This window comes from Streptomyces sp. NPDC019937 (assembly GCF_040631655.1).
Classification (GTDB): Bacteria; Actinomycetota; Actinomycetes; order Streptomycetales; family Streptomycetaceae; genus Streptomyces.
In genome coordinates this window covers 299,143-414,151 of record NZ_JBEYAL010000001.1, presented here as the reverse complement: position 1 = coordinate 414,151, position 115,009 = coordinate 299,143, and the positions used below count along the sequence as shown (strand labels likewise).

The window sequence follows — 115,009 nt, the reverse complement described above, 5'->3', positions numbered from 1 at the left end:
CGCGCTCGGCGACGAAGAACGGGACGAGGGACGCGACGGCGCCTTGGTAGACGTCCACGCAGGCATGGCCGACGGACAGCATGATGATGGATCTGTTTCTGGGCACCCCGTCATGGTCATCACCGGGTGTGCTGTCGTGCTTCCGATAAACTGCCAACCAATGACGAAAGTCCGCCATGAGCCGGTGGCGCCGACCCACACCCGGTGGCTGGCGTCCGGAGCCGCCATCGACGCCCACCGCCACGACGACCACCAGATCGTCTACGCGGGGTGGGGAGTGCTGGCCGTGACGACCAGCACCGGCACCTGGATCGCGCCGGGCACGCGCGCCATCTGGGTGCCGGCCGGTACCGCGCACGCCCACCAGGCCCACGGCGAACTCGAACTGCACCTGCTGGGCCTGCCCGCGAGCGACAATCCGCTCGGCCTGGACGAGCCGACCGTGCTGGCCGTCGGCCCCCTCCTGCGAGAACTGCTCCTCGCCTGCACCCGCACCCCGCACGACGACAGCCCCGAGCGGGAGCGGCTGCGGGCCGTGCTGCTCGACCAGTTGCGCGCCTCGCCCCAGCAGCCCCTGCACCTGCCCACCCCGACCGCCCCCGCGCTGACGGCGGTGTGCGAGATCCTGCGCGCCGATCCGGCCGACGGCCGCACCCTGGCCGCCCTGGGCAGGGAGGTCGGCGCCAGCGACCGCACCCTCTCCCGCCACTTCAAGGCCGACCTCGGCATGACCTTCCCGCAGTGGCGCACCCAACTGCGGCTGTACCACGCGTTGATCCTGCTCGCCGGGGACCACCCGGTGACCACGGTGGCGCACCGGTGCGGCTGGTCGTCCGCCAGCGCGTTCATCGATGTGTTCCGCCGTACGTTCGGGCACACGCCCGGAACACATCAGCCCGGCCCCGGCTGACTCCTGAGCATGACGAGCTGCCGCGTCGCCCGGGTCATCGCCACATAGCGGTCCACCGCCCCTGCGATGCCCTCGCCGAACTCCTCCGGGTCGACGAGGACGACCAGGTCGAATTCGAGCCCCTTCGACAGCTCCGGGGTCAGCGACCGGACACGGGACGTCGCCCGGAACGACGGATCGCCGATGACGCAGGCGATGCCGTCGCCGTGTGCGGCGAGCCACGTGTCGAGGATCGCGCTCAGATCCGCGACGGACCCGTGGACGACGGGGAGACCGCCGCCGCGGATGGAGGTCGGCACGTTGGCGTCCGGGAGCGCGGCCCGGATGACCGGCTCCGCCTCCGCCATGATGTCCTCCGGCGTCCGGTAGTTGACGCTCAGGGACGCGAGCGTGATCCGGTCCATCCCGACCCGCTCCAGCCGTTCCCGCCACGACTCCGTGAACCCGTGCCTGGCCTGGGCGCGGTCCCCGACGATGGTGAAGCTCCGGGACGGGCACCGCAGCAGCAGCATCTGCCACTCCGCGTCGGTCAGTTCCTGAGCCTCGTCCACGACGATGTGCGCGAACGGACCGGCGAGCAGATCCGGGTCGGCGCCGGGCAGCGCGGTCTCGTCGACCAGGGCGTCGTGGAAGTCCTCGCCGCGCAGCATCGTCACCAGGCCCACGCCGTACTCGTCGTCCGCCGCCTCCATCAGGTTGTCCACGACGCTGACCATCCGCTCGCGTTCGGCCGCGACGGCGGCCCGGTGGCGGCGCCTGCGCCGGTCCGCCTCCGGGTCGCCGAGCCGCTGCCGCGCCGCGTCCAGCAGCGGCAGGTCGGACACCGTCCAGGCCTTCGGCGACGCCGTCCGCCGCAGCGCCCGGACGTCCTCGGGGCCGAGCCAGGGAGCGCACATCCCCAGGTAGGCGGGCACCGACCACAGGTCCCCGACGAGGTCGGCGGCCTCGATCAGCGGCCAGGCCCGGTGGAGGGCCCCGACCAACTCCTCGTCGTGCGCCAGCGACCTCCGGAAGAGGTCGGGCGGGACATCGCCGTCGAGCTTGTCCAGCAGGATCGTGACCAGCTCCTCCCAGATCTGCTCGCGCGCCTCGTTGTGCGGAGTGCCCGGGTCCGGCGCGTCGAACGCCTCGGCCCAGTCGTCGGCGCTCAGCCAGAGGTCGGCCCAGTCGGTCGTGACCGTCATCCCCTCGGCGGGCGGCTCCTCGTAGAACCGGACGGCCTTCTCGATCGCCTTCACCATGTCCGCGGACGACTTCAGCCGGGCCACCTCCGGGTCGGCCTCGACCGCCGCTCCCGCTCCCTCGGCCACGAGGTCCCGCAGGGTGCAGATCCGCACGCCCTCTTCCCCGAGGCTGGGGAGCACATCGGAGACGTACGACAGATACGGCTGGTGCGGGCCGACGAACAGCACACCGCCCCGGCGGTGTTTCAGGCGAGGGTCGGAGTAGAGGAGATAGGCGGAGCGGTGCAGGGCGACCACGGTCTTCCCCGTCCCCGGGCCGCCGTCCACGACGAGAGCGCCGCGGGACCCCGCCCGGATGATGGCGTCCTGGTCGGCCTGGATGGTGCCGAGCACATCGCGCATCCGCGGCGACCGGTTGCCGCCCAGGCTGGCGATGAAGGCGGACTGGTCGTCGAGCGCGGCGTGCCCGGCGAACCCGTCCGGGGTGAACACCTCGTCCCAGTAGTCGCAGACCCGGCCGAGGGTCCAGCGGTACCTGCGGCGGCTGGCCAACCCCATCGGGTTGGCGTGGGTGGCCCCGAAGAACGGCTCGGCCGCCGGGGAACGCCAGTCGAGCAGCAGCTGACGGCCCGCACTGTCCTTGAGGCCGAGCCGCCCGACGTACACGGGCTCGGCGCCGTCCTGGCCGACCATGTGCCCGAGGCACAGGTCCAGGCCGAAGCGCCGCAATGTGCGCAGCCGGGCGGTCAGCCGGTGGATCTCCGTGTCCCGGTCCATCGCCTGCCGGCCGATGCCGCCGGGCGCCTTGCGCGCGGCGTCGAGACGGCCGGACAGATCGGCGATCGACTGCTCCAGGCACTCGGCGATGGCCGCGAAGTGCCGCTCGTCACCGGCGATCAGCGCCGGGTCCGCCTTGGCCGCGAGGCGGTCGGGGAGATCGAACGCGCCGATGGGTCCGCTCGGCCCATGCTCCGACAACACCACACGCACGTCGCGCTCCGTTTCCGCAGGTCCTGGCTTCGGCCCGAGATTCTGCGGCACGAGGGGGGCCTTGCCGCAAGGCCCCCGGTGCGCTATACGTTAAGAGTGGCGAGGAGTGGGTGACGTCGTCGACGACGAGCCCGTACCGCCCGATCCGTACTCCAGCGGCCCCGCCCCGCGTTGATCCTGCTCCGTGATGACCCTGCGCAGACGCCCCCGTATAGGTCAGAATCATGGAGACCGTCGTCACAAGGGGGGCTCGGTGCGGATCGACGTAGCGGTGAGTGGCGGCGAGGAGGAGCTGCGATCGCTCCAGGACTGGCTGAGACGGGATCCGGCCGTACGCCGCGGCGCCCATGTGGAGCTGGTCCAAGCCGCGCCGGCGCCGGGCCAGATGGGCGTGCTCACCGAGGTGCTGCAGCTGGTCACCGACAACGCCTGGAGCGCGGCCTCCTTCGCGCTGGCCCTGTCCACCTGGCGGCAGACGCGGCCACAGGCCCGTCGGATCACCGTGCGCCGGGGTGACCTCGCGGTCTCCCTCGACGGCGGTGGCGACGAGGACGTGCGGCGCCTGATCGAGGCGCTGGAGCGCCCGGCCGATCCCGCACCGGAGCGTCAACGGGATCGGGACCGGGACCGGGAGGCCGGCGCGGGGGAAGGGCGATAGCCGTGTCCGTCCTCCCCGACCCGGCCGCCACGCGCGCGGTGCTCATCGGCACCAGCCGGTACGCCCATCTGCAACAACTCCCGGCGGTGGCCAACAACCTGAGCGCGCTCGCCGCGCTCTTACGCGCCCCGCATTCATGGGGCCTGGCGCCCGAGCACTGCACGGTGGTCGAGGATCCCGCCACCGCGGTCGAGGTCCTCGACGCCGTGCGGACCGCGGCCGAGGAAGCCACGGACACGCTGCTGGTGTACTTCGCCGGACACGGTCTCGTGGAGCCGCGCCGCGGCGAGCTGTTCCTGGGGCTGACCGGGTCGATGCAGCACCGCTCCTACACCGGGCTGCCCTACGGCACGCTGCGCGATGTCGTGCTCGACGGGCGGAGCGGCCGTCAGGTGATGCTGCTCGACTGCTGCTTCAGCGGGCGGGTGCTCGGCTTCATGAGCGCACCGGGCGCCGAGACCGTGATCGACCAGGTGGAAGTCGAGGGCACCTATCTGCTGGCGGCCGTCCCCGACACCAGCTTCGCGCTCGCCCCGCCGGGTGAGCCGTACACGGCCTTCACCGGTGAGCTGTTGCGGCTCCTGCGCGAGGGGGCGCCGGGCGGGCCGGAGTTACTGGACCTGGACACGGTCTACGCACGGGTGTATTCGGCGCTGCGGGCGAAGGGGCGGCCGCTGCCGCAGAAGCGCGACCGCAATACGGCGGGCGGCCTGGCCCTGGCCCGCAACGTGGCCTGGGTACCGCCCGGCTTGGGCCCGCCGCCGCCACCGTACGGCCACGAGCCGGGGCCCGCGCCCGCCCCGCCGTACGAACCGCCGCTCACTCCCACGCCATCGGTGTACGAGGACGAAACGGCCCCGGCCCCGGCGCCCGGACCGCTGCCCGCGCTGCCGCCGAAGCCCGCCTGGTCGCCGGTGTCCCTGCCCTCGCCCGCCCCGGCCCCCTCCCCCGGCGGTGCCTCACCGGGCCGCCGCCGGGCCCTCCGCTACGGGTTGGCGGGCGGGCTCGCCCTCGCGCTGATCGCCGCGGGCGTTCCCCTGATGATGTCCTGGATGAAGGACTCCGGCTCCTCCCCGGACGACTCGGGCCACCCGCGATCCACGTCCTCCGGCACGCCGAAGACGGGCCCCACCTCCGGGTACGACGCCGCGACCAAGGGCACGGTGAACGCCTCGCCGAAGAAGGGCGGCACGCTGAAATTCGTCAGCACCACCACCCCGGACTCATGGGACCCGCAGCGCAGCTATTACGGCTTCGTCTGGAACTTCTCCCGCTATTACGCCCGCCAACTGGTCACCTACGCCCCCAAAGCCGGTAAGGGCGGCACCGAACTGGTGCCGGACCTCGCCGAGAAGAGGGCCGAGGTGACCGACGGCGGCAAGAAATACACCTACACCCTGCGCGACGGCATCACCTGGCAGGACGGCTCGAAAATCACGTCCAAGGACATCAAATACGGCATCGAGCGGATCTGGGCCACGGACGTCATTCTCGGCGGACCGGTCTACCTGCAACAGGCGCTGGACCCCGATCACACCTACAAGGGGCCGTACAAGGACACGTCCGAGGACAAGCTGGGGCTGAGGGCCATCGAGACCCCGAACGACAGGACCATCGTCTTCAGACTGCCGAAACCCAATGGCGACTTCGAGCGGATGCTCGCGATGCCGGCCGGATCGCCCGTCAAGAGGGCGAAGGACACCAAATCCCGGTATCAGGATGAGCCGTTCTCCTCCGGGCCCTACGAATTCCGCTCCCATCAGCCGGGCAAGTCGCTGGAGCTGGTCCGCAACACCCACTGGAACCGGACGTCCGACCCGGTCCGCGCCGCCCTCCCGGACCGCATCACCGTGGATATCGCCTCCGATGAGCAGGCGGCCGCACGGGCGCCGTTCTCGGGCCGCTACGACCTCGCCATGGGGTTCACCGGGCTCACCGGGGAGGGCCTCATCAAGGCCCGGAACGACTCCGGCCTCAAGGCCCGGCTGGACAATCCGTACAACGGAATACTCCTGTACGCCGCTCTTCCACGCTCCGTCACACCCCTGAACAACGTCCACTGCCGCAAGGCGGTCCTCTACGCGGCGGACAGGGAGAACATACGGACAGCGGCCGGCGGCCCGCAGAGCGGCGATATCGCGCCCCATATGCTCCCGCCGGCCGTCGCCGGCTCCGACCCCTCCTACGACCCGTACGGGACCCTCAAGGACGGCGGCAAGCCGAAAACGGCCAAGGCCAAGGAGGAGCTGGCGGCATGCGGAAAGCCGAACGGCTTCACGACCACCATCGCGACACGTAACCGCCCCGGCGACGTGGATATCGCCATGGCGCTCTCGGAATCGCTGAAGCGGGTCGGTATCCGCGCCCGGGTCGAGCAGATCGACCTCGCGAACTACGCCACGACGACGGGTTCGCCGGCGACGGTGAAGAAGAAGGGCTACGGCGTCGTCGTCCAGAGATGGGCCGCCGACTTCCCCACCGGCCAGGGCTTTCTCCAGCCGATCGCCGACGGCCGCCTCATCCAGAACAGCGGCAATTTCAATATCTCCGAGCTGGACGACCGCACGGTCGACGATCTCTTCGACGCGGCGATCGCCGAAGAGGACCCGGCGAAGGCCGGGAAGGACTACGCGCGGATCAACCAGAAGATCTCCGACTCCGCCGCGTATCTGCCCCTCCTGTTCCAGCGGAGCACGATCTGGCGCGGCTCCCGGCTGACCAACGTCCGTACGAGCGAGGCCTGGGACGGCAACTACGACTACGCCTCACTGGGCGTTGACGGCTAGAAGAAACGTCGGGCGAACGCCCGTCCGAGGCGGGCGGAACTCCCTATGCTGGCCGCATGATCGACCTGCCGCTCTCCGCGCTGGAAGTCGCCATGGTCGAGACCGGGACGCGGGCCGTGGACACGTTACGTGACACCACCGCCTTCGCCCGGCGTCTCGACGCCCTCGGCTACCGTCGGCTCTGGTACGCCGAACACCACCACTCCCCCGCCATCGGCGCGTTCCCGCCCGTCGTCCTGACCGCCCACGCGGCCGCGTCGACATCGGCCATCCGCCTGGGCTCCGGGGGCGTGCTCGCGCCCAACCACGCCCCCATCATGCTGGCCGAGCAGTTCGGCACGCTCGCCGCGCTGCACCCCGACCGGATCGATCTGGGCATCGGCCGCGGCCCCGGCACCTTCGACGAGTCCACCGCCCGGGCGCTGCGGCGCGGCGCCGGGCCGACGACGGACGACACGTACCGCGATGACGTGGCGGCGACGCTGCGGTTCCTGGTCGACGAAGTGGCGCTCGGGCCGCTTCCGGAGCCGTGGCTGCTGGCCTCCAGCACCGCGGGTGCCGCGCTCGCCGCGGACCTCGGCCTGCCCCTCGCCTTCGCCCACCACATCCGCCCGGACAACACGCTCGCCGCACTCGGCCACTACCGTGCCCACTTCTCCCCCTCCGCGTGGTGTGCGCGGCCCCGTGTGCTGGTGTGCGTGGAAACGATCTGCGCCGAGACGCGGGAGGAGGCGCTACGGCTGGCCGGCCCGATGAACGTCGTCAAGGCCGGACTGCTGAAGGGCCACAGCGAGGTGCCGTTCCCCTCGCCCGTCGAGGCGTCCGCGCACCCGTTCACGGCGGAGGAGCGGCAGGCGCTGGCGGCCTTCGGGGCCCATCAGGCGTACGGCACGCCCGAGACCGTCGTACGCCGCCTGTCGGAGGTGGCGGACGCGACCGGTGCGGACGAACTGATGCTGGTCACACCGGTCTATGCGCTGGAGGCCCGCCTGCGGTCGTACGAACTCGTCATGCGGCACGCGTCGTCCGGGGCGAGTCGTCCCGCTACGCACCATTCGGTGCCCTAGCATGCCGCACAGGGACGCGTTCGCCCTGTCCGCCCGCTACCGGAGGTGTCGTGCGAGAGCAGAAGATGTACTGCTACACCTGCCGATCCGACGAACAGCACCGGCGCCTCACCGCCGACGAGAAGACGTGGCTCAAGAACCGTACGGGCCGCAAGAGCGTCGAGGAATTCTTCATGTGCACGGCCCCGGGCTGCCGCAATCTGCGGACCGGCTTCAGCCAGCACCCCTTCGACCCGGTGATCCGCGTGCCCGTGCCCGACTGACCCACCGTCCACGGGGGCGGTCGCTAGTGCCGCGTCAGCCAAGGTTCACCCCGCTCGCCGCCCTGGCACGGCCATCCGCGGCGTTGCCGAATCGACCGAGTAGGCCCGCCCCCAGACTCCGTCCGGGGGGGTGCCCCCGCGAGGCCGAACGGCGCCTTGCATCTGACCGCACCAGGACGCCTCGCTACCGGGCACACCTTGACTGACGCGGCACTAGGTTGTGCGCATGGATGCGCATGAGGGTATGGCCGTCGGTACACGGGCCTGGGTGGAGCAGCGGGTGGGCGCGGGGGGCCGGGTCGAGGGTGTCGAACGGCTGCGTGGCGGGTGGACCTCGGAGATGCGCCGTCTGCGCGTCAGTGGCCCCGGAGCGCCGCGGTGGCTCGTGCTGAGATCGTTCGTCAAGCCGTTTTTCGCTCGGCACGCGAAGGGGTTACTCACGCGCGAGGCGGACATCTTGCGTCTGCTCGCGGAGACCGATGTGCCGGTGGCGGTCTTCAAGGGCGTCGACGCGACGGCGGCGTGTTGCGATCATCCGTCGTTGCTGATGTCGCTGCTGCCGGGCAGTGTGCGGCTGGATCAGGAGGAAGCGGGGCCGCGGGCCGAGCTTCTGGCACGCCAGCTGCTCGCCATACACCGGGTGCGCGTCCCTGCCGGGTCCCGGCCGCGCGTCTACGAGGCGTGGACCACACCCGAACTCGTGCGACGGCCCGAATCCACCCGGCGGCCGGAGGTGTGGGAGCGCGCTGTGGACATCATCCGCCGCGATCCCCCCGACTACCGGCCCTGTTTCCTGCACCGGGACTTCCACCCCGGCAATGTGCTCTTCACCGGGCGGGGCCCCGGTCTGGAGATCAGCGGTGTCGTCGACTGGGTGGAGACCTCCTGGGGGCCCGCCGACCTGGACGTGGCGCACTGCTCCACCGCCCACGCTCTCCTCTACGGCGCCGGGGAGGGCATGCGGTTCGCCGATCGCTATCTGGCTTCCGGGGGCACGCTGAGCGAGGATCCCGCGGCGCACCTGTACTGGCGCGTCCTGGACGCGCTCGGGTTCGCCCCGGACGCGGAGAAGGTCGCGGGGCCGTGGCGGGAGCTGGGACGCGACGATCTGACTCCCGGTCTGATCACCAGCCGGTTGGAGGACTACCTCCATGAACTCTTGTGCCGGTTCGACCGCTGACCTTCAACGAGTCGATGAAGTCGAGCAGGGAGTCGACGCGTTCGCCGCGGGGGGTGTCGACGCCCGGTTGATGACCTTGATCAGGTGGTCATAGGCGTCGGTGTGGTCGTAGTCGGCGGTGTCGGCGATCTTCAGGGCCCAGCGCCAGTAGCCGCGGATGGTGTCGGACAGGGGCATGCGGAAACCGGCGACGACCTCTCTGACCGGCTCGACCACGGCGTTGCCGTAGGCGCGCAGGTAGGACGTGACGACGTCGGCCATGAAGGTGAAGTGGCGGGCCTCGTCGCGGCTCAGGCGGGTCAGGACCTGGGTGAGCACCGGGTCGGCTGCTGCCGCTGGCCGGGATCCTGGACACCGCGGGGCCGGACACCGCCGTCTACTGCTGCGGCCCCGAGCCGCTGCTCGCCGCCGTCGAGCGGCTGTGGGGCGAGCGGCGCACGGGCACCTTGCACATCGAACGGTTCCAGCCCCGCCCCCAGGAGCCCTCCACCGCTCCCGACCAGGGCTTCGAGGTCCAGGTCGCCAGCACGGGCGCGACCGTCCGGGTGGTCCCGGGCGGTCCATCATGGACGCCCTCGGCGCGGCGGGCGTCGACGTCCCGTCGTCATGCCGCGAGGGGACCTGCGCCAGTTGTGAGACCACCGTGCTCGACGGCGAAGTGGAGCACCGCGACTCGGTGCTGACCGAGGACGAGCGGGCCGACGGCACCACCATGATGCTCTGCGTGTCGGGCCGCGTCCCCGAGGCTGGTGCTGGACCTGTGACGCGATAGCGAACGGCCATGGACCGGTGGTCCAGTCCAATCACGGGCGGGTGATGGCACGTCCTCGTGCACACTCGACCGAGCCGACGCCCACTCCGATCAGCCGATCCCGCGCGGTGGAAATCGGGGAATCGAGGAGATCGGACAACACATGCAGCTCACCGTTCTTGGATGTCGGGCCGGAATGCCCGCCGACGAACAGCCGAGTTCCGGATATCTGGTGGAAACCGCCGGGGCACGACTGCTGCTCGACTGCGGACCGGGTACGGCCGTCGCCCTGAGCGCGGTCGCACCGCCCACCTCCCTGGACGCCGTGGTGATCACCCATTTCCCTTCCGACCACTGCTACGACCTGCTGCCGATCGGGAAAACGCTGCTGAACGGTCTGATCGAGGTACAGGGCGGCCCGCCGCGCCCCGGCGGCGAATTCCGTCCCGTACCGCTGTATGTGTCCTCGGGCGCACGGGAATTGTTCACCACGTGGGCCGCGCTGTTTCCGGTGACCACACTGCCGCTGCTGGACCGGGCCTTCGAGGTGGCGTTCGACGTACGCGAGTGCACCCCCGGGACGAGCTTCCAGGTCGGCGACTGCACCGTCACCCTCCGGGAGTTGCGCCATGTCCTGCCCAACTGCGGGCTGCGGGTGGAGGCCCCGTCCGGCTCCCTGGCGTACAACGGGGACACCGGCGTCACCCCGGCGCTGACCGAACTGGCCGCAGGGGTGGACGTCCTGGTCGCCGAGGCGACCCTCGCCGAGTCCGACCACAGCGACCACGGCCACCTCTCCGGTACGGACGCGGGCCGCACGGCGCAGGCCGCGGGCGTCGGCGAACTGGTGCTCACCCACTTCGCCTCGGGCGATCCGGAATGGCTCGCGCATCTCGCCAAGACCGCCGAGAGCGAGTTCCCCGGCCCCGTCCGGCAGGCCGCCCCCGGCCTCAGGATCGCGGTGCGCCCGGCCGGACAGCCGCGCACGCGGGCGGCGTTGTCAGTGCCGCCTGCGATGCTGCCGCCATGACTCCATTAACCCTGCTCGACCTCGACAAGGCGCTGCGCTCCAGCTGGGCAGCCGACACCTGTTCACCCGACGATCTGGCCGACTGGCACCCGGGCAACCCCGCCCGGGGGCACTGCGACATCACCTCCCTGATCGTCACCGATGTCTTCGGCGGTGATCTCGTGGTCGGGGAGGTGTATCGGGCGGACGGGTCCCGGCGCGGTTCCCACTGGTGGAACCGGCTGCCCAGCGGGGTGGAACTGGACCTGACCCGGGAGCAGTTCAAGGACGGGCAGACCATCACGGCCGCCCGTGTCCTCCCGCGCCCGCCGGGCCCCCTGCGGCGTCGCTGGGCGGAGTACCTTCTGCTGCGGGAGCGCGTCATCGAGCACCTGGGCCCGCTCCCGGAGCCGGTCTGACCGCATCAGCACGCGTACCGCGAGCGCGCTCACCCCAGCGGGCGCGCCATCGGCGAGGCGGTCAGCGAGCCGGTCACCGCCTCGGCGGCGGCGATGCCGGAGACCCGGGTGGCGCCGTAGGTGACCAGGTCGGCGGCGTCGTCCGCGCCGCCTCGGGGGAAGCCCATCTCCACGACGACGGCGTCCGGGCGGCCGCGCAGCAGGCGCGCCACGGCGTCGGACATCCAGCGGTGCCGGGCCGCGTCGCGCACCACGACGATGAGGGCCCGGCCGGCGGCCGGGGTCAGCGCCCGGCGCTCCAGCGCCCGGCCCGCGTGGTCGAGGTCGGTTTCCGTGAGGCGGACCGATGTGGTCATGGGCCGCATCCGGCGCAGCGGGGCGGCGAGCCCCCAGGGGGTGTGGCCGTCCACGGCGAGGCTCATCTCCGGGGAGAACTCCACCACATGGACGTCACCGGACACCGGCAGCGCCCCGGGGGCGCCCGGGCGGCGGCGCACCCGGATCGCCCGGCGCGCCGCGGTCAGCCCGATGTCGGAGCGTGTGGCATCGGGCGCGACGGATCGTGCCCGCTCACCGGACCAGGCGGCGAACCGCCGTACCCGCGTGGCCGCTTCGGCCAGCCGCTCCTCCGCCAGGGCGCCGTCCCGTACGGCCTGTACGACGGCGTCGGCCAGCCCCGCGGCGACGGCCTGCCCGGCGTTCTCGCCGCCCACGCACACCGCGTCCGCCCCGGCGGCCAGCGCCTTGACGGTGGCTCCGCCGAGGCCGTAGCGGTCGGCGACCGCGGCCATCTCGATGGCATCCGTGACCACCAGGCCCGTGTAGCCGAGTTCCCGGCGCAGCAGATCCTCCAGGACGCGGCGGCTGAGCGTGGCGGGCAGCTCGGGGTCGTACGCCGTCACCAGCAGATGTGCCGTCATCACCGCGCGCACGCCCGCCTCCATGGCGGCGATGAACGGGGGCAGCGCGGTCCAGGCGATCTCCTCCGCCCCGGCGGTCACCGTGGGCAGGCCGAGGTGGGAGTCGACGGCCGTGTCGCCGTGGCCGGGGAAGTGCTTCGCGCACGCGGCCACCCCCGCGGACTGCAGGCCCCGGATCCAGGCGGCGGTGTGCCGGGAGACGACGTCGGTCCGCGCGCCGAAGGAGCGCACGCCGATGACCGGGTTGAGCGCGTTGGAGTTGACGTCGGCGCTGGGCGCGTAGTTCAACGAGATTCCGGCCGCGTGCAGTTCGCGGCCGACGTCATGGGCCACGCGCTCGGTCAGGTCGACGTCGTCCACGGTGCCCAGGGCCAGGTTTCCCGGGCGGGTGGCGCCGGACAGCGCCTCGATGCGGGTGACGTCCCCCGCCTCCTCGTCGATGGCGATGACCAGGTCCGGGTTCTCGGCGCGCAGTCGCGCGGTGAGCGCGGCGACCTGCTCGCCGTCCACGATGTTCCGCCCGAACAGCACCACCGAGTGGAGGCCGTCGGACATCGCGCGGAGCACCCAGTCCGGAGCGGTGGTCCCCACGAAGCCCGGCTGCAGCACGGCGTACGCGAGCCGCCGCAGTTCCGGATCGCTGCTCGCTCCCATGGCGGGGCCTCCGAGGCATGAGTGATGCGCGCCGCCGCGGGTCCGACGGCTTGACACAGATCTCCAGGATATTGGCCTGGACCAATGAGGGTGTCAAGGTGTTACGCCATGGGCGGGGAGGGCCGGCCGGCCCTCCCGTTGTCCCCGGTCAGCCCGTCGTGACGTCATACGCCCCAGATCTTGCGGTACGCCGCTCGGTACCCCGGTGGGTCCCAGCTCGTGGCGCCCCGGGTGTTGGCGGCCGTGGCGATGTGGACCGGGGCGCTGTAGCCGCTGGGACCCCGGCCGGAGAACGCCCGGTTGAACTCGTCGATCATCTGCCAGCCCTGCTGGGACAGCGGCTCGGGGACGGTGGCGGCCTGGTACTGCCGGTGGTTGACGCGCTGGAAGGCGGAAGGGTCGCCGTCGCCCGCGCCGATGTTGAAGGGAGGCCCGGAGCCGGGCTTGCCGCCCGCGCGGAGGGCGGGGGCCGCGTCCGCGAAGTACAGGTCGTTGATGGCGACGGAGTAGTTCCAGTCGTACCGGAAGCGGGAGAGGAGGGAGGAGACCTCCTGGGGGGTGCGGTTGCCCGCGTCCGGGATGGGGATGTTCTCGTAGGCCAGCAGCCTGACGTCCCGGCAGGCCGCGAGCGCCTTCCTGATCAGATCGGACTTGTTCCTGGCGAACGGGATGGAGGCGTCGGTGAAGACGACGACCCCGGCCCTGCCCCTGGACCGCGCGATCACCCAGTCCGCGCTGATCCTGGCGGTCTCCTCGACCCTGGTGGTGACGTTGGTGAACAGCCTCGGCCTCCGGCTGGGGCCGGGGGACGCGACCGCGTGCCAGCCGACGAGCGGGATGCGCGCCGCTTGGGCCTGCGCGACTTGCCGGGCGGTGGAGTCGGGGTCGAAGCCGCCGATGACGATGCCCGAGGGCTTGAGGGTGACGGCCTCGCTCAGCGCCGCCTGGATGCCCGCGGGGGTGCCCCCGCCGTCGATCACCCGGACCTTCCAGCCGATGGCCTTCGCCGCTTCCCGTACCCCCTGCGCGGCGCCCGCGACTCCGGGATTGGTCATGGTCTGCGCGACGTAGACGATGGTCTTGCCCGGCACCGCCCGGGGGCCGCGGGTCGGGCCGGTCCAGCGCACGTCGGTCCGCTCGGCCCGCTTGACGGCGGCCTCGGCCCGGGCGAGGACGGCGGGGCAGCCGCGCGGCCCCGCGGTGGGCTCCCCTCCCCGGCCCGACGAGCCGCGCTCGCACCCGGCGAGGACGGCCGCCGTCAGCACGGCGGCGGTCAGGGCGGTTCTACGGCCGGGCCGCACGGGGCCTCCTCCGGCGGTCCGCGGTGATGCCCGTACGCAGTCGGCGGCGCGCGGAGTAACCGGCCAGGCCGACGACGACCAGCAGGGTGCCGCCGTTGAACAGCGGCGTCACCCAGAAGTCGGCACCGAGCTGGCCGATGCCGGACAGCCCGATGGCGAGGACCGCCACGGCGACGAGGGTGCCCATGGCGTTGGCGCGGCCGGGCTTGATCGCCGTGGAGCCGAGCAGGGCACCGGCGAAGGCGGGCAGCAGATAGTCGAGGCCGACGCTCGGGTTGCCGAGCTGCTGCTGCGCCGCGAGCAGCACCCCGGCGAAGCCGACGACCAGGCCCGAGACGGTGAAGGCGTAGACGGAGTACCGGCGGGTGGGGATGCCGACGAGGTCGGCGGCGCGGCGGTTGGAGCCGACCACGTACAGATACCGGCCCAGCGGCAGCCGCTCCAGCAGCAGCCAGAGGGCGACCGCCAGGCCGAGGACGTAGAAGGCGGGCAGGGGCAGCCCGAGGAAGGTGGAGTCGTAGAGGCCGACGAAGGCGTCGGGGAGGCCGCCCGGTCCGGGAACGATCCTGCCGCCTCCGGTGACCCAGCCGGTGACGGCGTAGAGCATGCTGCCGGTCCCCAGGGTGGCGATGAAGGAGTCGATCTGGCCGAACTCGGCGATGACCCCGTTGAGCACGCCGACCACCGCTCCCCCGGTGATCACCGCCAGGCAGGCCAGCGGCCAGGGCCACCCGTTGTGGACGATGAGCTGCATCACCATCACATGCGCCAGGCCCAGGCCGTATCCGATGGAGAGGTCGAAATTGCCGGTCACGATGGGGACCGTGGCGCCGAGCGCGAGGATGGCCGGGATGGACTGGTTGGCCAGGATCGAGGAGATGTTGTCCAGGGTCGGAAACGTGCGCGGCAGGGTCACGGAGAAGACCAGGAACAGCAGGGCGGTGAGGGCCAGCAGGCCGTACGTGCCGATGAGGTGCCCGCCCGGCCGGGACCGTGGGGAGGGTGGGGGCGTCATGGGGTCCTCATGCTCCGGACGTTCCGGACGCGGGCAGCGCCGACGCCGCCCGGGTGAGTTCCGCGACGGTGAGCGACGCGCCGCCCAGCTCGGCCGTCACGGCGCCCCGGACGAACACCAGGGCGCGCCGGCACACCCCCGCGACCTCCTCGAAGTCGGTGGAGATGAGCACGGCCGCGAGCCCCGCCGCCAGCGCGTCGTCGAGCAGGCGGTAGAGCGCGGCCTTGGCGCCGATGTCCACGCTCGCGGTCGGCTCCTCCAGGATCAGCACGCGCGAGCCCCCTCGCAGCCAGCGGCCGAGCATGACCTTCTGCTGGTTGCCGCCGGACAGGGTGGCGATCGGCGCCTCGCTGTCGCGGGGCCGCACCGCGAACCGTTCGATCAGGGCGCGGGCCTCGGCCCGCTCCCGGCGGGGGCTGATCCAGTGCCGCGTCGGCGGTCCGCCCGCCGCTAAATTGGCCAGCAAATTTTCCCGTACGGTCAGGTCGGCAGCGCAGCCCTCCTCCACTCGGTTGCCGGTCACCAGGCCGACCCCGGAGGCGACGGCGGCGGCGACCGTACGCGGGTGGTACGGGCGCCCGTCGAGGAGCACCCGCCCGGCCACGATCGGCCGGGCGCCCGCGAGCGCACGGCCCAGCTCCCGGTGCCCGGCGCCCGTGAGCCCGACCAGGCCGAGGATCTCCCCGGCCCGCAGGGCGAGGGAGACGGGCCCGGCCCGCGCGGTCCGGACACCGTCGAGGGCCAGGACGGCCGGGCCTCCGGCGGGGGCCGTGGCGGGCCGGTACCGGGTGGGTTCGTCGCCCACGATGTCCCGCACGAGGCGGGCTGCGCCGTGTGCCGCCAGCGGGCCCTGGCTGACGAGGCGGCCGTCGCGCAGCACCGCGAAGGCGTCGGCGACCTCGTACACCTCGTCCAGGCGATGGCTGACGTAGAGGATGGCGTGCCCCAGGTCGCGCAGGGTGTGCAGGACGGCGAAGAGCCGGGCGCAGTCGGCGGCGGGGAGGCTGGCGGTCGGCTCGTCGAGGACGATGAGCCGCGCCCCGGCCGCGAGGGCGCGGGCGATGGCGACGAGGGAGCGTTCGGCGGGCGCGAGGTCGGCGATCCGGGTGCCGGCCGGGAGGTGTCCGGCGACGGTCCGTAAGGCCTCCGCGCCGCGCTCCCGGGTCCGCCGCCAGGAGATCAGCCCGCCACGGCGGGGATATCCGGTGGTCAGGGCGATGTTCTCGGCAACCGTCATCCACTCGACGAGGCCGAGGTCCTGGTGGGTGAAGGACATGTTCCGGGACGCGGCCTCGGTCCCCAGCGGATGCCCGGCCACCGTCACCGTTCCGCCGTCGGCGGGGTGATATCCCGCGAGCACCTTGATGAGGGTGGACTTCCCCGCGCCGTTGGGGCCGAGCAGCGCGAGCACACTGCCCCCGTGGATGTCGAGGTCGATGCGGTCCAGCGCGAGCGTTCCGCCGAATCGCTTGCTGAGCGCCCGGATGCGGACGAGCGGTTCCGCTCCCGCGGCCGGGGATGTGGATTCCCACCTCACATCCGAGACCTTAGCGGGACTGATCATCGCGTTTACCGAACGAGGCGGGCCTCGGTGCCTCTGCTACTCCAACGGGCCAATGCTCCAAGGGGCCGGACTCACGGGGTGGCGAGCGGGCATTCGGCCCAGATGATCTTGCCGTCCGGGGTGTGGCGGGTGCCCCAGGCCAGGGCCAGCTGGGCGACGAGGAACAGCCCGCGGCCGTCCTCGTCGGTGGCGGCCGCCCGGCGCAGGTGCGGGGCGGTGCTGCTGGTGTCGAAGACCTCGCAGATCAGGGTGCGGCCGTGGAGCAGCCGTACCCGGATGGGCCCGCTGCCGTGCCGCAGCGCGTTGGTGACCAGCTCGCTGAGCAGCAGCTCCGCCACGAACGAGACCTCTTCCCGCCCATGCCCCCAGTCGGCCAGCTGCCGCGACGCGGCGGCCCGGACCTCGCGGACGACGGCCGGGTCGGTGGGCAGCTCCCAGGTGACGGTCCGGTCGGCGGCGAGGGCATGGGTGCGGGCGACGAGGACGGCGATGTCGTCGCAGGGGTGGGCGGGTGCCACACCGTCCAGGACGGCCTGGCAGGTGTCCTCGGGGGTGCGCTCCGGGTGGGCCAGGACCTCGCGCAACCGGTCGAGGGCCACGTCGATGCCACGGTTCCGGTCCTCGATGAGCCCGTCGGTGTAGAGCACCAGCTGGCTGCCCTCGGGGACCTCGACCTCCGCGGATTCGAAGGGCAGACCGCCCAGGCCGAGCGGGGGCCCGGCGGGCAGATCGGGAAACGACACGGTGCCGCCGGGCCGGACCAGCGCGGGCGGCGGGTGGCCCGCGCGGGCCATGGAGCAGCGCTGCGAGGTCGGGTCGTAGACGACGTACAGGCAGGTCGCGCCGATGATGCCGAATCCGTCGGCGGAGTTCTCGCTGCTCTCCTCCCGGTCGAGGCGCAGCACCAGGTTGTCGAGGTGGGTCAGCACCTCCTCCGGCGGGAAGTCGAGTTCGGCGAAGCTGCGGGCGGCGGTGCGCAGCCGGCCCATGGTGGCGGCGGAGTGCATGCCGTGGCCGACGACGTCGCCGACGACGAGACCGACGCGGGTGCCGGGCAGCGGGATGATGTCGTACCAGTCCCCGCCCACCCGCGACTCGGCGGGCAGATAGCGGTGGGCGACGTCGACGGCGTCCTGGTCGGGCACCCCGTGCGGCAGCAGGCTGTGCTGCAGGGCCAGGACCATGGTGTGTTCGCGGGTGTAGCGCCGGGCGTTGTCCATGGACAGGGCGGCGCGGGTGGCCAGTTCCTGGGCGAGTGAACGGTCGTCGTCCCCGAACGGCGCGGGGTCGTGCGAGCGGTAGAAGCTGACGATGCCCAGGACGGTGCCGCGGGCGACCAGGGGGACGGCGATGAGGGAGCGGACGTGGGACAGCAGCCGAGCGGTGTGCTCGGGGTCCTGGATGAGCCAGCCCGCGGCGGTCTTCAGGTCCGGTTCCAGCACCGCCTGTCCGGTGTTCACGCACCGCAGCTGGGGCGTGGTGGGGTGGTAGTCGACGCGCTTGCCGATCGGGTAGAAGGGGCACTCGCCGCGGATGCCGTGGACCACCGCGCGGCGCAGCTCGTGCCGGGGGTCGAGGGGTTCGTCGCCGCGCAGTACGGCGTCGGGCAGGTCGATGGTGACGAAGTCGGCCAGCCGTGGGACGGCCGTCTCGGCGAGTTCCTGGGCGGTGCGGCGCACGTCCAGGGTGGTGCCGATGCTGGCACTGGCCTCGGACAGCAGCTCCATGCGGCGCCGTGCCGCCAGGGCGTACTTCCCCACTTGCGGCTCGCCGACCAGCACCAGCCCGGCCAGACCGCCGGTGGCGTGGCCCGCCCCGGCCGCGGGTGGCCCGGCGGCCGATGTCTCGGCGGCCGTCGCGGCCGTCACCTTCGCGGCCGTCGTCTTCGCGGCCGTCGTCTTCGCTGTCGCGGTGCCCCGCCCGGACGCGGCGTCGGAGGGCCGAGGGGTGAGGTGCGAGGGAAGGGTGAGGGGCGGCGTCGGCGAGTGGCCGGGGAACATCGCCTCGACGGCCATGCCCTCCACCCCGGCCGCGCTCGTCATCGGGCGGCTCACGAGGATGACCCGCCGCCCGTCGGACAGGGTCACGTCGATGGCGGCCCGCTGCCCGTGGGAGAGCAGCTCGGCGGCCCGCTCCTTGATCAACACCTGATCGCCGCGGTGCAGCCCCTGGGCGAAGCCGTCCACCTCCACGGTGCGCCTGCCTCCCGCGCCGGTCCGCCGCGCACCGCCCGCGTCCAGGTACGCGCGCAGCAGTCCGCGCTCCCGTGCCGAACTCTGCGCCAGCAGCCGCCACTGGATGGCCTGGGTCGCCCTGCGCAGCACGGCATCCAGTTCCGGATGCCCGGAGCTGCGGGGATAGGCCAGGCACAGGATGCCGTCGATACGCCCGCTGAGCGGGTCGCGGACGGGTATCGCGCTGCAGCCGTTGACCAGGCCGCGCTCGGCGAAGTGCTCGGCGCCGTAGACCTGGATGAGCCGTCGCTCCGCCAGGGCCAGGCCGATGCCATTGGTACCGGCGAACTGCTCGGCGAAGACGAAACCCGGCACCTGCTGGATCAGCGGGAGGGTCTTGGCCCACGAATCGTCGCCGAAGCGGCGCTGGAGCACGGTCCCGCTGCCGTCGGCGAGCGCGATGTTCATCGGACTGCCCTGGAACCTGTACCGCAGCCGGTCCAGCACCGGACCCGCGGCGCGGACCAGCCGGTCCTCGGGGTCGAACTGCCGGTACGGAAGCTCGAAGCCGCCCAGCGGCAGGCCGAGGGTCCGGCAGCGTCGCCATGAGTCCAGGATCAGGCTCCGCACGCCGACCCGGACCGCCTCCCCCTCGAGAAAACGCTCACGGGAACGCGCGGGCCCGATGCCGCCTGCCACGAGCCCTGCCAGGATCGCTTCCTCACCGGCGCGATTCACGCCTCTCCTAGCCATGTGCCGCTATTAGCCCGAAAACTCCACTCTTCGACCATAACGGGTCAAAGCGATGCCGTGGCAAGCAGAAGAGACATCTGTTCGATACGGCCACATACGGTGACCGGCCCGGGTTCGGCTGTCACAGCACCGCGACCGGGGTGACCGGCGAGCCCGTCCCGCCCGGCACGTTCAACGGCGCCACGACCAGTAGAAAGACAAAGCGGCCCGCCCCGGCGGTGGCGGCGGAGAGCGCTTCGAGATCGAGGTTGTCCAGCAGCGGCACCCCCATCGCGGTCAGGGCGAGGGCGTGGACCGGGGAGTGCACACCGTCCACCGGCGAGGGCCGTACGTCGCTGTCGCCGTCCCCGCCGAGCAGGGCGATACCGCGCTCGGCCAGCAACGGGACGGCGTCCACATGGAGCCCCGCGCTCGCCGCGCCGGGGTCCCAGGCGCCGCGCTCCGCCCGGCGGCGCGGGCTCCCGGAGCGCAGCAGCACCGCGTCCCCCTCGTCGATCGTCACCCCCAGCGCCCGTTCGGCGGCGGCGATGTCCTCGGCGTGCACCGCCTGCCCCGGCTCCAGCCAGGCGGTGCCCAGGACGGCGGGGAGGTCCAGCAGGACGCCCGTCGTGACAAGCGGCCCGAGCGGGCCGACCGCGCCGTAGTGGGCGCCCGCCGCGTCGATCACCTCGTGCGCCGCCCGGCCCCCGTAGAGCTGCCCCCGGTAGGCGACGTGGCACAGCGCGTCGAGATGGGTGATGCCCTTGCCGTGGTAGTCGGCGGCGAGGAAGTCCTTGTGGACGGCGGGTTCCGGCGCCTCCACGTCGCCGAGGTCCGTCATGTGGTGCAGGGCGGGATTGGGGTTGTCCGGTGCGGGCCGCGTGTTCCAGGGCAGCGCCAGCGGGACGACCACCCCGGACCGTACGCGGGCGACGGCCCGCCGCACATGCTCCGGGGCCACCCGGTTCCAGGCGCCGCGACCGGCCGGGGTCCAGCGCCCCCAGGTCCGGACCGTCTCGAAGAGCGCGTCGAACTGCTCCCGGGAGACGGCGGGTCCGTTGCTGCTGGTCATCCGTGCTCACCCCGAGGGGGTTCGGAACGGTTTCCCCCGAAAATTCTACAAGCGCCGGACCTACGCTGCGGCGGCCCGCCGCTCCCGGCGTCGGCGGAGGCGGACCCGTCCGCCCCGGGCGGGGACGATCGTCACCGCTACCAGCCGGGCCGGTTCCGGGGGCCCTGCCGGTTCGGGGACGGCGGCCGCGAGGATTTCCCGCAGGGCGGTCTCGATCTCCAGCTGGGCCAGGGACACCCCGATGCAGCGCCGCACGCCGCCGCCGAACGGGGTCAGCGCGTAGGGACCCGGGTCCGGGCCCAGGTGACGCCGGGGCCGGAAGGCGTCCGGTTCCGGCCACAGCTCGGGGTCGAGGTGGGTGAGCGGGAACAGCGCCGCGACGAACGCGTGCCGCGGCACCGGACGGCCGCCCAGCTCCGTGTCGTGTGCCGCGGTGCGCATGGCGTTGTAGACGGCGGGGCGCAGTCGGCCCGACTCCTTGACCGTCGCCTTGAGCAGCTGGTCCGAGCCCGCGTCGAGGTCGGCGATCAGGTCGTCGCGGGCGGCGGGGTGGTGGGCGAGCAGATGCAGGGTCCAGGCGATCGTGGTCGCCGTGGTCTCGTACCCGGCCAGGACCAGGCCGGTCAGCTCGTCGAGCAGCTGTGCGTCGTCCAGCCCGGCCCCGTGGTCGTCGCGCGCGTCGAGCAGCAGGGACAGCACGTCGTCGCGGTGGGCGCGGTCGGGTGCGGCCCGGCGCGCGGCGATCTCCTCGCGGGTCAGGTCCCATACGGCCGCGCGGAGCCGGTGGAAGCGGCCGCCCGGCGAGAGCGGCCCGAGGTCGCGCCGCAGCGGCCCCGGCAGGAACAGGACGGCCAGGTTGCCCGTGGCGACGTACGCGCTCAGCGCGCGGCGGAAGGTGGCGACGCGGGCCGGGTCCGTCAGGCCGAGGACGACGCGCAGGATGACGTCGAGCGTCAGCCGCTGCGCCCACGGCCGCACCGGCACCCCGTCGCCGCCCAGCAGTTCGGGCAGCCCGCTGTGCACCAGCTCCCGCACCCGCTGCGCCCAGCGGGTGATCCGCTCCCCGTGGAAGGGGGGCAGCAGAAGCTTGCGGTGGGTCAGGTGCGGGGGTGGCGGTGTGCAGATCAGCGACCGGGTGCCGATCGCGGGCGCCAGCAGGGCGGCGGCGTCGCCGCCGGTGAACCGCTGGTGGTCGGTCAGCACCGCCCGGTTGGCGGCGGCGCCGGCCGCGCAGACGAGGGCGCCGCGATAGGGGTACGTACGGAGCGAGAAGACCGGTCCGAACCGGCGGCGCAGGGAGCGTGCGTAAGCCAAGGGGTCCCGGAGCATCCGCGCCGTCTGCACGGGCCGGGGCGCTCGGGAGGCGGGCGGGAAGCGCCGGGGGTCCCACGGCGGCTCGCGGGTGAACGCGTCGCTCATGGCTGCCAGGGTCCCGCCGGGTCGTCGTAGGCGGCGACGTAACCGTCGGTGGCGATGGGCGCCTGGAGGAGGTCGTCCGGGATGGCGAACGCCTCCACGAGGGCGAGCGCGTGGGGGGCCAGCTCGGCACCGGCGCGGTCGACGGCGGGGGCGAGGTCGCGGACGACTTCGGCGGTGAGGTGCCCGTCGGCGAGCAGCGGGCCCGTGTGGGGGGCGAGGCGTTGCAGGACGAACAGCCGGAAGACCTGCTCCAGCAGACGCCGCGTGGCGTCGTCGGCGACCCGGTCGACGGCGGCCAGGAACGCCTGGCCGGCGCACCGGGTGGCGTACGCGTCGACGAGGTCCAGGGCCGGGTTCACCGCCTGGTTCCAGCGGTCCAGCGGGCCGTCGCTGGGCAGGCTGACCCGGCCGCGGGCGTGCTGGAGGCAGGACAGCTCGTGCCGCACGAGCAGGTCGAGCAGGGCGGCGCGGCCGGTCGGCGGGCCGGCCGGGGCGGCGGGGGCCGCTGGCGGGCTGTAGCCCCGCCCGGTCAGCATGTCGGCGGCGGCCTTCGTCCAGATGACGAGGTTGTCCCCCTCGGCCGTGATGGTGGACTCGATCGGCGTGATCAGGTCGACGATGCGGTTGGCCGACAACAGCCCCTGGGCGCCGCAGCGTTCGCGGCATTCGAGCACGATGTCCCGGGCCTGCCAGGTGATCCAGCCCTTCGCCGCCGCGACCAGGACCTCCACCTCGGCCGATGCGGGGTCCTCCCGCCCGCTGCCCGCCCGGCGGGTGACCTCGCGCAGCAGGAAGGTCGCCGCGTAGGCGCGGGCCGCCGCCCCGAGGAGCCGGGTCTGGTGGCAGCGGTAGGCGAAGACGGGGACGCCGGTCCGGCTCGCCGGGGCGAAGGTGTGCCGCCGGTGGGCGTACCGCACGGCGACGGTGAGGCCCGCCCGGGCCCCGCCCAGCGCCGCCGCGGCCAGGCAGAGCTTGCCCGTGGTGACGCGCTGGATGGACCGCAGGAACCGGCGGCGCCGGCTGCCGATCGCGCTGCGGAAGGCGCCTTCGGCGGTCAAGTCCGCGTGGTCACCGGCCAGCAGGGCCGAACGGTCCAGGACGACCTGGTCGAACGAGGTGATGGCGTGGTCGACCGCCGAACCGGGGGTCTCCGACAGGGGGCGTATCCGGATGCCGGGCAGCGGCCCCCGCTCGTCGCGCAGCGGCACGAGGAACAGGAACACGCCGCAGTCCTGGCCGCGGACGATCAGCCTGGCCGCGACCAGTCCGCTCTTGCCGCCCCCGGCGGGGCCGGTGTTGGGCATGAACTTCTGCGCCCCGGCCGACGGGGTGTGCAGGACGAAGGTGTCGGTGCCCGGCTGATGGACCGCCGTGGTCTCCAGCTCGGCTGCGTTGTTCCCGTAGCCCAGCTCGGTGATCAGGACGGTGCCGTACCGCCGCAGCCGGGTGAACGGTGTGAGGTCGACGGTGCGGTGGGGGTCGAGGCGGAGAAGGCTGCCGAGGAACAGGTTGTAGTGGATGGTCGCCAGCGTGGTCAGCGAGCCGTCGACCATTCCCAGCCACTCGTGCAGCGACACCAGCCGGTCCGTCGCCGTGACCAAGTCCTCGACGGACGCGATTCTTTCATTGACAATTCGCAAACGCTCATAAGCCAGCTCCGAACGCTCCGCCGGTGACAATCCATCGCGGTAACGGAAAATGTCCCGACGGAAATGATCCGTCCAGGGTCTGTGCAGCTCGTCGAATCGTCCGTCGAAAAGCGCCTCGGTCAGCAGCGGCACCCGTGCCGGGCCCGCCAGGACGGCAGTGCCCATCTCCGCGTCCTCCCCCCGCCCCACCTCCACCGGCTCAGTTCACAGCGCGCCGAAGAGCAGATGGCTCGCGGTGTTGGCCGGGTCCTCGTCGCAGTAGTACTGCGTGGCGGCCGCCATCAGCTGGTCCTTCGACAGCTGCCCGTCCTGCTCGGTCAGCCGGTCGAAGGCCGCCGCGGCCTCCGCCGCGGGGACACCGACGGCGGAGATGACCGTGACGAAGTCCTCCCGGCCGACCAGGCCGTCGTCGTCCCGGTCGGCGAGGTGGAAACCGGCCCGGTACAGCGGGCCGATCAGCACGTCGAACTGGTCGCTCACCTGGCGCAGGGCCTGCCGGAACTCGCCCTTGTCGATGCGGCCGTCGCCGTCGGCGTCGGCGGTCTCGCGCAGCGCGCGCCAGTACGTGGTCATCGCGTCGGCGTATTCCTTGCCCTTGGGCGCCGTGCGCTCCTCGCCGAAGGCGGCCAGAACGCGGCTGCCCATCAGTTCGAAATCGTCTTCGGCGATCACGCCGTCGCCATTGGCGTCCAACAAGGCGAACAGCTTTTCGTACTTCTGGTCCAGTAGTGCGCCCATATGAGTCCCCACCCTCCAGTGCCGACGGTTCGCCGCGCTCCGAATATTTTCCGAAGCGCAGAAAAGATTACCGAGGGCGGCCGGGAGAATTCACCCGTCATCACGTCTCTTTGGAGTGAAAAGCGCGCCGCGCGGATGACGTCAGGCGTCGCGTCGGCAGACCGCCCGCCAGCCGGCCAGGAGCGCGGCCGCCGCCCACAGCGCCAGCACCGCGAGGCCCGTCCAGGGGGCCGGGCCTCCCTCCGGGACCTGGTGCAGCACTTGTTGTCCGGCGCGGTCCGGCAGGTAGTCGGCGGCCGACCCGGCGACGTCGCCGACCACGAAGCCCACGATCAGGATGAACGGGATGAGCAGGCTCAGGACGGCGGTCGCGCTGCGCAGCAGGAAGGTGAGGCCCGCGGCGAACAGGGCCATCAGGGCGAGGTAGATCCCCGCGCCGACGCAGGCCCGCAGCGCTCCCGGTTCGCCGAGGCCGATGGCGTACTCCCCCAGGAACGCCTGGCCCGCGAAGAAGGTGGCGAAGGCGGTCGCGAGCCCCACGGCGAGGGCGGCGGCGGCCACGGCCGCCGTCTTGGCCGCGTAGAACAGGCTCCGGTGCGGTACGGCCGCCAGGGAGATCCGCAGGGCGCCGCCCGCGTACTCGGAGGAGACGGCGGTGGCCCCGAAGGCGATGGCGGCGATCTGCGCGAAGTTGATCGCGTAGAAGGCGCCGAAGACGGGGTCTTCGCCGCCGTCGGCCTCCGCCCGGCCGACGGTGGCGAAGACCAGGACGGTGATGGCCAGGGTGGCGGCGAAGACCGCGACGAGGGAGCCGAAGCTCGCCCGGATGGATCTGATCTTCAGCCACTCGGAGTGCAGCACCGCTGTGACGGACATGGCCGGGTCTCCTCTTCTCGGGTGGTGGTTCTCAGGTGGTGGTTCCCAGGTGGTGGGCCGCTTCTCAGGTGGCGGCGGCGGTGAACTCCGCCTGGTCCGCCGTGAGCGCGAAGTAGGCCTGCTCCAGCGAGGCGCGTTCGTCGGCCAGTTCGGACACGGGGATGCCCTCGCGGGCGGCCACGGCCCCGATCTGCTCGGCCTTGGCGCCTTCCACCACCCATCCGCCGTCCTCGCTTTCCAGGACCGTGAATCCGCCGCTCAGCAGCGCGGCCCTCAGCCGGGTGGGGTCGCCGGTGCGCACCCGTACGCGCGCCCGGCTGTGCCGCTCGATGAAGTCGGGCATGGAGACGTCGGCGAGGAGGCGGCCCCGGGCGAGGACGACGAGGTGGTCGGCGTAGGTCGCGGTCTCGTTCATCAAGTGGCTGGAGACCAGGACCGTGCGGCCCTCCCCGGCGAGCCGGCGCAGCAACCCGCGGATCCAGACGATCCCTTGCGGGTCGAGGCCGTTGGCGGGCTCGTCCAGCAGGAGCACGGGCGGGTCCCCGAGGAGCGCGCCGGCGATGCCGAGGCGCTGGCGCATGCCCAGCGAGAAGGTCTTGACGCGACGGCCCGCCACGGTGGCGAGACCGGTCTCCTCGAGGACCTCGTCCACACGGCGGCCCGGAAGACGGTTGCTGACGGCGAGACAGCGCAAGTGGTCGCGGGCGGTCCGGGAACCGTGGGCCGCCTGCGCGTCGAGCAGGGCGCCGACCGTGCGCAGGGGTTCGCGCAGCGTCGCGTACGGGCGGCCCGCCACGGTGGCGGTGCCGGAGGTGGGGCGGTCGAGGCCGAGGATGAGACGCATGGTGCTGGACTTGCCCGCGCCGTTCGGGCCGAGGAAACCGGTGACCCGGCCCGGTTCGACGCTCAGGGTGAGCCGGTCGACGGCGCGGGTGCTGCCGTACTCCTTCGTCAGGTCGTGTACGTCGATGCTGGTCATGGCTTCAGCCTGGCCGTACGGACCGGTGGTGGGCCTCCCCCGCCGGAGGAGACCGTCTCCCCCGCACGGGGGAACCACCGCCCCGCCCGCTCTGCCACGATGACGGCATGCCAGGCCCTCTGCTGCCGCTGACCCGTGCGGTCACCTACACCCGCTGGCTTCATGTGCTGGTGGGGGCGATCGTGCCGTTCGTCTGCGCCGCCGTCTATCCGGGGCTGACGCGTCCCGCCCTGACCGACTGGCTGCTGATCGCGGCCCTGCCGGTCCCCCTGGTCCTGGCGGCGGCCGTGGTGCCCGAGGTGCGCCGGGCTGAGGGGCTGCAGGCGCGGCTGATGCTGTTCCCGGGGCCGCAGGCGCGGGTGCGCGGTGAGGAGGACCCGGGGGTCTCGGCCGCGCCGTCCGCCTCGTGGAGCGACCGGGCCAGGACCGGTGGCTGGCTGGTGCTGCGCCTGGAAGTGGGGCTCGCCGTCGCGCTGGTGACGGGACAGTTGATGGCCCTGTGCCTGTCGCTCGCCGGGGCGGCCGCCGGGCACCCCGGCGTGGGCGACGCGCCGTTGCGGGTGTCCGGCGGGGGCTGGGGGTATGCCCTGCTGGTCCCGGTGCCCCTGCTGGCGCTGGTCGCCCTGGCCGCCGGGGCGGGCGCCCTCATGGCGGAGGCCGCCCGCCGGCTGCTCGGCCCGTCGGCCAGGGAGCGGCTGGCCGAGTTGGAGGAACGTACCGAGCGGCTGCTGGAACGCAACCGCATCGCCCGGGAGTTGCACGACTCCCTCGGCCACGCCCTCACCCTGGCCGTGGTGCAGGCGGGTGCGGCGCGGGCGGCGGGCGACCCGGACTTCACCGGCCGGGCGCTGGAGACCATCGAGGAGGCGGGGCGGGCCGCGCTGGAGGACCTGGAACGGGTCCTGATGGTGCTGCGCGAGACGGCGCCGCCGGCCGGCGCCCGCCCGGCCCTGGGCGACGCGGACCGGCTGCTGGAGTCCGCCCGGTCCTCGGGGGCGCGGATCGACGCCGAGGTGACCGGTCCGCTGGAGGGCGTACCGGGGCCGGTGTCCCGCGAGGGCTACCGGATCCTCCAGGAGGCCCTGACCAATGTGCTGCGGCACGCGGGCCCCGTCCCCGTCCGCGTCCGCATCGCCGTGGACGAGGCACGGCTGCGGCTGGAGGTGCGCAACCCCCTGTCCGCGGCGGCAGCGGTGGCCGTCACGGGTGGCGGCAGCGGACTGCGCGGGATCCGGGAGCGCGCCGCGCTGCTCGGCGGCGAGGCCCGGACGGAGCGGGACGGCGGCCAGTGGCTGGTCCACGTCGACCTGCCGCTGGGGTGATCTAGGCTGGGCGGATGCTCACCGTTCTCCTGGTCGACGACGAGCCTTTGGTGCGGGCGGGCCTGCGCGCCGTCCTTCAGGCGCAGCCGGACATCGAGGTGGTGGGCGAGGCGGCCGACGGCGCCGCCGTGATCCCCCTGGTGCGGCGGCTGCGGCCGGACGTCGTCGCCATGGACGTACGGATGCCGCTGATGGACGGCATCGAGGCCACCCGGGCCGTCCTGCGCACGGTGCCGGACCCGCCGAAGATCATCGTGGTGACGACGTTCGAGAACGACGAGTACGTGTATGGGGCGCTGCGCGCGGGAGCCGACGGTTTCCTGCTGAAGCGGGCGCGACCGGCGGAGATCGTGCACGCGGTGCGGCTGGTGGCCGAGGGCGACTCGCTGCTGTTCCCGGCGGCGGTGCGCCAGTTGGCCGCCTCGTACGGTGAGACCCGCGGCAGCGCCGAGGGCCGGGCGGCCCTGGAGCGCGCCGCGCTGACCGAGCGGGAGGGTGAGGTGCTGCGGCTGGTGGCCCGCGGACTGTCGAACGCGGAGGTGGCGGCGCGCCTGGTGGTGGGCACCGAGACCGTCAAGTCGCATATGAGTTCCGTGCTGGCGAAGCTCGGTGCGCGGGACCGCACCCAGGCGGTCATCGCCGCGTACGAGTCCGGCTTCGTCTCGCCGGGCCACTGACCCGTCGGCAGCGCCCCGCCACGGCCCGGGCGGTGCCCGCGTCAGGTGAAGAACCCTATGTAGGACGAGGCGAGGCTCGAGACCAGCCAGAACACCCCGAAGGCGATACCGATGATGATCAATATCGCCAGCACGTTGTCCACCTTGCCGACGGACGTGAACGGAGATCGGGGCTCGGGGTCATGTGGACTCATTGACCCAACATACGACAATAAGTCGGCGCGTGTGATGACTCGTTGATGTTCCTGCCGGCAGCCGGACGCCTGGGGCTCATCGGCGCAGCGCGCGGGCGCACCAGCCGATGACGGCCGCGTTGATCAGCGCCCCGAGGACGACGGCGGCCACGAGTACCGCCTCGTGCCCCGGCAGTACGAGCAGTACGAGGCTGACCGGGGCGGTGGCGAGGAGCGGGATGACGCCCGCCATGGACTCGTCCGAGCTGTCGGTGGCGGTCACCACGAGCGCCCAGACGAGCAGGGCGGCGCACACCGCGAGGTAGACGCGGGCGGCCAGGGTGCGGAGGGCCTGGCGCAGGTGGCGGGGGAAGGGGCGGCCGGGAGCGGTCATGGTGGGGGTCTCCTCGTCTCACGTGCTGCTGCGGGTGGGGGTGAGGTGGGGTCAGAGGGGGCTGCCGGGCAGGTTCGGGCGGGCGAGGCCGAGGTCGTACGCGAGGATCGTCGCCTGTACCCGGTCGCGCAGCCCGAGCTTGCGCAGCAGCGCGTTCACATGGGATTTCACGGTGCCGACGGTGATGCCGAGGTCGTCGGCGATCTCCGCGTTGTTGAGGCCGGAGGCGACCAGGGTGAGGACGTCCCGTTCGCGGCCGGTCAGGCCGTCCAGCTCGCGGGGGCCGCTGCCGCCGCCGGTGCCGGGAACCCGTCCGGAGGCGTAGTGGCCGATGAGCCGGCGGGTCGCGGTCGGGGCGAGCACGCTCTCGCCCGCGGCCACCACCCGGATGCCGTGGAGGAGTTCGGCGGCGTGCACGTCCTTGAGCAGGAAGCCGGAGGCACCGGCGCGCAGCGCGTCGAAGACGTAGGAGTCGAGGTCGAAGGTGGTCAGCACCAGGACCCGGGGGGCGTTCTCGCGGCCGGTGATGATCCGGGTGGCGGCGATGCCGTCCAGTTCGGGCATGCGGACGTCCATGAGGACCACGTCGGGTGCCAGTTCGCCGGCGAGGCGTACGGCGGCGGCGCCGTCGCCGGCCTCGCCGACGACCGTCATGTCGTCCTCGGCGTCGATCACGGCGGCGAACCCTGCCCGTACGATGCCCTGGTCGTCGACGACCAGCACCGTGAGGCTCATCGCTTCCCCTCCTCTTCATCGTGGTTCCGCGGCGCGGCGGCGGCCGGGTCGAGTGGCATCCGCAGGAGGAGCGTGCCCGGCGGGCCGGTGGTCAGGGTGCCGCCGAGCGCCGCCATCCGCGCGGCCAGCCGCTCGCGCACGGCGGGGCGTTCGACGCGGGGTACCCCGGTGGCGTGGAGTGTCAACGTGTCGTCTTCCACGTCGATTTCGAGCAGCGCGGGTTCGTCGCCGACGGCCGCGAGGACCGTTTCGGCGGCGTGGTAGGCGGCCAGGTCCACGGCGGTGGGCAGCCGCTCCGGCACGCGGTCGGTCAGCCGTATCCCGACGTCGCGGCCGGTGGCCCGGCATTGGTGGGCGAGCAGGTCGAGGGCCTGGAGGGTGGGCCGGGGCCGCAGTTCGGGCGCGGTGTCGCCCTCCCGGACCGTGTCGAGGAGGGCGCGCATCGCGGCCAGGGCCTCGCGGGCGCGTTCGGCGGTCGCGTCGAGCCGGCCCGCCTCCGCCTCGGCGACCATGCCGGCGGTGTGCGTCAGGACGGTGGTCTCCAGCCCGGCGGCGATCCGGCGGCGCTCGGCCCACGCGTCCCGGACGGCCTCCTCGGTCCAGGCGGCGAGGCGTTCCTCGTGGGTGCCCCGGGCGGCCCGGGCGCGCCGCCCGCGTACCGTCCCGGCCCACCGGGCCCCGCCGACCGCCAGCGAGGCCCCGGCCGTGGCCCCCGCGGCGGCCGCCCAGCCGGGGACCGTCGTGCCCCGGTCCAGTACGGCGGCGGTGGCGGCCGCCGCGTGCACGGCCACGGCCGCGACCGGGGCCAGGAGCCGGGCCGCCGTACGGGCAGCCGTACGCTCCTCCCGGGCCGCGTCCGCGCCGAGTGCCGCGCAGGTGGCGAGGATGCTCAGGGCGGGCGGCAGCAGGACCGGACCGGTGTACGCGCCCATGGCCATCGCCACCGGCCACAGCGGGACCAGCCCGAGCAGGACTCCGTGGGCGGTGCGGGGCGCCCGGCGCAGCCACAGCAGCGCGACGGCCTGGGCGGCGGCCAGCAGCGCGAAGAGCACCCCCGCGGGCACGGGCGGCCCGCCCGGTGTGTGCTCCGCCCGGATGACCAGGGCCGGGAGCAGCGGTTGCAGACACAGCCCGGCGGCGGCCGTCAGCTGCGCCAGGCGGTGGCCGCGCGGTACGGACCGCTCGGCGGGGGCGACGGTCCGGCCGGGCAGCACCGCCCGTACCTCCCAGCCGCCGTCCGCCGTGGGGCCGCTGGTCAGGGTGCCGCCCGCCTCCCGGGCCCGGGCCCGCAGGAAGCCCTGGCCGCGTCCGCCGCCGAGGCCCGCGCCGTACGCGGCCGAACCGGCCGGTGGTGCGGCGCTGGTGACCACGACCTCCGTGTCGGTCTCGCCGTACCGGCACCGCACGTTCGTCCGCGCGCCGGGGGCGTGGCGTGCCACGTTGGTCAGCGCCTCGCGCACGATGCCGTAGGCCGCGTCGGCGACGGCGCCGTCCGGCAGGGAGTCGATCTCGCAGTCCACCGGCTGGTCCAGCCGCCGGAACCCCGCGATCAGATCGCGCAGCCGTTCCTGTGGTGACGGCAGGTCCTCCCGCGAGGGCGCCGGGGCCCGCACCGCGCCGAGCGCCCGGGTGACCTCGCGGCCGGTCTCGGCCGCGAACTCCAGCGCCTCTGCGGTGAGTTCGGGACGACGGTCGCGCAGTCCGAGCGCGGCGCCCGCGGAGACCACCACGGCCGTCAGATGGTGGGCGCTGACGTCGTGCAACTCCCGTTCCATGCGGCGCCGCTCGACTGCCGGGAGCCGGTGGCGCTCGGCCTCGGCCCGCCGCAGCACGTGTTCGGCCGCGCGCCGCGCGCGGCGGGTGCGCCGCACCAGCAGGCCGGTGCCGCACGCGGCGGCGTACAGCAGCGCGGTCAGCACGAGGCCGAGTCCGTCCCGGTCGCCGATCCCGTGCAGGCCGATGCCGTGCAGCAGCTGCCAGGCAGCGAGCGTCACCACGCACAACACGGCGGTGAAGGTGTCGCGTTCGGTCGCCACGGTGAACAGGGCCAGCGCCACGCCCGCCGTCCCGAGGACCGCCACCGCGCCGGTGGGCAGCGGCCCGGCGCCCAGGGCGCAGACGGCGGCGGTCAGGGCGAGCGCGGCCACCGGACGCGTACGGCGCAGGGCGAGGGCGGCCGTCACCAGTCCCCCGACCAGGGCCGCCACCAGGAGGGCGGACGCGGGCGGGACGGCCCCGCGCGCCAGTCCCGCCCCGGGCCACACCACGGCCTGGGCGCCCATCAGCAGGACCGGGATCAGCCGGTCGTCGTTTCGGTTCATAGCGGTTCAAGGCTAGGTCCGCAGGTGAGGGCCGCCCCTCCGGCTGGAGGCGGATTCCGTCTCTACCTCTGGTTCAAGGCGGTGATCATCCCTCAGCGCGAAGACCGCGCCGGGTCCAGGTCCATAGAGTCGATCACATCGAGAGGGCGGCCGAACGCCCCGATGAAACCCACCCTGATGAATCCGGGAGATTCCCATGTCCAAGCGTGTTCTGGTGTCCTCGCTCATCGGCGTCGCCGTCCTCGGCGGCGTCGCCGCCGGTGGCCTCGCCACGGCGTCCGCCGCGTCGAAGCCGACCGTGGAGAACGGCTCGGCCCGCTACGTCGCTCCGGCGCACGGCGCCCCGGGCGCCCTCACGTACACCGCGGACGTGAGGGACGACTCCGGCATCCGTGGGCTCAAGGTCCTCGCCTGGCCCGCGAGTTCCCGGCTCGACCCGACCGCGGCGGAGCTTCGGCACGCGGAGGACGCCACGTGTCGGAGCACCACGGCCGGGACCTCGCGCTGCACCTACACGCTGCGGGTCACCGAGGAGGAGGAGGCCGAGCTGGCCGAGGGCACCTGGTACGTGTCGGCGCTGGCGACGGCCGAGGACGGAGACACCGCGTTCGTGCCCCGCGGCGCCTCCTTCGCCGTCACGCGCTGACGTCTCGCCGGCCCGCGGGCCGGCGACGGAAAACGTTCCGCCGCTGGACTGTTCTCCTCTGCATGGTGGATGATCCAGCACGATCAGCGGGACCAAGCGGGATCCAGGGGGATCCAGGGGGAGGACCAGCGGCCGTGGCGAGAGAACACGTGGTGGGAGAACGAGGGTTGAGCGAACGAGCGGACGGGACGCGTTCGCCCCGCACCCTCGCCGCCGTCTCGGCGGTGCTCACCGGGACGATGGCGCTGTACATCGCGCTCGTCGCGTTCGGCAACATCACCGATTTCGGCACCAACCAGCAGTTCGTGCGGCATGTCCTGGCGATGGACACGACGTTCAAGGACGACGACCTGATGTGGCGGGCGATCACCTCGACCGCGCTCCAGGACGCCGCCTACATCGCCATCATCGCCTGGGAAACCCTCGCCGCCCTCGTCCTCCTCGCCGCGACGGCCATGTGGTGCGCGAGCCTGCGCGCAGGCGGAGGCGGCATACGCCGCGCCCGGCGGGCGGGCACCGTGGGGCTGTTGATGCTGATGCTGCTGTTCGGCGCCGGGTTCATCGCCATCGGCGGCGAGTGGTTCTCCATGTGGCAGTCGAAGTCGTGGAACGGGCTGGACGCCGCCACGCGCGTCTTCCTGCTCTCCGGGATCGTCCTGCTGCTCACGCACCTGCCCTCGGCCTCAGCCGAGCGCGCCGAGCCCGGCGCCGAGGGCTGATCGCACCGTCGAGGCGGTGGGTCCGTCGCCGTCCAGGAAGCCCAGGAGTTCGTCGCGGGTCGGCCCGGTGGCGGGCCCGTGCCGGGTGACCGCGAAGGCGGCCGCCGCGTTGGCGCCCCGTACCGCCTCCAGCGGGTCCAGCCCGCCGCCGAGGAGGGCCAGCAGGGCTCCGGCGTGGGCGTCGCCCGCGCCGTTGCTGTCGACTGCGGTCACCTGACGGCCGGGGACGTGCACGGCCTCGCCGCCGGGCGGTACGAGCCAGCACCCGGCCGCGTCGGCCCGCAGGATCACCCCGGTGTCCGGGCCCAGCCGGGCGGCGAGCGCGGCAGCGGTACGCCGGGCGTCGTCCAGACCGGTCAGCAGCCGCCCCTCGCGCTGGTTGCAGCTGATCCAGTCGCAACGGGCCAGGGCCACGCGCAGCACGTCCTCGGGGATGTCGGCGACGAGCGGCCCCGGGTCGAGGAAGACCCGCGCGTCCGGGGGCAGCCGCGCGATGAGCCGGGCCAGGACCGGGCCGCCCGCCGGGTGGGCGAGCGCGTATCCGGAGATCTGCACCAGATCGCCGGGCCGCAGCGCGGCGAGCACCGCCGCCGCGTCCGTCTCGGTCAGCCGGGCCTCCGCTCCGAGGCTGGTGGCGAAGGTCCGCTCGCCGTCCTCGTCGACGAGGGCGACGCAGAAACCGGTGTCGGTGTCCGGCAGCGGGGGCAGCAGCACCTCGATGCCTTCCCGCGCGAGGTCCGCGCGGACGCGGTCCCCGAACGGCCCCGTGCCATGGGCCCCGGCGTAGACGGCGGGCAGGCCGAGGCGGCGCGCGGCCGCGAGGACGTTGAAGCCGCCGCCGGTGACGAAGGTGGTGTCCGTGGAGACGACGTCGCCACCGCGTTCGGGCAGGGCGGGGACCCGCATGACCAGGTCGACGATGGCGTTGCCGAGAAGCAGCATGCGGCTCACGCGGGCTCCTGCGCGGTCGGCTCGGGCAGCGTGTGCGCCGGGGCGGGCGGCTCGAAGGCCGCGTCGGGACCGTCGGACGGCGTCTCGGCGCCGCCCAGCCGCCGCAGCACCGCGTAGACGCCCGCGGCGAGGGCGAGGGTCACGACCCACCCCAGGCCGTTGGTGCCGACCCAGGTGCCGGAGAGCGGTCCGGCGAACCAGACGTCCTTCGGGCCGGTGGCGGCCTCGGTGAAGAGCAGCCCCACCACGATGGCCACCAGCCACGCGCCCAGCGCGGTCCAGCGGACGCCGCCCCGGAACCAGTAGCGGCTGGTGGGGCCCACGTCCATCAGCGCCGCGCGGTCGTAGGACCGCCGGAGCATCAGGTCGACCGCGAAGACTCCCACCCAGGCGGTGATCGGCACGGCCAGGAGGGTGAGGAAGGTGATGAACGGTCCGTAGAAGTCCTTGGCGATCAGGATGAAGTAGATGCCGCCCGCGAAGGTGACGACCACGTCCAGCCCGACGGCCACGGTGCGCCGGACCCGTATCCCCAGCGTGATCATGGTGAGCCCGGCGGAGTACACCGACAGGTGGTTGGAGAGCAGAAGGCCGCCGAAGGCCGCGATCAGATACGGGATCGACATCCAGGAGGGCAGCATCGCGTTGATGGCCGAGACCGGGTCGGCGGCCGACGCCAGATCCGGCTGCCCCGCAGCGAGCAGCGAGCCGAGCGAGATGAGCACGACCAGCGGGATGCCCGCGCCGAACGCGGAGGCGGCCACCAGCTTGCGGCCGGGGATCTGCCGGGGCAGGTAGCGGGCGTAGTCGGCGCCCGCGTTGGCCCAGCCGATACCGGTGCCGGCGGCGACCATCCCGGTGCCCACGATCATCGCGCTCACCGGCCCGGCGGGGGCCTGGAAGACCTTGTCCCAGGCCACGGTGGCGCCGAGGAAGGCGATGACGACGAGGTTGAGCACCCCGAAGGCATAGGTGGCCCACTTGTTGATCCACATGATGGTGGCGTGCCCGAGACCGCTGATCAGCAGGGTGCAGCCGATGAAGACGAGCAGGCAGACCACGGTGAGGACGGCGTTCTGGTGGATGCCGAACGCGACGTTGAGCAGGGCCAGCAGGGCGAAGGCGGCCGTGGTGGTGTTGATCGTCTCCCAGCCCAGGCGGCTCAGCCAGGTGATGAGGGTGGGGCCGGCGTTGCCGCGGACTCCGAAGACCGCGCGGGAGAGGGTGAGGGCGGGCGCGCCACCGCGCTTGCCCGCGATGCTCAGCGCTCCCACCAGGGCGAACGAGCCGAACGAGCCGATGATGGCGACGAGGGCCGCCTGCCAGATGTTCAGGCCGCGGAAGCTGACGAGGGCGGCGCCGAGCGGCAGCCCCAGGATGCTGATGTTCGCCGCGAACCACGTCCAGAACATCTGCCCGGGGTGGCCGTGGCGCTCGGTGTCGGGCACCGGCTCGATGCCGCGTGTCTCCACCGCGCCGACGCGGTCGTCCTGCGAAGCGGCCATGGTCGTACCTGTCTTTCTGTGCGGGACTGCGGGCCGTCCGCGCCGCCTTCGGGGACTGGGCGTGTGGCGCGGACGGCAGGTGGTCACCCGGCTGCGGCGGCCCGCAGCTCGAGGAGGGAGGTGGCCAGCGGCTCCAGGTCGAGGCCGTTGACGGAACGGAGGGTGGTGAGCGCGTCGGTGGGGAGGGCCGAGGCGCCGCTGATGGATCCGGCGATCGCGCCGGCGATGGCGCCGATGGTGTCGCAGTCGCCGCCGAGGTTCGCCGCCAGGAGGCAGGCGCGCCACGGTTCGCCGTCGGCCAGGGCGAGGACGGCGAAGGCCGCGGGCACCGACTCCTGGCTGGCGACGCTGGTGCCCACGAGGTCGTTGACGCGGTCCAGGGCCCGCTCCTCGGGCAGGCCGCGGACCAGTTCCACGGCCCACTCGATACGGGCCGCGATGGACGCGCCGTACACCCAGTGGCCGCGCTCGGCACCGGCCGCCGCGGCCGTGATCGCCGCGGCGAACGCGTCCTCCAGACCGCCTCCGCCGACGCCACGGCTCACCGCCGCGGCCACGGCCGCGGCGGAGGCGATGCCGAGGGTGGTGTCATGGGTGACCCGGCAGGCCGCCGCCACCTGGTCGACGAAGGATTCCAGGGGCTTGTCGGGGAAGGCGACGCCGACCGGGGTGATCCGCATGGCGGCGCCGTTGGTGGAGCCCGACCGGCCCGCCTCCTCGGGCGGCACACCGCGCGAGACGGCCTCCAGGGCGGCCTTGGTGGAGGGGCCGAGCAGGTCGAACGAGCCCTTGGCCTTCATGGCGCGCTCCCACTCCAGCAGCTCCTGGGCGAGTCGCAGCGGGTCGATGTGTCCGTTGCCCTCCACCAGCAGTCGCCCCACCAGCACGGCCTGATCGGTGTCGTCGGTGACCGCCCCGGCGGGCATGCCGGCGCTCACCGGATTCTCCGCCGGGCCCGGCTCGAAACCGGTCACGGTGCCGAACCGGGCGACGATCGACCGCCGGGGCATGATCTGGGTCGGCATGCCGAGGGCGTCGCCCATCGCCAGGCCGTACAGGGCTCCGAGTGCGCGGTCGTGCAGGTGGTTCATCAAGGCTTCCTGTCGGGGTGAGGGGGGTGAGGGGGTGGCGGGCGGCGGTTCAGTGGGGCGGTTCGCCGAAGCCGAGGTGGAGCTGGAAACGGGCGGGGTCCAGCAGGCTGGTGACGTGCTCGACGACGCGGCCGTCGGCCCCGCGGCTGACCCTGCGGGTGCGCAGGAACAGGTCGCCCTCGGCGCGCCGCAGCAGGGTCGCCTCGTCGGCGTCGAGCCCGGCCACGGACGCCCACTCGTCGCCGTGGGTGGCGCGGACCCCCGCCGCGGCGAGGGTCTTGGTCAGCGAGGCGTCCACCAGGCCGCGCAGCGGCACCTGGGCGAGCGCCGGGAGCAGCGGGACCCTGCTGCGCTCCAGCGAGACGGGGGTGCCCTCGGGCAGGATACGCAGCCGGTCCAGGGCCAGGAACTCGACGCCCTCGATGCCCAGCTCCCCGGCCAGCGGGGCGTCGCGCACCGCCTCCAGGCGCAGCACCTCGGTGGTGATCCGGGCGCCCTGGTCGGCCAGGGCCCTGGTCCAGCCGAGCCGGTTGTCCAGCAGGCCGCCGTCGAAGGTGACGAACGAGCCGACTCCGGCGTGCGTGGAGATCAGCCCGCGCTTGTTCAGCTCGTCCAGGGCCTGCCGGACGGTGTTCCGGCTCACCGCGAAGCGCCGGGTCAGCGCGTGTTCGCCGGGCAGCCTGCTGCCCGGCTCCAGGGCACCGCTGTGGATCTCACGCGCCAGGACACCGGCGATGCGCTGATGCTTGAGGACCTGTTCAGTCATGTCCAGAAGCTAGCTGTACCTGTTCAGTCCTGTCCAGACCTCCAACCGTCGAGAATGAATCGGTGATGGTCGCGGCTCAGCGCAGGTGGTCGTACGTCCCGGCCGCGGTGAACGCGTCGTTGATCGGCGTGACGAGCTCGGCGAGGCGACGGGCGCCCGCGTCGCCGATCGGCGCCCACAGCGGGGCGCACAGCTCGTCGGTCTCGACCTCGATCCGCTCGCGCGACGTAGTGCCCTCGTCGGTCACGGTGCCGTCGGCGTCGAGCCAGCCGCGCGCGGCGAGACGTGCCGTCGCCGCGGCCCACTCCTCGTCGTTCCACTGGCGGATCGAACGCGCGAGCCCCACCGGGACACGGCCCGTCGCGGCCTGCAGGACGTTGCAGTCGCACGCCCCGAGGCCGTGGGCGGCGAGCACGGCGAGATGCGCGTCGCCGCGCCACTCGCGCACCACCGTTATCTGCTGCCACAGCGCGACGAGCGGATCGGACGGGAGCGCGACCGCCGCGTTCGCGGCGGCCAGGGTCTTGCCCGCGTATTCGGCGCCGGCGACGACCGGGTCGATCAGCGACCGCGCCTCCGCGATCTGATCGGCCGCGAGGTTCACACCGACGCGCTGTAACGCACGGTCGGCACTGGCGAAGCGGGCGGCCTGCCACTGCTCGGGCGACGCGGCGTCCCACACGCCCGTCATGGACCGCACCGCTCGCGGGCTGAAGCTGTAGAAGGTCGCGAGCGCGACCTGCCACGGGACCGCCCCCATCGCGGCCGACCGGAAGGCGAAGTACGCCGGTCCGCGCTCGGTCACACCGAGCTTGGCGGCCTCCTCCGCGGCCTCGGGGACGAAGTAGATGAACATGTGGGCCGCGCTCATGGCGCCGCTGACCGCGCGAACGTCGCTCATACGACTGCTCTCCTGACGAGTTGAAGGTCCGTCATCACAAACTGACGGTTGATCATCGACCATAGCAGCAATAATCGATTATCAGCGGGCAGCCGTCTATGCTGGGGATATGCCACAGAAGATGCTTTCCGAGCAGGTCTACGCCTGCCTGCGGGATGCGATCATGCGGGGGGACTACGCCCCCGGCGAGGCCCTCAAGCCGCAGGACCTGGCCAGGGAGCAAGGTGTGAGCCTGGCCGTCGTGCGCGAGGCGCTGGTGCGGGTGGTCGGCGACGGCCTCGCCGACCGGCTGCACAACCGCGGCTTCGCCGTTCCCGCCCTCACCGACCGGTGCCGGCAGGAGATCACCGAGGCCCGGCGCACGGTCGAGCCGGCCGTCCTGCGCACGTCCGTCGAGCGCGGCGACGTCGACTGGGAGGCCCGCGTACGGGCCGCCCACCACCGCCTGGCCCGCACCCCGGCGTCCGCGCCGGAAGAGGGCACGTACTCCTGCGACACCTGGTCCGAGGCCCATCGGGTCTTCCACCGGACTCTGCTGGAGGGCTGCGGCAACTCCGTGCTGCTGGAGACCTTCGACCGGATGTGGACGGCGAGCGAACTGGCCCGCCGCTGGTCGGCACACCGCGCCCCCGGCCGGGACGGCGCCGACGAGCACCGCCGGCTGGAGGAGGCGGCGCTGGCCCGCGACGCCGACGGCGCGGCCGCGCTGCTGGTCCAGCACCTCACCCCGACCGACCCTTCCTAGCGACCGGTCCGGCGCTCCATCCAGCGCTCCAGGCCCGCGGCGTCCAGCGGCAGGTCCGCCGAGAGCACCTCGGCGCCGTCGGGAGTCACCAGGAGGTCGTCCTCGATGCGGATCCCGACCCCGCGCAGCTCCGGCGGGACGCTCAGGTCGTGGGCGTGGAAGTACAGGCCGGGTTCCACGGTGAGCACCATGCCGGGGGCCATCTCGGCGCCCTGGTACGCCTCGTACGAGGACTGGGCGCAGTCGTGCACGTCGAGCCCGAGGTGGTGGCCGATGCCGCAGACCAGCCAGCGGCGGTGGTGCTGGCCGCGGTCGGACAGCGCCTCGTCGGCGGAGACCGGGAGCAGCCCCCAGTCGTCGAGGCCGTGCGCGATGACCTCCATCGCGGCCTGGTGGAAGTCGGTGAAGCGCTTCCCGGGGCGCACCTGGGCGAGCGCCGCGCGGTGGGCCTTCTCGACCAGGTCGTGGACCTGGGTCTGCGCGGCGGAGAAGCGGCCGGAGGCGGGGAAGGTGCGGGTGACGTCGGCGGTGTACAGGTCGAGGGTCTCGACGCCCATGTCGAGCAGGACCACGTCGTCCGGGCGCACCGGGCCGTCGCAGCGCACCCAGTGCAGGGTGGGGGCGTGCGCGCCGCTGCCGACGATCGTGGCGTAGCCGGGGCCGTTGCCGTAGGTGCGGGCGTGGCGTTCGAAGGTGCCCTGCAGCCAGCGCTCGCCGGGGCCTTCGAGGGCGGTGGGGAACTCCCTGACCACGGCGGCGAATCCGGAGACGGTCCGGTCGACGGCCTCGCGGAGCCGGGCGATCTCCCAGTCGTCCTTGATCATGCGCAGTTCGGCGAGGGTGCGCTCCAGTTCGGCCGAGGGCTTGTGGTCGTCGGTGGTGAGGGGCCCGCTGATCAGCGGGTCGGTGAGCCGGGTCAGCGCGGACTCCAGCTCACCGGCCGGGCGCACCTCCAGCTGGAGCGCGTCCGCCCAGTCGCCGGGGCCGGGGGCGGCGCCGACCCACAGCTCGCCGTAAGCGGCGTCGGAGAAGAACCCCGGCTCGCCCGGATGGGCCGGGGGCGGCAGGTAGAGGGTCGCGTCGTGGCCCGCGCCCGAGGGCCGCAGGACGAGGACGGCGTCCTCGGCCGAGCAGCCGGTGAGCCAGGCGAAGTTGCTGTCCGGGCGGAAGTCGTAGCGGGTGTCGTTGCTGCGTACGGGGGCGCTGCCGCCGGCCACGACGATGGCCCGGCCGGGGAACAGCGCGCCGAGCCGGGCGCGGTGCGCTGCGGCCGCCTCGGGTGCGCCGGGGGTGGTGGGCGGCGTGCGGTCGGGGGTGGCCCAGCCCTGGCTCATGTACGCGGCGAAGCCGGGGATGTCGCCCAGCCGGGGCAGGCGGGGGTCCGGTTCGGTGGGGACGGGCCCGGACCGGCCGGGGGTCGTGGGCGTCCGGTCAGCCATGGGTGGTGCCTCCTTGGTCGCTCGTACGATCGTTGCCCGGCCGGTCCGCCGCTCGAACGTCGCCCGGGCCGACGGCCGCCCGCGCGCGGCGGACGCGGCGGGCGCGGTCCCGGGCGGGGTTGGTGCGCGGGATCGCGGCCGGCAGGGTGCCGGTGTACGGGGCCCGGGGGTCGGTGAAGACCCGTTCGCACGGGCCCGTCCCCACGACTGCGCGGGGTAGCGCTGAGAGCGGTCGGGTCGAGTTGGAGCCCCCGGCGCGGGCCGGGGGCCGTGGTGGGGGAAGCGGGGGTCAGCGCGAGCAGCGGAGGGCGCGCAGGGAGATGGCGTCGCCCATCACCCGCATCCCGTCGTCATTGGGGTGGAGGTGGTCGCCGCCGTCGTAGGCCGGGAGGATCCGGGAGGGCGCCGCGGGGTCCCGGACGGCCTTGTCGAAGTCCACGACCGCGTCGAACTCGCCGCTGCCGCGGATGAAGGTGTTGACCTGTTGACGAACCGTCTCGTCGACGGCCTCGTACTCCCGCCAGCCCTCGTACGGCATGACGGTCGCGCCGACCACGCAGACGCCGCGCGCGTGGGACCTGGCGATGATCTGCCGGTATCCGGCGATCAGTTCGTCGGCGGTGGGGCCGGGCGTGGACTTGATGTCGTTGATGCCCTCGAAGAGGATCGTCGTGCGCACTCCGGCCTGGGAGAGCACATCCCGGTCGAGCCGCTTCAGCGCGCTTTCGGCGGAGCCGTCGGCGAGGACCTTGTTGCCGGAGATGCCCTCGTTGGCGACGCCCTTGAGCCGCGAGCGGGGGTCGGCGAGCAGCCGGCGGGCGAGGAAGTCCGGCCAGCGGCGGTTGGTGTCCTGGGAGGAGGCGGAGCCGTCGGTGATCGAGTCGCCGAAGGCGACGACGGCGCCGGTGCCCGGCCGCGGCCGCACGACGGCCGCGTCCAGGTAGTACCAGGAGGTGATCGCTTGCGTGTACGCGTCGGCGCCCTCCTCCGCGGCGTGGTCCCCGGCCGGTGCGACGTACTGGGTGGCGCGGGCCCCCTTGTGGCCGGTCGCGAGGGTGCCCGCGCTGCGTACGTAGAGGCTGATCGCGAGGTCCGACTGGGGCCGGACGCCGCCCGGCAGCGGATCGCTGTAGACGACGCCGCCCGCCGGTACGGTCACCGACGAGGCGCCGCGGAAGGTCAGCCGCCGGTTGCTGCCGGGCACGACCGCCGCCCCGGAACCGCGTACGCCCGCGTAGGCGTGCCCGAAGGTCACCGGCTGGTCGCCGTAGGCGTTGGAGAGCCGGATGCGCAGGTCCCGGCCGCCGACGCTGGTGTGGATGACGAACCGGTAGGTCAGGTCCTGGGTCGCGGTCCCGGCCGGGTAGGCGCTGGAGCCCCAGGTGACGACGGCGGAGCGGGGGGCGGGCGGCGTGCCGGGCGCGGTGGCGGACCGCGCCGTGAGCTGGGCGGCGTTGGACTCGGTTCCGGTGACCACGACGACCCCGAGGGCGGCGGCGGTCGCGGCGAGGACACCGAGGGCGCGGGTGGGTAAGCCAGGTCTCTGCATGATGGGGCGTTTCCCTCTCACGAGTTGGGTGATCGGATGAATTGATGCGCATTCCGATCTGCCTGTCGAGAGAGCGCGCCATATTCCGAAACTTTCGACGCCCACCGCCTTATGTCATCGGACCTATTGGCCTCGTCGACGGACCGCGGTACAGGGAGTGGTCCGAGAGCCGGGGCCGGACGGCCACCGCGATGCTGCTCGACCGGCACCGGGCCGTGGACGCCGTCCTGTGCGGCAGCGATCAGATGGCCCGTGGCGCCCTGGACATCCTGCGCGAGCGCGGCCACCGGGTGCCGGAGGACGTGGCGGTCATGGGCTTCGACAACCGGCAGGTCCTCACCTCCGCCTCCCGGCCCCCGCTGACCAGCGTCGACATGAGCCTGGAGCAGGTCGGGGCGGGCGCGCGCGCCTGTTCGGCGCGATCGCCGGGGCACCGCGCACGGGGGTCGGGACCCTGGTCTGCCGCGTGGTGATCCGGGAGTCCACGGCGCCGGTGTCCTGAGCCGGGATGCCGGGACAGCACACCTAGCGGGAGGACGCCTCGCTCCGCGCCCGTGGGGAGATGGCGTACAGGTCCAGGATCTCGGGCCGCGGCGCGACACCGGGACCGCCCGCGGAGACCCACGCGGCGATGTCCTCGGTCGCGTCCGGGTCGTTGACCAGCCCCAGCCAGACCGGCCGCGCACCGGCGGCACGGCCCTCGGCGGAGGGCTGTACGACGATGACGTTGGCGTGGTCGCAGGCGTCGAGGCACTCGGAGATCCGCACCGGCGCCACCTCGCGCAGCCGCTCGGTCTGCGCCGCGTGATCGACGCGGGACAGCTTGGCGCTGCCGCAGCAGCAGTCCCGGCACACGACGACGCTGCAGGGTACCGGGCCGGTCTTCATCGGCGTGATTTACCTTTCCTTCGACAACGGATGAGCCCTCCGCATAGTTTCAAGGTCATCTGTATCGCACAAGGATCCGGGGGTGCGGCCGTGCGAACACCCCTTTCACCAGTACCGGCCCCAGCCGGCGGGCCGCGAAGAGCATCTCGGCCTCTTCCCCCGTCTCCGGCCGGTCCGCCCAAGTAGAGCCAGCCCCGCGGAAGCAGTCGACCATCCGGCGGGCGCCCTCATCGGCGGCGCGGCCGGCCGCAGCCCGGCGGCAGGCGTCGCAGCCGGACCGTGATCTCGGTGACGACACCAAGAGTGCCCTCGGCACTGGCCAGGAGCGCCGCCGCCCAGCGCGGCGGTCAGGCAGGGCCGCGGCGTCCAGGCTTACTGGGCACGGCAGGTCCTGAGGTAGCTGAGGAACGACGCCTGCAGCCCAGTCACGTGCGTTTCGCGCATGAGTGCGCTGGTGACGGATCCGCTGCGTGAGGTGAGGCGGTGAAGGAACGTGGCCGCGTTCTTCGCGAGATTCTGGTAGACCGCCACGTCTCCGAGGATCTCCCGGTCGTTGAAGGTCACGTGAAGCTTGGTGGCAGGCAGGGTGTCACCCATTGCGTGAAGACGAGCGAAGACCTGACTGTCCGCATGGACAATGCCGGGGCTGCCCGCGCCGATGCTCTCGAAGAAGGTGCTATTGGTGAGCCAGGCGTAGAGACTGAAGAGTCCGCCGTAGGAATAGCCGAAGAGGCCGTGACCGCTCGGGGCTGTGCCGTAGTCGCGCTCGATCCGCCGGTGCAAGTCGTCGGTAAGGAAGTTCAGGAACATGTCCCCGCGGCTGTCGCTCAATTCAGCGAGGTAGGCGTCGGCTTGCTCGCGAGTCATCGTGCCCGCTTCGACCCCCATCTCCACCGCCTCGATGAACTCCTTCGCGATGGGCTCGCCGGGGGGCACGAGGTCGCGGTTGCGCAACCGCTCCCAGTGCTCTGCTTCCTCGCCTGCGTAACCCACGCTGACTTGGACGTAGGGCTGAATCGACTGCATGGGGTCCAGTTGCGTGACGATGAGTGGGGCGGTCATGCCCACGGCCCAGTTGCCGTCGAGCACGTACACGACAGGGGCTTGCGCGGCGGCAGGATCGTAGTGCGGTGGCGTGGTGACCCAGACGCCGTAGTCGTGCCCGCCGCTGGAGCGCATCTCGAAGTAGTCGGTGTGGGCGAGACAGCCCTGCCACATGGCGCTCATCTGAGGTCCTTCACGATGTGGCCGCCCTGGATCACGAGGACGGCGTTGGTGGGGTCGGAGAACAGTTCTGGGTCTTCGAGCGGGTTGCCGTTCCAAAGAACGAGGTCTGCCTGCGCGCCGGGAGTGATGACACCCACCTGGCCGGACAGGCCGAGGATCTCGGCGTTGGTCCGGGTCGCCGCCACGAGCGCTTCCATCGGCGTCTCGAGGGCTGCGCGCAGGCTGAGTTCTTTGCCGCGACGGTCCTGGGCCGGACCGATGAGATCGGAACCCAGCCCGATCCGTACTCCTGTGTGCCTGGCGACAGCGAGCGCCTTCGTCATCTGCTCGCGTGTGCCTCTGGCCCGGTCGCCGATCGACTCGGCGAGTCCGGCTCCGGCGGTGTCGTGCAGCAGTTGCTCGACGACAGCGAACGTGGGCACGAGGGCAACCTCGCGAGCGGCCATCAGGGTCGCTGTGGACTCGTCGAGGCCGGTGCCGTGCTCGACACAGCGCACCCCGGCCTCGACCGCATTGCGTATGCCCTCGTTGTTGTGGGCGTGAACTGTCACGTAGGTGTTCCGTGCCGCAGCTTCTTGAACTGCAACAGCGATCTCTTCGACGGTGAACTGGGTGTCGGTCAGTCGATCATGTGCGCCCACCACGCCGCCGGTCACACAGAGCTTCAGGAAGGAGGCTCCGCGACGGAAGGCTTCGCGGACGTTGTGCCGCAGCTCGTCCGCGTTGCCCGCCATCATGGAGAGGGCGCACAGGCCCGGGATGTGGTGGCTGCTCCACAGCTCGGTGGGTTCCCATGCGGCTCCGTAGTAGCCGTGCCCGCCGATCTGGCACTGAACAGGTCCGCACGACAGGACGCGCGGCCCTCTGACCTTGCCCTTCGCGATCGCGGTGACGACACCGCCGTCGATCCCGCCGGTGTCGCGAACGGTGGTGAAGCCGGCGTCGAGCGTCGCGCCGGCCGTGGCGAAGATGTCCGCCGCGATCTCGGCGGCGCTTATCCGAAACGAGAAGTGCGGCTGGATCGGGCTCGACAGGCCCAGGTGGACGTGAGCGTCGATCAGGCCGGGCGTCATCGTCAATCCCTCGGCATCGAGACGCTCGCCGTGCGCGCTGGAGGCACCGAGTCGCACGATGCGGCCGTTCTCGATGGTGATGTCGAGGTTGCTGGGATCGCGCCCCGATCCGTCGATGACCGCCGCGCCGACTACATGAGCAGGTCCCATAGCCGATCCTCCGCCGTTGCGAGCTGACTGCGACCATGTTCGAAGCAACACGGAACCGCCCATCTTTCTTTTCCAATGGATAAACTGTGGGAGTGATCCTGTCAACCTCGGAACGCAAGGGCAGCGCGCGTGAGCGACTCCTGGCACGGCTTCTCGATGCCTTCGGCGAGGCCCTTCCCCCGCCGGAGATGTCGCTCCGTGAGATCGCCGCCCGGATCGAGACCAGTCACGCCCTGTTGCGGTACCACTTCGGGTCACTGTCGGGCGTCTTGGCCGCCATGCTCAAGGCGCAGCGATCCCGTGACAACGAGGCACTTCTGGAGGCCGCCCAGCAGGGCACCTTCGACGACTTCGTGGTGGCGATCTGGCGTACTTACACCCGGCCGGAGCAGTTGTCGCGTGCCCGCGGCTTCTTCTACGTCGCCGGACTGGCCGCGTACGGCCCCGAGGACTTCCGTGAGTTCGTAGAGTCGGTCGGCGACCTGACCGTGATGCTGTCCTCACTCGCGGAACGCGAAGGGCTCGACACGAAGAAGGCGCGGGATCTGGCCACCGTCACCATTGCCGCGATTCGCGGCCTCCTCTTGCAGGAAGTCCTGACTCCCGGAACCCGCTCGGAGGACGCGGTCACCTTGATCCTGCGCATGAGAGAGGGCCGATCCGTTCCACGATCACGTCCGGAGCATTGAGCAGGCCCTCGGCCCTTGCCACCGCCCGAGCGGGAGTGAGTCCTGGTGCCAGGACCCGTGCTCAGCCGGGCGCCGAACGGTTGTGGGCACCCTGGTCCCCCGCTTTCGCTCCGCGTCCGGGCTCGACCGCCTGGCCGGGAGATCGCCACGCTCGCCGTCTCGCGCGTCAACGGCGTCGTCGCCGTGTTCGCCTGGGCCAACCGGCTGATGCTCACCCTGGGCGAGCCCCGTCGAGGCGCAGCCCGCACCACCGCTTGAGGCGCAGCCCGCACCACCGCTTAAGGAGCGCTCCGCATGACCGCCACGCCCGACCATCCCCTCGTCGCGGCAGCCCGCCGGCTGGCCGACGACGTCCTCTCCCCCGCCGCCGAGGCGCACGACCGGGAGGGCGTCACTCCCGAGGCCATCGAAGCCGTCAAGGCGTCGGGGGTGCTGGGGGTCAACGCGCCGGCGGCGTACGGCGGCGCACAGGCCCCGGCGGCCGTCGGCCGGGAGATCGCCGAGATCCTGGCGGGCGCCTGCTGTTCGACGTTCTTCGTCCAGGCCCAGCACCACACGCCGGTGCGGACCCTGACCACGGGCGAGGAGGCGGCGCGCGAGCGCTGGCTGCGTCCGCTGAGCGACGGCACGCTGCTGGCGGGAATCGCCTTCTCGCATCTGCGTGCCCACCCGAAGCTGCCCGTGCGGGCCACCCGGGTGGCGGACGGCTGGCGCTTCGACGGGCGTGTGCCCTGGTACACCGGCTGGGGGCTGAACGACCTGTTCCTGCTGGGCGGCGGCACCGAGGACGGCGAGGTGGTCTTCGGGGTCGTCGGCGCCCACGAGCAGCCGGGGCTGACACCCACCGGCCCGCTCCAGCTCGCCGCGCTCACCGGTTCGCGGACGGTCGGGCTGCTGCTCGACGGGCTCGTGGTGCCCGACGAGGCGGTGGCGGTGCGCCTGCCGCACGAGCGCTGGGCGACGGAGGACCGCCCGAAGAACACCAACACCAACCCGGCCGTGTTCGGCGTGGCCCGCGCCGCGCTCGACCTCCTCGACGCGTCCGGCGACGCCGAGGCGAAGGAGACGGCGGGTGTCCTGCGCGAGCGCCTGGACGCGGCGCGCCGCGACGCCTACGCCCTGGTCGACGAGGTGCCGCCCGCCGAACGGCTGGACGACCGGCTCGCCGCGAAGACCCGGGCGTACGACCTGATGCGCGCCGCCACCACGGCCGCGATCGCCGCGGGCGGCGGCCGGGCCTTCGGCCTCTCCCACCCGGCCCAGCGCCTCGCCCGGGAGGGTCTGTTCCTGGTCGTCCAGGGCCAGACCCCCGAGGTGCGCACGGCCCACCTGGCGGCCCTGCGCGCCGCCCGGGGCTGACGGGAACGGGACCGGAAGGGACGGAAAGGGCCGGAAAGGGAAGAGAAAGGGAAGGCCCTCACCGACGGGGGATGCGGTGAGGGCCAGCCACATTCAGTGTGGCACGAATGAGGGGCGGATGTACCCCTTCGGGCCAACAAACTTGGCATATATCTACCACTTGACTCCCAGTCACCTCATCTGTCACAGCTGTTTCAGCGGGCCGGTGTGCCGGTGTGGCCGTGGGCGGGCGCGGCGTACCGGCCGGGTGACGGTTTGTCGCGGACACTGCCAGGGCACTCGGGCGGCCCCGATCTTCCCCTGAAGGCTGGAGGCGGCATGGCTCTGTCCCACAGTCCGGTGGCCCGCGCATGGCGTTGCTGGCGTCGGCCACGCGATCTGCGGGTGCCCCGGGAGCCCATGGATGTCGAGGACGCCAACCGGCGCTTCCTGATGTACGGGGTGCTGCCGCTGTGGTTCGTACCGGCCGTGGCGGACTGGGCCATGCACCGCAGGACCCGGATCGAGGAGACGTCCGGCACGCGCGAGTCGGCGCTGCACGCGCTCATGATGACGGAGGCGGGCATCCCGGTGGCGATGGCCCTGCTCGCCCGGGTCAATCCGCTGGTGCTGTCGGTCATGGGCGGCGCGGCCGGGGCCCACGGCGCGACGGCCCTGTGGGACGTCGGCCTGGCCACCGGCGAGCGCGAGGTGCGTCCGGTGGAGCAGCACATCCACAGCTTCCTGGAGGTACTGCCGCTGTCGGCGCTGGCCTTCACCTCGTGTCTGCACTGGAAGCAGGTGCGCGCCACGCTGCGCGGGGGCGACACGGCGGAGGACTGGAAGCTGCTGCCGAAGGAGCACCCGCTGCCCGCCCGCTACCTGGTGGCGGTCGGCGCGGCCGTCGGCGCCTTCGTCGCCCTGCCCTACGCCGAGGAGATGACCCGGTGCGTCAGGGCGGCCAGGGCCCGCGGGGCGGCGTGAGCCCGATGCCACGACGACACCGCTCCCCGGCGGACGCCGCGGTCGAGCCACTGCCCCGCCCGCGGATCGTCGCCCGCGACGCGCGGGGGCCCGAGCACGTGGCCCTCGACGACCGGGGCCGGATCCTCACCGGGACCGCGGACGGGGCGATCTGGCGGCTGACCCTGTCGGACACGACGGGGCTCGCCCGCGCCGAGGTGATCGCCGAGACCGGCGGCAGGCCGCTGGGCCTGGTCCCCTCCCCCGACGGCGAACTGCTGGTGTGCGACGCCCGGCGCGGTCTGCTGCGCGTCGACCCGCGCGGCGGAACGGTGCGCGTCCTCGCCGACGAGGTGGCCGGCGCCCCGCTGCGGTTCTGCAGCAACGTCGCCACGTCGGCGGACGGCACCCTCTACTTCACCGTCTCCAGCCGCCGCCACCCCCTGGAGGACTGGCTGAGCGACATCCTGGAGGACACCGCCACCGGGCAGCTCCTGCGGCTGCGGCCGGGTGGCGAGCCGGAGGTCCTTCGGGACGGGCTGCGGTTCGCCAATGGCGTCGCGCTGGCCCCCGACGAGTCGTATCTCGCCGTGGCGGAGAGCGGTGCCCGCCGGATCAGCCGCCACTGGCTGACCGGCCCGCGCCAGGGCGGGCACGACACCCTCGTACGGGATCTGCCGGGCTACCCCGACAACCTCTCCCGGGGCGCCGGCGGGGTGTTCTGGGTCGCCCTGGCCGGGCCGCGGGAGCCCGCCGTGGACGCGGCACATCGCGCCCCGCCCGCCGTCAGGAGGGCGGCGGCGGCCACCGCCAAGAGGCTCCGCCCCCGACCCCGGGCCACCCTGCGCGTGCTGGCGATCCGCCCCGACGGAAGTGTCGCCCGCCATCTGCTGCGCCGCTGGTCCCCGTACCGGATGGCCACGAGCGTGTGCGAGCACGGCCACCGTCTGGTGCTGGGCAGTCTGCTGGAGCGGGGCATCGCGGTATGCGCGCTCCCGGCCGCCCAGGACCCCCCCTAGCGGCGTGGCGCCCTCGGGGCCGGGCACTCGTGGACCGCGCGGCGGTGGACGTACATGTGGTCGCCGCTGCGCGGGCGGGTGAGGAGCGCGCCGCGCTCGCCCAGGGTGACGGCGACGGCGGCGGCGCCCCAGAGTTCACCGAGGCGGGTTCCGCGCGCCCCGTGGACGCGCAGGGGTCCCTGGTCGCTCTTGGGGTCGCCGTCGGAGCCGAGGAACAGCCGGGCCTCGGCGGCGTTGGGCGAGGCGAGCCGTACCCCGGGCACCGGCCGCTCACCGCGCGGGTGCGGGTCCCGGACCAGGGGCGCGGTGCGCGGCCGACGAGTTCGGCGGTCAGGTGCTGGGCCTGGGCGGCCGCCGGTGGCCTTCCTCACGGTGCCGGGACCTCAGTCGCCGCGCCGCCGGGACTTGCGCCGGAGCCGCAGGGGGATGACGTACCAGCAGACGGCGAACCAGAGCATGACAATCCCGACGACCAATTCGCCCACCACACTGTCGGTGACGACGTTGAGGATGAGCAGCAGGGTGCACGCGATCGTGAGCGCCAGCAGCACCATCCCGCACGCCATGAACCGCCCGGCGGCTTCGACGACCTCGTCCTTCATCCGCAGCCCGGACAGAAACCGGTGGATGGACACCGGAGCTATCAGCGCGGCGACCGAGGAGGCCCCCGCCGCCACGGTCACCACATAAAGGACGCGGTCGAAGAGTTCCAGATCCCGGAACGCCGGAGTGAAGGCGAGGGAAAGCAGGAATCCGAAGAGAATCTGCACCCCGGTCTGTGCGACCCGCGTCTCCTGGAGAATCTCATTCCATTTCCGGTTGAGGCGTTCGCGGTCGGTCTCCGGCCGCTCATGCTCTTCGGAGGACGGCGCGCTCGTGCAGGACGGGCATGATTGGTCATGCGCCGACGACGTGATTTCCGGGGTTGCCATCGTCATGTCTCCTCCGCAGTCCAGAGAATTCTCGAATTCCCTGTCCGGCGAGAGGTATGCGCGATGCGCGCCGACCACGGGGAGAATCGGCGTGCGGTGGCCTCGGCGCCACCGGTGGCACGCCTCTTCCTCACCGCCCGAGGGCCTTGGCCAACTGCTCCTTGTTCATGTGCGAGCGCCCCTCGATCCCGCGCTGCTTCGCCTCGTTGTACAGCTGGTCACGGGTCGGGCCCCGGGAGCCGCTGTGCGAGCGCTCGCCGCCGCGCCGGGACGCGGACTTCCGGTCCCGCGTCGAGGTCTTGCCGGCCGACTTGGCCTCTCCCGAACGGGCGCGCTCCTTGTTCACGGTGCGGGAGGCGATTTCCTTGGCTCGCCCCGTGGACGTGCCGCGCTTCTCCGCGCCTTCCTTGATGTGCTCGTACTGCCGTTCACGCTTGGAGTTTGAACCCGCGGGCATGCCACTGCCTTTCATTCCGCGCCTTCTCGCACAAGGCGTCCTGTTCCGGCCGGAGCACCCGGCAAGCGGCCGCTCCATGGCCAGATGTATTCCACGGCGCGAGTCCCCTCGGCGCCGCACCTCTAACCCGCTTCGAAAGGTGTCGTGAGTGAACGTCACGCCGCCTTGGCCTCGATCTGGTCGTGCAGCTTGGCGCAGGTCCGGCTGATCAGCCGGGAGACATGCATCTGGGAGATGCCGAGCTGCTCGGCGATCCGGCCCTGGGTCTCCTCGCGGAAGAAACGCAGGTACAGGATCCGGCGCTCCCGTTCGGGCAGGGCACGCAGCTTCGGCTTCAGGGCCTCGCGCTGAATCACACGGTCATAAGAGGGCTCCGGCGCGCCGAGGGTGTCGGCCAGGGAATATCCGTCGTCGGCGCCCGGCAGTTCGGCGTCCAGGGACAGCGCGGAGAAGCTTTCCATCGCCTCCATCCCCAGCAGGACGTCCTCTTCGCTCATCCCGGTGTGCCGGGCGATGTCGGCCACGCTCGGGGAGCGGTCGTCGGGGGTGCGCGTGAGGTCCTGCACGGCGGCCCGCACCCGGTTGCGCAACTCCTGAACCCGGCGCGGCACGTGCACGCCCCACATGTGGTCCCGGAAGTGGCGCTTGATCTCCCCGACCACGGTCGGCACGGCGAAGCTCGCGAAAGCGCTGCCGCGGTCCGGCTCATAGCGCTTGACGGCCTTGACCAAGCCGAGCATGGCGACCTGCCGCAGATCCTCCGCGGACTCACCGCGGTTGCGGAACTGCCTCGCCAGCCGCTCCGCCATCGGCATCCAGGCGCGTACGACCTCTTGCCGCAGCGCCTCCTTTTCGGGACCATCGGGCAGAGTGGCGATGCGCTCGAACGCGGCAGAGGTGTCGGGAGCGTCGTCGTGCGAGTGCTTGCTGCGTGCGCGTACGGCAGTCATGGCGCGGTCTCCCTCATCAAGTGGCCGGTAGCACCACGGGAGTGAAAAATCCGCCTGCCTGGGGTGCCGGACAGAGCACACCCCGAGCAGCCGAACTGCTCCCTTGGGCGTGCCTCCAGTCCGAAGCACAACCAGCGCCTGCCCCGCGCCCGCACCCCCAAACACATTCGGAACGGGCTCTCTTCAGCGCGTGTCCACGACTCCGCCCGTCACCGCGATCACCTCGCCCACCGTGTGGCTCGAGTCCGCGTCGGAGGCCAAGTACACGTAGGCCGCCGCGATGTCCTCCGGCTGGGCCTGGAGGCCCAGAGGGGCTTCGCTGCCACCTTCCCGGTCAGCTTGCCCGCGGGCTTGTGGCGCTCGGCCTGGTGGCGGGGGCGGGGGCCATGTCCTGTTCCAGACCGGGAGGGTCCTGTTTCAGCGCCCGGAACGGCGGTGTGGGCTCCGACCCGACCTGAGGCGCTGTCTTCTCACTGGGCGCGCGGGTGCCCGGGGTGGTGAGCACACAACACGGTCCGGTGGCCCCTTCGGTGTCCCTCAGTCCCCCGCGGCCGGGACCGTGTGGCGGGGCGGGTCGCCAGGTGGCGACGAGGGCGCCGGCGAGCAGCAGCTCGGCGATGTCACCGCCGTAGTACATGATTTCCGCCGCCCCCTGGACCTCGGCGACGGGGGCGGGGATGTCGGTACCGAACCCGCCGTACATCAGCTGCGACACCCCGGCGTGAAGGGCGATGGCGCAGCCGAGCCACACCAGGCGGGCCCGCACACCGGGCCGTCCGGCGGCGGGGTCGGGACCGGCGATGGCATGGGCGAAGAGGCAGCCGGACAGCAGGAAGTGGGCGTGCAGCAGCCAGTGGCCGGGCGGCCAGGTGGTGGTGGCGCGGTAGAGCGGGGTGAAGTAGAGCGCCACGAGGCTGCCGGAGGCCGGCAACAGCGCGGTGGCCGGGTGGGTCAGGACCCGGACGGGGCGGCTGTGCAGGGCCGTGGTCAGCCGTCGGCCGTGGGCGGCGGGCAGGTTCCGCAGGAGCAGGGTGACGGGGGCGCCGAGGACGAGGCCGAGCGGGGCGTACATGCCGATGAGCATGTGCTGGGCCATGTGTCCGCGGAAGTCGGCGTGGGCGAACGGGGCCAGGGGCGGCAGCAGCGCCACGGCCAGCAGGGCCGCCCCGGCCGCGAAGGAGGCCGATCGCCACCGGCTCCAGCCCCGCGCCGGGTTGCGGCGCCTGGCCCGATGGGCCAGCCGGAGATAGCCGCAGACGCACAGGAGCATGACGATGGCGGGCAGCGCGGCCGCCAGGGCGCCGCTGCCCGCACCGTGGCCGGTGTGCGGGTGGCCGCCGCCCATCAGCCGGCCCGTCCGCTCCGCCGGGCGTACCCGGCTTCGGGGTCGAAGGGCCGCCCGCTCCGCTGGATCCCGTAGCCGGCGACGGCCAGCACGGCCCCCAGCACCAGGAACCCGATGTCCCACCACAGCTGCCACGGTCCGCCGTGCACATGGTGGATGCCGAGAAGGTGGTGGTCCAGCACCCCTTCGACCAGGTTGAACAGCCCCCAGCCCGCCAGGATCCACCCCCACAGCACCCGGGAGGCCCACACCCGGCGGCGATGATGGGTGACGCGGGAGTACAGGATCGCGAGCCCCGTCAGGACGGCGAGCCAGCACACGGTGTGGAAGACGCCGTCCCAGACCGTGTTCATCCGCAGACCGGAGACGGAGTGCGGGCTGTAGTACTTCACCCCGATGTGGTCCTGGTCGGTGCCGCTGAGCATGTGGTGCCACTGGAGGAGCTGGTGCAGCAGGATCCCGTCGACGAATCCTCCGAGCCCGATTCCCAGGACGATCCCCGGCAGTCGCAGTCCGCGGCCCGCCTTCCCCTCGCCCAGGGTCCCGTCAGCAGTGGTCGCCATCGGCTGTCTCCGTCCGTCGCATGGTGAGCTGATCAACCGTCACCGGGCGTTCCCCGCCGCGGGCGCCGGTCTCACGACGCGACGGAAGTTCCCCCCTTCGTGTGTCCGTCTTCGGATCGGGCACTCGGCCGGTGCGCGAAGGAAACGCGGACTCAACCCTCGCGACTCCCTGACGAATCACCGGCAAGGAGACGTGATGAAAGCCCTGACACGGCATGGCAAGGCGGACGTGCGGGTCGATCCCGTGACCGAGAAGCCGACCGATGTCGTCGTCAAGGTGACCACCACCGGGCTGTACGGCTCCGACCTGCACCTCTACGAGGTCTTCGGCCCCTTCCTCGAGGCGGGCGACATCCTGGGCCACGAACCGATGGGCGTCGTGCAGGAGGTCGGTCCCGACGTCACCGCCGTACGGCCGGGCGACAGGGTCGCGGTGCCCTTCAACGTCTCCTGCGGCACCTGCTTCATGTGCGCCCAGGGGCTGCAGTCGCAGTGCGAGACGACGCAGGTGCACGAGCACGGGAAGGGCGCGTCCCTCTTCGGCTACACCAAGCTCTACGGCCAGGTGCCCGGCGGGCAGGCCGAGTACCTGCGGGTGCCCTTCGGCAACACCCTCCCCATCAAGGTGCCCGACGGCCCGCCTGATGACCGGTTCGTCTACCTCTCCGATGTCCTGCCGACGGCCTGGCAGGCCGTCGAGTACGCCGCCGTACCGCCGGGTGGGAGCCTCGCCGTCCTGGGGCTGGGCCCCATCGGTGACATGTGCGCCCGCATCGCCGCCCACCGCGGCGTGGACACGGTGATCGGCATCGACCTCGTGCCGGAGCGCCTGGAGCGGGCCCGCGCGCACGGCGTCCACGTGCTCGACCTCGACCAGCACGACGTCGTAGCGGCCGCCCGCGACCTCACCGGCGGCCGTGGACCCGACTGCGTCATCGACGCGGTGGGCCTGGAAGCCCATGGCACTCCGCTGGCCGCCGGCGCCCAGAAACTGACCGGGCTCCTGCCGGATGCGCTGTCGGCCCCGATGATGGAGCGCTTCGGAGTGGGCCGGCTGTCCGCCCTGCACCTGGCGATCGACCTGGTCCGGCGCGGAGGCACCATCTCGCTCTCCGGCGTCTACGGCGGCATGGCGGACCCGATGCCGATGCTGACCCTGTTCGACAAGCAGATCCAGCTGCGCATGGGCCAGGCCAACGTGTGGCGCTGGGTCGATGACCTGCTGCCCCTGGTCACCGACGGCGACCCGCTGGGCGTCGAGACCTTCGCCACCCACCGGGTCCCCCTGGACAAGGCGCCGGAGGCCTACGAGATGTTCCAGAAGAAGCACGACGGCGCGATCAAGGTGCTGTTCACGCCCTGATACGGGGCCTACCCGCTGGTGGCCGTACAGCCGTCACGCTCATCGGGACGCTGCGGGACCCCCGCCAGTCGGGCGGCCTGCCCACTGGGTGTGGGGGTGGGGCTGATCCATTCGCAGAACAGGATCGTGGCGTCGTCCTCCAGTTCCCCGCCGTGGTGGTCCAGGACGGTGTGAATCACCCGGCGCAGGGTCTCGGGCACCGGCAGGCCCGCCGCGTGGTGGCGGATGAGCAGATCGGTGAAGCGGTCCACCCCGAATTCCCGTTCACCGGGGCGGCGCGCCTCGGTGATGCCGTCGGTGTACAGGACGATACGGTCCCCCGGCTCCAGCCGCTCGTGGCACACGGTGGCCTCGGGCCCCAGGCCGATCCCCATGGGCGGCGCGGGCGGACACTCCAGGCAGACCGAACCGCCTGCCTCCCGGCGGATGACGATCGGCGGCGGATGTCCTCGGTTGATCCAGGACAGAGCGCCGTTGCGGGTGTCCAGGCAGCACAGGACACCGGTGACGTAGCGGGCCTGCGGGGACTGGCCGAGCAGCACGTCGTCCACGGCCCGCCCGATCTCCACCAGCCCGGCCCCCTGCCGGCGCGCGTTGCGGCAGGCGCCCATCGCCAGGGCCACGGCCAGTCCGGCGGTGGTGTCATGGCCCATGGCATCGAAGATGGCCAGATGTACCAACGGCCCGTCGGTGGCGTACTCATAGGCATCCCCGCTCGCCTGGTAGGCGGGTTCCAGAACGCCGGAGATCGCCACCCTGCCGTCCACGAAGGTGCGCTCCGGCATCAGGTTCCACTGCATCTCGGCGGCGATCCCCATCGCCCTGGTCCGGGTCAGGCGCGCGTAGGTGTCGCTGGTGTCCGCCTTACGGACGATCAGCAGGGCCAGCAGCGCGGCCAGCGCCTCCATGTCCTCCGCGCTGCACGCGTCATCGGTGTCGACGGTCACCCGCATCACCCCGACCCGCTCGGTGCCGTCCAGCAGCGGCACCCAGCGCCGGAGGGCGGCGTGCGGCGTGTCGTCGGCGGTGATCCGTCCCAGCTGGTACGCCCGCCCGGCCACGGTCTCCTCGATCACCAGCTCATCCGGGTCCTCCGGCGCCGCGGGCGGTGTGGTGAGCCCCGCGCCGGAGAGTCTGCGCAGCACGTGGCCCTGCAGATCGCGCAGATAGATCACCACCTCGGTGAGACCGGCGAGCGCCGCGTACTCGCGGGTCCTGGCGGGCAGCATCTCCAGCGGCATCAAGTGGCTTTCGGCCAGCAGCCCCGCCAGCATCCGCCGCCCCCTGGCGCCCCGGTCACTCAGCGACGAAGACATCGCCGTGGCGCCTCCTCGGTTCCGGTCGTCAGCACAGGACTATCAATACCGCCGCGACGCGCCACGGGATGTCACGACACGAGAGCGGCCCGTGTTCAGGGGGCCAGCCCTTGGCGCTGGAGCGCCACCCACAGCACCGCCGACGCGACAACCGATGTCACGGTGACCGTCAGCAGCCGCTTCTTCAGCGACCGGTAGCGGTGGGTGTATTCGGCCTTGAGTTCCTCGCTGCGGCTGATGACGGTGCGCAGCATCTCCTTGGCGAGCGCCATGTGCCGGTCGGTGTAGAGGCGCGCGACTTCCCTGTGCTGCGGAGGAGTGAGCCAGGGCATGCGGCGGGCGAACGCCTCGCCCTCCTCGCGGGCCCTGCGCCGGTGGTGGGCGGCCAGCAGCAGGCCCTCGATCTCGACCAGCCCCGCGGCCACCTCCCGGTCGTGGTCCGTCTCCGGGCTCATGGCCGCTCACCCCCGCCGCCCGGAGGCGTGGCGCCCTCCTCCGGTTCGACGATGTCACGCTGATTGGTGTGCCGGGCCTGATCGAGCACGGCGATCGCGGGGTGGTGCAGGTCGAACGCGGGCGAGTCGGACCGGATCCTCGGCAGGGTGGAGAAGTTGTGGCGCGGGGGCGGGCAGGAGGTGGCCCACTCCAGGGACCGGCCGTAGCCCCAGGGGTCGTCCACCGTCACGCGCTGCCCGAAGTTGGCGGTCTTCCAGACGTTGTAGAGGAAGGGCAGCGTCGAGAGACCGAGCAGGAAGGCGCCGATGGTGGAGACGGTGTTGAGCGCGGTGAAGCCGTCCGCGGCCAGGTAGTCGGCGTAGCGGCGCGGCATGCCTTCCGCTCCCAGCCAGTGCTGGACGAGGAAGGTGGTGTGGAAACCGACGAAGAGCGTCCAGAAGTGGATCTTTCCCAGCGTTTCGTCCAGCATGGTGCCGGTCATTTTCGGCCACCAGTAGTAGAAGCCCGCGAAGGTGGCGAAGACAACGGTACCGAAGACGACGTAATGGAAATGCGCCACCACGAAATAGCTGTCGGTGACGTGGAAGTCCATGGGCGGGGAGGCGAGGATGATTCCCGTCAAGCCGCCGAACAGGAAGGTGACCAGGAATCCGACGGACCACAGCATCGGGGTTTCGAAGCTGAGGGAACCCCGCCACATGGTTCCGACCCAGTTGAAGAACTTGACGCCGGTCGGCACGGCGATCAGGAAGGTCATGAGGGAGAAGAACGGCAGCAGTACGGCCCCGGTGGCGAACATGTGATGGGCCCACACCGTGATGGACAGAGCGGTGATGGCGATGGTCGCGCCGACCAGCCCGGCATATCCGAAGATCGGCTTACGGGAGAACACCGGGATGATTTCGGTGACGATACCGAAGAACGGCAGAGCGATGATGTAGACCTCGGGGTGCCCGAAGAACCAGAACAGGTGCTGCCACAGGAGGGGTCCCCCGTTCGCCGCCTCGAACACCACCGAGCCGAACCGCCGGTCGGCCTCCAGGACGAGGAGCGCCGCGGCCAGGACGGGGAACGCGAACAGCACCAGCACCGAGGTGAACAGGATGTTCCAGGTGAAGATGGGCAGGCGGAACATGGTCATGCCGGGGGCCCGCATGCACAGGATCGTGGTGACGAAGTTGACCGCACCGAGGATCGTGCCGAACCCCGCCAGCGCCAGCCCCATGATCCAGAGGTCGGCGCCGACGGTCGGTGTCCGTTCCGCGCTGTTGAGGGGGGCGTAGGCGGTCCAGCCGAAGTCCGCGGTCCCCGCGGGAATGAGCAGCATGCTGCTGACCACCATCAGCCCGCCGAAGAGAAACAGCCAGAAGGACAGCATGTTGAGGCGGGGAAAAGCGACGTCCGGGGACCCGATCTGCAGGGGCATGACCGCGTTGGCGAAACCGGCGAAGGTCGGTGTGGCGAACAGCAGCAGCATGACCGTGCCATGCATGGTGAAAGCCTGATTGTACTGCTCGTTGGAGAGGATCTGAATTCCGGGGCGGGCCAGTTCGGCCCGCATGACAAGGGCGAGCACTCCTCCGAACAGAAAGAAGATGAACGAGGAAATCAGATAGAGATGTCCGATCTTCTTATGATCCGTTGTCGTCATCCAGGTGACCAGCACGGTGCCCACCGTGCGTCTCGAAGCGGGCGCCGGGGCCCCGGATTCGATCGCCGTCGCCATGCAATCACCTTGTCTGTCGGGGGCAGAGCGCGCACGCGCCCGCCTTTACGGAGAGGTCAGGCACCTGTGTAGCCCCACCGGGGCTCGGCGCCCCTCTCATCAAGCAGCGCGTACGGGTGATCCGTGGCTATTCGGCACCGGGGCCGACCTTGCCCGCGTAGCGGAGGTCGCCGCCGCTGTAGTGGCCGAGGAGGAGGGCGCCGAGGCCCGAGCGCGTGCCCTTGGGTTCGGTCCTGCCGCCGATGACCATTTCCTGACCGTGCTCGCACGTGAGCTTGAGCCAGTCACGGGACCGGCCGTGCGCTCCAGCGGTCGCAGCCGCCGGCGCTCCCCGGACGACAGGCCCTGCGGCGGATCACTCACGTGGTGAGGTCCCTTCGCGGCGAGTAGGAGGAGGCGGCCTTGGCTGCCCTCCGTCGCGGCGAGTGCCCCCGGTTTCCACCCCTTGACAGCCGGGCCGGGCCCGGGCGGGACGGAGCGGTTCGAAGCGCCGGTTCGGCGCATGATTCGATGGACTCCTGCCTTACGGGAGGTCCAGGGCGAGCCATGATCCGACGTGTACTCGCGGCCGTCGTGGGCCTGGCCGCGGTGATGACCGTCCCCTCGGCCGCGCCCACGGTCTCGCGGCCCCTGACGGTGGCCACCGACAAGGGAGTGGTCGAGGGCACCGCGGCGGACGGGGTCGGCCGGTTCCTCGGCATCCCGTACGCCGCGCCACCGGTCGGCGGCCTGCGCTGGCGGCCGCCCGCGCCCGCGGCCGCCTGGCCAGGTGTCCGGTCGGCGGACCGTCCCGGTGCGCGCTGTGAGCAAACGGCGGGCGGCGGCCCGGGAACGAGTGAGGACTGCCTCCACCTCAACGTCTACGCCCCCGAACGGCGCACGGACCACCCGCTGCCGGTGCTGTTCTGGATCCACGGCGGGGGCTTCATGAGCGGTTCGGGCGACCTCTACGACGGCTCGCTGCTCGCGCGGACCAACAACATCGTGGTCGTCACGATCAACTATCGGCTCGGCGTGTTCGGCTTCCTCGACCTGCCCGGGCTGAGCGAGCGGGGTGCGGGCAACTACGGTCTGCTCGACCAGCAGGCGGCGCTGCGCTGGACCCAGCGGAACATCGCCGCGTTCGGCGGGGACCCCGGCCGCGTGACGCTCTCGGGCGAGTCGGCCGGTGGCCAGTCGGTATGCGCCCTCATGGCCTCGCCCCCGGCCCGCGGCCTGTTCGACCGCGCCATCATCCAGAGCGGCGGGTGCCCGAGTCTCACGGCCGCGCAGGCCAGGGCGCGGGGCACGAGCTACGCCACCGCCGCGGGCTGCCGTGACTCCGCGACCGCCGTGTCGTGTCTGCGGGCCAAGCGGCCGGACGAGGTGCTGGCCGCCGGGCGCGACTTCGGTGGCATCCTCAACGGTCCGCTGCCCGTGTCCGGCGTCCCCGAACTGCCCGTCGCGCCGGGCGTCGCGGTGCGCACCGGAAGATTCGCCGACGTCCCCGTCCTCATCGGCACCAACCGCGACGAGACACGCAAGTGGGCGCTGCCGTTCGCGAACGCGCCCCGGGAGCGGTACGAGCGCGTGATCAGGCGGCAGTTCGGCCCCCACGCCGACGGGGTGCTCGCCCGCTATCCGTACGACGCCGACGGCGGGCCGTACAGCGCGGCGTACGCCCTCGGCGCGGTGTGGACCGACAGCAGCGTGTTCTACGGGATGGGCGGGTGCCAATACCGGCGCCTCGCCGAGCGGTTCGCGTCCCGGCAGCCCAGGACGTACTTCTACGAATTCGGCGACCGCGACCCAGCGCCCTCGCGCGGCCCCACTCCCCCGGGCTTCGCACCGGGCGCGGCCCACGCCGCCGAACTTCCCTACCTGTGGCCCGGCATGGCCGCGAAGCCCCTGACACCGCAGCAGCGGCGGCTGTCGCGGACGATGCTGCGCTACTGGGGCGCGTTCGTACGCGACGCCGACCCCACGGTGGAAGGGCAGGCGGCGTGGCCGCCGTACCGCGGCGCCACGCTCATGTCGCTGCTGCCCGGCGGCCGCGGCAAGGCCGTCGGCTCCGGGGCGTACGCGGCGCGGCACCGGTGCTCCTTCTGGGACGGGATCAGCTACGACTGGCTGACCACCGATCCGGCTCAGCTCGCCGGCTCACTGCGCGACCGCCGGAAGTGACGTCCTTACCCGGGAAGTAATCGCCGTGGACGGTCGATTCGCCCAGAATGACGATCTCCGCGTCAGAACACGCGGGTTTCCGAACGGAGAGGATCGGTCATGGCGGCATCCGCGCCCACGACCACGCGCGAAGTGGTGGAGGAGTTGCTGCGCCGGATCGGCGGGGGCGACCCCGAGCACATCGCCGAGCTGTACGCCGAGCGAGGCGACTGGAAGCTGGACTGGCCGGAGGACGAACACGGCCGCACCGCCACCCCGTGGATCCGCCACCGCACCACCCGCGCCGAGGCCGCCGCCCACTACCGCGAGCTGGCCGAGCACCACGTGCCCGGGGCGGCGGCCACCGAGATCGAGCGCATCCTCATAGACGGCGACGACGCGGTCGTACTCGGCGAGATCCGCCACACCGCCCGCCCCACCGGCCGCGCCTACCGCGCACGGTTCGCCCTGCACCTCACGGTCGAACACGGCCTCGTCACCCGGCACCACGTCTACGAGGACAGTCTCGCGGTGGCCCGGGCGTTCGAGGTCTGACGGCCTCGTCCGGCACCGACGGCCGGTGGCGTTCGCTTCACGCCTTCGCCAGGAGCGCTCGTATCCCGGCTGCCGACGCGGCCTGCCTTCCGGGAGAGGAACCCGGCCGGGGCGGAGCCGGGGGCCAGGGGGCCGAACGAGTCGGGGGGCAGCTCCGTGCAGGGGGCGCCGTACGCGGGTGTGCCCGGGGCGAACAGCCTGCCCTGCGCGAGGGGCCCGCGTCGACGGTGTCGTATCCGAGGGCGTCGAGCAGTTCGGCCGCGTGCCGCTTCGCCCCGGCGTCGTCGCCGGCGAGGGGGAGCGCGGTGCGGTCCTCGGCGCCCGCCGGCCTGGTCAGTACGGCGAGGTGGGTGTGGTGGATGTTGTCGAAGGCCTTCACGACGTGTGCCGACGCGCCGAGGTGCCGTTGGAACAGCTCGCTGCTCGTGGTCGCGCCGTCGTCCAGTGCCTCGATCCTGCCGTCGCGCTGTGGAGCGTAGTTGCCGGTGTCGATGACCGTCGTGCCCGCGAGAGGTTCGCGCGGCACGGAGGTGTACGCCGTGAACGGCACGGACACCACTCGCCCGGTTCTTCGCCGACGCCGAGGCGATCTACTCCTTCGAGGGCACCCGTGAGATGAACACCCTGATCGTCGGCAAGTCGATCACCGGCCACAGCGCCTTCGTGTAGGGCATCGGTATGTACGCTCGGCGAACGGGTGGCGAGGGGGCCGTCGATGTCCCGGCCCCCTCGCCCCCGTCGCGTCGGATCCCTATTCCCGCAGGCCGATGGCGTTCACCGGCGCCGTACGCAGCGCCCAGCGGGTGGGCAGCAGGATCGCCAGGGCGCCGATCGCGGCCGTCGCCGCGACGATTCCCAGGTACAGCAGCGGGGGGATGTACGGCACGGGCGATCCGGTCAGTCCGAGGCTGACGGTGACCAGCGGGAGCAGGGGCACCACGCTGCCGATGACCACCGCGGTGATCACCACGATGACCGTTTCCACCCTCATCATGCGCATCACCTGCCGGGCGGGCGCGCCCACGAGCCGGAGCAGGGCGAACTCCCGGACCCGGCTGAGGGTCGCCATCACCAGCGTGTTGGCCACCGAGATGGCCAGGTAGCCGAAGACCAGGGCCAGTGGCAGGGCGCTGGTGAGCACGCTGGACGTCGCCTGGTCCTCCTGGGCGGCCGACAGGCCCGCGTCGTCGAGGACATCGGTTCCCGGGTAGCGCTTGCCGAGGTTTTCCAGCGCCGCCTTGACCTTGTCCTTGTCGGCGTCGGGCGCCGCCTTGACGAACACGGTGTCGTCCAGCCGCCGGTTGCTGTGGTCGAGAACGGTCCGCTGCGGCAGGGTGACGTCGCCGAACCCCAGTCCCCGCTTGTACACCGCCACCACGACCGGTTTGGCCTCGACACCGTCGGGCAGGTGCAGCCGGGCCCGCTCCCCCACGCCCACGCCCAGCGTGCTGGCGGCGCCGGTGCTGAGGGCCACGGTCCCGTCGCGCAGCCTGCTCACGCTGCCGTCGGTCACCTCCAGGTCCATGTTCTTCTCCAGACCCCGGGGCGTGACCCCCTGGCCCTGGTATTCGAAGATTTCCGGCGAGTCCAGCACCGCGCGCGAGGCCGCCAGGTCCACCCGGATGACGCCGGTGGCGGCGGCCACCCCGGGCAGCCGGGCCGCGTCCTGCACCGCGGGCATGGGGACGCCGCCCGCCCGGCCGTTGAGCGTGAAGTCGGCCACGATGCCCTGCTCCGCCTGGTCCTGCGCGGCCTCGGCGGTGGTGGTGGGGATGACCAGCTGCACCATCGCGAAGCCGATCGCCAGCGTCAGCGGGCCGATCCCGGCGGCCAGCCGACGGGCGTTGGCCCGGGTGTTGGCCACCGCCAGCCAGCCGTGCGGGCCGGTGCGCTTGCGGACCGGCCGGGCCAGCAGACGGGTCGACAGGCCCACCACCGGGGGGCTCAGGAGCAGCACCGCGATCACCATCACCAGGCCACCGGAGCCCGCTCCGGCCACGGCGAAGATGCTGCCGAAGAACAGCGGCAGCAGAGAGGCGGCGGCGCCGAGCAGGAACAGCATCACGCCCGAGAACACCCGCCACCGGCCCAGTTTCGGCTTGTCCACGGCTGCCTCGCCCATGGCCTCCACCGGGCGGATGGCCACCGCCTTCCGGGCGACACCGAGGGCCGCCACCTCGGCGGCGACGATTCCGGCGAACACGGCGACCAGCATGGGCAGCGGCCCGTAGGAGAACGTGAAGTCGTCGGGCACCATGCCGATGGTGGTCAGCGCCGCCCGCATCAGCTGGGCGACCAGGATTCCGGGGAAGCAACCGATCACCGACGCCACGCCGGAGACGAGTAACGCCTCGGCGGCCATCATCTTGTAGATCTGCCGGGGCGTGGCGGCGACGGCGCGCAGCAGGGCCAGCTCGCGGCGGCGCTGGTGCACGCTGAGCGCCAGGGTGCTGGACACCACGATCATCGCGATGAGGATGACCGTGGCGCCGAGCGAACCGGCCATTTCCTGCAGGTCGCTCCGGGCGGTGGCCACATCCGGGTTCTCGATCTGGCTGCGGTCCGAGCCGGTACGGGTGGTGATCTCCTGCCCGTGCAGCTTGTCCTTGATCCGGTCCTCGAGCTCGCCGGTGTCGGTTCCCGGCGCGGCGATGACCCCGACCGCCCGCACCCGGCCGGGGTCGCCGGACAGCCGCGCCGCGTCGGACTCGGTGAAGAACAGGGGGGCGGAGCGCAGCTCCTCGTCCGTGGACGTGAGCGTGGCGAGGCCCACGACCTTGAACGAGGCGGCGGCCTCGGTGGTCGCCAGCCTCACCCGCTGTCCAGGGGTGATCTTCGCCCGTTCGGCGAGGTGGGCGTCGAGCACGACCTCACCGTCGTGCTCCGGCGCCCGTCCGCCGCTCAGCTCGAAGGGGCCCAGCGCCGCGCTGTCCCAGCCGTGCCCCGTGGACGGCCGCCCGTTGCCGGCCTCCACCAGATCGCCGGAGCCGTCCACCACCTGGGCGGGGAAGCTGACGTCGCCGACGGCCTTGCGGACGCCCGGCACCCGGGCGATCCTCGCCACCAGATCGCGGTCCAGCGCGGCCGGTTCGGCCAGCGGCTTCTCCTTGGTCTTGCCGTCATGGACCTTGAAGGACTGTTTGCCGCTGACGACGACGGCGGCGCCCGCGTAACGCTGGGTCGGGACACCGGATCCGATGCCCGACTGCAGGAGGATGCCGAACGCCGTGACCAGGGCGGACGCACCGACCAGGGCGACGAAGGCGCCGACGAGCCCCGCCTTGCGCTCCCTGAGCGTCATGCGTACGAGTCGGAAGATCACCGGTCACCACTCCCCGAGGCGTGTCATGCGCTCCGCCACGCGCTCGGGGGTCGGGGACTCCATCACCTCGGCGAAGCGGCCGTCGGCGAGGAAGACCACCCGGTGCGCGTGGGAGGCCGCGACGGGGTCATGGGTGACCATCACCACCGTGTGGCCGGTGGTGTCCACCACGTGGCGCAGGAGCTGGAGGACCTGCCGACCGGTGCGGGTGTCCAGGGCTCCGGTCGGTTCGTCGGCGAAGATGACCTCCGGACGGGTGATCAGGGCCCTGGCGATGGCCACCCGCTGCTGCTGGCCGCCGGACAGCTGGGAGGGCCGGTGGCCCATGCGGTCGGCCAGCCCGACCTGGTGCACGACCTGCTCGAACCAGGCGGGCTCCGGCGACTGCCCGGCGAGCATCATGGGCAGGGTGATGTTCTCCGCCACCGTCAGCGAGGCCAGCAGGTTGTACGCCTGGAAGATGAACCCGACCCGTTCCCGGCGGAGCATCGTCAGCTCGGCCTCGGTCAGCCTCGCCAGGTCCGTGCCGCCCAGCTGCACCGAGCCGGAGGTGGGCCGGTCCAGCCCCGCCGCACAGTGCAGGAAGGTGCTCTTGCCCGCCCCGGAGGGGCCCATGACGGCGGTGAAGCTGCCCCGGTCGAAATCGATGGTCAGATCGCGCAGGGCCGAGACCTGCCCGGCGCCCCGGCCGTAGGTCTTGCTCACGCCCTGCAGCTGGACAGCCCAGCGGCTTGCGGGTCCCGGCATGCCGGTCCCCATGGTCACGTCCCGAGTCCCGCCGCCGGCCGCCCGGCCGGCACTCCCACGTTGAGCCACCGCCGCGTCCCCCTTGGAGAAGAGTTCCTGTGCTGTCCGCACTCACGCTAGAGGCGCGGCGCGCCGCGCGACACGGCGTGCACTGGTAGATGAAAGGTGCAGCTGGCTGCCCCTTCTCCGGCGGTACGCGGAGACCCGGCGGTGAGCGGAATTCCGGTGATAAAGTGCGCTCGACCTATGCGAGGGGCGGGGCGGGAGATGACTGTGGATTCCCACAGAACGATCTACATGGGTTCCGTCCGCATGATGACCTGGCAGGCCTTCGTCTCCCGGTTCGTCGCGTCCGTACCGTACGTCCTGGTCAGTGGCGGCACCGCGGTGGTCTGCCTGTTCGCTCTCTACGGGCTGCTCTTCGTCCTGGCGCTGAGCCTGCTGGGCCCGGGGCTGCTGCTGTTACCGGCCTCCCTGATGCGATTACGCCGCAGCGCCGACGCCCATCGCCGGCGGGCGGGGGCGGTGCTGGGCACCGAGATCCGGTCGGACTACCGCACACCCAAGGGCGGTGTGCTGATCCGGGCCCACACCATGCTGACCGACCGGGCCACCTACGCCGATCTCCTCTGGCTGCCGCTGCACGCGCTCTTCGGCCTGTTCACCTGCGCTCTGACGCTCAGTCTGTGCGTGGGAGCGGTGAGCTGGATGACCACCCCGCTGTGGTGGGCCCTGGTCCCGAAGGCACAGTTCCTCTTCTGGGAGATCAACTCCTGGGCCGATTCCCTGGGCGCGGTGATCGTCGGCCTGGCCTACGCAGCGCTGGCCGCGTTCATCGTCCCGTCGCTGGCGCGGTCCCACGCGCGGCTGACCCGGTTCATGCTCAAGGCACGGCGCCGGAAGGTGACGCTCGCCCGGCGGATCGAGGAGCTGACCGCGTCACGCGCCGAAGCGCTCGACGCCCATGCCGCCGAGCTGCGCCGCATCGAGCGCGATCTGCACGACGGCGCACAGGCCGGGCTGGTGAGCATCTCGCTGCGGCTGGGCCTGATCAAACAGGCGGTGGCCCGGCGCCCGGAACAGCTGCCGGAATTGATCGACCGCACCCAGGAGCTGGCCGAGCAGTCCCTGACCCAGCTGCGTCAGGCCGTGCGCGCCATCTACCCGCCGATCCTCCTCGACCGCGGGCTGGCCGAGGCGGTGCGGTCGCTCGTCGCCGCCTGCCAGGTGCCCACCGAGCTGGACGTCGACATGGCCGCGGTGGGCGGCCGCGCTCCGGTCGCCGTCGAGTCCGCCGCGTACTTCGTGATTTCCGAAGCCCTGACGAACGTCGCCAAGCACAGCGGCGCCGACCAGGCCCAGGTCCGGCTGCACACCACGGGGGACAGCATCCTGATCACCGTGTGGGACAACGGCCGGGGCGGTGTGTCGGAGGACGCCGGAAGCGGGATCCGGGGCATCAGGCGCCGCGTCGCGGCGTTCGACGGGACCACCGAGCTGACCAGCCCCGAGAAGGGGCCGACCACCCTTCGAGTGGAGCTGCCGTGCGGATCGTGATCGCCGAGGACAACACCCTGCTGAGGGAGGGACTTTCGCTGCTGCTGACCAACGCCGGGCATGAGATCTGCGCGATGGTGGCGGACGGCGACAGCCTGCTGCCCACCCTGCTGGAACACCGCCCGGACATCGCCGTCCTGGACGTCCGGCTGCCGCCGACCTTCCGGGACGAGGGGCTGCGGGCCGCGATGGCCGCCCGGGCGGAGATCCCCGGTCTGCCGGTGCTGGTGCTGTCCCAGTACGTCGAGCAGGCGTACGCGTCCAAGCTGCTCGCCCAGGGCGCCTCCGGGGTGGGGTATCTCCTGAAGGACCGGGTCGGCCGCATCGAGGAGTTCCTCCAGGCGCTGGACCGGGTCGCGGACGGCGGTGTGGCGATGGACCCCGAGGCGATCTCGCAGCTCATGGTCCGCAGGACGCGCAACGACCCGCTGGCCGCCCTCAGCGGGCGGGAGCGCGAGGTGCTGTCGCTGATGGCCGAGGGGCATGGCAACACCGCCATCGGAGAGCTGCTGTTCATCGCCGAGACCTCGGTGAACAAGCACATCGGGAACATCTTCAGCAAGCTCGGCCTGCCCACCACCGACGGCGGTCACCGGCGGGTGCGCGCGGTGCTCACGTACCTCAACGCCAGCAACGCGTGACGCGAGGGGTGTGCCGGCGGTCGCCGGTCACACCCCTCAACTCTGTTGTGTCATGCGGCAGTTGACGCGCGGGCTCAGCTCACGGCGGCCCGGATGGCGGCCCCGGCCTCGCGGGTGGTGAGCGTGCCGCCGAGGTCGGGGGTGCACCGGCGGGCGGCCAGGGTGGCGCGCACGGCGTCGCGCAGCGCGTCGGCCTCGGCGGTGAACCCCCGGTCGCGCAGCATCAGGGCGGCGCTCAGCACCGCGCCGGCGGGGTTGGCCAGCCCCTTGCCGACGATGTCCGGGGCGCTGCCGTGCACCGGCTCGTACAGCCCCGCCCCGGTCACCGGGTTGATGTTCGCCGACGCCGCCGTGCCCAGGCCGCCCGCCAGCTCCGCGGTCAGATCGCTGAGGATGTCGCCGTAGGAGTTGTTGGTGACGATCACATCGAAGGACGGGGCGTCGGTGACCAGCCGCATCGCGGCCGCGTCCACGTACAGGTGGCTGGAATCCAGGTCGGGGTGGCGCTCGCGGGCCTCTCGCCAGCAGCGCTGCCAGAGCCGGCCGCCGGAGCGCACCGCGTTGGACTTGTCCACCATGCACACCGAACGGCGGGCGATGGAGTAGGCGTACTCGATCACCCGGGAGACCCCCAGGTAGGTGCTCACGTCCTGGTCGATGGCGACCTCGTCCGTGGTGCCCGCGCGCAGTGTGCCGCCGATGCCGGAGTAGAGGCCCTCGGTGTTCTCGCGCACGACGGCGCAGTCGATGGCCCGCTTGGACTCGGTGCGCAGCGGGCTGAGCCGCTCGTCGAGCAGGACGGCGGGCCGGTAGTTGACGAACAGGTCCAGCTCGGTGCGCATCCTGAGCAGCACGCCGCGGGCGTACTCCGTCGAGGTGACCCGGGGGTCCCCCACCGCGCCGAACAGCACGGTGCCCGCCGCGCGGATCCGTTCGAGTTCGTCGTCCGTCATGGCCACGCCGCTCTCCAGGAAGCGGCCGCCGTTGATGTCCTCCATGAAGGTGAACTCCAGGCCGATACCGAGCTCCTGGAGGACCTTGACGGCTTCCTCGGTCACTTCGGGGCCGATGCCGTCCCCGGGTATCACAACGATGTTCTGCACAGTCCGTCCGTCCTCAGGTTCGATCGTGATCCTCGGTACCGGCACGCTGCGCACAGCCTGCCGCCCCGGCGGGGGCGTCCACCATGTCTTTAAGGAGGCGGCAAATAGGGCAGGTTGGCCCCGGGTGACGCGGTTTCCGCAGCAGTGCGGTCGACCCGGGAGATGCAGTTTTCTGCACCTCGGAACTGGAGATCACTCTCCTCCGCGGGCCCCGAACCGTGCGTACAGTCCCAGATGTCGGCGCAGCCGCGCCCGACACTCACCTCGTACCGTACGGGAATCGGCGATGACACAGACCTCGGGTTGGAAGCCAGGCAAGGAACGGCCCTTGTGGCCGTGGATACTGCTGGTCATCATCACGGCGGGCGTCTGCATCAACGTGGCCCTCACCGTCTGAGCTGTGCCGGGGCACGCCGCGCGGAGGGGTCGTCCTCCCCTCCGCGCGGTCACGGTCCCTCAGATGCCGCTCGGCGGAGTCCGATCAGGCGGCCAAATCGTGATAGAGTAAGGCACTTCCCAGCGGTGTCAGTGAATGCTGGACTTTGTTGAACGTGCGTATCGTGGTGATCAGCCCCGCCTTTCGCAGCACACCGGTGTGCTGACTGGCGGCCGCCGCGGAGATTCCCACTCTTTCCCCGAGTTCCGTCGTGGTGCAGCTGTCGGTCAGGGCCCTGAGGACGGCCGCTCTCGTCCGGCCCAGCAAGGCGCCCAGCGCGTGTTCGTTGCTGTACGCGTGCTCGGTGCTGTCACCGGAGTCCCACAGCGGGGCGGCCCACGTCTGCTTCACCGGGATCGGGTAGGCCAGCATCGGCCGGTCCGCGTCTTCGTGGTCGGCGAAGAGGACGGGCTGTCTGGAGTGCAGGAAGAGGGCGGGCACGAGCAGCAGTCCGTCCTTTTCGAGCAGCACGTCCGCACCGGTCCCCGGCACCTCCAGCACGGGTGACTCCCAGCGGAGGGAGGGGTGGAGGGTGCTCATCAGCCTGTCCACGCCCCCGCTGAGCAGGAGTTGACCGCGGGCCGCGCGGTCGACCTCCAGCCGGCCGGCGATGCGCTTCCAGTACGGAGCGATGGCGGACCGGTAGAACGCCCCCAGGTCCTTGACGACTTGCGGCCTGCCCTCGGCACTCACGGGATCGGTGACGGTATCCGATGCCTGGCGCACAAGACGGTAGATGTCCGGAAAGGGGCGGATCGTCTGGGCTAACGCGACCAGTTCGCGCGCACGAGGGACGGTGAGTGCCTTCTTTCGCCACCCGTCGAACATGGCTCCGCCCCGGCCCGTACAGAGCAGGTCCAGGGCAAAAAGAGCTTCGACGAGTTTTTCTGGACTCGCCGACATTCGCGTCCTCGCGAGACTTTCGTGCGTAAAACTGATGCGCCGCATACCCCCACCTCGACGACGACCTGCTGCCGCACAAGCGATTACTCGCCCGCGACGCTACCACGGCCTTCGGCCCACCGGCGATCTCTTCCCCCGGGCCGACTCCGCCGCGCAACCGGCAGGTCAATTATGGGAGACCAGAAGGGGAGCGATTGCCCGTCATGCCCGGGAAGCTGCCTAGGCAAGCCGGTTAATTCGCGTGAGGCAAGCATGGATCAGACCAGGATCGGCGCCTGCGGCCATGTCGACGATCTCGCCCCGGCGCAAGAAGATCACACTGTCCGCGCGGGCGGCCGCGACCGGATCGTCGGTGACCATTACCGCGGTGAGCCTGCAGGAATCCACAATTCCGCGTAACCCGGCGGACAGCGCATTCACCTCCCGCACCGCACCGGAGCCCGGCTCGTGCGGGGCCAGCAGGAGCGCGGGGGCGGTGGCAGCCTCCCGCGCCACCGCCAACCGCTGTCGCGCCGCCGCCGACAGGGCGGCCACCCGCCTCCGCCGGCTCCACCACAACCCCGCACCGTGGTATACCCGCGACAGCACCGATGCGTCGGCATGTGGCCCGCGCTGCTCCACGACCTCCCGGACCCGGGCCTGCCGGGGCAATTCCTCCACCGGCCCGACAAAGGCCGCTTCCGGTTTTTCTCCCGTACCCCAGCGCACACTTCCGGAGGTCGGCTTCACCATTCCCGCGATGACGTTCAGCAAGGCTGATTTCCCGGACCGGGGCGGGCCCATGACCGCGACGAATCGTCCGGGCCGGACGCCCAGTGTCACATTTCGCAGAACTCCGCTCCCCATTGCATCCCGACCGTTTATCATCGACATGTCATCAAGGGGCAGAGCATCAAGGGATACATCATCAAGAGCGAATGCCAGGTCCGGTTGGCCGACAGGGTCCGGGTATTCCACGTGCCCCGCCATCTATGCACCTTAACCAGTAGAACGGCATGCTTCCGAAACCCCCGGAAAAGAAGCGGCTGACGAGGAGAATCTACTGTCTTTCGAGGATTCTGAACATGGTGCAGGCACCCCGCTGCGGGTGCAGCCAACAGTACCCCGGCGGGGTCGGCCGGGGCTCTCTCGGCCCCGGCCGTCAGCGGCGGGCCGCTCCGGGCGGATAGACGTGGAAGCCGCGGCCGGTCTTGCGTCCCAAGTGGCCCTGGGCGGTCAGGCCGACCAGCAGGTCACAGGGTTCGAAGCGGGCGTCGCCGGTGCATTCGAGGAGGACGTGCAGGGAGTCCACCACCGTGTCCAGGCCGATGAGGTCGGCCGTGCGGAGCGGGCCCATGGCATGGCCGAAACACTCCTGGAAGATCTGGTCCACCGAGGCCGCGTCCGCCGTGCCTTCCTGCACGACTCCCGCGGCGTCGTTGACCGTGGCCATCAGCACCCGGTTGGACACGAACCCGGGCGCGTCCTCGACCACGATCCCCTTCTTCCCCATGGCCGCGAGCAGTTCCCGGGTGCGGCGCACGGTCCCGGGCTCCGTCTCCGGGCCCCTGATCACCTCGACGGCGTCCTTCAGCGGCGCCGGGTTCATGAAGTGGGTGCCGATGACGAGGCCGGGCCGCTTCGTGCAGGAGGCCAGGTGGGACACCGGAATGGCCGAGGTGCAGGTCGCGAGGACGGCATCGGGCGCGCAGACCGCGTCCAGGTCCCGGAAGACGCTCTCCTTGACCGGGATGCTCTCCCGGGTGCACTCGATCACGAAGCGCGCGTCGCGGAGTTCTTCCAGCCGGCCCGCCCACCTCACCCGCTCCTCCGCCGGCGGCCGGGAAGCGGCCGGGGGCCGTCGGCGCAGCATGCGGGTGAGCCGGAGCCCGTCCCTGAACCGGGTGGGCCCGCTGGTCACGGCCGTGGGGTCGGCGTCCACGACCACCACCTCGTAACCGGCTTCGGCCGCGCACTGGGCCACGCCGACCCCCATCGTTCCCGCGCCCACGACACCCACCACGAAGGGCGGGGTCACGGTCTGGTGCTCGGTCATCGAAGAACGTCCTTTCCTGTGGTGACGACGCGTACCGGACCGTCCGTGGCGGGCGGTGCCCCGCCGCCCGCGTACCCCAGGAGCATCCTGTCGGCGGTCCGCTCGACCACCTCGAATCCGCTGAACCTGAGGTTGACGAGCATGACGCGGTTGACGTCGGTGGGGATGAACTCGGCGGTGGGGCGGCGGCCCGCGGCCAGGGCGTCGCGTACGAAGTGACCGAGCAGGGCGGGCCCAACGCCGCGTGACATCACCCGGCAGGACAGCAGCAGCAACTTGAGCGTGCTGGTCCCCTCGCCCAGTTCGGTGAGCGCGAGCCCGATGGTCCCGTACGAGCCGAAGCGGTCCGTCAGATCGGCGACGAGCACCTCATGGCGGGGCGAGACGCACAGGCCCCGCAGCTCCTCCATGCCGTAGGTGCGGCCGGTGGTGTTGAGCTGGTGGGTGCGCACGGTCAGTTCGCCGGCCCGTACGAGGTCGTCCTCGGTGGCCCGGCGAACGGTCAGCACGAGGTCGAGCGAGGCCAGGAACCGCGCGGGTGGGCCGGTGTGGCTCTCCTGGGCCTGGCGGCGGCGCGTTTCGCGGCGGTAGAGCAGACGGCGCTCGCGGGACTCCGCCGTCACCGACGGCACCTGGAATTCCGGCAGTTCGGGCAGGCTGCCCGCGTCCCGTGCCGGGTAGGGGCGCACCATGGGCAGCGCCGCGGCGACCTCGGCACGCTCCAGTGGGTCGTTGTCGATGAAGGCGAGGGTGTCGACGCCGATGCCCAGGGTGTCGGCGATCCTGCGCACCGCCTGGGACTTGGCTCCCCAGCCGATCTCCAGGACGGTGAACAGCTCGTCCAGTCCGTGGGCGGCCAGATGCGCGGTGGCGAGGTCGTGGTCGCCGCGGCTGGCCACCGCGTGCAGGATGCCGCGCTCGTCCAGGGCGCGCAGGGTGGCGACCGAGCCGGGGAACGGCGCGGGCCGGTCGCCTTCCAGCACCGCGCCGTCCCACAGGGTGTCGTCCAGGTCCCAGACCAGGCACTTCACCGTCGCTGCGGGGGCCGATGGCGCGGTGGGGTCCGGTGCCCCGGGGGTCGCTGCCGTGGGGTCCGGTGTCATGGGGCGGTCTCCTGGGGCTCGCGGGTGGGGGTGGGCTGGCCGGGGCGGAATCCGTAGCGGCGCAGCAGCCGGTCGGCGATGTGCAGCTCCGCGACGTCCTCGGAGCCTTCGATGATCTGCATGACCTTGGCGTCCCGGTAGAAGCGCCCGGCGACGCTGTCGGGGGCGCAGCCGGCCGCGCCGAGGCTCTGGACCGCGCCGTGGCTCACCGAACTCGCCGCGCGGGCCGCCGCGTACTTGGCCGTGATGGTGCCGACCACGGCCTCCGGCGACCGGCTCGCCCGGAGTTGTGCGGCGCGCAGGCACAGTTCACGGGCGGCCGTGGTCTCCACGGCGGCTCGTGCCAGCCTCGACCGGACCAGCTGGTGTTCCGCGAGCCGGACTCCGCCCTGCGTCCGGTGCACGATGTGCCGGGCGACCGTCTCCAGACAGGTTTCGGCCATCCCGAGGCATCCCCAGGCGACGGTGAAGCGGCCGTGGTCCAGCGCGGTCGCCGTGACGTGCGAGAGCCCGAGGCCGAAGGGGGCCACGAGGTTGCCCCGGGGCACCCGCACGCGGTCGAACCGCAGGTGGGCGATCTCCGCGGCCCGCATGCCGAGTTGGCCTTCGACGGGCTCCCTGGAGACGCCGGGGCGGTCCGCCTCGACCAGCACGGTGGTGGGGCGGCCCGCCGCCGTTCCGAGCACCAGGAAGACATCGGCGGTCCGGCCGAAGGTGACCCATCTCTTGCTGCCGGTCACCAGCAGCTGGTCGCCGTCCTCCTCGATCAGGGTGCCCACGGAGGCGAGGTCGGTGCCCGCCTCGGCCTCGGTGGCGGCGAACCCGGCGATCTCCCGTCCGGTGGCCCAGCGCGGCAGCCAGCGGGCGCGCTGCTGGTCGGTGCCCCATCGGGCGAGGGCGGCGGAGACCATTCCCTGGACGGTGACCAGGCCGCGCAGGGCACTGCACACGCCGCCGACCAGCGCGCACAGTTCGCCCAGTTCGGTGGGGGTGCCTCCGAGCCCGCCGTGGTGGACGGGGAGGTCGGCACCCAACAGGCCGGTTTCCCCCAGCCGTTGACGTACCTCGGCGGGCAGTGCTCCGTGACGGTCCCAGTCGGATGCCCGGTCCCGTACGGACTCCGCGAAGACCGCGGCCACCCCGGTGATTCCGGCCGGGCCCGCGGGGGCCGCCGGGGTGGCCGGGGCCGCGGCGGCGGGCGGGGCGCTAGCGGCTCGTCTCATGGCTCACCTCCGGGCACCCGGCCCCGTTTTTCCGCCGTATGAATGCGGCGATGCGGGCCGCGGTCCGGAAGTTGTCCAGACTCAGGTCGTCGGCATCGACCGCGAGGTCAAATTTTTGTTCGACGAAGGCCACCAGCTCCAGTGCGAACAGTGAGTCCGTCAGCCCCGTCGCGAAGTAGTCCTCATCGGGTCCTACCTCCTGACCGATAACGGAGGTGAGAAATCCCTGGATTTCTTCGGTCACAGTTGTCATGCCGTTTTTCTCCGCTCTTCAGAGATAGTGGACCCGATCTCCGTCATCACCGATCTCCACGAGCAGCAGGCTCCACGCCGCCACCGGGCTCATGTTGATGAGCACCGCTCGCTCGCCCTCGGCTAGTTCCTTGCTTTCCAGGCCCGAATAGAGGTTCAAAAGCACGTCGCCCGGGCCCAGATGCCCGTAGTTTCGAAGGTTCTCGTGACAGGCCGGGATCAGCTCCGCCCCCAGCACGTCCGCCATGAAGGCGTGCCCGCCCGCGGAGAGGTTCTGCCCGATGTATCCGCGGACGTCCCGCGGCCGCATCCCGTTGCGGTCCAGCAGGCGCCGCAGCAGGTCCCTGAGGCGGTTGCGCGACTCCACGGCCAGCCGGAAGGAGTACGCGGTGAGGTCCCGGCACTCCTCGCGCCAGTCGCCGGCCGGCCGGTCCCGGTAGGCGACGCGGAAGAGGTCCCAGTAGGCGCCGTTCGTCTCCTGGACCACGTCGAGGACCCGGACGGGTCCGGTGCGGCCCAGCACGAGCGCCTGGCCGCCGTCCCCGTTGAGCGTGACGGGGTGGCGGTAGCGGCCGGGCGTCGCCGGTTTGCTGCCGTGCGCGACGAGGAGGTGCGTCAGCTCCTCGTCGGCGGCGAGCAGTCCGCGGGCCGCGAGCAGCGCCGGGGTGAGGGTGGCGCAGCCCAGTCCGCCCACCGAGAAGGCGAGCGCGCCGCTGACACCCAGGGCCTCCTGGAGCCGGGTCGCCTCGGACGTCACCAGCTCCTCCGGGGCGCGCGGTTCGACCACGATCAGCGCGTCGACGTCCGCAGGGCCGAGCCCGGCCCGTGCCATGACCTCCCGGGTGGCCCGGAGGGCGAGGTCGTGGGCGCTCAGCTCGTCGTCCAGGCGCAGCCGCTCGATGCCGAGCGCGTCGTAGGTTTCGCGCTCCTGGTGGCTCAGGGTGGCGCGTTCGGGGAGGTCCGCGGTCTCCACGCGGCGCTCCGGCAGGTGCCAGGCGGCGGCCCGGATCGCGAGGGGTGCCGCCATGTCAGTCCTCCCCGGCGGCGAGTTCGGTGAACGCGTCGGCGAGGTGGTCCGCGAACTCCTCCATGCGGTCGGCCCGCAGCCGCCCGTCGTGCACCAGGTAGATCACCAGTTCGCCGTCCTGGACCATGCTGGACACCGCGACCGGCACATGCGCCAGCAGCGAGCGCTGCTCCACGACGAGCGGCAGGGAGCGGAGCCACGCCGGTCCCGCGCCGAGCTTCAGCGCATCGCCACCGGTCGCGGTGTGCTCGACGAGGACCGGCGGCTCGGGCAGCGAGCAGATCCGGTCCGTGGCCGGGCTCCGGGGGCTGAGCTTGCGCAGGATGCCGTAGCCGACGCCGTCGTGGGGCACGGCGCGCAGCCGCTCGGCGACCGCCGGAAGGGCCTCGGCGGAGCGCTGTCCCTCCGCGACCGGGAGCAGCACGGGGAAGGCGTTGGTGAACCAGCCGATCGAACGTGAGCGGCCGGTCGGCCGGTACGGGTTCGGGGCCCCCTCCCCCACCGCCATCAGATAGGCGTCGGGGCGCCCCCGCCAGCGGCTCCACGCGCAGGCCACCGCGGCCATCGCCCCCTCACGGCCCGCGCCGTTGCCCTCGCGCAGTGCCGCGGCGACCCGGTCGGCCGGGATGACACGGCGCCATACGCCCTGGCCCGCGCCGGGCCGGGGCGCCTGCTCGGCGTCCTCCGGCAGACCGCCCGCGGCCCGGCCCGCCTCCATGACGACGGTCCAGTAGGTGGCTTCTCCCGCCAGCTCGTCACCGGTCGCCATGGCCGTGAGATGGCGGCTCCAGGCGCTCCACGCGTCGCGCCCTCCGCTGTCGGGCGGCGGGGTCTCCCCGGGCGTTCCCAGCGCGGAGTTGATGTCCTCCAGCAGCGGTACGAGCGAGATGTGGTCATACGCGAAGTGGTGGACGACCAGGAGCAGCAGCCCGGTGCGGTCCGGGCCGCGGTCGTAGAAGCGGGCCCGCAGCATCGCTCCCCGGGCGGGGTCGATGTCCTTGATGAGGGCGTCCTTGTCGCCCTCCAGCACGGCGAGTTCGGCGTCCTCGCCCATCGCGGGCAGCACCTTGACGTCCATGACGTCGGGTGGTGCGGCGTCGGCGCGTTCGATCCAGCGGCTGATCGCGTTCTGGCGGAGGCGGAACCTGAGCGGTTCGTGCAGTTCCAGCAGCCGCGCGACCGCTCGGCGCACCAGGTCGGCCCGGATTCCGGCGGATGTCTCCAGGACCTCCGCCACGACGAAGTCCCGGGCGCCGTCGTCGGCGTGCTCCAGGAGGCCGTGCATGAGCGGGGTCAGCGGAACGGCCGCGTCGGCGGGCGGCTCGGGTGCGGTGCGGGTGCCGCCCGCCGGGGCGGGGGCCGTACCGGCGGCGAGGGCCCGCAGGGTGGGCCTGCGGAGGACGTCGTGCGGGGTGAGGGACAGTCCGGCGGTCTCCGCCCGGGCGGCGACGGCCACGCTCAGGATGGAGTCCCCGCCGATCTCGAAGAAGTTGTCGTCCGGGCCCACCGAGTCCCGGCCGAGGAGGTCGGCCCAGATCCGGCCGAGTATCCGCTCGGCGTCACCGTCCCCGGCCGGGGCGGCGGCCCCGGTTGCCGGTTCCGGCGCGTTCACCGATGTCGTCATCTCCACCATCCTCTTGCGGTCGGTCTTGCCGTTCGCTGTGCGTGGCAGGCGGGCGTACGTGGCGATCCGGGCGGGGACCATGTAGCCGGGGAGCCGTTCGGCCACCCAGGCGGTCAGGGCGCCGGGGGCCGGGAGCCGGTCGCCCGCGAGGTGTGCGACGAGCCGGGTGGCGTCGGTCGCCCGGCCGTCGGGAAGCACCACCGCCTCCCGCACCGCGGGGTGTCCGAGCAGGACACGTTCGATCTCGGCCGGTTCGACGCGGTGACCCCGGATCTCCACCTGCTGGTCGGCGCGGCCGAGGAACGCGAGGGAGCCGTCCGCCGCGAGGCGGGCGAGGTCGCCCGTCCGGTACATCCGGTCCCCGGGACCGGCGGCGAAGGGGTCGGGCAGGAAGCGGGCCATGGTGTGGTCCGGCAGCCGGTGATAGCCGCGGCCCACGGCCGCCCCGCCCACGTACAACTCGCCCTGCTCGCCCACGGCGCAGGGCTGTCCGTCCGGGCGCAGGACACGGGCGGTGGCGTTGTCGATGGGGCGCCCGATGGCGGGCAGGCCGGCGTCCGGCCCGGGTGCCACCTCCGCCCAGGTGGAGACGACCGCGCACTCCGTCGGCCCGTACAGGTTCAGCGTGCGGAACGGCGTCCCCGCCGGAGGGCGTACGCGCAGCCGGTCGCCGCCCACGCCCACCACCCGCAGCCGCACCCCGGGGACGTCGGGATACTCGCGCAGCACCACCTCGGCGAGCGGGGTCGGCAGGAAGGTGACGGTGATCCGCTGGTGTGCCATCCAGCGGAGCAGTTCCACCGGGGTCCGCATGGTGTCGTGCAGGATGTGGAGGGCCGCTCCGTGGGACAGGGCCGACAGCGTCTCCAGGATGGCGCCGTCGAATCCGGGCGCGAAGACCTGCGCCACCCGGTCCTCGGGCCCCAGTCCGGCTTCGGCGCCCCACCAGGTCACCACGTTGAGCAGACCGCTGTGGGTGATCTCGCAGCCGTGCGGGCGCCCGGTGGAACCGGAGGTGTAGGCGATGTACGCCAGATCACCGGGTGCGGTGTCGGGGTGGCCGGGGTGATCGGTGTGCTCGGCTTGCCCGTCCGGGGACCGCACGTCGATGCGGAGGAGGGGCGTGTCCGCGAGCGGCGGCTGCCCGCCCTCGCCCGCCACGATCAGGGGGCACTCCAGCCCGGCCAGCAGATCGGCCACGCGCTCGGCCGGGAGGGCCGGGTCCACCGGTACGAAGGCGCCGCCCGCCTTGAGCACACCGAGCCAGCCCGTCACCAGTTCCACCCCGCGCGCGGCGACGACCGGCACGGTGGCGCCCGGGGTGACACCGGCGGCGGCGAGCCGCCGGGCGAGCCGGTCGGCCAGCGCGTTCAGCTCTCGGTAGGTGTGGGTCCGGCCGGTGGCCGGGTCGACGACGGCGGGCCGGTCGGGGGCCGTCGCCGCCCAGTGCGCCACGGCCCGGTGCACCGGGCGCACCTCGCCGAGCGGCCGTTCGGGCCCGCTGAGCACGGCGGTGCCGGGACCGCGGCGCGGGGGGTCCAGCAGCTCGGTCAGCGTGCGGTCCGGGCCGTCCATCGCGGCGCCCACCAGGTCCTGGAAGAGCCCGGCGAGCCGTTCCATCGTCGCCCGGTCGAACAGGTCGACGGCGTATTCCAGATAGCCGATCATCGGGCCGTCGATCTCGTCGTTCACGCCGAGCGTGAGGTCGAGCTTGGCGGTCCCGGGAGCGATGCCTCCGAACGAACCACCGCCCGGGGCCACGGTGAGCCCTTCCGGAGCCTCGGGGTGGCTCGCGGTGTTCTGGTGGGTGTAGCCGACCGTGAACAGGGGGTGCCGGGAGGCGTCGCGCTCGGGCCCGAGGGCGGAGACGATCTTCCCGAAGGGGATCTCCTCGTGGTCCAGGGCGCCGGCCACCGTCTCGGCGCAGCGGCGCACCAGCGCGCGGAAGGTCATCCCGCCGTCGACCCTGGTGCGGAACGGCAGCAGGTTGTTGAAGTAGCCGATCAGCCCGTGGGTGTCGGGGTGGTACCGGCCGGAGGCCGCGGCCCCGACCACCACGTCCTCCTGGCCCGCCCACAGGTGCAGCAGGGCGTCGACGACGGCCAGCAGGGTGACGAAGGTGGTCACCCCCTCGTGCTTGCTGAACTCGCGCAGCGCGTGGGCGCGTTCGGGGCCGAGCGTGAACTCCAGCAGGTCGCCGTCGTGGGATTCGACGGGCGGGCGCGGCCGGTCCAGGGGAAGCTCGGTGGTCTCCAGCCCGGCCAGCTGTCCGCGCCAGTAGCGCAGGCCCCGCTCCATTCGCTCCCCGTCGAGCCAGGACCGCTGCCAGCGGGCGAAGTCGCCGTATCCGACGGGTAGTTGGGGCAGCCGTGCGGGCCGGTGCGCCAGCCGGGCGGCGTAGCACTCGCCGAGGTCGCGGAAGAACACCGCGGGCGACCAGCCGTCGAAGACGATGTGGTGCCAGGTGCAGAGCAGGAGGTGGTCGTCCTCGGCCAGCTTCAGCAGCGTGGTGCGCATCAGCGGGCCGGTGGCCAGGTCGAAGGGGTGCCGGGCCTCCGCGTGGGCGATCCGCCGCGCCTCCGCCTCCCGCTCCGGCAGATGGCTGAGGTCTTCGGTGATCAGCCCGGGGCCGGACGCGTCGAACCGCACGTACGGGCGGCCGTCCTCGTGCGGGATCCGGGTCCGCAGGACGTCGTGCCGCCGCACCACATCGCCCAGCGCCGCCCGGAGGGCGTCGTGGTCGAGCGGGCCGGTGTAGCGCAGGTCACCGGGGATGTTGTACAGCGGGCCGGGCGGTGACAGCTTGTCGAGGTACCACAGCTGTTCCTGGTTGTGGGTGAGCGGGACGCGGTCTCCCGGAGGTACGGGGACGATCGTCCAGTCGGCTCCGGGCGAACCGCCCCGGCGGCGCCCGGCGATCAGGGCGGCCGTCTCCTGGACCGTACGGTGCTCGTACAGGTCGGCGAAGGTGAGCCGGACGCCGAATCGGGCCTCGACCTCCCGCAGCAGGGTGATGCCCGCGATGGACGTGCCGCCCAGTTCGAAGTAGTCGGACGTGGCGTCGATGCCGGGGGCGCCCAGGATGTCGCTCCAGATGGCGATCACGGCCTGCCGGATCTCCGCCCCGTCCGCCTCGTCCGCCTCGTCCGCCTCGGGCGCGGCCGGTGCGGCCGGTGCCTCCGGCGCGGGGGTGGCGGCGTGCCGGGGCGGGGGCGCGTCCTGGCTCCCGTACCAGCAGGAGACGGGCTCGAACGGGTAGGTGGGGAGCTCCGCGCGGAGGATGCGTCTGCCGTCGTAGTGGCGGTTCCAGTCAAGGTCCGCGCCCGCTTCGTAGAGGCGCGCGAGGGCGCCCAGGACGTCGTCGCGGCCCGCGTCGCCGATGAGCGGGACGATGGTGAGGTCGGGCGCGAGTTTCCCGATGCGCCGGGAGAGGGTGCCGTCGCGCCCGAGTTCGACGAGGAGGGCTCCGTCCCGGACGAAGTCCTTGACCGCCTTGCGGAGTCCGGCCTCGTCCACCTCGTCGGTGAGGGTGGTCTCGGCCGCTGCCGCCAGGGCGCGGGCTGCCGGGAGCCGTCCGCGGGCGACCTGGACCGCGAGGTTCCCCGGGCCCGAGCCCACCAGCCGTCCCGTGTCCAGCCCCAGGGATTCCGCCAGGCGGTACAGCGCGTAGTGGTGGGTCAGCAGCGTCACCGCCCCGCCGCCGGGGCCGTCGGGGGTCCGCGCGCCGAAGGAGTCCTCGGCCTCGGCGAGTACGGGGAACTCCGTGCGCAGTGTCCGCCAGTACGCCCGGTCCGGGACTACGCCGCTGTCGCTGTCGCCGTCGCCGTCGCCGTCGCCGTCGCCGGAGAACAGCAGCACCACCGGCGGGTTCGCCGGTGCCTCCCGCTCGGGGAGGGTGGCGGTCCGCAGGGCGGTGGCCAGTCGGCCGATGTCGGCGGCGACGCCGGCCCAGCGCCAGCGGTGGTCGTCCCTCCCCCGGTTGAGGGCGTGGGCCACGGTGGCCAGGTCGTGGTCCGTGCCGTCCAGGAAGTCGCTGAGGCCGCGGACGTAGCGGGCGAGCGCCGTGCGGGACGCCGCCGACACGGTGACCAGCTCGGTGGTGGCCGGGCCGGTCGCGGGGTCCGTGCGGTGGCGGGCGGGTGTTTCCTCGATGACGGCGTGGACATTGGTTCCGGTCAGGCCGAAGGAGCTCAGCCCGGCGCGGCGCGGGAGCCCGTCCCCGGCCGGTGTCCAGGGCAGGGTCCGCGCGCTGACCCGGATCGGTCCCCCGGAGTCCACCAGGGCGTGCGCGTCCCGGAAGCGGGCGGTCGGGTACAGCGTCGTATGCCGCAGCCCGGCCAGCACCTTGAACAGACCGGCCATGCCCGCGGCGTGGTCCAGGTGTCCCACGTTGCCCTTGACGCTGCCGATCGGGAAGGGGGCGTCGGGGCGTTCCGGGACCCCGGCCGCCAGGAGGGCCTGGCGCACCCCGCTCACCTCGGCCAGGTCGCCGAGCGGGGTGGCGGAGCCGTGGCCTTCGAGGTAGCCGGCGGTGGTCAGCGGCAGGCCCGCGTCCTGCCAGGCGGCGGTGATCAGTTCGGCCTGGGCGTCCTGGCTGGGTGCGCTCATGCTGGTGGCGCGGTAGCCGTTGTGGTTCACCGCGATGCCGCGCAGTACGGCGTGGATGTGGTCGTCGTCGGCGAGGGCGTCGGTCAGCCGTTTGAGGACGACGAAGCCACCGCCCTCGCCGCCGACCCCGCCATTGGCCGCCGCGTCGAACGGACGGCACGTCCCGTCGGGCGACTCGACGCCGGGCAGCGGCTCATGGGTGGCCGAAGGCTGCAGCAGCGACTGGACGCTGACGCCGCCCGCGATGGCCAACCCAGCGTTTTTCGCGCGCAGTTGACCGACGGCCACCGCCAGCGCCGCCAGGCTTCCGCTGCACGCGGTGTCCACGGCGAGGACGGGCCCCGACAGGTCGAGGAGATAGGCGACACGGGCCGCGATGGCGGAGGGGAGCGTGCCGAGGATCTGCTGCGGGTCGTCGTCACGGAACAGCGTGGCGTACGCGGGGTCCGGGGTGCTGAACACCACGGCCGTCGCCGTCCCCTTGAGGGAGCCGGGCGCGTAGCAGGCGTTCTCGACGGCTTGGTGCACCAGGTGGAGGGTGAGCCGCTGATGGGGGTCCATCAGCTCCGCCTCCCGGCGGGAGAGGCTGAAGAAGCGGTGGTCGAAGAGGTCGACGCGGTCGAGATAGCCCGAGGGCGCGTAGCCGGTGTCCGGGTCGCCGCCCGCGTACCGGACCCGGTCGGCGGTGGGCGCGCCCACGCTGACCCGGCCTTCGCGCAGGTTCTCGTGCAGGGTGTCGAAGTCTCCGGCCCCGGGCAGGGTGAACGCCGCCCCGATGATCGCGACCGCTTCCTGGTCCACGTGGTCTCCTCGCATCACAGTACGTAGTCACCTCGGTCGTCGGCTTCCGCGGTTTCCGGCCGTCCCTCCAGCAGCCGCGCCATCGACTCGACGGTCGAGTGCTCCAGCAGCGCGGCCACCGGCACCGGATCGCCGCCGAGGGCCGTCAGCTCCCCGGCGAGTTCCATCAGGGTCAGGGACGAGCCCCCGGCTTCGAAGAACTTCTCCCGTACGCCGATCCCCTCCGCGTCGCGGTCCAGCAGCCGCGCCCACAGCCCCGCCACGGTGCGCTCGGCGTCGTCGCGCGGCGCGGACCCCGTGTTCTGCGCGGGTGGCGCGGGTTCCGCGGCTTCCAGCGCCCGGCGGTCGGTCTTGCCGTTCACCGTCAGGGGCAGTGACGTGTGGAAGCCGAAGGCGGAGGGGACCAGTTGCGGGGGCAGCCGGCGCGCCAGGTGGTCGCGCAGCTCCGTGGCGGTGGGAGTACGGCCCTCGGCGGGCACGACGTGGGCCGTCAGCCGGCGCCGCTGTTCCCGGCCCACCGCCACCACCACGGCCTGCGCCACATCGGGGTGCCGGGTCAGCTCCCGTTCGATCTCGCCGGGTTCGGCCCGGAAACCGCGGACCTTGACCTGGTGGTCGGCCCGGCCGAGGAAGCGCAAGCCCCCGCCGGGTGTTCTGCGGACCAGGTCCCCGGTCCGGTACATGCGCTCGCCCGCGGGGCCGTGGGGGCAGGCCACGAACCGCTCGGCGGTCAGCGCCGCCCGGCCGTGGTAGCCCCGCGCCAGGCCCTGGCCGACGAGATACAGCTCGCCCGTCACCCCGTCGGGGACCGGCCGCAGCCCGGCGTCGAGCACCAGCGCGCCGGTGCCGGGGACCGGTGCGCCGATCGGGGGTTCCCCGGCGCCGTCCAGACGCTCGCTGACCGTGGAGCAGACGGTCGCCTCGGTGGGTCCGTACGCGTTGAACATCATCCGGTCCGGCGCCCAGCGGGCGGCGAGGTCCGCCGGGCACTTCTCCCCGGCGGTGAACAGCACCAGCCCGCTCGGCAGACCGCCGTCCGGCAGCACGGCCAGTACGGCGGGCGGCAGTGTCACATGGGTGATCCCGTGGTCGGCGATGGTCCGCGTCAGCGCCGGGCCCGGCAGCAGTCGTTCCGGCGCGGCAAGCACCAGGGTGGCCCCGTTGCACAGCGCCATGGCGGTTTCCCAGAAGGCCGCGTCGAAGCTGGCCGAGGCGAACTGCAGCACCCGGTGGCCCGGTCCGGTGGCGGCGGCGCGGTGGATTCCGGCGAGCATGCCGGTGACGCCCCGGTGGGTGACGACGGTGCCCTTGGGGCGGCCGGTCGACCCGGAGGTGTAGATGACGTACGCGGCGTTCCCGGGCCGTACGGGCACGCGCGGTGGGGTCGCGGGGTGATGTGCGAGACCGTCGGCGGCCTGGTCCAGGAGGACGGTCGGGATGGTGTCCGGGCACCAGGGGGCGCGCGTCGCGGTGTTGGTGACGAGTACCGCCGCGCCCGCGTCCGTCAGCATCCAGCCGAGCCGTTCCGGGGGGTAGGCGGGGTCGAGGGGCAGATGGGCGCCACCGGCCTTGAGGATCGCCAGCAGCGCGACGATCTGGTCGGTGCCCCGTGGCAGTGACAGGCCGACGGGTGTCTCGGGGCCGACGCCGTGCTCGATGAGGTGGTGGGCCAGGCGGTTGGCGCGGGCGTCCAGTTCGGCGTAGGTGAGGAGGTGGCCGTCCGCCCGCAGCGCCGGTGCGGCGGGGGTCCGTGCCACCTGGTCCGCGAACAGTTCGTGCGCGCAGCGCGGTGCGGGTGCGGGTTCTTCCCCGGCAGGGGCCGCGGTGTCCACGGGCAGGGCCACCGCGGCCACCGGACGGTCGGGGTCGGCGGCCAACTCCACGAGCAGTCGGTGGAGTTGGTGGAGGATCCGCCTGGCGGTCCCCTCGTCGAACAGCCCGGCGTCATAGCTCACTTCGAGGACGAGGGCGCCGGTGGTGTGGACGAGGAGGGACAGGGGGTAGTTGGTGGCGTTGCCGGTGTCCAGCGTGGTGACGCGCAGCCCGCCCACCGCGGTGGTGGCGGGATCGAGGGGGATGTTGTCGAAGGCCACCGCGGTGTCGAAGAGGGCCGCTCCCTGGGGGACCGCGCTGTTGGCCCGCTGCTCGGACAGCGGGCAGGTGTCGTACTGGCGGGCCTCGGCCTGCTGGGCCTGCACACCGCGCAGCCAGTCGGCCACCGGGGCGCCCTCGTCGATCCGCACCCGCACCGGCAGCGTGTTGATCAGCAGGCCGATGATGGACTCCACGCCCGGCGGTCCGTCGCCCCGATGGGCGACCGTGGCGCCGAAGACCACGTCCGAGCCACCGCTGTGCCGGGCCAGCAGCAGCGCCCAGGCGGCCTGGACCAGGGTGTTGACGGTGAGCCGGTGGCGGCGCGCGAAGCCGCGCAGCCGGTCGTAGTCCGCCCCGCCCAGTTCGGTCGCCCGGGCGGCGTGGTGGCGCACCTGGTGGCCGGGGGGCGGGGTACCGGCGTACGGCAGTGGCGTGGCGGCCGGGAATCCGGCGAGTGCCGCGCGCCAGTAGGCCCGCGCCGCGGTTTCGTCGCGTGCGGCGAGCCAGCGCACATAGTCGCTGAAGGCGCCGCGCGGGGCGAGGGCGGGCGGGCGTCCGGCGGCCAGGGCGGCGTAGGCGGTGAAGACGTCCGTGAGGACTTCCGTGACGCTCCATCCGTCGAGGAACAGATGGTGGCAGGTCCACAGCAGCAGGACCTCGTCGTCCGCCACGCGGACGACGGCCAGCCGCATCGGCACCTCGTGGCGCGGGTCGAGCCGGACCGCGCGGTCCCGCTCCATGAGCCCCTCCAGGGACTCCTGCCGGAGTCCGGGGGGCAGCCGACGCCAGTCGTGGTGGTCGACCGGGAGGGTGAAGTCCGCTCGCGGGATCTGCACGGGCGGGGCGCCGGGCCCGGTGGCGACGGTGCTCCGCAGGGCGGGCGTGCGGTCGACGACATGCTGCCAGGCGCGGGCCAGGACACCGGGCTCGGTGACGCCCGCGACGGTCATGCTGAGGCTCCGGGCGTAGACGTCCGGGCCGCCGGTGGCGAGGGAGTGGTAGAGCAGGCCGGTCTGGAGCGGGGTGAGGGGGTACGGCCCGGAGCCGGGGGCCGCTGTGGGTCCCACCCGCTCAGGGGTCGCGATGGTGTCCCCCGCCTGCTCGGCGAGGGCGCGGATCGTGAGCCGGGTGAAGACGTCCTTGGGGGTCAGGGCCAGGCCCGCCGCCCGGGCGCGGGTGGCGAGCCGCACACTGGTGATGGAGTCCCCGCCGAGGTCGAAGAAGTCGTCGTCCACCCCGACCCGTTCGACGTCGAGCACCTCCGACCACACGGCCGCGAGGGCCCGTTCGGCGGGGTTCGCCGGGGCGACGTACGCGGCCTCGCTGTCCGGCCGTCCCTCCGGCCGGGGCAGGGCGCGCTGGTCGACCTTTCCGCTGGAGTTCAGCGGCAGGGCGTCGAGCGCCACGAACGCCGACGGGATCATGTAGCCGGGCAGCAGGGTGGCGAGGTGGCGGCGCAGCGCCGTCGTGGTGGGTGCCGGACATCCCGGCCGGGGCACGGCGTAGGCGACGAGCCGCCGCTCCGCCCGGCCGTCGGGCGGCCCGTCGCCGCGCGCGGTCACGACCGCCTCGGACACGTCCGGGTGGGCGGTCAGGGCCGCTTCCACCTCGGCGGTCTCCACCCGGTAGCCACGGATCTTCACCTGGTCGTCGGCGCGGCCGAGGAAGTCGAGCACGCCTTCCGCGCGCCGGCGCACCACATCTCCGGTGCGGTACATCCGGCTGCCCGGCGCGCCCCACGGGTCGGGGACGAAACGCCCGGCGGTGTCCGCGGGCCGGGCCTGGTAGCCCCGGGCGAGCCCGGCGCCCGCGATGTACAGCTCGCCCGCCACCCCGATGGGCACCGGTCGCAGCGCGCCGTCCAGGACGTAGTGCCGTACGCCCGTCACCGGTCCGCCGATGGGGACGCGGCGCTCCTCCGGCAGGGTGTCGCCGTGTGCCATGAGGTGGGCGGTCGAGCACATGGTGGTCTCGGTCGGGCCGTAGAGGTTGGCGAACGGGTGCGCGGTCAGCCACCGGCGGGCCGTTTCCACGGAACACACGTCGGCCGCCGAGCACACCAGTTCCAGCCCGGGCAGTGCCGTGGGGTCGAGCACGCCGAGCAGCGCCGGAGGGAGCATCAGGTGGGTGACCGCGTCCCGGCGGATCCGCTCGGCGAGCCGCACCGGGTCGTCGTCCTCGCCCGGTCGGCTCAGGCACAGGGTAGCGCCGGTCAGCAGGGGCATCAGGGCCTGCCAGATGCCGCCGTCGAAGCTGAACGACAGATGCTGCAGCATCCGGGAGCCGGGCCGCAGCCCGAGGGTGCGGCGGCTGTCGGCCGCCAGGTTGCACACCGCGCCGTGCTGGATCAGGACGCCCTTGGGGCGCCCCGTGGAGCCCGAGGTGTAGACCGCGTAGGCGAGGTTCTCGGGGCGGACGTGTGTCCGGGGCGGGGTCGCGGGGCGGCGGGCGATGGCCGCGCGGTCCGGTTCCCGGTCCAGGCACACGACGTCGGCGGGGACGTCGGGCAGCGAGGGGAGCTGGTGGTGGTGGACTATCAGCACCCGTGGCGCGGCTCCGGCGGCAATGTGCGCCAGCCGGTCCCTGGGCTGCCCCAGGTCCAGGGGGACGAACGCGCCGCCCGCCTTGAGCACGGCGAGCGCGGCGACGATCAGGTCGGGGCCGCGGTCCGGGCACAGCCCGACCAGGGTCTCCGGGCCGACGCCGCGCGCGACCAGGTGGTGGGCGAGCCGGTTGGCCCGCGCGTCCAGTTCGCCGTAGCCGATCCGGTGGTCGCCGCGGACCACGGCGGGCCGGTCCGGGTCGCGCCGGGCCCGGGCCGCGAAGACCTCGTGCACGCAGTGGCCGTCCTCGGGCTCGCCGGTGGCGTTCCACTCGGTGAGCACCTGCTGTTCCTCGGCGCGGGTGAGGAGGGAGAGCCGGGCGGCGGGGCCGGGGTCGTGCGCGATGTGGGTGAGGAGCGTGCGCAGCCGCCCGGCCATCCGCTCGGCCGTCACCCGGTCGAACAGGGCGCTGTTGTAGAGGAAGTCGGCGCGCAGCCCGTCGCCGGTCTCCTCGAATTCCACGGTGAGGTCGAAGACGGCGGACACCACCGGAACCGGGACCTCGGTGACGGCGAGCCCGCTGAACTCCCGCTCCCGGGAAGGGGCGTTGCGCATGACGACGAGGGCCTGGACCAGCGGGGTGCGGTCCGCGGCGCGGGCCGGGGCCAGCGCCTCGACCAGCCGGTCGAAGGGCAGTTCGCCGTGGGCGACGGCGTCGAGCAGGGTGTCGCGGACGTCGCCGAGCGTGTCGGTGAAGGGCCGGTCGCCGTCCACCTCCGTGCGCAGGACGAGCGTGTTGACGAAGAAGCCGACCAGGTCGTCGAGCGCCTCGTGGTCCCGCCCCGAGGTCACCACCCCGACCGCGATGTCCCGCTGTCCGGTGTGCCGGGCGAAGAAGATCTGGGTCGCCGCGAGGAGGGTGCTGAACAGGGTCGTGCCGTGGTCGTGGCCGAGCTGCCGCAACCGGTCCACGACCGGGCCCGGGATCCGGACCCCGACGGCCGCCCCGGCGGTGCCGGTCTCCGGGGTCCGGGGCCGGTCGGTGGCCAGGTCCAGGGGCTCCGTTCCGGCGAGCCGGTCACGCCAGTACGCCAGTTGCCGGGCCTCGAGGCCGTCGGCGAGCCGCCGCCGGTGCCAGACGGTGTAGTCGGCGTAGCGCACCGGCAGTTCGGGAAGGCGCGCCGGGGTGCCGGTCACGGCGGCCGTGTAGTGCGCGCCCAGCTCGGCCAGCAGCACCTCGTAGGACCAGTCGTCGCTGATGAGGTGGTGCGAGGTCAGGGTGAGGACGTGGTCTTCCCGGGACAGCCGGATCAGCCGGGGGCGCAGCAGCGGTCCCCGGGCGAGGTCGAACGGGGTCAGCAGGTCCTCGCGCATCAGGCGGTCGAGGGCCCGTTCCCGGTCGGCTTCCGGCAGCGGGGTGAGGTCGATGTGTTCCGCCGTCAGCGGGCCCGGCGGGTGCACGATCTGTGCTCCCCGGCCGTCCCGGGTCTCGAAGGTCGTGCGCAGCGACTCCTGGCGTGCGGCGAGCCGGGTGAGCGCCCGGTCCAGCGCCCCGGGGTCCAGGGGGCCGGTGAGGCGGACGGCGCCGCCGACGTTGTAGTCGGGCCCTGGCGCGTAGGCGTGCAGGAACCACAGCCTGCGCTGCACCGGGGACAGGGGCAGGACGCGGTCGCGCCCGGCGGCTCCGGCGATCCGCGCACCGGGCGGGGCGGCGCCGGGCGCCGGGGTACGGAGGTGTGCGGCCAGCGCGGCGATGGTGCGGCGTTCGAGGAGGATACGGACGGACAGCTCGGCGCCGAGGGCGGACCGGGTCCGGGCGACGGCCCGCATGGCGAGGACCGAGTCTCCGCCCAGGGTGAAGAAGTCCTCGTCCACGCCCACCCGGTCCGCGCCCAGCACCTCGGCCCAGATGCCGGCCAGGGCCCGTTCGGTGGCGGTGCGGGGCGGTGTCCGGGGGCCGTCGGCCGCCGGGGAAGGCGGCACGTCGGGCAGGGAGCGGCGGTCGACCTTGCCGTTGGGCAGCGTGGGCAGCCGGTCGAGGGTGACGAGCGCCGCGGGGACCATGTGCTCGGGCAGCCGCTCGGCGAGGAAGGCGCGCAGCGCCTCGGGGGCGGCCTCACCTGGGCCCGCGGGCACCACGTAGCCGACCAGGCGGCGCGGGCCCCGGTCCTCGCCGCCGCCCCGCGCGGCCACGGCGGCGGCCGCCACGTCCGGGTGGCCCACCAGCGCGTTCTCGATCTCCCCGGTCTCGACCCGGAAGCCGTGGATCTGCACCTGGTCGTCGCCGCGGCCGAGGAATTCCAGGACCCCGTCCGCGCGCCGCCGCACCAGGTCGCCGGTCCGGTAGAGGCGCCCGCCCGCCGTCCACGGGTCGGGAACGAACCGGTCGGCGGTGGCCCCGGGGCGCCGGTGGTAGCCGCGTACGACGCCGGGGCCGCCGATCCACAGCTCCCCGGTCCCGCCCTCGGGCACCGGGCGCAGCCGGTCGTCCAGGACGTGGGCGGCGGTGCCGGGGACCGGGCGCCCGATGGGGACGAGGGCGCCGTCCCCGAGCCCCTCGGCGGCGGGGAAGAACAGGCAGGAGTCCACGGTGGTCTCGGTGGCGCCGTAGGCGTTGACCACGGTGGTGCCGGGGTGGACGAGGGACAGCAGCTCCCGGCAGTCCTCGGTCAGCCAGCCCTCCGAGCCGACGGACAGCAGCCGCAGCGGAGGCAGGGTCCGGCCACGGGCCGCCGCCTCCCGCCCCAGCTCCTTGGCCAGGCTCGGCACCAGCTCGAGGGCGTCTCCCCCGCTGCTCTCCAGCAGGTCGAGCAGCCGGGCGGGGTCGGTGACGGTGTCCCGCGGCGCGATCACGACGGAACCGCCCGCGAAGACCGAGCGGAGCAGATCGGCGAGGAACAGGTCGACCGACAGGCTGGTGACGGACACGAAGCGCGGCGGGGCCTCGCGCAGCTTGTACAGGCCGTCCCAGACCGCGAACACGCTGAGCAGATTGCGGTGTTCGACCAGGACGCCCTTGGGGACTCCCGTCGAACCGGAGGTGTGGATCAGATAGGCCGCGGACTCCGGTGCGGGCCGCGGGAGCGGTCCTGCGGTCCCTTCGCGGTCGTCGTGGACCTCGTCGAGCAGCACGGTCCGGGGGCCGTCGGCGGGCAGCAGACGCGCGAGACGGGTCCGGGTGAGGACGAGCGGGGTGCCGGAGTCGGCGACCGACCAGGCCAGCCGCCGCCGGGGGTAGGCGGGGTCGAGCGGTACGTACGCCCCGCCGGCCTTGAGGATGCCGAGGACACCGGCGACCATGTCCGGCCCGCGGTCCACACACAGCCCGACCAGCACCTCCGGGCCCACGCCGTGCCGGATCAGCCGGTGGGCGATCCGGTCGGTGCGCCGGTCGAGTTCGGCGAACGTCAGCCGGTGTCCGTCGTGGAGGACGGCCGTCGCGTCGGGGGTGCGGCCGACGTGCTCGGCGAAGAGGTCGAGCACGGTCATGCGGACTCCCGCTCCCGCATCATCTCCGCCACCAGGAACGCCAGGTCCAGGGATTGGGCGTGGTTGAGCCGCGGATCGCACGCGGACTCGTAGCGCAGCGGCAGGTCGTCGACGCCGATCGGGGCGCCACCGCCGACGCATTCGGTGACGTCGTCGCCGGTGAGTTCGACGTGGATGCCCCCGGCGTGGGTGCCGAGCGCCTGGTGGACCTCGAAGAAGCCGCGCACCTCGGCGAGGATGGCGTCGAAGTCGCGGGTCTTGTGGCCGCCGGCCGTCTGATAGGTGTTCCCGTGCATCGGATCGCACACCCAGGCGACCTCGGCCCCCTCCGCGACGACCTTCTCCACCAGGGTCGGCAGCCGGTCGCGGACCTGTTCCGCGCCCATCCGGACGATGAACGTGAGCCTGCCGGGCTCGCGGTCGGGGGCGAGCCGGTCGATGTAGCCGAGGACGGTGTCCGGGTCGGTGCCGGGGCCGAGCTTCACCGCGATCGGGTTGCGGACGCGGGAGAAGTACTCGATGTGCGCGCCGTCCAGGTCCCGGGTGCGCTCTCCGATCCACAGCAGGTGTCCGCTGGCCGCGTAAGCGTGCCCGGAGCGCTCGTCCCTGCGGGTGAGCGCCTGCTCGTAGTCGAGCAGCAGCCCCTCGTGACTCGCGAAGAGTTCGGCGGTCTGCACCTCCTTGGGGTCGGCGCCGCAGGCGTGCATGAAGTCCAGGGCCCGCTCGATGTCGTCGGCGAGCCGCTCGTAACGCCTGCGGGCGGGTGAGTCGGTGACGAACCCGCGGTTCCAGTCCTGCACCTGGTGCAGATCGGCGAAGCCACCGGTGGCGAAGGCCCGGACGAGGTTGAGCGTGGCCGCGGACACGTCGTACATCCGCCGCAGGCGCCGCGCGTCGGGGCGGCGGGCCTCGGCGGTGAACTCCGGTGCGTTCACCGCGTCTCCGCGGTACGAGGGCAGGGTGAGACCGTCGCGCGTCTCGGTGGGCCGCGAACGCGGCTTGGCGAACTGGCCCGCGATCCGGCCGATCTTGACGACGGGCAGTGAGGCCCCGTAGGTGAGCACGACCGCCATCTGCAGCAGTGTTCTCAGCTTGCGGCCGATCACCTCGCGGGAGGACCCGTCGAAGGTCTCGGCGCAGTCGCCGCCCTGGAGGACGAACGCCTTGCCGCGGGCGACGGCGGCGAGCCGGTCGCGCAGCCGGTCGCACTCCTCGGCGAACACCAGCGGGGGCGCGGCGGCCAGGCCGTCGGTGACCTCGCGGAGCAGTTCCCCGTCGGGCCACGCGGGCTGCTGGGCGGCCGGCAGCGAACGCCAGGATGCACGGTGCGCGGTCTGCGGAGATGAATTCATCACAGCCCCCCGAAAAGTCAAAAGACGGTACGGCCGCGTCCGGTATTGGGCAGCCAAAGGCGTGCGGTTCTCGCGAGGAAAAAGCGAGCTGTTGTTCCTCGGCCGGAATTCCAGCCGACGCCGCCGACCGTCGTCAAGATTCACCGGAGTGGCCCGCATCGGCGTTCCCCAAGTGGTCTGGTACGCCCGGCGGCCTGCTGATTGGGTTTGGCGCACCGGGGACGCCGGAATGGACCGGCCCAGGAAAAGAGAGGACATGAGATGCCAGCTACGACGACCGTCGGCGAGGCCGCGCGTCCGGCCGTGGACGGGCCACCGGCCGTCGACGGGCCGCCACCGCTCCGGGCCGCGTCGCCGTCGTTCACCGTGCGGGTCGGCCGGACGGCGCTTCCCCCGCACGAGCCGCTGCGGCTGTACGCGGAACTCGGCGCCGAGCTGGGGCTGGACCAGGTCTTCCTCTTCGAGAGCCGGAACGGGCCCGAGGCGGACTGCCGCTCCGCGGTGGTGGGCTGCGGCCGGCTGGCCGAGGTGCGGGTCTTCGCCCGGCACATCGAGGTCGACGGTACGGAGCCGCTGCGGGACGCCCTGCTGGCCGTCTCCGAGCACAGCGGGATGACCGCGCCGGACGGCCCCCGGGGCGCCGCGCACCGGAGGGACTTCGACCGCTCCGAGCAGGTGTGGGAGCTGATGCGCCGGGCGCAGCGGCTGTTCGCCGTGGAGACGGACGTCCCCGGTGACGCGTACGCCTTCGGCTTCCTCACCACCCTGGGCTACGGGGCCGCCTGGCACATGGAACGGCTGCCGGAGCGCGACGCCGCCCGGGGCGGCCCCGACGCGACGTTCACCCTCTTCCGGGACACCGTCCGGTACGAGCTGGACGGCACGGGCGCGAGCCTGCTGAGCGCCGACTGCGCGGACTTCCCCGCCTCCGGCGCGCCCGCGGTCGCGGCGGCGGCCCGGGCGGCCGCCGCACCGGCCGGCGAGGGCCCGGTCTGCCCTCCGGCCCCGGCGCCGCGTGCGGTACGGGACAGTGTCTCGCGCGACACCTTCCTCGGCTGGGTGCGGCGGTGCCTGGAGCACATCCGGGTCGGGGACATCTACCAGATCCAGGTCGGCCACCGCATCGACGTGGAGACGGCGCTCACGCCGCTGGAGGTGTACCGCAGGCTGCGGTTCCGGAACCCTTCGCCCTATATGTACCTGTGCCCGCGGGCCGGGGGCATGCTGATCGGGGCCAGCCCCGAGCTGCTGTTCCGGACCGAGGGGGACGAGGTCGTCATGCGGCCCATCGCCGGGACGACGCGGCGCGGGCCGGTGCCGGAGGAGAACGAGCGGCGCGTCAAGGAGCTGCTGGCCAGCGTCAAGGAACAGGCCGAGCACATCATGCTCGTCGACCTGTGCCGGAACGACATCGCCAGGGTGAGCAGCCCGGGCTCGCTGGCCGTGGAGGGCGTGATGACGGTGGAGGCGTTCTCGCACGTCTTCCATCTCGTCTCGACCGTGACCGGCCGCCTGGAGCCGGACGCGGACGTCTGGCGGACGCTGTGCGCGACCTTCCCGGCGGGCACGATGACCGGCGCCCCGAAGCTGCGCGCCATGGAGATCATCGACGGCCTGGAGGAAGAGCCCCGGGGGATCTACGCCGGGGCGGTCGGCCTCGTCGATGTGCGCGGCTGGAGCGAACTCGCCCTGTGCATCCGCACGATCACCTACGACGGGCGCGGCTACGCCACGCAGAGTTCGGCGGGCATCGTCGCCCAGTCGACGGCCGAGGCGGAGTGGGACGAGACCCTGGCCAAGATGGGAGCCGCCTACTGGGCGCTGACCGGTGAGGAACTGGTGCCGTGAACGTCCTGCTGATCGACGCGTATGACAGCTTCGTCCACATCATCGACGCCTATCTGCGCACCCTGGGCGTCCATACGCACGTGGTCCGCTCCGGTACCCGCACCCCGGAGGAGCTGGACGCGCTCCGCCCGGACGCGGTCGTCCTGGGGCCCGGGCCCGGTCATCCGGCGGCGTCGGGTCACGTCGAACTCGTCCATCAGTTCGCGGGCCGGGTCCCGCTGCTCGGCGTCTGCCTGGGCCACCAGGCGATCGGCCTGGCCTTCGGCGGCCGGGTCGAGACGGCCGACCACCTGATGCACGGCAGGACCAGCATGGTGCGGCACGACGGCGAAGGGGTCTTCCGGGGCCTGACCGGTGCGACGGTGGCGACCCGTTACCACTCCCTGGTCGTCTCCCAGCCGCTGCCGGACGAGCTGGTGGTGACGGCCACCGCCACCGACGACGGCTATGTCATGGGGCTGCGGCATCGCACGCTGCCGGTCGAGGGGGTCCAGTTCCACCCGGAGAGCATCGCCACGGAGGGCGGGATGGACCTGTTCGAGAACTTCCTGTCCATCGCCGCCCGCTGACGGCGCGTACGGCCGTCAGCCGGCGCTCGCGGGCACCGGCCAGGCGTTCCGTACCTCGGCGTAGGCGTCGCCCAGCTCCCGCATCGCCTCCGCGATGCCCGACCGGGGCGGCGCCGTGTACCCCACGGCCAGGGCGGGGCCCGTCGGCCACGACGGGTCGTTGTACCGGCGCCCGCCCCTGACCAGGACGGATCTTCGCAGCGCCGCCGCGACCAGCGCGCCCTCGTCGACGTGGCGGGGCAGCCGCAGCCACACGTGGAGGCCGCCCGGGGACCCGGCGATCCGCGCCTCGGGCAGATGGCGGCGCACGGCCTGTTCCAGGGTGTCCCGGCGCCCCCGCAGCCGGGAGCGCTCGCGCCGCAGATGCCGGTCGAACAGCCCGGTGCGCAGCAGATCGGCGAAGGTGAGCTGGGTCAGGGTGTCGGAGCCCAGGTCCCGCTGGGCACGGGCCCGCTCCAGCGGGGCGACCAGCGGGGCCGGTACCGCGAGCCAGCCCAGCCGCAGACCGGGGGCGAGGGATTTGCTGGCGGTCCCGGCATAGACGACGCGCTCCGGCGCCAGGTGCTGCAGCGCCCCCGGGCGGGGGCCGTGGGCCAGCCAGAGGTCTCCGTCGTAGTCGTCCTCGATCACCCAGCCGTCCACGTCCTCGGCCCAGCGCACGAGCGCCGCGCGCCGCTCGGGGCTCAGGGTGACGCCCGTGGGGAACTGGTGGGACGGGGTCACCAGGGCCGCGCGCACCCCGGTCCTGGCCAGCGCGGCCACGTCGATGCCGTGTTCGTCCACCGGGACGGCGCACGGCATCAGCCCGGCCTCCCGCACGAACGTGCGCTGCCGGTGGTGGCAGGGCGACTCCACGCCGAGCCGGTCGATGCCCAGGCGTGGCAGCACGGCGCACAGCAGCCCGAGCGCCTGGGCGAAGCCGGAGACGACCATGACCTGGTCGGGTGTGGTCCATACGCCGTGCACCCGGCCGAGGTAGCGGGCCAGTTCGAGGCGCAGCTCGGCGACGCCGGAGAGCGGCGGGTAGTCCAGGCCCCGGCGCCCGGCGGTCCGCAGGGCGCTCTGGTAGGAGGAGAGCCACTCGCGGTGCGGGAAGTTCGCCGTGCCGGCGGCGCTGGGGCGCAGGTCCCAGCGCACCGCGGGGACGTGCCCGTCGTCGGCGAGGGTGGCGCTCGTGGTGCCCCGGGCGGCGTGCGGAACCACTCGGGTGCCCGAGCCCTGGACCGCCTCCAGATAGCCCTCGGCGATGAGCTGGCCGTAGGCCTCCACCACCACGCTGCGGGACACACCGAGGTCTTCGGCGAGGCGGCGGCTGGAGGGCAGCCGGGTGCCCGGGTGCAGAACTCCCGCCCCGATCTCCTTTCGTATTCTCCACTGGATCTGGACCGTCAGGGGGACCTCGGATTTCCGGGACACGTCGATCAGGGCGTGCAGTGCCATCTGGTTTCTTTCTCCCGTGAAGTGGACTGGATTCACTCGCGCCTACTGGTCTGGCAGGTCCTTCTCACTGCGCCGCACACTGATTCCGGGAATACGCGAGCCAGTTGTCCAAAGGGAAGCCTCCAAAGGGAAGCGTCCGAAGGGAATCGACAGTGACTGCGGAAAAGCACAGACGCACCTGGTCCGGGCTGCTGGCGGCGCTTTTGGCCGGCGAGGATCTGACGACGGCGGACTCCGCCTGGGCGCTGGATCAGGTGATGCGCGGGCTGACGACTCCCGCGCAACTCGCGGGCCTGCTGGTCGGCTTGCGCGCCAAGGGCGAGACGGCCGACGAGATCGCGGGGTTCGTCCGGACCATGGAGGCGCACGCCGTCCCCCTCGACGTTCCCGGCCCGGCCCTGGACATCGTGGGCACCGGTGGCGACGGGGCGAACACCGTCAACATCTCCACCATGGCGGCCATCGTCGCGGCGGGCGCCGGGGCGCGGGTGGTCAAGCACGGCAACCGCTCGGCGTCCTCGGCCTGTGGCTCCGCCGATGTGCTCGAACGGCTCGGTGTCCGGCTCGACCTGCCGGTCGACCGGGTGGCCCAGCTGGCCGAGGAGGTCGGCATCACGTTCTGTTTCGCCCCGCTGTTCCACCCGGCCATGCGGCAGGCGTCGGCCACCCGGCGCGAGCTGGGGGTCCCGACCGTCTTCAACGCGCTCGGCCCGCTGACCAATCCCGCGTCGCCCGCCGCCCGGGCGGTCGGGGTGGCCGATCCCCGGCTGGCCCCGCTGGTGGCCGAGGTGCTGGCCCGGCGCGGTGTCTCCGCCCTCGTCTTCCGGGGCGACGACGGGCTCGACGAGCTGACGGTCACCACTACCTCCAAGGTCTGGTCGGTCGTCGGAGGACGGGTCAGGGCCGAGGAGTTCGACCCCGCCGACATCGGCATCGACCACGCGGCACCGGACGCGCTGCGCGGCGGTGACGCCGCGCACAACGCCGAGGTGGCGCGCGAAGTGTTCGCGGGCGCCCGCGGCCCGGTCCGGGACGCGGTGCTGCTGTCGGCCGCCGCGGGTCTCGCGGCGCTCGACCCCGTCGACCGGCCGGTGGCGGAACGGCTGGTCGCCGGGGTCAGGCTGGGCGCCCGGGCCATCGACTCGGGAGCGGCAGCACACGTCCTGGAACGCTGGGCCGCCGTCACCGCGAAGCTGGCCGCGACGCCCTGACGGGCGGTGGCGGTCAGCCCCCGGCGGCCCGGCCCGCGCGGACCATACGGGCCACCGCGTCCGCCGGGCTGCCGTCCTTGACGAGCGTCTCCCCCACCAGGACGGCGTCCGCGCCCCAGCCGGCACAGGCCGCCACGTCCTCGGGGCCCCGGATGCCGGACTCCGCGACCCGGACCAGATCGTCGGGGACGCGGTGGGCCAGCCGCGGGAAGAGCGTGCGGTCGATGGTCAGGGTCTTCAGATCGCGCGCGTTGATCCCGATCACCGGAGCCCCGGCGGCCACCGCCCGGTCGGCCTCCTCGGCGTCGTGCACCTCGACCAGCGGGGTCAGTCCCACCTCACCGGCCAGCTTCACCAGGGAGACGAGGTCCCGCTGGTGCAGGGCGGCCACGATGAGCAGCAGCAGATCCGCACCGTGCGCGCGGGCCTCCCACACCTGGTAGGGCGTGACGACGAAGTCCTTGCGCAGCACCGGTACGCGGACCCGGGCCCGCACCGCGTCGAGGTCGGCGAGCGAACCGCCGAACCGCCGCTCCTCGGTGAGCACGCTGATCGCCGCCGCGCCACCGGCCTCGTACCCGGCGGCGAGTCCGGCCGGGTCCCCGATCCGGGCCAGCCTGCCCTTGGACGGGCTGGCCCGCTTGATCTCGGCGATGACCCGCACTCCCGCCGGGTGGCGCAGCGCCGCCACGCCGTCCAGGGCGGGCGGCGCGGACGCCACCCGGTCCCGCAGCGCGCCGAGGCTCACCCGGGCCCTGCGCGCCTCGACGTCCGCGCGAACTCCCCGGACGATGTCCTGGAGCACGTTCTTCCCGGTCACCGGTTCTCTCCCGTTCCGCATCCGTGGTGGCGTCCGTTTCTCGTCCGTGACGGCGTCATACGAGGGTCGAGGGCCGGAGGCCGCGGGCCCGGACTTCGCCTCCGGCATCCGTGAGCAGCCGGGGTTCGCCGTCCTGCGTGTAGTCGCGCATGCGGTGGACGGCGGAGCGTATGGCGGCCCGTACCGCCTCGTCCTGTGCCGCGTCGATGCCCACCCCCCAGAAGGCGCGGGGGCCGCAGCCGATCTCGCAGTAGGCGGCGCGTTCGTCGCGGCCGCCCATCGGGCCCTGGACGGTCACCTCCTGAACGTGGCCTTCGAGGCCATGGGCGTCGAGGGCCGTGCGCGCGAGGGCGAACCACTGCTCGACGCCGCCCGTCGCGGCCGCGGCGGCCGACGGCGGGCAGGGGTCCGGCAGGGACTCGCCGCGCCCGGGCAGGACGTACCGCTCCTGGAAGGCCGCCCACAGCTCCGGCGCCGTGATCTCGCCGCCCGCGCGCTCGCAGATCTTCTGCATGACGGCGGCGAAGTCGATCTGCAGCCGGCGGGGCGGCTCCAGCCCGTACCCGGTGCGCAGGAGATGGACGATGCCGCCCTTGCCGGACTGGGTGTTGATCCTGATCAGCGCCTGATAGTCGCGGCCGATGTCGCGGGGGTCGATGGGCAGGTACGGTACGTCCCACCGCTCCTGGGACGACTCCTGGCGGGCCTTGAGCCCCTTGGCGATGGCGTCCTGGTGGGTGCCGGCGAACGAGGTGTAGACGAAGTCGCCGGCCCACGGGTGGCGGGCGGGTACGGGCATGCGGGTGCACTCCTCGGCCACCCGGCGGATCCCGTCGATGTCGCTGAGGTCCACCATCGGGTCGATGCCCTGGGAGAACAGGTTCATGGCGAGGGTGACGAGGCAGACGTTGCCCGTGCGCTCGCCGTTGCCGAAGAGGGTGCCCTCCACGCGGTCGGCGCCCGCCAGGACCGCCATTTCGGCGGCGGCGACGCCGGAGCCCCGGTCGTTGTGCGGATGGGCGGAGAGCAGGGTCCGGTCGCGGTGGGCGAGGTTGCGGCTCATGTATTCGATGCGGTCGGCGTACTCCTGGGGCGGGAAGACCTCGACCGTCGCCGGGAGATTGATCCGGAACGTGTGCCGGGCCCGCGGTGCCCAGAAGTCGAGCACGCTGTTGCAGACGTCGAGCGCGAAGTCGGGCTCCGTCTGGGTGTAGGACTCCGGCGCGTACTGGAGGAACAGCTCGGTGCCGGGCAGGGACTCCTGGAACGCCAGCAGCTGTTCGGCCCCGTCGAGGGCCATCCGGCGCGTCTGCTCGCGGTCGGCGCGGAACACGACCCGGCGCTGGACCTCCGAGGTGGGGTTGAAGATCTGGACGACGGCGCGGGGCGCGCCTTCCAGTGCCTTGACGGTGCGCCCGATGAAGTCGCCGCGGATGGGCGCCATCACCTGGATGACGACGTCGTCGGGGATGGCGTCGGTGTCGATGAGATGCCGGAGGAAGTCGTGGTCGTCCTGCGAGGACGTCGGATATCCCACCTCGATCTCTTTGAAGCCGAGGGACACCAGCAGGTCGAACATCCGGCGCTTGCGGACGACGTCCATGGGCTCGATGAGGGCCTGGTTCCCGTCCCGCAGATCGACGCTGCACCACAGCGGGGCCCGCTCCGCGCGGCGCCCGGGCCAGGTACGGTCCTCCAGCCCGATCGGCTCGTACGGGAGGTACTTCCCCAACGGCATCCGGCTCGGCCGTTGCAGACCACGGTCCGCTCCGGCCGGACGGTGCCCTGCGTCCGTCGGTGATGCGTCCATTGCTCCTCCGTACCCGTCCGCGCGGACGAGCCGCCAGGACGATGGGATGTGGGTGGCTGAATGCGGGAGGTGAGTGGCTGAATGCCAGGAAGACGAGCCGGACTTCTGGGCGTCGGCGAGCGGTCAATTCGACCCGGGGCCTCGCTCCAGAAATGCTCCGGAGGGATGTCGGAACAGGTACAGATTGCCGCTCGTCGGGCGGGAGTTGCCAGACGTTTAAGGCGACGCGAAATGAGCCTGGCCGGGCGGCCGGTTCCTTCTCGGCAGCGGGCTGCCCTCACGCGGTGCAGTGAACTGCACCGCCCTTGGGGTGCCTGCCCCACTGCCGGCGCCGGCCGCGGTGCGCACAATGGAATCCATCGGACGAACGAGTCTGCCGATGGGCCAGGGCCGTGCGAGGGGGCGATCAGATGCGTTCAGCCAAGGAAAAAGGACACACCATCCGACGGATCGGCAGAATGCGCGGCGCGGCCATGCTGTCCGTATCGGCCGTCGGGGCCATGATTCTCACCACCGCGGCCTGCGACTCGACACAGAAGGCGGCGGATCGCGGGGAATTGTGCGTGAAGATTGTGAAGCTCACGCTCTTCAATCCGTTTCCGAAGGACGCCGAGAAGGCCGAGCGCGATGTCCAGAAGCGTGCCGACGAGCTCGACCGGCTCGGTGACGACGCGACGGACGACACGCTGCGTAAGGTCATCGAGTCCACCGCCGATTCGCTGCGCGAGGCCAAGCCGAAGGACCATGGCCCGCGTACCGTGTTCGGTTATCTGAAAGAGCAGAACGACCGGCTGTCGGACCTGCGGAAGACCTGCCTCGACTACAAAGACTTCTGATGTCCCGGCCATCCTGACACCACAGCCGTCCGCCCTCCGGGCGGGCTCTCCCAAGCTGGACGCCTCGGGTCAATCCCCCGTCTCCCGAGGCGTCCTGCTCACTTCAGGAAAGCCGGCCGGCCCCGCCCCCGGTGCACGGGGGCGGGGCCGCCACGCGCCGAGCGGTCATGGCGTCCTCGCCGGCATCCGCCAGCCGCGCTCCGGGGTCACGGGGTAGAACAGGGTGGGGATTCCGTCGTCCGGGGACGGGCCCAGGACCCGCGGTGAGCGGGACGTGAGGAAGAGCGAGGGGGAGAGCAGCAGCCCCCGGGTGTCGAGCTCCAGGTCCTCATCATGCGGCGTGGGGACCTCCAGCACCGGGAACGACCAGCGAATCGACGGGTGCAGGGTGCTGAGCAGCCCCTCCGGCCCGTGCGTGAGCGCGATGTCCCGGCGCGTGGCCCGGTCGGCCTCCAGGAACCGGTCGATGTGCTCGCGGTACGGGGCCACCGCGATCCGGTGGAATTCACGGACGTCCCTGACCAATTGGGGCTCGGGGCCACACCGGTCGGCGTCACCGCCCAGAGGGGAACAGGCGCGCTGCACGATCTGGTCCATGTCCGGAAAGGGCCGTATGGTTCTGGCCACGGTGACGAGATCCCTCACCGCGCGATGGCGGGCCACTCTCTTGCGCCACCGCCTGAAGGTCCACCCGCCGGCATCGCGCCCCAGCATCTCCAGGGCGAACAGAGCCTCACGAAATTGGTCTGATTCGGTCAGTATGCGCGTCATCGGCACACCACCGGACGCAAAACGGATACGCCGCATTTTTCCCCCATCGAAACCTGCTCAGCCGCCCGGCTTCCCTCGGCCGCCACGTCCCATCAGGCGCATCGGGTTGAAGGCAATGCCACGAGGCGGCTTGAAGACGAGTGGCCCCTCTGAGGCGCTTGCGGCTCCTCCAGTTTCAGGGGTCACTCAACTACCCCTACCTTACGGCGCGTTCGCCCCCTCGAATAGTGGAGTACCCGCCCACAGCCGGGTGCAGCTAACTGCACCCGACGGGCCGGCAGGGCCCCTTGTTCGCGGAATGTTCACGCCGGTGAGGTGGTCGCGAGGCATGCGCCGATCCGCTCGGGAGTGGCTCCGGCAAGAGCGTCGACGATGAGGCCGCCCTGGAGGAGGATCACCGCGTCGGCCCGGGCCGCGGCGACACTGTCGGCGGTCACCATCACGACAGCGGTCCCCATGGAGTCCGACACGCGGCGCAGCAGCTGGGCCAGCTCCCTCGACTCATCGGCCGGGCGGAGCCCCGCGGGCTCGTCGATCAGGAGCAGATCCGGGTCGTGGGCGAGCGACCGCGCGATGACGAGGTGACGGGCCTGCGCGGCGGGCAGTTCCCCGATCGTCGCGCGGCGGTGCGTCCACAGGCCGGTCGTCTTGTAGAGCCTCCGCAGCCCGGCGGCGCCGAGGCGCCTGGCGTTCCCCTCCACGTAGTCGGTCACCCGGTCAGTGGACAGGGGCTCGTCGGCGGGGTGGGCGAGGTCGGCCAGAATCGCGGCGCCGGGCTCCCCGGCGCTCCGCCGCACCGTTCCGGAGGTGGGTTCGAGGTCCCCGGCCAGGCAGCGCAGCACAGTGGTCTTCCCGGAGCCGGGACTTCCCATGACCGCGAGGAAGCGGCCGGGCCGCACGCCGAGGCTCACACCCCGCAGCGCGTGCACACGGCCGGCCCCCTCGCCGAAGCTCATCGCGACGTCGTCCAGAGAGAGAACCATGGGCTCGGGACGCATGCCCTCGGCTGATTCCACGTCAAACATGTCTCACACTTCCCCAGAACAGCCAAGTGCCGTCCCTGAGGGAGCGTAGCCGCAGAAGCGTCCTCATCTCACCAGTGACGCGGGGCGCGTCGGTACTGGTGCGGGTGTGCTACGGAAAAAGAGGGGGCGCCGAGCGGACGCGATGCCGACCCGGCGTCCCATCCGGTGAGTGCCCGGGGACAGCACACAGGCGGCCGTCCGCGCAGGAGGACAGTGGCTGGGGGATCACCACTGCCTCGTACGCGACGTGCCGCCTGCGGAGGGGGCGCCCGGGGTCGGCTGGGGAGTCGCCGGCCCCGACGGGATGACGGGAGCTACGTCAGGCTGAGCGTCACGTTGATGACGACGCCCACAGCCACGATGGCCAGCAACACCCATGGCCACAACCGACGTTCCTTTTGGGGCTGCCATTGAGACATCGTGTTTCCTGTTCGCCGTGAGGAATGAAGAGCCGCACGACCCGATGGTTGGGCCAGCTGCTCAGCGAGCCTAACGCCGGGGAAGTCGCGCCGTCAGTCAAGCTCCCTGCAGTCCACGGGTGCAGTTCTCTGCACCCGCCCCCGCCGTCTCCCGCCCGCGCACCGGGCTTCGACCAGGGCTATTTGGCGCCCGCGAAAAGACGTAGCGACCCCGGTCGCGGCCCGGCAGGGTAACCCTCACCAAGGAGAGCGCGCTCAGGGAGATGGGGAGTTTCCCCGAGCGCCCCCGGACAAGTCGGCATGCCGGATTCCGTTTTTTGACGGCTCCGGCACGTCACCAAGTCACCGTTTGCCGCCGAGACGGCGAAGAGCCGCCGATGACGGTATTGGGGGAAGGTTTCGCAGATGAGCACCACATCAGAACCCCGCAGAATATCCGTATTCGACACCACGCTCCGGGACGGCGAGCAGGCACCCGGAAATGCCATGACGGCGGAGCAGAAGCTCGAAGTGGCGCTGGCGATCGAGAGCCTGGGCGTCGACGTCATCGAAACCGGGTTCCCGGCCGCCTCGCACACGGACTTCAAGGCGACCCGGATGATGTCCGAGCAGCTGAAGGGCGCCCGGCTCGCCTCGTTCTGCCGGTCGGTGCCCAAGGACGTGGAGGTCGCCGTCGAGGCGGGCGGCACCGAGCGGCACCAGATCCAGCTCCTGGTCACCGGCAGCGACCTGCACCTGGAGCACAAGCGCGGCATCACCCGCGAGCAGGCGTACTCCGAGGTGCGGACGGCCGTCAAGGTCGCCAAGGAGCTGGGCGTCACCGACATCTCCATCGGCATCGAGGACGCCAGCCGGGGCGAGCACGACCTGCTCCGCGGCTACTGCGAGATCGCCACGGAAGCGGGCGCCACCACACTCGCGCTGGGCGAGACCTCCGGGTGCATGGTGCCCGGCGAGTTCGCCGACCTCACGCACGCCGTGCGCCAGTGGATCCCCGCGAGCACCACGCTGTCCATCCACTGCCACGACGACTTCGGCCTCGCCGTCGCCAACACGCTCGCGGGCCTCGAGGCCGGTGCCGACGAGATGCAGGTGACGCTCGGCGGGATCGGCGAGCGCGCCGGAAACGCGGCCCTGGAGGAACTCGCCGCCGTCCTGCTGTACAAGGCGGAGCACTACGGCTTCACGACCGCGATCAGGACCGAGCGGCTGTACGCGGCGTACCAGGTGCTGACGCGGGCGATTTCGATGCGGACGCCGCGCAACAAGGCCATCTTCGGCGCGTACTCCTTCGCCACCCAGGCCGGGATCCACCAGGCCGGGATGCTGGCGCGCCCGGAGACGTACGAATACCTCGAGCCCACCCGGGTGGGCCGTGAGCGTTCGATGCTGGTCGGCCGCCACTCCGGCCGTGGCATCCTGGCGCATCTGCTCGACCAGCTCGACGTGCCCGCCACGCCCGAGCTGCTGGACGAGCTGTACCACGAGTACATCGCCAGCCGCTCCGGTGGCGAGTGCGACGAGCTGCACGTGGTACGGGCGAGCCTGGCCGAACGCTTCGCCCAGCCGGCCGGGGCGGGCGCGCGATGACCACCACTCCGAGCGGCGCCCCCACCACCCTCGCCGAAAAGCTGTGGGACAGCCATGTCGTGCACCGCGCCGATGGCGAGCCCGACCTGCTCTACATCGACCTGCACCTGACCCACGAGGCCACCTCCCCGCAGGCGTTCGACGGCCTCCGGCTCGCGGAGCGCACCGTACGGCGCCCGGAGCTGACCGTCGCGCTGGAGGACCACAACGTCCCCACGGACTCGACGGTGATCGCGGACCCGGTCAGCCGGACCCAGATCGACACCCTGCGGCGCAACTGCGAGACCTACGGGGTGGAGCTGTACCAGCTCGGCCACCGGCGGCAGGGCATCGTGCACGTGGTCGGCCCGCAGCTGGGGCTCGTACAACCCGGCATGGCGATCGTCTGCGGCGACAGCCACACCTCCACGCACGGTGCCTTCGGGGCGCTCGCCTTCGGCATCGGCACCAGCGATGTCGAGCACGTGCTGGCCACCCAGTGCCTGTCCATCGGGCGGCCCAGGACCATGGCGGTGGAGTTCACCGGTGAACTGCCCTCGGGTGTGGGCGCCAAGGACCTGGTCCTCGCCCTGATCGCGCAGATCGGGGCCAACGGTGCCCAGGGCCACATCATCGAATACCGCGGCGCGGCGGTCCGGGCGCTGTCCATGGAAGCCCGCATGACGCTGTGCAACATGAGCATCGAGGCGGGCGCCCGGGCCGGACTGGTGGCTCCCGACGAGACCACCTTCGCCTATCTCGAAGGGCGTCCGCACGCACCGCGCGGCGCCGACCGGGAAGCCGCCCTCGCCCACTGGCGGACGCTGCGCACCGACGACGGCGCCACCTTCGACCGGACCGTCGAACTGGATGTGTCGGGTCTAAGCCCGCTGGTGACCTGGGGCACCAACCCCAGCCAGACGGTGCCGCTGAGCGAGCGGGTGCCCGCGCCCGAGGCCTTCACCGACCAGGTGGAGCGGGCGGCGGCCGAGCAGGCCCTGGCGTACATGGACCTGAAGCCGGGCACCCCGCTGCGCGAGGTCCCCATCGACGTGGTCTTCCTCGGCTCGTGCACCAACGGCCGCATCGAGGACCTGCGCGCCGCCGCCGATGTGCTGCGCGGCCGCAAGGTGGCCGACTCCACCCGGCTGCTCGTCGTCCCCGGCTCCATGCAGGTGCGCGAGCAGGCCGAGGAGGAGGGCCTGCACAAGGTGTTCGCCGACGCGGGCGCCGAGTGGCGGCTGCCCGGCTGCTCGATGTGCCTGGGCATGAACACCGACCGCCTCACCGGGCCGCAGCGTTCGGCTTCCACCTCCAACCGCAACTACGAAGGCCGGCAGGGCGCCACCGCCCGCACCCACTTGGTGTCGCCGGTGGTCGCCGCCGCGACCGCGGTGGCCGGACGTCTGTCGGCCCCGGCCGACCTGGGATGAGAGAAGGTCCATGCAACCCCTGATCACACACACCGGGCGGGCGGTGGCCCTGCGCCGCGACGACATCGACACCGACCAGATCGTCCCGGCCGAGTACTGCAAGCGGGTCGTGAAGAGCGGCTACGAGGACGCCCTGTTCGCCCGCTGGCGCGAGGACCCCGCCTTCTTCCTCAACCGTCCGGAGCACTCGGGCGCGACCGTCCTGCTCGCGGGCCGCAACTTCGGCATCGGCAGCTCGCGGGAGCACGCGGTGTGGGCCCTGAAGGACGGCGGCTTCGTCGCCGTCGTGGCCACCGGCTTCGGTGACATCTTCCGCCGCAACGCCATGAACAACGGCCTGGTCCCGGTCGACCAGCCGCTGGAGGTGGTCCAGGAGCTGATGCGGGAGGCCGAGCGCGACCCGTCGTTCACGGTCACCGTCGACCTCGAGGAGCTGCAGCTGCGGGCCGGGGACCGGGCCTTCGGCTTCGAGGTCGATCAGCGCGCCCGCGAACTGCTGCTGCAGGGCCTGGACACCATCGAGCTGACGCTGCGGCGCGGCACCCTGATCGACGCGTACGAGCGGCGGCGCCCGTCGTGGCTGCCGACCATCCCCCGCGGGTCGGCGGCCGGGTTCGCCGCCGCCGAGGGAGCACGATGACCGCGGTGCCACCGCCCGCTGCCGGCCCGGCCGGCCACCCGCTCGGCGCGGAACGTGTGCGCCAACTGCCCGCGGGTGGCCTGGCCGGGCTGCTCATGGAGGCCACCGGCGGCGATGTGGTGAACCTCGCCGTCGGCACCCCCGGGTGGCCCACCACCCCGCCCGAGCTGGTCAAACAGGCCGTCCACGCCCTTCAGGAGGGCGTCCACCAGTACGAGGACCCGGCCGGGAACACGCCGCTGCGCGAGTGGATCGCCCACTCCCTGCCCGGCCGCCCCGACCCCCGTACGGAGCTGACGGTCACCGCGGGCGCCAGCGAGGCGCTCGCGGTGGCCCTGCTGGCCTGTGTCGACCCCGGTGACGAGGTGATCGTCCTGGAGCCGTTCTACGAGAACTTCCTCAGCGCCATCGCGCTGGCCGGCGGCGTACCCCGGGTCGTGTCGGCCGACGGCCCCGACTGGGCCCTGGACCCGGCGGCGCTCACCGCCGCGTTCGGCCCGCGCACCAGGGCCATCGTCATCAACAGCCCGTCCAACCCCACCGGGCGGCTGCTGACCGGCGAGGAACTGGACCTGATCGCCGAGTTGTGCGCGAGGTGGGACGTGGTCGCCGTCTCCGACGAGGTCTACGCGAGTTACGTCTACGACGGCGCACCGCACCGCTCGGCGGCCGAGGTCCCGGGCCTCGCCGACCGGAGCATCGTGCTGGGCAGCTTCTCCAAGAGCCATTCCGTCAGCGGGTGGCGGCTGGGGTACATGCGCGCGCCCGAACCGTGGACGCGGCTGCTGCGCCAGGTGCACGTGGCCACCACCGGCGGGGCCGCGTCGCCCCTGCAGCACGCCCTCGCGCACGGCGGCCCGGCCCTGGCGGACGGCTGGGACCCGGCCGGGTCGATGCGGCCGCTGCGCGACCACGCGGTGCGGATGCTCACCGCGGCCGGCTTCGACTGCGCCGTGCCCCAGGGCGGGGTCTATGTGATGGCCGGGATCGGTGGCCTCACCCAGGCGCCGAGTCCCCGGTTCGTCCGCGAGCTGGCCCAGCGGACCGGGGTGCTGCTGGCCCCGGCCACCCCGTTCTTCGCCGAGGGCCGGCGCGGTGCCCGGTATGTGCGGGTCGCCTTCAACCGCCCCGAGGCCACCATCCTCGAAGCCCACCGGCGCCTGAACGGCGGCCCGGCACCATCCGCGAAACAGAGGAGTACGTTCCCATGACCGCTGCGATCCACCTGGACACCGAGCCCCGGCACGGCGGCCTGGTGTGCGAGGTGTCCAGCCCGGACCGCCCCGCGCTGACCGAACTGGGCGTCCAGCACGGCCCGTTCATCCGCGAACGCGTCGTCGGGCACGGCGCCGCGCTCTTGAGCGGATACCAGTGGGCCGGCTGGGACGACCTGGACGCCTTCGTCAAGCACGTCGTGAGCGCGCCACTGGACTACACCGAGCGCTCCTCGCCCCGCACCGAGCTGCACCCCGGTGTGTTCACGGCGACGGACCACCCGCCGACCGAGGAGATCTTCCTTCACACCGAGCAGTCCTACAACCTCAACGTCCCGCGCTATCTGTTCTTCTTCTGCAAGCAGGGCGCCCCCGAGGGCGGGGCCAGCCGGCTCGCCGACTGCCGGGCCATCCACGACGCCCTGCCGCGCGAGATCGTCGAGCGGTTCGACAAGGAGGGCTACCTCCTGGTGCGCAACTTCCTGCCCGGTCTCGGACTGTCCTGGCAGGAGGCGTTCGCCACCGAGGACCGGGACCAGGTGCGCCGCTACTGCGCGGACAACGGCATCGAGGTCGAGTGGCTGGCCGAGGACCACGTCCAGACCCGGCAGGTGCGCTGGGCGGTGGCCACGCATCCGGAGACCGGGGTGAAGTCCTGGTTCAACCACATGACGTTCTTCAACTCCAGCGCGCTGAAGAAGGACCTGGCCGAGCTGCTGCTGGAGGAGTACGGCCCCTGGGGCATCCCGACGAACACCTTCCACGCCGACGGCTCGGAGATCGAGCAGGACGTCATGGACGAGCTGCACGCCGCCTACCGCGGACACGAGCTGGACGTGCACGCCCGGAACGGTGACGTGCTGATCGTGGACAACCTGAGCGTGGCGCACGGCAGGGCCCCGTTCGTGCCGCCCCGCGAGCTGTTCGTGAGCATGGCCGACGCGCTGTCCTGGGCGCGGCTGCGCCCCGTGGAGCGGACCGCGCTGCCCGGTGGCGGCTCGGCAGTGCGCGGTGACTGAGCGGGCCGGGGCGGGTACGGCGCGGGACAGCGGACGGACGGCAAAGGCTCCGCTCCGTCCGCTGTCCCGCAACCGTGCGTACAACCTGCTGTGGAGCAGCAACGTGCTCTCGCAGCTGGGCTCCCAGGCCACGTTGTTCGCCTATCCGCTGCTGGTGCTGGCCATGACGGGGTCGGTGTTCCAGGCGTCGCTGGTGGAGTTCGCCGTCGCCGCCTCCCGGATGGCGGCGGGGCTGCCCGCCGGCGCGCTGACGGACCGTATGCCGCGCAAGCGGGTGCTGCTGGTCTCCGAGATGGCCCGGGCCCTGGCGCTGGGGGCGCTGGCGGTCGCCATCGCCGCCGGGTGGGCCCCGCTCGCCCTGATCCTGGCGGTGGCCGTGGTCGAGGGCGTGGCCACCGCGCTGTTCAGCGTCGCCGACCAGGCGTTGTTGCCCCAGGTCGTGCCCCGGTCCCAGCTGTCGTCGGCGGTGGCGCGCAACACCGCGCGCTACCACGTCGCCACGATCGTGGGCCCCGGCCTCGGCGGGGTGCTCTACAACGTGGCGCGGGTGCTGCCGTTCGGCGCGCAGGCGGTGACCTCGCTGGCCGCGTTCGGCACGCTGCTGTTCCTGCGGACCCCCGAGGAGCGGGAGCGGAGCGCCCCCGACGACGCCCAGGGCCTGTGGCGCAGCACGGTGACGGGCCTGCGCTGGCTGTGCGCGAACCGTCTGCTGCGGGTCACCGTCGGTCTCACCATGGGCTTCAACGCGGTCTTCAGCGGGCTGCTGCTGGTGGCCATCGGCCTGGCGCAGCAGGACGGAGCCGGGTCCCAGGTCGGGGCGATCGGGGCGCTGACGGGTGCCGGTGGCGTGCTGGGCGCCCTTGCCGCGCCCCGGCTGCGGCTGCGGCTGTCGACGTATTCCGCGGTGACGCTGCTGACGTGGGGGGCGACCGTACTGGTACCGCTCCTCGCGGTGCTGCCCGCCGGGTACGTGCACGGGGCGGTGCTCGGCTGTGTGGTCTTCCTCGCGCCGACCGCGTCGGCGATCATCACCACCCACCAGATGCTGATCACGCCGGATGAGATGCGCGGCAGGCTGGCCGGTGCGATCGGGGTGAGCCTGGGCGCGGCCTCCGCCCTGGGGCCGGTGGCGGGCGGGGCGCTGCTGGAGTTCTCCGGGCCGACGGTCACGGTGCTGGCGGCCACGGCGGTCCTGGCGCTGCTGGCCCTGCGGGCCACCGTCAGCGGTGCCATCCGCGCCCACTCCGACGGCGGCGCGGGCGGAGCCCAGGGGGAATGATTCGTCAACCAGCGCTTTTCGTGGTCGGCTTAAGGACGCTGCCCTCCCGAAATCGCTGATGCTAGTTTCAGGCTGTCTGCCACTCGTCACGGAAAGAAAAGCGGAGGGGGATTCCGTGGTGTCATCGGAGCTTGTCGCCCATTTTCACCGTACGGCGATGGAATTCGGCGTCTCCCGCGCCCAGTTCGCCCTGTTCGACGGCGGGGAAATACAGGTGGCGCACGTCGGCGGACCGGAGACGGCGGCGCTGCGCTTTCCCTTCGCCTCCGTCACCAAGCTGTTCACCGCGACCGTGGCCCTGCAGCTCGTCGGCGACGGCGATGTCGAACTGGACGCTCCGCTGGGCCAGTACGGCGAGGAGTTCGCCGCCGCGCCGAACGGGCTGGGGGCGGCGGTGACCGCGCGGCACCTCCTGAGCCACACCGGCGGCCTGGTGTGCGACCTGGACGACGGGGAGCCGAGCCTGCGCGGCTATGTGGCCGCCGCCGGAAAGCCGGCCCTGCTCTTCCCGCCCGGCAGCGCCTTCTCCTACTCCAACACCGGCTTCGCGCTCGCCGGCCGGCTGATCGAGTCGGTGACCGGCACCCCCTGGCGCGAGGCCATGGACTCCTTCCTGCTGCATCCGCTGGGCATCACCCCCGCCTATGTGCCGGGCCCGGGGCCCTCGGTGCCAGGACCTGCGATCGCCTCCGGCCACGCGGTCACCGCCGCGGGGGCCGTACCGCTGGAGCCCCGGGTGCCCGCGGCCCTGGCCCCGGCGGCGGCGCTGGCCGGGACCGCCGAGGACCTGGTGGCCTTCGCCCGGCTGCACACCGAGGCGCGCGACCGGGCGCTCGACGCGCTGCTCGACGACGACGGCGCGGCGGCGATGCGGCGCCCGGCGCCGGGCGCCGAGCCGTACGGGCTCGCCGACGGCTGGGGGCTGGGCTGGGCCCGGTACGGCCGCGGGGACCGGCCCTGGCTCGGGCTGGACGCCATGGGCGCGGGCACCACCTGCAACCTGCGGGTGCGTCCGCAGGACGGCACCGTCCTGGCCCTGGTCACCGACTCCACGGCGGGGCTGGCGCTGTGGCGCGGCCTCACCGACCGGCTCCGCGCCGAGGGCACGGACGTCGGCCCGGCCCCGGACGCGGCCGTGGAAGCCCGGCCGCGTCCGGCGGCGGTCCCCGCGGCCGCCGAGGACCGGGTGGGCACCTGGGTCAACGGCACCCTGGAGTACCGCGTCACCGGCGGCACGACCGGCGCGCCGCTCCACCTCGAAGACGACACCGGGGCGCGCTACCGCCTCGACGTCGACGACCACGGCGTCTTCCGCGCCCATCGCACCGATGTCCCCGAAGCACCCTACGCGGGCCGGTTCCTGAACCGCCCGGATCTCACAAACGGCCCCCTCATGCAGTTCGCCGGACGCGTGCTGCGCAAAGAGACGCCGTAACAGGAACACGCCGGTCAATTCCCGGCAACAGACCGCTGAGTTTCCCCATACGGAGGCTGCCCGCCTTCTCGGACGACTTTTCGCTGGAGTATGGAAGTGACAGGAACCAACGGCATCCGGCGGGTTTCCTCCCCGTCGCAGTCACTGGATTCACCGGATTCACCGAAAACTCCGGTAGCGGCCACGGAAGGCGACGGGCTGTCACCGGTCCAGCGTCGGCTGTGGTTCCTGAACCGTCTCCAGGAGTCCGGTGCCGGGGAGACCCTGGCCCGCGCCACGCGGCTGACCGGGGCCCTCGACCCCGCCGCGCTCAGGGACGCGCTGGGCGACCTGCTGGCCCGGCACGATCTGCTGCGTACCGTCCTCACCGAACACGAAGGCCGCTGCCGCCCCGAACGGCGCCCCGCGCACGAGCCGTTCGCCACGCTGGCCGTCCGCGCCACCGACGCGGACACGCTCGACGAGGAGCTGGCCGGGGCGGCGGGCCGCCGCTTCGACCTGACCCGTGACATCCCGCTGCGCGCCGAGGTGTTCTCCGTCGCCCCCGGCGCCCACGTCCTGCTGCTGGTGCTGCACCGGGTGGCGGGGGACGAGGCGTCCTGGCGGCCCCTGCTGGGCGACCTGGCCGCCGCCTACGCCGTACGCGCCCGTGGCGGGCGCCCGGCGGACGGGGAGCGGCCCGCGCAGTACGCGCGGTCGGCGGCCCGGCAGGCCGGTGTCCTCGGCACCGCCGAGCGCCCCTCCGCGGTGGCCGCGGCCGAACTGGAGTTCTGGCGCGACACGCTGGCCGGGGCGCCGGAACAGCTCCAGCTCCCGGCGGACCGCACCCGTCCGGCCGTCGCCACGTATGCCGGCGCCCGGCTCCGGCTGCGCCTGGACGCCCGGCGCCACCGGGCCGTCGCGGCACTGGCCGAGCGCACCGGCACCGATGTGTTCGCCGTGCTGCACGCCGCGCTCGCCGCCACCCTCGGCCGCTTCGCCGCGACCCGCGACCTCACGCTGGGCACCACCGTCAGCACCCGCGCACGCTCGGAACCGGACGTGGTGGGCCCGCTGGAGAACACCGTGGTGCTGCGCACCGCCGTGCCGGACGGGGCGAGTTTCACGGAGCTGGTGGGCACCTGCGCGGCCACGGCCGCCGCCGCCCGCGCCCACGGCGAACTGCCCTTCCCGTGGCTGCTGGAGGCGGTGCGACCGGACCGGGCGCTGAACCGGCACCCGCTGTGCCAGGTCGTCCTCGACGTCGCCGCGCCGGTGCCCGCCCCGGACACCTTCGGCGATCTGGCGGCGCACACCTGGGACGTGCCCGCCCCCCGCTCGCCGTACGACCTGCACATCCGGGCGGTGCCGGAGGAGCGGGACGGCGCCTCGCGCGGCATGGACATCCTGGTCGACTACAGCCGCGAACTGTTCGACGAGCCGACCGCGCGCCGCATGGCCGAGGCCGTCCTGCGGCTGCTGGCCGACGCCACCGACGCCCCCGAGCGGGCGCTCGACGCCTTCGACATCCTGGACGACGCCGAGCGCGACCGCCTGCTGACGCGGTGGAACGCCACCGCGCGGCCGGTGCCGGACAGCACGGTCGCCGACCTCTTCGAGGCCCGGGCGCGCGCCTGCCCCGACACGCCGGCCGTGGTGTACGGGGGCCGCACCACCAGCTACGCGGAGCTGGACGCCCGCGCCAACCGCATCGCCCGGGCGCTGGCGCTGCGGGGCGCGGCCCCCGGCGCGTTCGTCGGCCTCGTCCTCCCGCGCGGCACCGACCTGGTGGCCTCCCTGCTCGCGGTGGCCAAGACCGGAGCGGCGTATCTGCCCATCGACCCGGAGTACCCGGCCGAGCGCATCGCCTACGCCCTGTCGGACACCGGGCCCGTCACCGTCGTCACCGACACCCGCACCGCTGGACGGCTGTCCGCGAGCGGGGCCGCCACCCTCGTACTGGACGACGCGGACACCGCGCGGGAACTGGCCGCGCTGCCGGACACCGCGCCGGTCGAGGCGGGGCGCCGCACCCTGGGCGGCGCCGACCAGGCCGCGTACGTCATCTACACCTCCGGCTCGACCGGCAGGCCCAAGGGCGTGGTCGTCGGCAGGCGAGCGCTGGCCAACTTCCTGTCCTCGATGGGCGAACTGCTGCCGCTCACCCCCGCCGACGTGTGGACGGCGGTCACCACGATCGCCTTCGACATCGCCGCCCTGGAGCTGTACCTCCCCCTGACCCGCGGGGCCACCCTGGTCCTCGCCGACCAGGACACCGTCCGCGACCCACAGGCCCTCGCGGAGCTGATCACCGCCACCGGCACCACCGTCATGCAGGCCACCCCCAGCCTGTGGCACGCGCTGTGCGAGCAGCAGCCGCAGGCCGTACGGGGACTGCGGATGGCCGTCGGCGGTGAGGCGCTGCCCAGCGCGCTTGCCGCAACCATGCGGGAGCTGGGCGCCGAGGCCGTCAACCTCTACGGCCCGACGGAGACCACGATCTGGTCCACCGCCGCGCGGCTGGAGCGCCGACCGGGCGCTCCGGCCATCGGCAAGCCCATCGCCAACACCCGGATCTACGTGCTGGACGCCGCGCTGCGGCCGGTGCCCACCGGCGTGGCCGGTGACCTGTACATCGGCGGGACCGGGCTCGCCCACGGCTACCAGGGCCGCCCCGGCCTCACCGCCGAGCGCTTCGTGGCCGACCCCTGGTCGGGCGAGCGGGGGGCGCGGCTGTACCGCACGGGCGACGTGGCCCGCTGGGCCGCCGACGGCAACCTGGAGTTCCTGGGCCGCAGTGACCACCAGGTCAAGGTCCGCGGCTTCCGCATCGAACTCGGCGAGATCGAGACGGTGCTGGAGCGCCACGCCGACGTGGCCAAGGCCGTGGTGGTGGCCAAGGAGATCCGTCCGGGCGATGTGCGGCTGCTGGCGTACACCGTCCCGGCCGCCGGCCGGCGTCCGGAACCCTCCCGGCTGCGGGAACACGTCGCGGCCACGCTGCCCGACTACATGGTCCCGGCCGTGGTCGTGCTCCTGGCGGAGCTGCCACTGACCCCCAACGGCAAGGCCGACCGCGCCGCGCTGCCGGTGCCCGCCCTGGAACCGGCCGCCACCCGGCGCGCGCCCCGCGTGGCCCGCGAGGAGCAGCTGCACGACCTGTTCTGCGAGGTGCTGGGCGTCGACCGGATCGGCATCGACGACAGCTTCTTCGACCTGGGCGGGCACTCCCTGCTCGCCACCCGCCTGGTCAGCCGCGTCCGGGCGGTCCTGGACAGCGAGGTGTCGGTACGGACGCTGTTCGAGGCCCCCACCGTGGCCGCGCTCGCCCAGCGCCTGGGCGGTCCCCCCGCCGGGGGGGGGGCCGGGGGGGGGGGCCCCCCCCCGCCCCCCCCCCCCGGGGGAGGACACCCCCCGGGGGGGGTGGGGCACCCGA

The 115,009-nt window shown here is 72.6% G+C and carries 94 protein-coding genes and 2 pseudogenes (1 of these 96 cut by a window edge); 36 read left to right on the top strand and 60 right to left on the bottom strand.

Annotated features, from left to right (window positions below; translation table 11 throughout):
- Positions 1-106, bottom strand: partial view of an MFS transporter gene (locus tag ABZ562_RS01655; RefSeq protein ID WP_361472414.1) — the beginning only. 1,043 nt of this gene lie to the left of the window's left edge; the window shows 106 of its 1,149 coding nt (coding positions 1-106); it begins with the start codon at positions 104-106; its stop codon lies off the left edge, out of view.
- A 54-nt stretch (positions 107-160) separates the two neighbouring features.
- On the opposite strand from ABZ562_RS01655, the gene ABZ562_RS01650 reads away from it, so the two are divergent.
- Positions 161-910, top strand: a complete 750-nt coding sequence (locus tag ABZ562_RS01650; protein WP_361472411.1) for an AraC family transcriptional regulator — start codon at positions 161-163, stop codon at positions 908-910.
- Here ABZ562_RS01650 and helR read toward each other — a convergent pair.
- Complete coding sequence (helR, locus tag ABZ562_RS01645; RefSeq protein WP_361472549.1) at positions 892-3,078, bottom strand: RNA polymerase recycling motor ATPase HelR; 2,187 nt, start codon at positions 3,076-3,078, stop codon at positions 892-894. The two genes, ABZ562_RS01650 and helR, sit on opposite strands and share 19 nt — an antisense overlap.
- 259 nt (positions 3,079-3,337) lie before the next feature.
- On the opposite strand from helR, the gene ABZ562_RS01640 reads away from it, so the two are divergent.
- The 5 genes from ABZ562_RS01640 (at position 3,338) to ABZ562_RS01620 (ending at position 9,038) form a co-directional block, all read left to right on the top strand.
- Complete coding sequence (locus ABZ562_RS01640; RefSeq protein ID WP_361472408.1) at positions 3,338-3,742, top strand: hypothetical protein; 405 nt, start codon at positions 3,338-3,340, stop codon at positions 3,740-3,742.
- 2 nt (positions 3,743-3,744) lie between these two features.
- Entirely contained in the window at positions 3,745-6,528 is a 2,784-nt protein-coding gene (locus ABZ562_RS01635) for an ABC transporter substrate-binding protein (protein ID WP_361472406.1), read from the top strand.
- A 56-nt stretch (positions 6,529-6,584) separates the two neighbouring features.
- Positions 6,585-7,595: an MsnO8 family LLM class oxidoreductase gene (locus tag ABZ562_RS01630; protein ID WP_361472404.1), complete on the top strand. Its 1,011-nt coding sequence runs from the start codon at positions 6,585-6,587 to the stop codon at positions 7,593-7,595.
- A 50-nt stretch (positions 7,596-7,645) separates the two neighbouring features.
- Positions 7,646-7,858, top strand: coding sequence for a hypothetical protein (locus tag ABZ562_RS01625; RefSeq protein ID WP_361472401.1), 213 nt, complete (start codon positions 7,646-7,648; stop codon positions 7,856-7,858).
- Between the two features lie 226 nt (positions 7,859-8,084).
- Positions 8,085-9,038, top strand: coding sequence for a phosphotransferase (locus ABZ562_RS01620; RefSeq protein WP_361472398.1), 954 nt, complete (start codon positions 8,085-8,087; stop codon positions 9,036-9,038).
- Positions 9,039-9,041: 3 nt separating this feature from the next.
- On the opposite strand, the gene ABZ562_RS01615 is transcribed toward ABZ562_RS01620, so the two are convergent.
- The gene (locus ABZ562_RS01615; RefSeq protein WP_361472395.1) at positions 9,042-9,356 is read right to left on the bottom strand and encodes a hypothetical protein; all 315 of its coding nucleotides are present in this window, start codon (positions 9,354-9,356) and stop codon (positions 9,042-9,044) included.
- 58 nt (positions 9,357-9,414) lie between these two features.
- Positions 9,415-9,567, bottom strand: a complete 153-nt coding sequence (locus ABZ562_RS01610; protein WP_361472392.1) for a hypothetical protein — start codon at positions 9,565-9,567, stop codon at positions 9,415-9,417.
- A 36-nt stretch (positions 9,568-9,603) separates the two neighbouring features.
- Here ABZ562_RS01610 and ABZ562_RS01605 point away from each other — a divergent pair, with 36 nt between their 5' ends.
- From ABZ562_RS01605 to ABZ562_RS01595, 3 genes are all read left to right on the top strand, one after another.
- Positions 9,604-9,810, top strand: a complete 207-nt coding sequence (locus ABZ562_RS01605) for a 2Fe-2S iron-sulfur cluster binding domain-containing protein (RefSeq protein WP_361472389.1) — start codon at positions 9,604-9,606, stop codon at positions 9,808-9,810.
- Positions 9,811-9,985: 175 nt separating this feature from the next.
- Positions 9,986-10,819 carry an MBL fold metallo-hydrolase gene (locus tag ABZ562_RS01600; protein ID WP_361472386.1) on the top strand — a complete coding sequence of 278 codons (834 nt, stop codon included), beginning with the start codon at positions 9,986-9,988 and terminating at the stop codon, positions 10,817-10,819.
- Complete coding sequence (locus ABZ562_RS01595; protein ID WP_361472383.1) at positions 10,816-11,217, top strand: hypothetical protein; 402 nt, start codon at positions 10,816-10,818, stop codon at positions 11,215-11,217. The genes ABZ562_RS01600 and ABZ562_RS01595 overlap by 4 nt, the downstream gene beginning before the upstream one ends.
- Before the next feature lie 29 nt (positions 11,218-11,246).
- Here ABZ562_RS01595 and ABZ562_RS01590 read toward each other — a convergent pair whose 3' ends face one another.
- The 11 genes from ABZ562_RS01590 to ABZ562_RS01540 all read right to left on the bottom strand — a co-directional run bounded on the left by ABZ562_RS01590 (position 11,247) and on the right by ABZ562_RS01540 (position 26,310).
- Entirely contained in the window at positions 11,247-12,791 is a 1,545-nt protein-coding gene (locus tag ABZ562_RS01590) for a glycoside hydrolase family 3 N-terminal domain-containing protein (RefSeq protein ID WP_361472380.1), read from the bottom strand.
- Positions 12,792-12,955: 164 nt separating this feature from the next.
- Positions 12,956-14,092 carry a substrate-binding domain-containing protein gene (locus ABZ562_RS01585; RefSeq protein ID WP_361472377.1) on the bottom strand — a complete coding sequence of 379 codons (1,137 nt, stop codon included), beginning with the start codon at positions 14,090-14,092 and terminating at the stop codon, positions 12,956-12,958.
- Positions 14,076-15,107, bottom strand: a complete 1,032-nt coding sequence (locus ABZ562_RS01580; protein WP_361472374.1) for an ABC transporter permease — start codon at positions 15,105-15,107, stop codon at positions 14,076-14,078. The genes ABZ562_RS01585 and ABZ562_RS01580 overlap by 17 nt, the downstream gene beginning before the upstream one ends.
- Positions 15,108-15,114: 7 nt before the next feature.
- Positions 15,115-16,644, bottom strand: coding sequence for a sugar ABC transporter ATP-binding protein (locus ABZ562_RS01575; RefSeq protein ID WP_361472371.1), 1,530 nt, complete (start codon positions 16,642-16,644; stop codon positions 15,115-15,117).
- A 98-nt stretch (positions 16,645-16,742) separates the two neighbouring features.
- Positions 16,743-19,583, bottom strand: a complete 2,841-nt coding sequence (locus ABZ562_RS01570; protein ID WP_361472368.1) for a SpoIIE family protein phosphatase — start codon at positions 19,581-19,583, stop codon at positions 16,743-16,745.
- Positions 19,584-19,719: 136 nt separating this feature from the next.
- Complete coding sequence (locus tag ABZ562_RS01565; RefSeq protein ID WP_361472365.1) at positions 19,720-20,649, bottom strand: cyclase family protein; 930 nt, start codon at positions 20,647-20,649, stop codon at positions 19,720-19,722.
- A gap of 60 nt (positions 20,650-20,709) precedes the next feature.
- A complete protein-coding gene (locus tag ABZ562_RS01560; RefSeq protein ID WP_361472362.1) occupies positions 20,710-22,068 on the bottom strand; it encodes a cytochrome P450 in 1,359 nt (452 codons plus the stop codon).
- On the bottom strand, positions 22,065-23,669 hold the full coding sequence (locus tag ABZ562_RS01555) for an acyl-CoA dehydrogenase (protein ID WP_361472359.1): 1,605 nt from the start codon (positions 23,667-23,669) through the stop codon (positions 22,065-22,067). Before ABZ562_RS01555 ends, ABZ562_RS01560 begins: the two co-directional genes overlap by 4 nt.
- Before the next feature lie 252 nt (positions 23,670-23,921).
- Positions 23,922-24,455 (bottom strand): EF-hand domain-containing protein, encoded by a 534-nt coding sequence (locus ABZ562_RS01550; RefSeq protein WP_361472356.1) that lies wholly within the window; start codon positions 24,453-24,455, stop codon positions 23,922-23,924.
- 141 nt (positions 24,456-24,596) lie between these two features.
- Entirely contained in the window at positions 24,597-25,331 is a 735-nt protein-coding gene (locus tag ABZ562_RS01545) for an ABC transporter permease (RefSeq protein WP_361472353.1), read from the bottom strand.
- A gap of 64 nt (positions 25,332-25,395) precedes the next feature.
- Complete coding sequence (locus ABZ562_RS01540) at positions 25,396-26,310, bottom strand: ATP-binding cassette domain-containing protein (protein WP_361472351.1); 915 nt, start codon at positions 26,308-26,310, stop codon at positions 25,396-25,398.
- Between the two features lie 107 nt (positions 26,311-26,417).
- Between ABZ562_RS01540 and ABZ562_RS01535 the strand changes: the two genes are divergently transcribed.
- Both ABZ562_RS01535 and ABZ562_RS01530 read left to right on the top strand, forming a co-directional pair.
- Positions 26,418-27,632: a histidine kinase gene (locus tag ABZ562_RS01535; protein ID WP_361472348.1), complete on the top strand. Its 1,215-nt coding sequence runs from the start codon at positions 26,418-26,420 to the stop codon at positions 27,630-27,632.
- A gap of 14 nt (positions 27,633-27,646) precedes the next feature.
- On the top strand, positions 27,647-28,309 hold the full coding sequence (locus ABZ562_RS01530; protein ID WP_361472345.1) for a response regulator transcription factor: 663 nt from the start codon (positions 27,647-27,649) through the stop codon (positions 28,307-28,309).
- 41 nt (positions 28,310-28,350) lie between these two features.
- Here the strand turns inward: ABZ562_RS01530 and ABZ562_RS01525 are convergent, their stop codons facing one another.
- The 4 genes from ABZ562_RS01525 to ABZ562_RS01510 form a co-directional block, all read right to left on the bottom strand.
- The gene (locus ABZ562_RS01525) at positions 28,351-28,503 is read right to left on the bottom strand and encodes a hypothetical protein (protein WP_361472342.1); all 153 of its coding nucleotides are present in this window, start codon (positions 28,501-28,503) and stop codon (positions 28,351-28,353) included.
- A gap of 76 nt (positions 28,504-28,579) precedes the next feature.
- Positions 28,580-28,876: a hypothetical protein gene (locus tag ABZ562_RS01520; RefSeq protein ID WP_361472339.1), complete on the bottom strand. Its 297-nt coding sequence runs from the start codon at positions 28,874-28,876 to the stop codon at positions 28,580-28,582.
- Positions 28,877-28,927: 51 nt separating this feature from the next.
- Positions 28,928-29,611, bottom strand: coding sequence for a response regulator transcription factor (locus tag ABZ562_RS01515; protein WP_361472336.1), 684 nt, complete (start codon positions 29,609-29,611; stop codon positions 28,928-28,930).
- The gene (locus ABZ562_RS01510) at positions 29,608-31,932 is read right to left on the bottom strand and encodes a histidine kinase (RefSeq protein WP_361472333.1); all 2,325 of its coding nucleotides are present in this window, start codon (positions 31,930-31,932) and stop codon (positions 29,608-29,610) included. Before ABZ562_RS01510 ends, ABZ562_RS01515 begins: the two co-directional genes overlap by 4 nt.
- Positions 31,933-32,128: 196 nt before the next feature.
- On the opposite strand from ABZ562_RS01510, the gene ABZ562_RS01505 reads away from it, so the two are divergent.
- Positions 32,129-32,578: a DUF5707 domain-containing protein gene (locus ABZ562_RS01505; protein WP_361472330.1), complete on the top strand. Its 450-nt coding sequence runs from the start codon at positions 32,129-32,131 to the stop codon at positions 32,576-32,578.
- 167 nt (positions 32,579-32,745) lie between these two features.
- The gene (locus tag ABZ562_RS01500; protein WP_361472327.1) at positions 32,746-33,297 is read left to right on the top strand and encodes a DUF2165 domain-containing protein; all 552 of its coding nucleotides are present in this window, start codon (positions 32,746-32,748) and stop codon (positions 33,295-33,297) included.
- Here the strand turns inward: ABZ562_RS01500 and ABZ562_RS01495 are convergent.
- The 5 genes from ABZ562_RS01495 to ABZ562_RS01475 all read right to left on the bottom strand — a co-directional run bounded on the left by ABZ562_RS01495 (position 33,262) and on the right by ABZ562_RS01475 (position 38,511).
- Positions 33,262-34,239, bottom strand: coding sequence for a PfkB family carbohydrate kinase (locus ABZ562_RS01495; protein ID WP_361472546.1), 978 nt, complete (start codon positions 34,237-34,239; stop codon positions 33,262-33,264). The two genes, ABZ562_RS01500 and ABZ562_RS01495, sit on opposite strands and share 36 nt — an antisense overlap.
- A gap of 5 nt (positions 34,240-34,244) precedes the next feature.
- Entirely contained in the window at positions 34,245-35,753 is a 1,509-nt protein-coding gene (locus tag ABZ562_RS01490) for a cytosine permease (RefSeq protein ID WP_361472324.1), read from the bottom strand.
- An 83-nt stretch (positions 35,754-35,836) separates the two neighbouring features.
- A complete protein-coding gene (locus tag ABZ562_RS01485; RefSeq protein WP_361472321.1) occupies positions 35,837-36,844 on the bottom strand; it encodes an ADP-ribosylglycohydrolase family protein in 1,008 nt (335 codons plus the stop codon).
- A 49-nt stretch (positions 36,845-36,893) separates the two neighbouring features.
- Positions 36,894-37,610, bottom strand: coding sequence for a GntR family transcriptional regulator (locus ABZ562_RS01480; RefSeq protein ID WP_361472318.1), 717 nt, complete (start codon positions 37,608-37,610; stop codon positions 36,894-36,896).
- Positions 37,611-37,686: 76 nt separating this feature from the next.
- Positions 37,687-38,511 carry a hypothetical protein gene (locus ABZ562_RS01475; RefSeq protein WP_361472315.1) on the bottom strand — a complete coding sequence of 275 codons (825 nt, stop codon included), beginning with the start codon at positions 38,509-38,511 and terminating at the stop codon, positions 37,687-37,689.
- Between the two features lie 121 nt (positions 38,512-38,632).
- On the opposite strand from ABZ562_RS01475, the gene ABZ562_RS01470 reads away from it, so the two are divergent.
- Positions 38,633-39,256, top strand: a complete 624-nt coding sequence (locus tag ABZ562_RS01470) for a GntR family transcriptional regulator (RefSeq protein WP_361472543.1) — start codon at positions 38,633-38,635, stop codon at positions 39,254-39,256.
- On the opposite strand, the gene ABZ562_RS01465 is transcribed toward ABZ562_RS01470, so the two are convergent.
- The 3 genes from ABZ562_RS01465 to ABZ562_RS01455 form a co-directional block, all read right to left on the bottom strand.
- Complete coding sequence (locus ABZ562_RS01465) at positions 39,253-40,695, bottom strand: aminopeptidase P family protein (RefSeq protein ID WP_361472312.1); 1,443 nt, start codon at positions 40,693-40,695, stop codon at positions 39,253-39,255. The genes ABZ562_RS01470 and ABZ562_RS01465 overlap by 4 nt on opposite strands.
- Positions 40,688-40,900 (bottom strand): hypothetical protein, encoded by a 213-nt coding sequence (locus tag ABZ562_RS01460; protein WP_361472309.1) that lies wholly within the window; start codon positions 40,898-40,900, stop codon positions 40,688-40,690. The genes ABZ562_RS01465 and ABZ562_RS01460 overlap by 8 nt, the downstream gene beginning before the upstream one ends.
- 84 nt (positions 40,901-40,984) lie before the next feature.
- A complete protein-coding gene (locus tag ABZ562_RS01455) occupies positions 40,985-42,244 on the bottom strand; it encodes an SGNH/GDSL hydrolase family protein (RefSeq protein WP_361472306.1) in 1,260 nt (419 codons plus the stop codon).
- Between the two features lie 191 nt (positions 42,245-42,435).
- On the opposite strand from ABZ562_RS01455, the gene ABZ562_RS01450 reads away from it, so the two are divergent.
- On the top strand, positions 42,436-42,717 hold the full coding sequence (locus tag ABZ562_RS01450) for a substrate-binding domain-containing protein (protein ID WP_361472303.1): 282 nt from the start codon (positions 42,436-42,438) through the stop codon (positions 42,715-42,717).
- A 52-nt stretch (positions 42,718-42,769) separates the two neighbouring features.
- Here the strand turns inward: ABZ562_RS01450 and ABZ562_RS01445 are convergent, their stop codons facing one another.
- From ABZ562_RS01445 to ABZ562_RS01435, 3 genes are all read right to left on the bottom strand, one after another.
- Positions 42,770-43,132, bottom strand: coding sequence for a (2Fe-2S) ferredoxin domain-containing protein (locus ABZ562_RS01445; protein ID WP_361472300.1), 363 nt, complete (start codon positions 43,130-43,132; stop codon positions 42,770-42,772).
- Positions 43,133-43,504: 372 nt separating this feature from the next.
- The gene (locus ABZ562_RS01440; RefSeq protein WP_361472297.1) at positions 43,505-44,359 is read right to left on the bottom strand and encodes an alpha/beta hydrolase-fold protein; all 855 of its coding nucleotides are present in this window, start codon (positions 44,357-44,359) and stop codon (positions 43,505-43,507) included.
- Positions 44,356-45,582, bottom strand: a complete 1,227-nt coding sequence (locus ABZ562_RS01435; protein ID WP_361472294.1) for an amidohydrolase family protein — start codon at positions 45,580-45,582, stop codon at positions 44,356-44,358. Before ABZ562_RS01435 ends, ABZ562_RS01440 begins: the two co-directional genes overlap by 4 nt.
- A gap of 86 nt (positions 45,583-45,668) precedes the next feature.
- Between ABZ562_RS01435 and ABZ562_RS01430 the strand changes: the two genes are divergently transcribed.
- From ABZ562_RS01430 to ABZ562_RS01415, 4 genes are all read left to right on the top strand, one after another.
- On the top strand, positions 45,669-46,271 hold the full coding sequence (locus tag ABZ562_RS01430) for a TetR/AcrR family transcriptional regulator (RefSeq protein ID WP_361472292.1): 603 nt from the start codon (positions 45,669-45,671) through the stop codon (positions 46,269-46,271).
- Between the two features lie 294 nt (positions 46,272-46,565).
- Positions 46,566-47,630 (top strand): acyl-CoA dehydrogenase family protein, encoded by a 1,065-nt coding sequence (locus ABZ562_RS01425; protein ID WP_361472289.1) that lies wholly within the window; start codon positions 46,566-46,568, stop codon positions 47,628-47,630.
- A 399-nt stretch (positions 47,631-48,029) separates the two neighbouring features.
- Entirely contained in the window at positions 48,030-48,593 is a 564-nt protein-coding gene (locus ABZ562_RS01420) for a diguanylate cyclase (protein WP_361472286.1), read from the top strand.
- A gap of 5 nt (positions 48,594-48,598) precedes the next feature.
- Positions 48,599-49,591, top strand: a complete 993-nt coding sequence (locus ABZ562_RS01415; RefSeq protein WP_361472283.1) for an SMP-30/gluconolactonase/LRE family protein — start codon at positions 48,599-48,601, stop codon at positions 49,589-49,591.
- On the opposite strand, the gene ABZ562_RS01410 is transcribed toward ABZ562_RS01415, so the two are convergent.
- The 7 genes and pseudogenes from ABZ562_RS01410 to ABZ562_RS01380 form a co-directional block, all read right to left on the bottom strand.
- Entirely contained in the window at positions 49,588-49,854 is a 267-nt protein-coding gene (locus ABZ562_RS01410) for a hypothetical protein (protein ID WP_361472280.1), read from the bottom strand. The genes ABZ562_RS01415 and ABZ562_RS01410 overlap by 4 nt on opposite strands.
- A gap of 120 nt (positions 49,855-49,974) precedes the next feature.
- Positions 49,975-50,529 carry a DUF6328 family protein gene (locus ABZ562_RS01405; RefSeq protein WP_361472540.1) on the bottom strand — a complete coding sequence of 185 codons (555 nt, stop codon included), beginning with the start codon at positions 50,527-50,529 and terminating at the stop codon, positions 49,975-49,977.
- A gap of 124 nt (positions 50,530-50,653) precedes the next feature.
- Positions 50,654-50,980, bottom strand: coding sequence for a plasmid stabilization protein (locus ABZ562_RS01400; RefSeq protein ID WP_361472277.1), 327 nt, complete (start codon positions 50,978-50,980; stop codon positions 50,654-50,656).
- A 155-nt stretch (positions 50,981-51,135) separates the two neighbouring features.
- Positions 51,136-51,930 (bottom strand): SigB/SigF/SigG family RNA polymerase sigma factor, encoded by a 795-nt coding sequence (locus ABZ562_RS01395; protein WP_361472274.1) that lies wholly within the window; start codon positions 51,928-51,930, stop codon positions 51,136-51,138.
- Between the two features lie 183 nt (positions 51,931-52,113).
- Positions 52,114-52,212, bottom strand: a complete 99-nt coding sequence (locus ABZ562_RS01390) for a hypothetical protein (RefSeq protein WP_361472537.1) — start codon at positions 52,210-52,212, stop codon at positions 52,114-52,116.
- A gap of 289 nt (positions 52,213-52,501) precedes the next feature.
- A pseudogene (locus ABZ562_RS01385) lies at positions 52,502-53,275 on the bottom strand (cytochrome c oxidase assembly protein); the annotation flags it as partial.
- A complete protein-coding gene (locus tag ABZ562_RS01380) occupies positions 53,275-53,838 on the bottom strand; it encodes a DUF2243 domain-containing protein (protein WP_361472271.1) in 564 nt (187 codons plus the stop codon). The gene ABZ562_RS01380 and the pseudogene ABZ562_RS01385, both read right to left, overlap by 1 nt.
- 196 nt (positions 53,839-54,034) lie before the next feature.
- On the opposite strand from ABZ562_RS01380, the gene ABZ562_RS01375 reads away from it, so the two are divergent.
- A complete protein-coding gene (locus tag ABZ562_RS01375) occupies positions 54,035-55,201 on the top strand; it encodes an alcohol dehydrogenase catalytic domain-containing protein (protein ID WP_361472269.1) in 1,167 nt (388 codons plus the stop codon).
- Between the two features lie 8 nt (positions 55,202-55,209).
- Here ABZ562_RS01375 and ABZ562_RS01370 read toward each other — a convergent pair whose 3' ends face one another.
- From ABZ562_RS01370 to ABZ562_RS01355, 4 genes and pseudogenes are all read right to left on the bottom strand, one after another.
- Positions 55,210-56,517: a PP2C family protein-serine/threonine phosphatase gene (locus tag ABZ562_RS01370; protein ID WP_361472266.1), complete on the bottom strand. Its 1,308-nt coding sequence runs from the start codon at positions 56,515-56,517 to the stop codon at positions 55,210-55,212.
- A gap of 95 nt (positions 56,518-56,612) precedes the next feature.
- Complete coding sequence (locus tag ABZ562_RS01365) at positions 56,613-56,972, bottom strand: hypothetical protein (RefSeq protein ID WP_361472263.1); 360 nt, start codon at positions 56,970-56,972, stop codon at positions 56,613-56,615.
- A complete protein-coding gene (ctaD, locus tag ABZ562_RS01360; protein ID WP_361472260.1) occupies positions 56,969-58,699 on the bottom strand; it encodes a cytochrome c oxidase subunit I in 1,731 nt (576 codons plus the stop codon). Before ctaD ends, ABZ562_RS01365 begins: the two co-directional genes overlap by 4 nt.
- A 130-nt stretch (positions 58,700-58,829) precedes the next feature.
- Positions 58,830-58,994, bottom strand: a pseudogene (locus ABZ562_RS01355) (ATP-dependent DNA ligase); the annotation flags it as partial.
- A gap of 251 nt (positions 58,995-59,245) precedes the next feature.
- Here ABZ562_RS01355 and ABZ562_RS01350 point away from each other — a divergent pair.
- The gene (locus tag ABZ562_RS01350) at positions 59,246-60,862 is read left to right on the top strand and encodes a carboxylesterase family protein (RefSeq protein ID WP_361472257.1); all 1,617 of its coding nucleotides are present in this window, start codon (positions 59,246-59,248) and stop codon (positions 60,860-60,862) included.
- Between the two features lie 99 nt (positions 60,863-60,961).
- Entirely contained in the window at positions 60,962-61,396 is a 435-nt protein-coding gene (locus ABZ562_RS01345) for a nuclear transport factor 2 family protein (protein ID WP_361472254.1), read from the top strand.
- A gap of 37 nt (positions 61,397-61,433) precedes the next feature.
- On the opposite strand, the gene ABZ562_RS01340 is transcribed toward ABZ562_RS01345, so the two are convergent.
- The 3 genes from ABZ562_RS01340 to ABZ562_RS01330 all read right to left on the bottom strand — a co-directional run bounded on the left by ABZ562_RS01340 (position 61,434) and on the right by ABZ562_RS01330 (position 65,465).
- A complete protein-coding gene (locus ABZ562_RS01340) occupies positions 61,434-61,952 on the bottom strand; it encodes an NADP oxidoreductase (RefSeq protein ID WP_361472251.1) in 519 nt (172 codons plus the stop codon).
- A 195-nt stretch (positions 61,953-62,147) separates the two neighbouring features.
- Positions 62,148-64,697, bottom strand: coding sequence for an FtsX-like permease family protein (locus ABZ562_RS01335; protein WP_361472249.1), 2,550 nt, complete (start codon positions 64,695-64,697; stop codon positions 62,148-62,150).
- A 24-nt stretch (positions 64,698-64,721) separates the two neighbouring features.
- The gene (locus tag ABZ562_RS01330; protein ID WP_234357239.1) at positions 64,722-65,465 is read right to left on the bottom strand and encodes an ABC transporter ATP-binding protein; all 744 of its coding nucleotides are present in this window, start codon (positions 65,463-65,465) and stop codon (positions 64,722-64,724) included.
- 273 nt (positions 65,466-65,738) lie between these two features.
- Here ABZ562_RS01330 and ABZ562_RS01325 point away from each other — a divergent pair, with 273 nt between their 5' ends.
- Both ABZ562_RS01325 and ABZ562_RS01320 read left to right on the top strand, forming a co-directional pair.
- The gene (locus tag ABZ562_RS01325; RefSeq protein WP_361472246.1) at positions 65,739-67,022 is read left to right on the top strand and encodes a sensor histidine kinase; all 1,284 of its coding nucleotides are present in this window, start codon (positions 65,739-65,741) and stop codon (positions 67,020-67,022) included.
- On the top strand, positions 67,010-67,663 hold the full coding sequence (locus tag ABZ562_RS01320) for a response regulator transcription factor (protein ID WP_361472243.1): 654 nt from the start codon (positions 67,010-67,012) through the stop codon (positions 67,661-67,663). Before ABZ562_RS01325 ends, ABZ562_RS01320 begins: the two co-directional genes overlap by 13 nt.
- Positions 67,664-67,737: 74 nt before the next feature.
- Here ABZ562_RS01320 and ABZ562_RS01315 read toward each other — a convergent pair whose 3' ends face one another.
- The 11 genes from ABZ562_RS01315 to ABZ562_RS01265 all read right to left on the bottom strand — a co-directional run bounded on the left by ABZ562_RS01315 (position 67,738) and on the right by ABZ562_RS01265 (position 92,256).
- Positions 67,738-68,766, bottom strand: coding sequence for an isocitrate/isopropylmalate dehydrogenase family protein (locus ABZ562_RS01315; RefSeq protein ID WP_361472241.1), 1,029 nt, complete (start codon positions 68,764-68,766; stop codon positions 67,738-67,740).
- Positions 68,767-69,247: 481 nt separating this feature from the next.
- Positions 69,248-70,150: a winged helix-turn-helix domain-containing protein gene (locus ABZ562_RS01310; protein WP_361472238.1), complete on the bottom strand. Its 903-nt coding sequence runs from the start codon at positions 70,148-70,150 to the stop codon at positions 69,248-69,250.
- 174 nt (positions 70,151-70,324) lie between these two features.
- Positions 70,325-70,951 carry an ATP-binding cassette domain-containing protein gene (locus ABZ562_RS01305; protein WP_361472534.1) on the bottom strand — a complete coding sequence of 209 codons (627 nt, stop codon included), beginning with the start codon at positions 70,949-70,951 and terminating at the stop codon, positions 70,325-70,327.
- 295 nt (positions 70,952-71,246) lie between these two features.
- Positions 71,247-72,140, bottom strand: coding sequence for a 3-hydroxyacyl-CoA dehydrogenase family protein (locus ABZ562_RS01300; RefSeq protein ID WP_361472236.1), 894 nt, complete (start codon positions 72,138-72,140; stop codon positions 71,247-71,249).
- Positions 72,137-73,243, bottom strand: a complete 1,107-nt coding sequence (locus ABZ562_RS01295; RefSeq protein ID WP_361472234.1) for an HAD-IIIC family phosphatase — start codon at positions 73,241-73,243, stop codon at positions 72,137-72,139. Before ABZ562_RS01295 ends, ABZ562_RS01300 begins: the two co-directional genes overlap by 4 nt.
- Positions 73,240-74,466: an acyl-CoA dehydrogenase family protein gene (locus ABZ562_RS01290; RefSeq protein ID WP_361472232.1), complete on the bottom strand. Its 1,227-nt coding sequence runs from the start codon at positions 74,464-74,466 to the stop codon at positions 73,240-73,242. Before ABZ562_RS01290 ends, ABZ562_RS01295 begins: the two co-directional genes overlap by 4 nt.
- Complete coding sequence (locus ABZ562_RS01285) at positions 74,450-74,719, bottom strand: acyl carrier protein (protein ID WP_361472229.1); 270 nt, start codon at positions 74,717-74,719, stop codon at positions 74,450-74,452. Before ABZ562_RS01285 ends, ABZ562_RS01290 begins: the two co-directional genes overlap by 17 nt.
- Positions 74,720-74,737: 18 nt before the next feature.
- On the bottom strand, positions 74,738-75,745 hold the full coding sequence (locus ABZ562_RS01280; protein ID WP_361472227.1) for a 3-oxoacyl-ACP synthase: 1,008 nt from the start codon (positions 75,743-75,745) through the stop codon (positions 74,738-74,740).
- 1 nt (position 75,746) lies between these two features.
- On the bottom strand, positions 75,747-82,778 hold the full coding sequence (locus ABZ562_RS01275; RefSeq protein WP_361472225.1) for an amino acid adenylation domain-containing protein: 7,032 nt from the start codon (positions 82,776-82,778) through the stop codon (positions 75,747-75,749).
- A gap of 14 nt (positions 82,779-82,792) precedes the next feature.
- Positions 82,793-90,904, bottom strand: a complete 8,112-nt coding sequence (locus ABZ562_RS01270; protein ID WP_361472223.1) for an amino acid adenylation domain-containing protein — start codon at positions 90,902-90,904, stop codon at positions 82,793-82,795.
- On the bottom strand, positions 90,901-92,256 hold the full coding sequence (locus ABZ562_RS01265; protein ID WP_361472221.1) for a class II 3-deoxy-7-phosphoheptulonate synthase: 1,356 nt from the start codon (positions 92,254-92,256) through the stop codon (positions 90,901-90,903). The genes ABZ562_RS01270 and ABZ562_RS01265 overlap by 4 nt, the downstream gene beginning before the upstream one ends.
- A gap of 261 nt (positions 92,257-92,517) precedes the next feature.
- On the opposite strand from ABZ562_RS01265, the gene ABZ562_RS01260 reads away from it, so the two are divergent.
- Together ABZ562_RS01260 and ABZ562_RS01255 are read left to right on the top strand one after the other, a co-directional pair.
- On the top strand, positions 92,518-94,104 hold the full coding sequence (locus ABZ562_RS01260) for an anthranilate synthase component I family protein (RefSeq protein WP_361472218.1): 1,587 nt from the start codon (positions 92,518-92,520) through the stop codon (positions 94,102-94,104).
- Positions 94,101-94,673, top strand: a complete 573-nt coding sequence (locus tag ABZ562_RS01255) for an aminodeoxychorismate/anthranilate synthase component II (RefSeq protein ID WP_361472215.1) — start codon at positions 94,101-94,103, stop codon at positions 94,671-94,673. The genes ABZ562_RS01260 and ABZ562_RS01255 overlap by 4 nt, the downstream gene beginning before the upstream one ends.
- Positions 94,674-94,688: 15 nt before the next feature.
- On the opposite strand, the gene ABZ562_RS01250 is transcribed toward ABZ562_RS01255, so the two are convergent.
- A complete protein-coding gene (locus ABZ562_RS01250) occupies positions 94,689-96,113 on the bottom strand; it encodes a PLP-dependent aminotransferase family protein (RefSeq protein ID WP_361472212.1) in 1,425 nt (474 codons plus the stop codon).
- Positions 96,114-96,265: 152 nt separating this feature from the next.
- On the opposite strand from ABZ562_RS01250, the gene trpD reads away from it, so the two are divergent.
- The gene (gene trpD, locus ABZ562_RS01245) at positions 96,266-97,324 is read left to right on the top strand and encodes an anthranilate phosphoribosyltransferase (protein ID WP_361472209.1); all 1,059 of its coding nucleotides are present in this window, start codon (positions 96,266-96,268) and stop codon (positions 97,322-97,324) included.
- Between the two features lie 13 nt (positions 97,325-97,337).
- Here trpD and trpC read toward each other — a convergent pair whose 3' ends face one another.
- Positions 97,338-98,144, bottom strand: coding sequence for an indole-3-glycerol phosphate synthase TrpC (gene trpC, locus ABZ562_RS01240; protein ID WP_361472206.1), 807 nt, complete (start codon positions 98,142-98,144; stop codon positions 97,338-97,340).
- Between the two features lie 55 nt (positions 98,145-98,199).
- The gene (locus ABZ562_RS01235) at positions 98,200-99,954 is read right to left on the bottom strand and encodes a 2-isopropylmalate synthase (protein ID WP_361472204.1); all 1,755 of its coding nucleotides are present in this window, start codon (positions 99,952-99,954) and stop codon (positions 98,200-98,202) included.
- A gap of 410 nt (positions 99,955-100,364) precedes the next feature.
- Here ABZ562_RS01235 and ABZ562_RS01230 point away from each other — a divergent pair, with 410 nt between their 5' ends.
- On the top strand, positions 100,365-100,790 hold the full coding sequence (locus tag ABZ562_RS01230; RefSeq protein WP_361472201.1) for a hypothetical protein: 426 nt from the start codon (positions 100,365-100,367) through the stop codon (positions 100,788-100,790).
- 165 nt (positions 100,791-100,955) lie between these two features.
- Here the strand turns inward: ABZ562_RS01230 and ABZ562_RS01225 are convergent, their stop codons facing one another.
- Positions 100,956-101,417, bottom strand: coding sequence for a hypothetical protein (locus ABZ562_RS01225; RefSeq protein ID WP_361472199.1), 462 nt, complete (start codon positions 101,415-101,417; stop codon positions 100,956-100,958).
- A gap of 446 nt (positions 101,418-101,863) precedes the next feature.
- Positions 101,864-102,586, bottom strand: a complete 723-nt coding sequence (locus tag ABZ562_RS01220) for an ATP-binding cassette domain-containing protein (RefSeq protein WP_361472196.1) — start codon at positions 102,584-102,586, stop codon at positions 101,864-101,866.
- An 824-nt stretch (positions 102,587-103,410) separates the two neighbouring features.
- On the opposite strand from ABZ562_RS01220, the gene ABZ562_RS01215 reads away from it, so the two are divergent.
- The 8 genes from ABZ562_RS01215 to ABZ562_RS01180 form a co-directional block, all read left to right on the top strand.
- The gene (locus ABZ562_RS01215; protein ID WP_361472193.1) at positions 103,411-104,595 is read left to right on the top strand and encodes a pyruvate carboxyltransferase; all 1,185 of its coding nucleotides are present in this window, start codon (positions 103,411-103,413) and stop codon (positions 104,593-104,595) included.
- Positions 104,592-106,007, top strand: coding sequence for a 3-isopropylmalate dehydratase large subunit (gene leuC / locus ABZ562_RS01210; RefSeq protein ID WP_361472190.1), 1,416 nt, complete (start codon positions 104,592-104,594; stop codon positions 106,005-106,007). Before ABZ562_RS01215 ends, leuC begins: the two co-directional genes overlap by 4 nt.
- A gap of 10 nt (positions 106,008-106,017) precedes the next feature.
- Entirely contained in the window at positions 106,018-106,647 is a 630-nt protein-coding gene (gene leuD, locus ABZ562_RS01205) for a 3-isopropylmalate dehydratase small subunit (RefSeq protein WP_361472187.1), read from the top strand.
- Positions 106,644-107,858 carry a pyridoxal phosphate-dependent aminotransferase gene (locus ABZ562_RS01200; RefSeq protein ID WP_361472184.1) on the top strand — a complete coding sequence of 405 codons (1,215 nt, stop codon included), beginning with the start codon at positions 106,644-106,646 and terminating at the stop codon, positions 107,856-107,858. The genes leuD and ABZ562_RS01200 overlap by 4 nt, the downstream gene beginning before the upstream one ends.
- Positions 107,855-108,880 carry a TauD/TfdA family dioxygenase gene (locus ABZ562_RS01195; RefSeq protein WP_361472181.1) on the top strand — a complete coding sequence of 342 codons (1,026 nt, stop codon included), beginning with the start codon at positions 107,855-107,857 and terminating at the stop codon, positions 108,878-108,880. The genes ABZ562_RS01200 and ABZ562_RS01195 overlap by 4 nt, the downstream gene beginning before the upstream one ends.
- Positions 108,873-110,159 carry an MFS transporter gene (locus ABZ562_RS01190; protein ID WP_361472178.1) on the top strand — a complete coding sequence of 429 codons (1,287 nt, stop codon included), beginning with the start codon at positions 108,873-108,875 and terminating at the stop codon, positions 110,157-110,159. The genes ABZ562_RS01195 and ABZ562_RS01190 overlap by 8 nt, the downstream gene beginning before the upstream one ends.
- A 157-nt stretch (positions 110,160-110,316) precedes the next feature.
- Positions 110,317-111,594, top strand: coding sequence for a serine hydrolase domain-containing protein (locus tag ABZ562_RS01185; protein WP_361472175.1), 1,278 nt, complete (start codon positions 110,317-110,319; stop codon positions 111,592-111,594).
- A 96-nt stretch (positions 111,595-111,690) separates the two neighbouring features.
- A partial coding sequence (locus tag ABZ562_RS01180) for an amino acid adenylation domain-containing protein (protein ID WP_361472172.1) occupies positions 111,691-115,009 on the top strand: 3,319 nt, incomplete at its 3' end.

Bases quoted from the DNA above. Each gene is read 5' to 3' on its own strand.
- ABZ562_RS01650 (WP_361472411.1), top strand. From the start codon at position 161: ATGACGAAAGTCCGCCATGAGCCGGTGGCGCCGACCCACACCCGGTGG.
- ABZ562_RS01630 (WP_361472404.1), top strand. From the start codon at position 6,585: ATGATCGACCTGCCGCTCTCCGCGCTGGAAGTCGCCATGGTCGAGACC.
- ABZ562_RS01620 (WP_361472398.1), top strand. From the start codon at position 8,085: ATGGATGCGCATGAGGGTATGGCCGTCGGTACACGGGCCTGGGTGGAG.
- ABZ562_RS01605 (WP_361472389.1), top strand. From the start codon at position 9,604: ATGGACGCCCTCGGCGCGGCGGGCGTCGACGTCCCGTCGTCATGCCGC.
- ABZ562_RS01600 (WP_361472386.1), top strand. From the start codon at position 9,986: ATGCCCGCCGACGAACAGCCGAGTTCCGGATATCTGGTGGAAACCGCC.
- ABZ562_RS01595 (WP_361472383.1), top strand. From the start codon at position 10,816: ATGACTCCATTAACCCTGCTCGACCTCGACAAGGCGCTGCGCTCCAGC.
- ABZ562_RS01590 (WP_361472380.1), bottom strand. From the start codon at position 12,791: ATGGGAGCGAGCAGCGATCCGGAACTGCGGCGGCTCGCGTACGCCGTG.
- ABZ562_RS01580 (WP_361472374.1), bottom strand. From the start codon at position 15,107: ATGACGCCCCCACCCTCCCCACGGTCCCGGCCGGGCGGGCACCTCATC.
- ABZ562_RS01565 (WP_361472365.1), bottom strand. From the start codon at position 20,649: ATGACCAGCAGCAACGGACCCGCCGTCTCCCGGGAGCAGTTCGACGCG.
- ABZ562_RS01560 (WP_361472362.1), bottom strand. From the start codon at position 22,068: ATGAGCGACGCGTTCACCCGCGAGCCGCCGTGGGACCCCCGGCGCTTC.
- ABZ562_RS01550 (WP_361472356.1), bottom strand. From the start codon at position 24,455: ATGGGCGCACTACTGGACCAGAAGTACGAAAAGCTGTTCGCCTTGTTG.
- ABZ562_RS01545 (WP_361472353.1), bottom strand. From the start codon at position 25,331: ATGTCCGTCACAGCGGTGCTGCACTCCGAGTGGCTGAAGATCAGATCC.
- ABZ562_RS01540 (WP_361472351.1), bottom strand. From the start codon at position 26,310: ATGACCAGCATCGACGTACACGACCTGACGAAGGAGTACGGCAGCACC.
- ABZ562_RS01535 (WP_361472348.1), top strand. From the start codon at position 26,418: ATGCCAGGCCCTCTGCTGCCGCTGACCCGTGCGGTCACCTACACCCGC.
- ABZ562_RS01530 (WP_361472345.1), top strand. From the start codon at position 27,647: ATGCTCACCGTTCTCCTGGTCGACGACGAGCCTTTGGTGCGGGCGGGC.
- ABZ562_RS01525 (WP_361472342.1), bottom strand. From the start codon at position 28,503: ATGAGTCCACATGACCCCGAGCCCCGATCTCCGTTCACGTCCGTCGGC.
- ABZ562_RS01520 (WP_361472339.1), bottom strand. From the start codon at position 28,876: ATGACCGCTCCCGGCCGCCCCTTCCCCCGCCACCTGCGCCAGGCCCTC.
- ABZ562_RS01515 (WP_361472336.1), bottom strand. From the start codon at position 29,611: ATGAGCCTCACGGTGCTGGTCGTCGACGACCAGGGCATCGTACGGGCA.
- ABZ562_RS01510 (WP_361472333.1), bottom strand. From the start codon at position 31,932: ATGAACCGAAACGACGACCGGCTGATCCCGGTCCTGCTGATGGGCGCC.
- ABZ562_RS01505 (WP_361472330.1), top strand. From the start codon at position 32,129: ATGTCCAAGCGTGTTCTGGTGTCCTCGCTCATCGGCGTCGCCGTCCTC.
- ABZ562_RS01495 (WP_361472546.1), bottom strand. From the start codon at position 34,239: ATGCTGCTTCTCGGCAACGCCATCGTCGACCTGGTCATGCGGGTCCCC.
- ABZ562_RS01490 (WP_361472324.1), bottom strand. From the start codon at position 35,753: ATGGCCGCTTCGCAGGACGACCGCGTCGGCGCGGTGGAGACACGCGGC.
- ABZ562_RS01485 (WP_361472321.1), bottom strand. From the start codon at position 36,844: ATGAACCACCTGCACGACCGCGCACTCGGAGCCCTGTACGGCCTGGCG.
- ABZ562_RS01480 (WP_361472318.1), bottom strand. From the start codon at position 37,610: ATGACTGAACAGGTCCTCAAGCATCAGCGCATCGCCGGTGTCCTGGCG.
- ABZ562_RS01475 (WP_361472315.1), bottom strand. From the start codon at position 38,511: ATGAGCGACGTTCGCGCGGTCAGCGGCGCCATGAGCGCGGCCCACATG.
- ABZ562_RS01470 (WP_361472543.1), top strand. From the start codon at position 38,633: ATGCTTTCCGAGCAGGTCTACGCCTGCCTGCGGGATGCGATCATGCGG.
- ABZ562_RS01465 (WP_361472312.1), bottom strand. From the start codon at position 40,695: ATGGCTGACCGGACGCCCACGACCCCCGGCCGGTCCGGGCCCGTCCCC.
- ABZ562_RS01455 (WP_361472306.1), bottom strand. From the start codon at position 42,244: ATGCAGAGACCTGGCTTACCCACCCGCGCCCTCGGTGTCCTCGCCGCG.
- ABZ562_RS01450 (WP_361472303.1), top strand. From the start codon at position 42,436: ATGCTGCTCGACCGGCACCGGGCCGTGGACGCCGTCCTGTGCGGCAGC.
- ABZ562_RS01445 (WP_361472300.1), bottom strand. From the start codon at position 43,132: ATGAAGACCGGCCCGGTACCCTGCAGCGTCGTCGTGTGCCGGGACTGC.
- ABZ562_RS01440 (WP_361472297.1), bottom strand. From the start codon at position 44,359: ATGAGCGCCATGTGGCAGGGCTGTCTCGCCCACACCGACTACTTCGAG.
- ABZ562_RS01435 (WP_361472294.1), bottom strand. From the start codon at position 45,582: ATGGGACCTGCTCATGTAGTCGGCGCGGCGGTCATCGACGGATCGGGG.
- ABZ562_RS01425 (WP_361472289.1), top strand. From the start codon at position 46,566: ATGACCGCCACGCCCGACCATCCCCTCGTCGCGGCAGCCCGCCGGCTG.
- ABZ562_RS01420 (WP_361472286.1), top strand. From the start codon at position 48,030: ATGGATGTCGAGGACGCCAACCGGCGCTTCCTGATGTACGGGGTGCTG.
- ABZ562_RS01415 (WP_361472283.1), top strand. From the start codon at position 48,599: ATGCCACGACGACACCGCTCCCCGGCGGACGCCGCGGTCGAGCCACTG.
- ABZ562_RS01405 (WP_361472540.1), bottom strand. From the start codon at position 50,529: ATGACGATGGCAACCCCGGAAATCACGTCGTCGGCGCATGACCAATCA.
- ABZ562_RS01400 (WP_361472277.1), bottom strand. From the start codon at position 50,980: ATGCCCGCGGGTTCAAACTCCAAGCGTGAACGGCAGTACGAGCACATC.
- ABZ562_RS01395 (WP_361472274.1), bottom strand. From the start codon at position 51,930: ATGACTGCCGTACGCGCACGCAGCAAGCACTCGCACGACGACGCTCCC.
- ABZ562_RS01380 (WP_361472271.1), bottom strand. From the start codon at position 53,838: ATGGCGACCACTGCTGACGGGACCCTGGGCGAGGGGAAGGCGGGCCGC.
- ABZ562_RS01375 (WP_361472269.1), top strand. From the start codon at position 54,035: ATGAAAGCCCTGACACGGCATGGCAAGGCGGACGTGCGGGTCGATCCC.
- ABZ562_RS01370 (WP_361472266.1), bottom strand. From the start codon at position 56,517: ATGTCTTCGTCGCTGAGTGACCGGGGCGCCAGGGGGCGGCGGATGCTG.
- ABZ562_RS01365 (WP_361472263.1), bottom strand. From the start codon at position 56,972: ATGAGCCCGGAGACGGACCACGACCGGGAGGTGGCCGCGGGGCTGGTC.
- ctaD (WP_361472260.1), bottom strand. From the start codon at position 58,699: ATGGCGACGGCGATCGAATCCGGGGCCCCGGCGCCCGCTTCGAGACGC.
- ABZ562_RS01350 (WP_361472257.1), top strand. From the start codon at position 59,246: ATGATCCGACGTGTACTCGCGGCCGTCGTGGGCCTGGCCGCGGTGATG.
- ABZ562_RS01345 (WP_361472254.1), top strand. From the start codon at position 60,962: ATGGCGGCATCCGCGCCCACGACCACGCGCGAAGTGGTGGAGGAGTTG.
- ABZ562_RS01335 (WP_361472249.1), bottom strand. From the start codon at position 64,697: ATGACGCTCAGGGAGCGCAAGGCGGGGCTCGTCGGCGCCTTCGTCGCC.
- ABZ562_RS01330 (WP_234357239.1), bottom strand. From the start codon at position 65,465: ATGCCGGGACCCGCAAGCCGCTGGGCTGTCCAGCTGCAGGGCGTGAGC.
- ABZ562_RS01310 (WP_361472238.1), bottom strand. From the start codon at position 70,150: ATGCGGCGCATCAGTTTTACGCACGAAAGTCTCGCGAGGACGCGAATG.
- ABZ562_RS01305 (WP_361472534.1), bottom strand. From the start codon at position 70,951: ATGGGGAGCGGAGTTCTGCGAAATGTGACACTGGGCGTCCGGCCCGGA.
- ABZ562_RS01300 (WP_361472236.1), bottom strand. From the start codon at position 72,140: ATGACCGAGCACCAGACCGTGACCCCGCCCTTCGTGGTGGGTGTCGTG.
- ABZ562_RS01295 (WP_361472234.1), bottom strand. From the start codon at position 73,243: ATGACACCGGACCCCACGGCAGCGACCCCCGGGGCACCGGACCCCACC.
- ABZ562_RS01290 (WP_361472232.1), bottom strand. From the start codon at position 74,466: ATGAGACGAGCCGCTAGCGCCCCGCCCGCCGCCGCGGCCCCGGCCACC.
- ABZ562_RS01285 (WP_361472229.1), bottom strand. From the start codon at position 74,719: ATGACAACTGTGACCGAAGAAATCCAGGGATTTCTCACCTCCGTTATC.
- ABZ562_RS01280 (WP_361472227.1), bottom strand. From the start codon at position 75,745: ATGGCGGCACCCCTCGCGATCCGGGCCGCCGCCTGGCACCTGCCGGAG.
- ABZ562_RS01270 (WP_361472223.1), bottom strand. From the start codon at position 90,904: ATGACCGTGCTCGACCTCTTCGCCGAGCACGTCGGCCGCACCCCCGAC.
- ABZ562_RS01265 (WP_361472221.1), bottom strand. From the start codon at position 92,256: ATGAATTCATCTCCGCAGACCGCGCACCGTGCATCCTGGCGTTCGCTG.
- ABZ562_RS01260 (WP_361472218.1), top strand. From the start codon at position 92,518: ATGCCAGCTACGACGACCGTCGGCGAGGCCGCGCGTCCGGCCGTGGAC.
- ABZ562_RS01250 (WP_361472212.1), bottom strand. From the start codon at position 96,113: ATGGCACTGCACGCCCTGATCGACGTGTCCCGGAAATCCGAGGTCCCC.
- ABZ562_RS01235 (WP_361472204.1), bottom strand. From the start codon at position 99,954: ATGGACGCATCACCGACGGACGCAGGGCACCGTCCGGCCGGAGCGGAC.
- ABZ562_RS01230 (WP_361472201.1), top strand. From the start codon at position 100,365: ATGCGTTCAGCCAAGGAAAAAGGACACACCATCCGACGGATCGGCAGA.
- ABZ562_RS01220 (WP_361472196.1), bottom strand. From the start codon at position 102,586: ATGTTTGACGTGGAATCAGCCGAGGGCATGCGTCCCGAGCCCATGGTT.
- ABZ562_RS01215 (WP_361472193.1), top strand. From the start codon at position 103,411: ATGAGCACCACATCAGAACCCCGCAGAATATCCGTATTCGACACCACG.
- leuC (WP_361472190.1), top strand. From the start codon at position 104,592: ATGACCACCACTCCGAGCGGCGCCCCCACCACCCTCGCCGAAAAGCTG.
- leuD (WP_361472187.1), top strand. From the start codon at position 106,018: ATGCAACCCCTGATCACACACACCGGGCGGGCGGTGGCCCTGCGCCGC.
- ABZ562_RS01200 (WP_361472184.1), top strand. From the start codon at position 106,644: ATGACCGCGGTGCCACCGCCCGCTGCCGGCCCGGCCGGCCACCCGCTC.
- ABZ562_RS01195 (WP_361472181.1), top strand. From the start codon at position 107,855: ATGACCGCTGCGATCCACCTGGACACCGAGCCCCGGCACGGCGGCCTG.
- ABZ562_RS01185 (WP_361472175.1), top strand. From the start codon at position 110,317: ATGGAATTCGGCGTCTCCCGCGCCCAGTTCGCCCTGTTCGACGGCGGG.